Genomic DNA, 114,445 nt, shown 5'->3' on the forward strand with positions numbered 1-114,445 from the left:
CCGGACGATCGGCGCGCTCAGGACCTTCCTCAACAACGCCGATCCCGAAGGCATTGCCGCGCGACTGCGGCGGTGGGAGAGAGGGGGGGCGCTCGGTTGGGTGTTCGATAACATCATTGAGGACATCGGCTTCGACGGCAAATTCGTCGGCTATGACATGACCGATTTCCTCGACAACGAGGAAATCCGCACGCCGCTGATGGCCTACCTCTTTCATCGCGTCGAGCAACTGATCGATGGCAGGCGCATCATCATCGTTATCGATGAGTTCTGGAAGGCGCTCCAGGATGAAGGGTTTCGCGATCTCGCACAGAACAAGCTCAAGACGATCCGCAAGCAGAACGGACTTATGCTCTTTGCTACGCAGAGCCCGCGCGATGCGATCGTATCGCCGATCGCTCATACGATCATCGAGCAATGCCCGACGCAGATCTTCCTACCGAATTCCCGCAGTAACTACGCCGACTATGTCGACGGCTTCAAGCTCACCGAGCGGGAGTATGAACTCATTGCACGCGAGCTCTCCGTCGAGAGCCGCCGATTCATATTGAAGCAAGGACACAATAGCGTTGTCGCCGAACTGAACCTCGGCGGTTTCGACGACGAACTTGCCATCCTCTCCGGCCGCACCGCGAATGTCGAACTCGCCGATGCAATCCGCACAGAAGTCGGCGACCGGCTCGCGGATTGGCTTCCGATTTTTCAGCAAAGAAGGAGATTGAGCTAATGGCTTCCTATCGAATTCACGGCGCGGCAATAGCCGCGGCGCTCATTCTCTGCGCCGGCACGGCAGCCGGGCAGGGGATCCCGGTGATCGACCGAACCGCGATCGCCAAGCACCTCGAGAGCATCGCCCAACTGAAAGCCCAGCTTGATGCGCTCAACCAGCAGATAGAGCAGGCGCAGCAGCTTTACGGCTCGCTCAACAAGATCACCGACATGGCGGATATTGCCGGCGTCTTGAACGATCCTGCCGTCCGCAAGGCGCTGCCTGGGGACTTTAACGTCATCGATGGACTGTTCAAGGGAAGCGGAACGGGCGTGTTCGGCGATACGGCCACAAAATTCCTTGAGGGTAATTCGACCTATCGGACCAGCGCAGAGGACTTCTACGCGCAGGAGCTTTCCCGCATTCAGAACAAGAATGCCGGGCAGATGAGCCTAGCGCAGCATATCTACGATGCCGCGGCCAAGCGCGTCGATGGCATTGATCAACTCCGCGAGAAGATTTCGACGGCGGCTGACGCCAAGGACATAGCCGACCTTCAGGCGCGACTTCAGGCGGAAACAGCTTTCCTCCAGACCGATGTACTGCGCATGGAGGCCCTCCGAATGGTCCAGCAGGCACAGGCCCAAATTGACGAGCAGCGCAAGGCGGAAGACTGGCGCCGGCGCCTCGACGCGATGGGGGCGGCACTGCAATGAAGAGGCATGTCGTTCTTCTCGCTGTCCTATTGGTTAGCTGCTCCGAGCAAGCCGAGCGCACCTACACTGTCGACGAACTCATCGCCGACGAGGCCCTGCTGTCCGAAATCATCGCGACGTGTCGCAACAACCCTGGTGAATTAGGCAATACCCCGAATTGCCAAAACGCCGCGGCCGCAGACTTCAAGGCCCGTCTTAAGCGGATGTGAAAGGCACCTGGAGGTTGAGGGCATGTATCAGGTCTTTGCCTTCGTCGACGAGCAGTTCAAGGCTCCGCTGGAGACCTTCGTCTCCGACGGGACCTCGAACATCTCAGAGTGGATTTCGGGCCCCCTGACGGCAGCGGTCACGCTCTATGTCGTGCTTTACGGCTATCTCGTGCTCCGCGGCTCGGTCCAGGAACCGATCCTCGACTTCGCATTTCGGACGATCAAGCTCGCCATCATCGTGATGCTGGTGAGGGACGCCGACGAATACCAGACCTACGTCACCGACATCTTCTTCGAGGGATTGCCGCGTGAGATTTCGCAGGCGTTGAACACCGGCGCAGCACCAAGTGCCTCAACCTTCGACAGCCTGCTCGATAAGGGGCACGCGTGTGCCAAGGAGATCTGGGCCCGCTCCTCTTGGCCGGTCGATTTCGTGACAGGCATCGGCGGCATGATGGTCATTGGCGCGAGCTTCATCGTCGCGGCGATTGGCTATATCGTATCGCTCTATGCCCGGCTGGCGCTCGCCATCGGTCCGATCTTCGTGGCCCTGGCGATGTTTCAGGCGACGCGGCGCTTCACCGAGGCGTGGCTGGGACAGCTTGCGAACTTCGTGATCCTCCAGGTGCTCGTCGTCGCCGTCGGCTCACTGCTGATCACCTGCATCGATACGACCTTCACGGCAATTCAAGGATATACCGACGTGCTGATGCGTCCAACCGCGCTCTGCGCCATCTGCCTCGCTGCCCTCTATGTCTTCTATCAGCTTCCGAACATCGCTTCGGCGCTTGCCGCCGGCGGCGCGTCGTTGACCTACGGCTACGGCGCTGCACGCGACGCCCACGAAAGCACGCTCGCCTGGGCGGCGTCCCATACCGCCCGTGCGGCCGGACGCGGTGTCCGGGCCATTGGTCGAACCTTGAGCCCGAAGGGCTCGGGATTGTGACGCTTTTCGCACGAACAAGAAAAAGGCTCTTCAGGAATGATCAGAACATTTCCGCTGCTCTGCATGGCGGCTGCCTTAAGCGGCTGCGCATCGCTGACCTATCCGGTCCCGAATTGCGATGGCTATTCGCGCCGCGCCCTCAATCGCTCGATGTGGCAGTGGGAAGACAATAGCAACGTCAAACGGAAACAGTCCTATGCGGGACCGGCGACCTCTCAGTCCGTCGCCACCGCTTATGTCGAAGAGGGCAGGGGACCTTCCGCCTTTGCTCAGTCCGACGTTGACGCCTCCTATCGTCCATGCGGGGGCTGACGCGATGGTCTCCGGCGACGAACTCAAGACATACTTTGAGAAGGCGCGGCGCTTCGACCAGGAACGCATGCTCCAGGTCGAGCGCTCTTCACGCGTTGCCTGGTCCATTGCCGTCGCGGCAAGCATTCTCGCCGGCGCTTCAATCCTTGCCATTGCCGGCCTCACGCCGTTGAAATCGGTCGAGCCGTTTGTCGTGCGGGTCGACAATTCGACAGGTATCGTTGATGTCGTCTCGGCGCTGACGTCGACGCCCGGCACCTATGACGAGGCCGTGACGAAATACTTCGCGGCGAAATACGTCCGCGCTCGCGAAGGCTACGTCTGGAGCGAGGCAGAGGAGAACTTCCGCTCAGTCGCGCTTCTCTCGACGCAGCCGGAGCAGGCTCGGTTTTCGGCCCTCTATCGCGGCAGCAATCCGGCGTCGCCGCAGAACACCTATGGGCGCGGCGCCACCGCACGCATCAGCATCGCCTCGATCTCGCTGATAAATTCGCATGTCGTCTCCGTCCGCTACATGCGCACCATCACCCGCGGGGAAGAAGTCCGGACAACCCATTGGGTTGCGACGCTGACGTTCTCCTATGCAAACGCGCCGATGTCGTCGACGGATCGGCTGGTGAATCCTCTCGGTTTTGCCGTCAGCGAATATCGAGCCGATCCGGAGGCCATCAACTGATGCGGACCATTTTCATTGCTACTCTCCTCCTTACGGCGTCCGCCTCCACGGTGTTTGCACTCGAAATTCCGCGCGGCGCGGCGCAGGACAGTCGTGTCCGCTTTGTCGATTACCAGCCCTACAACATCACTCGCATCATCGGCTCATTGCGTTCTTCGGTGCAGGTGGAGTTGGCGGCCGACGAGGAGATCGCCCATATTGCGCTCGGCAACAGTGTAGCCTGGGAGGTCGCGCCGGCAGGAAACATCCTGTTTCTCAAGCCGCGGGAAAATCAGCCCGTCACCAATCTCTCTGTCGTCTCCACTCGGCGCGACGGCTCGACCCGAAGCTACCAAATGGAACTGACGGTGCGGGACGGAAAAGTGGAGGCGGGTCACAACACCTACTTCTACGTCAAGTACCGCTACCCGGCCGATGAAGCGGAGCGGCGCCGCCAAGCTGCGGCGGCGCGAGCGATCGCTGCTCAGTCGAAGGAGGCCGACAATGTCCTGGCCATTCATGAGGCCCACGGTCCTCGGAATTGGCGTTATTCGGCGCAAGGCTCCCAGGCGCTGGAGCCGCACTCAGCCTACGACAATGGCAAGGTCACGACATTTGCCTTCGTCGCCAATCAGGAGATACCCGCGATCTACATCGAGAACTCCGACGGTAGTGAAAGCCTGGTGCCGAAATCCGTAGATGGCAATCTTGTCCTGGTCCACGCGATTGGTCGGAAGTTCATCCTGCGGAGGGGACGGGACGTGCTCTGCGTCTTCAACGAGGCCTATGACCGCGTCGGTATCAACCCGGACACCAACACGACCTCGCCGTCGGTCGAGCGGGTCGTTCGGACTGAAGCCGGCGCGGCGCAATAGGAGGTGGCATGAAAGAGGAAGATGAAAACCGGATACCGGGGGAGCGCGCCGAAACGGTTCCCGGAGGAAGGATCGACAGCAATCCTGGCTTGAAGCGCGGAGCGGTTGCGCTGGCTGTTGTTACCTTTATCGCTTTCGCCCTGTGGTCGATGAGCGGCGAGAACACTCCGACGGACCGAACCAGACCCGAGCGGGTTGTCATCCGGCAAACGACGAATTTCGAGCCGGTCAAGGAAAAGACGGAGCCGGTCCAAGCCGTGCCGGAAGTGAAGCTGCCGACCCCGCGCGCGGCAGAGGAGGTGCAGGCCGAAGATCCGCTGCTCGACTCGGCGCGCCGGGCGCCGGTCATGGCCTTCAGCGGTGGACAGAAGAACTCAACGTCGCACCATGAGACCGCGGATCCGGCGGTGCCCGCGGACAGCCATTTCGTGCCGCTTGATGGAAGCATGATGGGTCAGAACTCGGCCAACGCCGACGAGCAGCGGTTCAACGGGCTGCTACGGCCGACCAGGCTTGAGGGCTCGCGCGCCGGCACGCTCGGCAATCGGAACTTCGTAGTTGCAATGGGATCGTCAATTCCGTGCGTATTGGAAACTGCCATGGCATCCGATCAACCCGGCTTCACCAGCTGCGTAATCAACCGAGATGTTCTATCGGACAATGGCCGGGTTGTCCTGATGGAGAAAGGTACGCAAGTTGTTGGCGAATATCGGGGCGGCCTCCAGCGAGGACAGAAGCGCCTATTCGTGCTCTGGAACCGCGCGAAAACCCCGAACGGCGTCATCGTCACCTTGGCTTCGCCGGCAACGGATGCGCTCGGCCGGGCGGGCGTGAATGGCTATGTCGACACTCACTGGTGGGAGCGGTTCGGGAGTGCGCTTCTCCTGTCCATCGTCGGCGATGCCACGAGCTACGCGAACAGTCGCCTGCGTAACAGCGACGTCGACGCTGAGACCACCACAAACGCAGGCCAGCAGGCGGCAGCCATCGCCGTCGAGCAATCGATCAACATTCCGCCAACGCTCAATAAGAACCAAGGCGAGCTTGTCTCGATCTTCGTCGCGCGTGATCTCGATTTTTCCGGTGTTTACGGGTTGCGCGTGATCGGGCCGAAAAACAAAATCCTTGACCGCGCGTTGCTGGGAGATGTCCGCCCGCGGTCGACGCGCGTGACGAAGTAGGTGCGGGCGATGACCGAAGGTCCTGATGCGACGGTCGTTCGTGAACTGCTGTCTCCGTTCATGCCGTACCTTGACGACCCCTCGCTCTACGAAGTGATCGTCAATAGGCCAGGGCAGGTGCTGACAGAAGGCTCCGGCGGATGGCGGACCCATGATCTGCCGGAGCTATCCTTTGAAAAGCTAATGCGCATTGCCAGGGTCGTGGCCAGTTTTTCCCATCAATCCATCGATGAAACGCGGCCGATTCTGTCGGCAACACTGCCGGGGAATGAGCGAATCCAGATCGTCATCCCGCCTGCGACCACTCGGAACACGGTCAGTATCACCATCCGAAAGCCCTCGTCGGCCGCATTAAGTCTCGACGACCTTGAGAAGGGTGGCTTGTTCACTAACATGGCGCCCGGCAGTCACATGGCCGGTGCGACGGACCGGAAACTCATCGATCTGCATCAGACGGGCGCGTGGGCCGAGTTCCTTCGCCAGGCGGTGCTGGCCCGGAAGAATATCGTTATCTCAGGAGCGACGGGGTCGGGGAAGACAACGCTCTCCAAGGCACTCATCCGTCATATTCCGTATGATGAGCGGGTCATCTCTATCGAAGACACGCCGGAACTCGTGATCCATCAGCCGAACCACGCCTGTTTGTTCTATTCCAAGGGAGGTCAGGGGCTCGCCAAAGTCGGCGTGAAGGAGCTCCTGGAATCCTGTCTGCGCATGCGGCCCGATCGAATCCTACTGCAGGAACTGCGCGATGGGACGGCCTTCTACTACATCCGCAACGTAAACTCCGGGCATCCCGGTTCGATCACGACGGTGCACGCTGACTCCGCGAAACTGGCGTTTGAACAGCTGACGCTTCTTGTGAAGGAATCAGAGGGCGGACAAGACCTGGAGCGCACCGACATTCGCGAACTCTTGAAAATCGCTATTGACGTCATCGTACAATGCAAGCGCATCGATGGGCAGTTTCGCGTAACCGAGATCTATTTCAGGGCCCATTGACGAACATATGTTTAGGAATGGTGCTGGAGCGACGACCTATCTCCTTAGGTCGTCGTGTCGCACATTGCCAAACCTCACGCTGCACGGGATAAACATCCAATGCTGGCCAGTGATTTAAGGAACGTGCTTGAGGAGCTCTATAACGCGGGCGCCTATCGGGTGCCGGGAGATGAAATCTACTGGCCACCGGAACTGCACCCGGCGGTCTTTCGCGCCCTGAACATGCAATACATCACGCGAAGAGAGGTAGATGACGGTCGCGTTGAATTCTCGCTGACACAAGCTGGCTACCAGGCGATCAATGCCGAGGTGCCTTGGTCCGTCATCCTGCGGCGGCGACTGCGACATTTTTTCCGCTTCGACAAAGGTCGCTAAGTATTCGCCTCCCTGCTGAAATCCGGAACGTTGATCGGGATCAAAGGAATAGGCCTCTCCACGCACTAAGCTTCCTCTGGAGCTTGGAAGAGGAGGATCCCATGTTTCGCAATATTCTTATACCCACCGACGGCTCGCCCTTAGCAACAATCGCTGTCGATGCAGGCATAACCTTTGCAAAGGACGTCAGCGCACGAGTGAACATCCTTGCCGTTACCGAACCATTCCACCTCTATTCGGTCGATCCCGAGCAGTTGTCGAGCACGCGCACCGAATACGAGGCGCTGGCCAGCAAACATGCCGCGGAAATGCTCGCGGCTTTAGCGCGCAAGGCTGCGGCGGAAGGCGTGGAGTGCCAGACGGAGCAGGTCCGCAGCCACGAGGTCTACCGCGCAATCTGCGACCAGGCGATATACAAAGATGCCGATCTCATCATCATGGCGTCCCATGGTCGCAGTGGCGTCGGAAGCCTGATGCTCGGCAGCGTAGCTGCCAAGGTGCTGGCTCACTCCACGATACCGGTATTGATCTATCGCGCGAAGAAGTGAGGCGACGTCGCGCGACGCCTCGTTGATGTCCTACATACGCCGCCAACGCGTTGACGGCGTTCGACGAACCCCGACGAGGAGGGACGCGCTTTTCCATAATGGCAACGGCCCGGTGGTCTCTCGACCCCGAGCCGTTCTTCATCATCCTTGGAAGGATAAGGCGCCCTCGTGGGCGCTGGAATTTGTTAGCCGCGGCGCGTGTCGGGGAAGTTCGCCGGATCAATGCCCAGCGTGTGCAGGTTTCGGGCGGCGGTGACCTTCGACAGCGGCGGCGGCAGCGCTAGCAGCGCCGAGAACTGCGAATGCACGACCGATGAAACCCTTGTGATAGGTTGTGGTAGTCATCTTCTTGCTCGCTTTCGTTTTCTCTTCGATGAAATAAAGATGAGGTCTTGTCGGTCTTTTTGCAATGCACAATGAAGCACCCCAGCCATGCAACGAAAGCACGCTGCTTCAACTTGGGACGAGTGGGCGTCGGACCGTCTGCCCTCTTGAGCCGGGTCTATGAAGTGCCGGGGGCTGAAGATGCCGGCTGCCGGAAAATACAACGGCTCGGTGGTCTCTCGACCCCGAGCCGTTCTATCCTTGGGAGGATAAGGCGCCCCTCGGGGCGCTGGAATATGTTAGCCGCGGCGCGTGTCCGGGAAGTTCGCCGGATCGATGCCCAGCGTACGCAGGTCGCTTGCCTTCGGGCGGCGGTGACCTTCGACAGCGGCGGCGGCAGCGCTAGCAGCGCCGAGAACTGCGAATGCACGACCGATGAAACCCTTGTGATAAGTTGTGGTAGCCATCTTCTTGCTCGCTTTCGTTTTCTCTTTGATGAGCAAAAGATGGGGTCTGGCCAGTCTTATTGCAATGCACAATCGGACAGGCCAGCCATGCAAAGGAAGCAGGCCCGGTCGGTTTTCAAACCGGCCGGGCCTTCGGATAGGCCTTGGGAGGAGGCGCTATGTCGATCGGGTCCGAAAGGGTTTCCGGACCCGATTGTTATTGGGGCTTAGTCTTCGTTGGCGGCGAGCTGCGAAAGGACTTCGCCGCGGCCACGGGCCCGAAGGATGAGCGGTACGATCAGCGCTGCAGCTGCGATGATCAGGAGGCCTGCGGCAATCGGCGAGGTGAACAGGACCGAGTAATCCCCCTGGCTGATCGCGAGCGCGCGGCGCAGCTGCTGTTCGGCGAGCGGGCCCAGGATCAGGCCGACGACGACAGGCGCGATCGGATATCCAAAGATGCGCATCGCGTAACCGAGCAGGCCGAAGGCGAGCAACATGCCGAGCTCGTAGACCGACGGGTTGGCCCCGATCGTGCCGAGCGTGGCAAACAGCAGGATGCCGGCATAGAGCCAAGGCTTCGGAACTGTCAGCAGCTTCACCCAAAGACCGATGAGCGGCAGGTTCAGAACCAGCAACATGAAGTTGGCGATCAGAAGGCTGGCGATCAGGCCCCAGACGAGCTGCGGATTGGTCGCAAACAGCAGCGGTCCGGGCTGGAGGCCATACTGCTGGAAGCCGGCAAGCATGATCGCCGCGGTTGCCGTGGTCGGCAGGCCAAGCGTCAGGAGCGGCACGAGCGTGCCAGCGGTACCGAGGCGTTGTTGGCCGCTTCCGGACCGGCGACGCCTTCGATCGCGCCATTGCCGAATTCTTCCGGATGCTTCGTCAGACGCTTTTCGGTGGCGTAGGACAGGAAGGTGCCGATCTCAGCGCCGCCAGCCGGCATGGCGCCGATCGGGAAGCCGATGAGGGTACCGCGCAGCCACGCCTTCCAGGAGCGTGCCCAGTCGGCCGCATTCATCCATACAGAGCCACGGACGGCCTCGACCTTGTCGGGCCCCTTGTCGCCCTGTGCAGCGATGTAGAGCGTCTCGCCGATGGCGAACATGGCAACGGCGAGCGTCGTGACTTCGATGCCGTCAAGCAATTCGGGAACGCCAAAGGAAAGACGTGCCTGGCCGGTCAGTTGGTCGATGCCGATGACTGAAAGCGCCAGGCCGACAAACAGCGATGTCAGACCGCGAAGGGTGCTGTCGCCGAAGGCGGAGGAAACGGTGACAAAGGCGAGAACCATCAGCGCGAAATATTCGCGCGGACCGAAAACCAGGGCCAGCTTGACGATGTAAGGCGCGATGAAGGCAAGAGCAAGCGTGGCGATCAGGCCGGCGACGAAGGAGCCGATCGCGGCCGTTGCCAGTGCGGGCCCGCCGCGACCCGCCCTCGCCATCTTGTTGCCTTCGAGCGCAGTCACGATCGAGGCGCTTTCACCGGGCGTGTTGAGCAGGATCGACGTGGTCGAGCCGCCATACATGCCGCCGTAATAGATGCCGGCAAACATGATCAGCGAGCCGCCGGGATCGAGACGGTAGGTGACCGGCAGCAGGAGCGCCACGGTCAGTGCCGGGCCGATGCCGGGCAGGACGCCGACCGCCGTGCCGAGCGTTACGCCGATCAGCGCGTAGAGCAGGTTCATTGGCTGCGCAGCAACCAGCAATCCCTGCATCAGGAATTCAAAAGTAGCCATGGTCGTCGGCCCTCTTAGAAGAACAGGCGTTCAAGCGGCCCCGCGGGCAGCGACAGGAGCAACAGCTTGGCGAAGATCACCCACACGACAAAGCAGATCGCAATGCCGACGGGGAGCGAGAACCAAAGCTTGCGCTTGCCGAAACCGCGTGCGGTCAACGCGAACAGAATGCCGGTGGCGATCGAGAAGCCTGCAATGTTCAACAGCAGCATCTGGGCGGCAAGACCACCGACGATCCAGATAACCGGAGCGACTTCCTGGTGCTCACGCTCTGGAAAATCGCCGCGAAACGCTTCGATCGCGGTCCAGATCGCAAGGCCGAAAAGACAGCAGGCGATCGCATAGGGGACCGTCGTCGGCCCGACCTGGGAGTAGCCGGCAGCGCCCGTCAGGCGCGACACATCCCAGAAAATGAGTCCAGCGATAGCGGCGAGAACCACCGCGATGAAAAGCGCCGCCCGATCCGGGCGACGCGTTGCAGTTGAAGGGTGATGCCCCTTGATCATTTCACCAGTCCAATGTCCTTGAGAACGCCCTCGGTCGCCGCAACGTCCTTGTCGAGCTGGGCTTTGAACGCATCGCCGGCGAGATAGCTGTCCTGCCAGCCCTTGGTCTTCAGGACTTCCTGCCAGCCAGCGGACTTCGCGAGCTTCTCGATATCGGCCGAAACGGCGGCCTTCTGCTCGTCCGAGAGGCCAGGAGCGGCTGCGACCATGCGCCAGTTCTCGACGACGACGTCAACGCCCGATTCTTTCAGCGTTGGAGCATCGACGCCGGCAATGCGCTCGGCGCTGGAGACGGCGAGCAGGCGGAGCGTGCCGGCCTTGACCTGCGATTCGAACTCGCCGTAGCCCGAGATACCTGCGGTAACCTGGCTGCCGAGGATAGCAGCAAGCGCTTCACCGCCGCCGGAATAGGCGATGTAGTTGATCTTAGTCGGGTCGACGCCGGCGGCCTTGGCGATCAGGCCAACGGCGATGTGGTCGGTACCGCCGGCCGAGCCGCCAGCCCAGGACACGGCGCCCGGATCCTTCTTCAGGGCTTCGACGAGGTCGCCCATGGTCTTGATGTCGGACGAGGCCGGAACGACGACCGCTTCGTATTCGCCGGTGAGACGCGCGATCGGCGTGACGTCCTTAAGAGTGACCGGGGACTTGTTGGTGAGGATTGCACCGACCATGACGTAGCCGCCGACGATCAGGGCGTTCGGGTTGCCCTTCTGCTGGCTTGCGAACTGGGCGAGACCGATGGTGCCGCCGGCGCCCGGCACGTTCTGAACCTGAACGTTGCCGGAGATGCCTTCCTGCTGCATGACCGTCTGCAGCGAACGCGCCGTCTGGTCCCAGCCGCCGCCCGGGTTTGCAGGTGCAATGATCGTGTAATCAGCGGCAACAGCCGGGAGAGACATCGCACCGGCGAGAATCGTTGCGAGGAAAATATGTTTCAAGGTCAGTCCTCCGTGAGGCGCGTTTTCACCGCGCACGTTGTTGCTGTGTGCGAACGGGAAGACGGCGACGGGCTCTTTCGACCCTTATCGCTTGACCGGATTGGTGGCTTCCTCCCAGTACGCAACCGGCGGCCCGCCTCCACGGGTGCCAGTGACCTTAAGGCACCATAGAAAGCTGACATTTAGCTGACATCAAGCCCCGAATGCGAAAATCCTGCCTCATCGTTTACGGAATTTTAGGTTCTCGCATGCGCTGACAGGCGATGTTGCCGGTTCCCGGCGTTCAAATTGAGCCAGGTCCCGACCGGATTTCGCGACGGTACCACGAATCGTTGCTCGGATATTGCCGCCAGCCGGCCCGAGCCTAGGTATGAGGAGCAACGCCGACAAAGGCGAAGACGGTTTGCACCGGCCCCGCCTGAAGGCGAGCTCCGGCAAGGATGATGGGAGAGTAAATACGATGGCAAAAGCGACGACCAAGGCGAAAAACGACGATGCGGCAGAAGCCGCCGCTTCTGCCTCCGGGCAGATTGACGCGAGGATCGCGGAACTTGGCGACTGGCGCGGTGCGACGCTTGCGAAGATACGCAAGCTGATCAAGGAAGCGGATCCTGACGTCGTCGAGGAATGGAAATGGCGAGGCGTCCCGGTCTGGGAGCATGCCGGCATCATCTGTACCGGCGAGACCTATAAAGCGGTTGTGAAAATGACTTTCGCCAAGGGGGCAGCACTCGACGATCCGGCAGGTCTTTTCAATTCCAGCCTTGACGGCAATGTCCGGCGCGCCATCGATATCCACGAGGGCGAGGCGATCGACGAAGAGGCGTTGAAGGCGTTGGTGCTTGCTGCCGTCGAACTGAACCTTTCCGCGCAGGCCCTACGGTCCGGGCGTACGCGGAACAAGGCTTAAGCCTGAAGCTGGCGGGATTTGCGATCGGACCGGGAGCGCCGCGCTTCCGGTCCGTCGTCTTCAATGGAGCCTCAGAACCTCGTTCCATTTGGCAATCAGCCGTGAGCGCTTTACCTGATCGAGATAGACCATCAGTCCCGGGCTTACCGGGACGGGGCGCAACTGGCCGCCAAGCATCTCCTGCATGGTGTTGGCGGTATTTTCACCCGCGACCTCTGGGCTGACGGCCGGGATTTGCAACTCCCGGGCCATAATCGTCTGGCCTTCCTTCGACATGAAGAATTCAAGGTAGCGCCGGCCGAGGTCGGGGGAGGCGGCAGCTTGCGGGACGAGGCCGATGCGCGACATCACCACGGTATAATCCTTCGGCAGAACGATGCCGACATCCGGATGCCGTGCCGCCCAGTCCGCCGCATAGGATCCGAGGATGTTGTAGCCGAGCACGAAGCGGCCGTCGGCGACACGCTCGAGGATTGCTTCGCTCGTCGAGTAGAGTTTGACGCCGGCCGCCCCCATCGCCTGGATGACATCCCAGATATCGCCGAACTGTTCCTGGTCGCGCGATATGAAGAGGAAGCCGACGCCGGACCGCTCGATGTCATAGGTTCCGATCCTGCCGAAGACGGCCGCGCCCTGGCGCTTCAGGTAATCGACGAATTCCGCGCGCGTCGACGGCGGTTTCTCCTTGGTGAAGCTCGGCTTGTGATAGACGAAGACGGCAGGCTCGAAGGTCAGCGCATAAGCCGTGTTGCGCCAGTTGGCCCAGGCGGGCCAGCGGTCGCTCATCGGCAGGTCGCTGCGCTGGGCGTAACCGTCGTTGCTGAGCTTGACTTGCAGGTCCATGGCGGAAGAAAAGGCGAAGTCCGCCGTCTTCATTCCGGCGTCGGTCTCCTTGATGATGCGGTCGTAGATTTCTCCGGTCAGCATGTCCTCATAGCGCACGGCAACATCCGGATTGGCCCGCTGGAAACCGATGATCATCGGCTTTGCGAGCGGCTCGTCGAGCGATGAATAGACGACCAGCGTGCGCACGTCCGCTTTGCCGGAAAGAGCTGGGAATATGATGGGGGCCGCAAGGAGCAGCTGGGGACAAAGAGCAAAAAAAAGAAAAGAAATCAAGAACCGCATGAATCCACAATGCCTCAGTGTCGCACCGTTCACAAGCAAGGCGTCGGCGGATAAGGTGGTCGGGGGAGTGATGATAATTGCGTATCTTGCTTGTTGAGGACAACCAGGACCTGGCCGAGGGCCTGTCGGCGATCTTGCGTGGCAGTGGCTATGCCGTTGACGTCGTCAGTGACGGTGCGTCGGCGCATGCGGTGGCCGCCACCGAAACGTTCGATCTTGTCATTCTCGATCTCAATCTGCCGGAAATGGATGGCCTCGATGTGCTGAGGGCGATGCGTGCTCGCCAGAACCGCGCCGCGGTCTTGATCCTGACGGCAAGGGGCGCGCCCGAAGAGCGGATCAAGGGGCTCGACCTCGGCGCCGACGACTACATGATCAAACCTTTCGACGTCGGCGAGCTCGAAGCGCGCGTGCGCGTGCTCTTGCGCCGTCAGGCGGGCCTCAGGGCCTCGACCGTCAGTTACGGCAATGTGTCGCTCGATCTCAACACCCGCAGCTTCTCGTCCGGCGGCGCGCCGATCGAGATCCCGGCGCGCGAGCTCGGACTTCTCGAGCTTCTGTTCATGCGTGCCGGCAAGGTGGTCGCCAAGGATGCGATTATGCAGTCGCTGACAGGCTTCGACGACGACTTGAGCTCCAACGCGATCGAGCAATATGTCAGCCGGCTGCGCAAGCGGCTCGCACCGCATGGGCTGACCGTGCGCACCGCCCGCGGCATCGGCTACTATCTCGACAAAGCGGCCGGGCCGGAATGAGTACGACGGTCTATTCCCTCCGCCGGCGCCTGCTTGGCTGGCTGTTGATCTCGACGGTAGTGATCGGGGTCATCGCGCTGACGGATACCTATCGGGAGGCCGTGACGACCGCCAACGTCGTTTCCGATCGGGTGCTTGCCGGCTCGGCGCTGGCAATCGCCGAGCGCGTGGTCGTGGCGGAAGACGGGTCGCTCGAAGTCGACATCCCCTATGTCGCGCTGGAAATGCTGACGTCGGCCGCGCAGGACCGGGTGTTCTACCGGGTCGACGGCCCGCCCGGCCAGTTCATCACCGGCTACCAGACGCTGCCGTCGCTGGCGGAGGAGCCCGGCGCATCGACCACATTTGCGGATTCGATCTTCCGCGGCGAACCGATCCGCATTGCCGCCCTTCGCCGCTCCGCGTCAACCGGCATCAATTCCGTGCCCTTCGTGGTCACGGTTGCCGAAACGACAATCGCGCGCCGACATCTGGCGCAGACGATCTTGGTGCGCTCGGCGCTCCGCCTCGGCATGATGATTGCCGGTGCGGCGGTGATCGTCTGGATCGCCGTTACCTTTTCCTTGCGCCCGCTCTACAGGCTGGGTGACGCGATCTCGGAGCGCAGTCCGGACGATTTGCATCCGATCGGCGAGCGGGTTCCGAACGAAGTCCAGGGTCTCGTCGATACGGTCAATTCCTTCATGGGGCGCTTGCAGTCGGCGCTCGATGCGCTTCGCAATTTCACCGGCAATGCCAGCCACCAGCTGCGCACGCCGCTCGCCATCATCCGCACGCAACTCGCCCTGGCGCAACGCGCCGGCTCGATCGAGGAGACGAGAAGTGCTGTGAAAAAGGCCGACGAGGCGGTCGCCAATGCCGAGCGCATTCTGGGGCAGTTGCTGCTGATGGCGAAGATCGACGCTGCCGGCAAGGACGAAACCGGTTCGCTCGAGCGCATCGATTTGGTCGAACTGGTGCGGGAGATAACGGCAGAGCATGTGCCGGCGGCTGGAGACGCGGATATCGATCTCGGCTTTGACGGTGAGGGTGAGGCTTTCATCCGCGCCGAGCCGTTGCTCATCGGTGAACTCCTCAAGAACCTGATCGGCAACGCGCTGCTTTATGCCGGCCGCGGTGCGGAAGTGACGAGCCGTGTCTTTGCGCGGGAGGTTTCGGTGTCGCTGGAGGTGGAGGATAACGGACCCGGCATTCGGCCGGAATTGCACGAGACGGTGCTCAGGCGTTTCGAGCGTGGCGGCAGTGACGCGCCCGGCTCAGGGCTCGGGCTGCCGATCGTCGAAGAAATTGCCGAGCTTTACGGCGCGACGACCAGCCTCAGCGAGGGGGCTGACGGCCGCGGCCTCAAGGTGACCATCCGCTTTCCAGCGGGCTAAGCACGAATAGGCTCAACCCGGCGCCGCCAAATGCGGGCCGGTTAAGCGAAAGCCATCTGCGAGCGGTCAGCCGACACGTTCACAGGGCTGGGGCAATTCAGGTTTTTTGGGGTCTTGCTTAGCGGCCGCGGTGGCCGAAGAAGGAAGCTGTCTCGCGGGTCTGTACCCGCAGCATCGCGTTCCAAAGCTGAAGAACGAAACGCGGCTGAAACTGGCTCGCAAGCTTGCGCTGCGACAACATGGGAAGTCCCCAATAGTTTTGAACGCCTCTCTTATAGTGCATCGCCAAGGATCTTGCCAGAGCGCGTGCGCCGGGGCAGCCCTGCGCGCCAAGCATATGTGGAAAACGGCTTGAGACTGGCGATATAGCCTTCTGAACAAAATAAAATGCCGGGATGACTTTCGTCATCCCGGCCAGTTGGCTTCACTGGGAGGAGAGTATTGCTTTCAGGACTCAGGCCTTCTTGCGGTTCTTCTGTCGATAGACGTCGATGACGACAGCCGCGACGATGATCAGGCCCTTGACGATTTCCTGGTAGTAGGCGTCGACCCGAAGGAAGGTGAAGCCTGAGGTCATGACGCCAAGAATGATGGTGCCGATGACCGTGCCGGTGACCCGGCCGACGCCACCCGTCAGCGAGGTTCCGCCGATAACGGTCGCGGCGATCGCGTCCAGTTCGTACATAACGCCCATGCCGGCCTGTGCGGTCTGGGCACGGGCGGCGGTGACGACACCAGCCAGCCCGGCCAGCATGCCGGCAATGGCATAAACCTTGATCAAATGCGCCTCGACATTGATGCCGGAGACACGGGCTGCCTGCACATTGGCGCCGATCGCATAGGTGAACTTGCCGTAGCGGGTGTAGCGCAGCGCGATGTGGAAGATGAGCGCGACGACCAGGAAGACGATGACGGGCCAGATGCCGGTTCCGATGAAGTTGAACTGATCGGTGAGGCCCGAGACCGGCTGGCCCTTGGTGTACCACTTGGAAATGCCGCGTGCCGAAACCATCATGCCGAGTGTGGCGATGAAGGGCGGGATTTTGGTGCGAGCGATCAGCTGACCGTTGATAAAGCCGGCAAGTAGCCCGATGCCGATGCCAAGCCCGATCGGAACGATTGCCGGCATGTCGGTCAAGGATGGATAGAGCGCGCGCGGCCAGGTGGAGGCCTGGGCGACGCTTGCCGAGATCATCGCCGTCATGCCGACGACGGAGCCAGAGGACAGGTCGATGCCGCCGGTGATGATGACCTGGGTCACGCCGACGGCGATGATGCCGATCACCGAAACCTGCAGGATCATGATCGTCAGGCGCTGCGGGTTCATGAGGAAGCTCTGGCCGACGAAAATCCAGCCGAGGATCTCATAGACCAGCGCGATGCCGATCAAGACCAGGAAGATGTTGAATTCAGGCGGCAAGCGGCGCCTTGTCCCTGAGAGCGGTGCGCTCGCGCCCTGTGCGGCGACATTGGTATCCATTTTCAGTCCTCCCTTTGGGGTCGTTTCCCGCTCAGCTCGCGGCGAGCTCCATGACCTTGATCTGGGTTGCTTCAGCCCTGTCGAGGAAGCCGGTGACGCGGCCCTCGTGCATGACCATGATGCGGTCGCTCATACCGAGGACCTCGGGCATCTCCGAAGAGATCATGATGACGGCGACGCCGTTGCGCGCGAGTTCGGTGACGAGACGGTGTATTTCCGCCTTGGCGCCGACATCAATGCCGCGTGTCGGCTCGTCGAGGATCAGGATGCGCGGATTTGTGAGCAGCCAGCGGCCGATCAACACCTTCTGCTGGTTGCCGCCCGAGAGGTTCTCGATGCGCTCCTGCAGGTTCGGCGTCTTGACACGCAGCTTCCGGCTCATCTCTTCGCAGGCCGCAGTGACCTGTTTTTCGGTAACGAAGCCGCCCTTGACGAAGCGGTCCTGAAGCACGGCGATCTGCATGTTTTCGAGAATATCGAGGATCAGGAGACAGCCGGTGTCCTTGCGGTCTTCGGTCAGAAACGCCATGCGGTTGCGGATCGCCGTGTTCGGACTGTCGATCGAAAGGGTCTTTCCGTCGATCGAAATCGCGCCGGAGCTTGCAGGCGTGACGCCGAAGAGGGTTTCGGCGACGTTCGAGCGCCCGGAGCCGACGAGACCGGCAATGCCGAGGATTTCGCCGGCGCGGACGTCGAAGGAGACGTCGCGGAAGACGCCGTCAAGCGCGAGGTTCTTGACCGACAGGACAACGTCGCCGATCGGCACTTCCTCCTTCGGAAACATCTGGGTGATCTCGCGACCAACCATCATGCGGATGATGTCGTCGCGGGTAACGTCGCTCGACGCGTGCGTGCCGATGAACTTGCCGTCGCGAAACACCGAGAACTCGTCGGCGATCTCGAATAGCTCGTTCATCTTGTGGGTGATGTAGACGATGCCGATGCCCTGTTCGCGCAGGTCCCGAATGATTTCGAAGAGGTGGGCGACCTCGCGCTCGGTCAGCGCAGACGTCGGCTCGTCCATGATGAGCACGTCGGATTCGTAGGAGACTGCCTTGGCGATCTCGACCATCTGCCGGTTGGCCACCGACAGGTGACGCACCTCGATTTCAGGATCGATCTTGATTTTCAGGCGATCGAACAGGCGGGCGGTGATGCGCTTCATCTCGCCGTGATCGACGAAGCCAAAGCGGTTCTTCGGTTCCCGGCGGATCCAGATGTTTTCCGCCACCGTCATGAACGGCATCAGGTTCAGCTCCTGATGGATCATGGCGATGCCGTTTTCGAGCGCATCGAGCGGCGACTTCAGCCGGATTTCGGCACCTTTAAGCTTCACGTCGCCCTTGTCGGGCGTGTAGATGCCGGCGAGGATCTTCATCAGCGTCGATTTGCCGGCGCCGTTTTCGCCCATCAGCGCATGTACCGTGCCGCGCTTCAGCTTGAACTCGACATCGTCGAGCGCGACGACACCAGGGAATTCCTTGCGGATCCCTTCCGCAGAAAGAAGATATTCGGCTTTGGGTACCGCGCCGCTGGCGCGCACGGCTGCCATCGTTGTCGGACTGAGCGTCATGTTCCTTGCCTCCCCGTCGTTTCCGGCTGTCGCGGAAAGTCCTCGTCGCTGGCGGGTGACCAGCCCATCTTACCGCATGCGGCATCCATTGGACGCAGGCATTTGCGGACGGACCTGCATTTGAAAGGGGGAGCGCGGGTTTGCCCGCGCTCCCGACTGTGGCGATCAGTTCTTCGCCTGGTACTTGTCGAGGTTGTCCTTGGTGACGAGCTCGAAGGGAATGTAGACCTTCTTGTCCACCGGCTCGCCCTTTGCGAGCTTCAGTGCGGCGTCGACCGAGCCCTTGCCCTGGCCGGCGGCGTTCTGGAACACCGTGACGTCGAGATCGCCGGCGGCCATGGCTGCCAGAGCGTCCTGCGTTGCGTCGATGCCGCCGATGACAACGCTGTCCATCGAACGACCTGCGGCCTTCAGCGCCTGGATCGCGCCGATCGCCATTTCGTCGTTGTTGGAGATGACCGCGTCAAACTCAAGACCGGCCGAAAGCCAGTTCGTCAAGAGGTCCGAGCCTTGCGTGCGCGACCAGTTGGCGGTCTGCTCCTCGACGATCTCAATGCCCTTGCACTGGTCGGTGGCAAGCACGTCGTGGATGTCCTTGGTGCGCATGCGGGCCGCCTGGTTGGAAAGTTCGCCCATCATCACGACGGCCTTGCCCTTGCCGCCGAGCATCTTGCAGATTTCCTGCGTCTGCAGCGTGCCGGATTCCTGTTCGTTCGACGCGACGAAAGCCTGCTTTTCCGGCAGCGTGTCGACATTGACCGGTTCGCGGTTGACGTAGACGAGCGGGATGCCGGCATCCGCAGCGATCTTCGACATTGCAGCCGTCGCATCCGTATCGACCGGGTTGACGATGATCGCGGTCACGCCGGCGGCGATGAAGTTCTGGATCTGGCTCTGCTGCTTGGAGACGTCGTTCTGCGCGTCTTCGATCTGCAGTTCGACGCCATCGAGCGTCTTGGCGTAATCGGACATGCCGTTGCGCAAGACCGTCAGGAAGTTGTCGTCGAAAAGGGCCATGGATACGCCGATAGTCTCGGCATGGGCTGCCGTCGACATCATCATCGCCAGCGCTGTGCTGAGCACGAGTTTCTTCATTGTCTTTCTCCTCCACAATGGTGCCCGGCGACACCTTCTCCTGCCGGGGACGCAATGCCGGATTGCGCTCATTCATTTCAAAAGCGGCACTCCCGCTGCGCTTTCGAATAAAACGGAATAAACGAACCAGTAAATTGCGATTACGGAATATGTATTCCATTTTATACGGGCGCCGTCAAGGCCTGATGCGGCGCCCGCTGCTGATTTGCCGGCCTCGCGCCTGGGGGCGCTTAGATATGGCTTCGGATGTAATCCATGCTCTGCACCACCGCGGCGGCGGGATCCGCCAATCCGTGGACTTCGGCGGCGAATGGCTCAAAGGAAAGCGGCCCTTCATAACCCGCCGCGCGCATGCGCCGAATCTGTCCTACATTGTCGAGCAGGTCGCTCCGATCGACGAGAACGCGGTGCGAATCACGTAGATCCGCCACCGCGATACGTTCATCCGCGACTCCGGAAATATGGATGAGGCCGGTCATCTCAGGATAGATTGCAGGTTCGCCGGCGAGGTGGTGGTGGAACGTGTCGTGCACCAGTCGGAAGGTTTTTTCGCCGTCGACTGCCTTGATTGCGTCAACAGCTTCCGTCTTCGAGCGCAGCGAGCAGATCTCGAAGCCGAGCGGTTCGACGAGGCCAATGATTCCGGCCGTTTCGAGCATCGGTTTCAGTGCCGTCAAAGCTTTGCGAAGGTTTTCCTGCCGCTCGCTATCGGCCTGGCCCGTGCCATCATTGACGGGAACGAGGACAAGGGCCTTGGCGCCGCAGTCGCGGGCATAGGCGATCAGTTCTTCGGCTTCGGCCTGACGGGTCTGGTTCCATTCGTTGAAACGCTGCAGAGCATTGATCGAGATGATCGTGATGTCGTGACGGCTGGCGAGGGCGGCGACGTCGATTGCGGGCGTGCCGTCGAGGATTGCGTTGCCGGCGAGATCGTTGCGGATTTCGACAGATGTCATGCCGAGCGATCTGGCGAGTTCGAAAAAGGCGCCAAGCGGCAGGTTCGGCGTCGTCATGTGGTTGAGGGCGAAGGGCAGGGCGGTCACGGGAATGTCTCCTCCAGTGGGGCGGGTTTCTGTTCAAAAATAGAACATGCGTTCCATTTACGGCGACTTGAACAAATCGCCAATGGGGGGCGTGCCTTGAAAAGCCATGACGTTCAATCAGCTTGCATCTCTGCAAGAGACCTATCGGCGCATGATGTTATTCTAGCATCCGGCTGTCGTACTAATTCTTGCTCATCATTATTACTTCGCACGGAGATCCCGCACTGCATTCCGGCAGTATTCGAAATAGGAGTTGCGTTTCTGGGGGAGAGGTGAATTGTTTAAAGTGGAATTGGCATACCGTAAAGAGCTCAGCCAACGCATTGGATGAGCTGCTCGAAACGCACCTGGAGGGGCGATGGAGCGATCCTGGCATCCGCTATGGGGGGCTCGTTTGGGGGCGACCTACTTCGTCCATCAGGCCTTTCCCTGGCTGCGACACTATTTCGGTGATGCGCCGCTTCTGTCGACCTTTTCGCCCGGTCTCGACGGTATCGTCTCATGGGGTGGCCGCTTGCCGGCCAAGTTCGCGATGCGCATCGCGCGGCTCAGGGGCCTGCCGCACTGGCACCTCGAGGATGGATTCTTGCGGTCCGTGGGGCTCGGTAAGGATGGAAGTATACCGATTTCGATCATCATCGACGACAAGGCGTTGCCTGCTGATGCGTTGCGGCCGTCCCGCCTAGAGCTATTGATTGCCGAGGCGAGCCATACCGCGAGAGCTCACGTAGGGTCTGCGCTCCGCGAAGCCTTAGTGCGCAACAAGTTGTCAAAATACAACAATTTGCCGCACAGTCGTCCGGCTATCGAGCGAACTGCCCGACGGAGGATACTGCTTGTCGATCAGGTCTTTGGGGACGTTTCCGTTGAGAAGGCGTTGGGTTCGACTGCATCCTTTCATCGTATGCTGGACGATGCAATTGTAAGCGGTGCTCAGTGTTTAGTCCGCGCGCATCCTGACGTCATTGCGGGATACCGGAAGGGCTATTTGACCGAGCAAGCCGCCAAAGCTCCCGGTGTGATATTCATGGCCGACAAGGTTTCGGCCACCGCCATCCTCGATGTTGTCGACGAGGTTTGGACGGTCTCAAGTCAGATGGGCTTCGATGCGCTGCTGCGCGGCTTGCCTGTTCGCTGTTATGCAGCTCCGTTTTACGCAGGTTGGGGGCTGACCGACGATCGCTTCAACATCGTATCGCCCGGTGTCCAGCTCCGGCGATCCAAGGCACGCCCGACACTCGACCAGCTCACCTTCGCTGTGTACAGCCTCTACCCGGTCTACCGGCATCCCGAGACATGGCAGCCAATGGATGCGCTGGCAGCAATTGACTATCTTGTTGGCGAGATCGCCCGCGAAAAACGGGACGGCTGATAGCGGCTTTTACGCCTCTCAGATATTTTCGGGTGTGAAAAGATCGAAGGGAAGGAAGGTTTGCCCCGGCGCGCCGGTTGGGCCCTTGTCGATCGCCTGGATCATCAGGTTGATCGTTTCTCGGGCGAGCGCCGCGGTCGGCGTTGATACCGCGAGCGTCACGACGTCGTCCCCGAGCGCTGCTCGGGACTCCGGCGTCAGCTCGTTGACCACCACGATCAGCTTGCCTTCCAGCCTTTCCTCGCGGATAGCCGAAATCGCCCCTTCCATCCCGCCGCCGCAGACATAAAAGCCGATCAGGTCAGGGTGGCGCTGCAGCAGATTGAGCGTCGCTTCGTGGGTGATCTCGGCGGTGTCGAGGTTGACCATTGTATCCAGCACTTCGAAATCCGGCGCATGCTCACGGAAATAGGAACGAAAGCCAATTTCCCGAAGCTCGTGGCCGAGAAAGCGACGGCTGCCGACGAAAGCTGCCACCTTGCCAGGACGTTTGGCCGCCTTGGTGATCATCCACGCGGCTGTGCGGCCGACCTTGTGATTGTTGAGGCCGACGTAGCCCTCGCGAACGCCGGCGGCAAAATCCGAAAGCAGGGAGAAGACCGGGATGCCGCGCTCCTTAAGTTCCTCAATTGCGGTGGTCACGGCCGGGTAATCGGGAGCGACAAGCGCAATGGCCTGGTTCCGCGCCGCAGCGGCCCGGAGCTTTTCCGTGATGGCCGATGGGGTGGAGTTTGCCACGAAATCGATCTGGGCGAAGACGCGGGCATGCGAGAGCGACAGCGCCGCGGTTTCGATTTCCTTCGCAACTGTTTGATAGAAGGCCTGCTCCGGCTTTTGCAGCACAAAGCCAAGCCTGTATTGCGGCAAGTCCTCAAAGACGCGCTGCCGGATCAGGCCCACGGCGTGATAGCCGATTGACTTGGCCGCCTCATAGACCCGGCGCGCGGTTTCCTCACGCACAGGATGGCGCCCGTTGAGAACGCGATCGACGGTCGCGACGCTGACGCCGGCAGTGCGCGCAAGGTCGGCAATGGTCGGACGGTTGCTCATCGCGGCTCCTGATAGGTTTGCATCATGAATGAAATGCGGCTAATGACATCATCTGAGAGAATATATCATTGCTGCATTGAGACCTGGCAAAAGTCAACCTATCGTCATTGCACGACATGAGACGTCGCCGGCCAGATCGGGTCGGACCGCGGGGAGGAGCGCAAATGACGATGATGCCGACGAAGCGAGACTATAGCCTGCTTGGCCGGGATGCCCAGGCGGCGGTCGCCAGCGGTCTCTCGGCCGCAGAGTGGTATCACACCGACATTCCGCGCAAGCAGATGAAGGAACTGATGAAGCGCGAGGATGGGCCGGCCATCCGCGACACTGCGATCTGGCTCGGTTGTCTCGTTCTGTTCGGTGCACTCGGCATCACCTTCTGGGGCACGTGGTGGGCCGTTCCGTTCTTCCTTGCCTATGGCGTTCTCTACGGTTCCGCCTCCGATAGCCGCTGGCATGAATGCGGCCATGGCACGGCGTTCAAGACGATGTGGATGAACGATGCCGTCTACCAGATCGCTTGCTTCATGATCATGCGCAATCCGGTCACCTGGCGCTGGAGCCACACGCGCCACCATACGGATACGGTGATCGTCGGCCGGGATCCCGAAATCGCGGTCATGCGGCCGCCGGATCTGCTGCGCCTCGTCCTCAATTTCTTCGGCGTGCTCGACGTTTGGCACGCGATGATCGACATGGTGCGTAACACTTTCGGCATCATCAGCGCCGAGGAAGCGACTTTCATCCCTAAAATGGAGCAGCCGAAGGCGATCCTGGTCGCACGCATATGGTTTGCGATCTATGCGGCCACCATTGCCGCCTGCGTCTATCTCGGCTCGATCCTGCCGCTGATGCTGATCGGTCTGCCGAGGCTCTATGGCGCCTGGCACCATGTGCTGACTGGGTTGCTGCAGCATGGCGGTCTTGCCGACAACGTGACCGACCATCGGCTGAACAGCCGCACAGTCTACATGAACCCGGTGAGCCGCTTCGTCTATTGGAACATGAACTACCATGTGGAACACCACATGTTCCCGATGGTGCCTTATCACGCGCTGCCGAAGCTGCACGCCATGATCAAGCATGATCTGCCGGAGCCGAACCCGTCGATGCTGGACGGCTACCGAGAAATGATCCCGGCCTTCCTGCGGCAGTTGCGGAACGAAGATTACTTCCTGAAGCGCGAGCTGCCGGCGACGGCAAAGCCCTACCGGGAAGACTTTCACAGCGATGCGATCGTGCACGCAGCCGAATAACCAACCGATGCCAGGAAATGGGAGGAAATCATGAGCGGAAACTGGGTTGAAGTCTGCGCAGCGGACGAAATCGACGAAGAAGATGTTATCCGTTTCGATTACGACGGACGCACCTTTGCTGTCTATCGCAGCCCGGACGACGAGTATTTTGCCACCGACGGGCTCTGCACCCACGAGCATATTCATCTCGCCGAAGGCCTCGTGATGGACGACATCATCGAATGTCCGAAGCACAACGGCCGCTTCAACTACAAGACCGGCCAGGCCAAGGGCGCGCCCGTTTGCGTCAACCTGAAGACCTATCCGGTGAAGGTCGAGGCCGGAAGCGTGTTCATCGCGCTCTGCTGAAGCCGCTCTAGATAGGATTGGGCTCGCCGCGGCGGGCAGGGAGGTTGAGATGGGTTCTATCGTCATCGTGGGCGCCGGCGAATGTGGGGCAAGGGCCGCCTTTGCCCTCAGGGAAAAGCAATACGACGGCAAGATCACACTGATCGGCGCGGAACCGCATCTTCCCTATGAGCGGCCGCCTCTTTCGAAGGAAGGGCTCAAGGCAGAGGTAGCGCCGAAATATGTCGCTGATGCCGAGCGCTACGCGGCAGCAGGGATCGAAGTGCTGACGGATATCCCGGTCATGGCCATCGATCGCGCCGAAAAGCGGGTGACGCTCGCAGACGGAAGCAGCATCGCCTACGACCGGCTGTTGTTGACGACCGGTGCGCGGGCGCGAACTATCGCCGGTATAGATGAGGTGTCACGCCGCATCCGCACGCTTAGAACCCATGCCGATTCTGAAGAGATCCGCCGCGCACTTTCGCCCGGTCGCAAGCTTGCGATCATCGGCGGTGGCTTCATCGGTCTGGAGCTCGCCGCTATGGCGCGCCGGCTCGGTGCTGCCGTATCGCTTATCGAAGGGTTGCCGCGCATCCTTTCGCGCGGCGTGCCCGAGGAGATCGCTGCAATTGTTGCCGCGCGGCATCGTGCAGAAGGCGTCGACATACGATGCGACGCGAAGATCGAACGTATCGACGCGGACGAAGGCCGTGCGCGCGTCGTTCTCGCCGGCGGCGAGACAATTGAGGCCGATCTCGTCGTCGTTGGCATCGGCGCGGTCCCGAACACGGAGCTTGCAGCCGTCGCCGGCCTTTCGATCGAGAACGGCATCGCGGTCGACGCAACGCTTCAAACCAGCGACCCGGATATCTACGCCGCTGGTGATTGCTGCTCGTTCCCGCTCTGTCACTATGGTGATCGTCGGATACGTCTTGAGGCGTGGCGCAATGCGCAGGATCAGGGGACGCTCGTTGCCGGCAATCTGCTCGGCGGGGGCGAGGCGATCACCAGCGTGCCGTGGTTCTGGTCCGACCAGTATGATCTGACACTGCAGATCGCGGGGCTTGCCGAGGGTGCTGCAACGACCGTGCGGCGCGAACTTACCGACGACGCCTTCATTCTTTTTCATCTCGACAATACCGGTCGGCTGCTTGCGGCCTCCGGCATCGGACCGGGCAATGCGGTCGCGCGCGACATTCGGCTTGCAGAAATGCTGATTGCAGCCGCAAAGCGGCCGGAACCGCAGGCGCTCATCTCGCCCGATACCAAGCTCAAAGCACTCCTCGCCGCCTAGCGTGAGCGGCAAATCTCGTCCTGTTTCCATCCGGAGCCTTCTCATGAAAAGTCACCGTCCGACCGTTGCGGATCTCTTGTCGATGAAGGGCAAGCGCCAACTCACGATGCTGCGTGTCGAAACGCTGGATGAGGCCGAAGCGGCGGAAGCCGCCGGCATCGATCTCGTCTCCGTCCCGCCGGCGCTGCTGGGCCCGGAGTTTCGTGAGGTGGCGCCGACTTGTTTTGCCTTTCCGGGCCTGGAATATGGCGACTACGTCACGGCGGAAGAATACATGCGTGCAGCCTTTGAGGCGTTGAAGGCCGGCGGTGACGCGGTCTACTGTGCGGCAGGGCTTTCCACCGTCCGGCGGATGCGCGAGGAGGGCATTCCCGTCTGCGGCCATGTTGGCCTCATTCCCTCCAAGGCCACCTGGACCGGCGGTTTCCGCGCGGTCGGCAAGACCGCGCAAAGTGCGCCAGAAATCTGGCGACAGGTCAAGGCGCTTGAGGAGGCCGGCGCCTTCGCGGCAGAAATCGAGGTCGTTCCGGGAAATGTCGCTGGGGCGATCAGTGCCAGAACCTCGATGCTGATGCTTTCGATGGGAGCGGGGTCAGGATGCGACGCCCAATATCTGTTTGCCGCCGACGTGCTCGGCAGCAATCGCGGTCACGTGCCGCGCCATGCCAAGATCTATCGCAACTTTGCTGCGGAACATGACAGGCTTCAGCGCGAACGGATCGCCGCGTTCTCGGAGTTTGCCGCGGATGTGCACTCCGGCAGCTACCCGCAAGAGAGACACCTCGTCGGCATTGACGGCGCGGAATTGCGCGCATTTCTGGCCGAACTCGAGCGCGGCTAGAGGCCGGATGGCTTGCGCGGAAGAGGGGGCTTGGTATATTCCACGCGCCAATTCAACTTTTCTTTCCGCGACGGATCACGATTTGAGCGCCCTTCTTCAGGACAGTCTCACCTTTGTCGGCTTGCTGGCAGCGATTTATGCAGCGACGGTGGCGCTGTACTTCATCCTCGGCTACGGCATCACCTGGCTCAACGACCGCAATCCCGAGCGCCGCATTCAAAAGGGACGGCGCGGCGAGAAGCGCAAGGCCATCGAGATTCGCCAGAGCATGGCCTCGATCCTCGTCACCTGCACGTCGGTCGCGATCGGCCTTTTCGTCCAGTACAAGGGATGGACACTGTTCTCGCCCTGGGAGTTCAGGTGGTGGGCGGCCGTCCCGCTCTTTGTGCTCTGCATGGTGCTCTTCGACGCCTGGTTCTATTTCGCCCACCGGCTGCTGCACACCAAGCTCTTCTATAAGTACCATCTCCTGCATCACCGCAGTGTCGCGCCGACGGTCTGGAGCAACGACTCGATCGGCCTGGTCGATACCGCTATGAGCCAAGGCTACTACGCCGTCATCACGTTTCTCGTGCCGTTCCCGCCGATCATCCTTCTGGCCCACCGCCTGTTCGATCAGATCAACGGCACGTTTGGCCATGCCGGATTCGAATACTTCGCCTCGCGCACCGCGCGCTATCCCTCGCCGATGCTTTGCACGACCTATCACGACCAGCACCACGCCGAGTTCAAATACAATTATGCGAACTACTTTTCGTTCTGGGATCGCGTGATGGGAACGGTTGCGCCGAACTACGATCGGCGGGTGGAAACGATTGAAGCCGAGGTGCCGGCCGTGAAGCTACGAAAGGTCGCGGGTGCGACGAGCGTGGCTGAAGGGTCGACGGCCGACTGAGGCGTTCTTTTGTCGGCGGCTCGCTTTCAAAAGGCCTTGACTTGAAATGGTTCGGCCGGCGATTTCGTTGTTTCCAATCGACTTTTCTGCGAAGTGAGTGGCTCGAAAGAGTTATGAAGCCGCTCCAGGCGGTTGATGGATGGGATGAGATGGTCGAGCCATCGCAGGATGAATTCAGCGTTGCGATGAAGCATGGTGCGGGGCATTACGCTGACCGCCCGGTGACACTGCTGGTGCGCGATCCCGACCATCGCCTCGGGCGGCGGCCGCGGCTTGCGCTGAGGCGCCAAGGCCGGACGCCCGACACGGTGTTCCGCTCGTTCCTCATTGACGGGCGAGGCCGTGGGCGCTTCTACGGCTGGATGCCAGTGCAGTTGCAGGCGATGACCTTGCTCGTCGATGACGCAACGGCAAACAACAAGGCAGGGATTGAGCCGCAGATTACGATGCGACGGATGTCGTTGATCGAGGTCGCCGTTCTCATCGCCTTGCGGCGGACGTTGATCCTCCTGCAGATCATTTCACTCTTTCTCGCAGGCAACAGGAAAGGGGCAGAGTTTCGCTTCGTGCGACAATGCGATTCGCTTTCCGCTCCTGACTATCAAGACTGGATCGAGGCCCAGGCGCTGGCCGCGCTGCACGCGAACCGGGACGATCCCCACAACTGGCCGCGAAGGCCACATATCCTCGTTTCGATAGATGGCAGGGACAGCGCTGCCGCCGCCGAAACCAGGATGTCGCTTGCAGCGCAGACCTGGCGCGATTTTCGTGAGATGCCTGCAGCGGACGTGATGATGATGGTGAACAGCAGTGAAGCTCTCGACGACCCCCTTTGGATGCGGCTACCGGCGGGCATGCGGCTTGCGCCGAATGCCCTGGAGAGGCTGGCTCGACCTTTTTCCTTGTCAGCCGATGTTGCTGTCGTCTATTCCGACGAGGACCATATTGATAGACGCGGCAGGCGCCTGAACCCCTTCTTCAAGCCGGCCTGGAACGAGCCGCTTGCTGTCTCCGGATGGCTTTCGCTCGAAGGGGCGCTCTTTCGTCTGATCGACATCCCCAGGGACGTTTGCCTGGAACGCACATCGGGCGCCAATATTGCTCTCGCCGTCGGCCGAACTCAGGCAGGAAGGATATTGCATCTGCCAGAGGTACTCCTTCATTCCGGGCCGTCATGTCGCCGTCGCGCAGAGTGCGCGACGATTACGCAACCGAAGCGGGAACGCCCGGCAGTCAGCGTTATCATACCGACGCGCGACAGGGCCGATCTGCTCGAAGCTTGCCTGAAGGGTCTCTTCGAACACACGGCGCCAGCGGACCTGGATGTTCTCGTCATCGACAATGAAAGCGTCGAACCGGCCACGCTGGCGCTGTTTAGCCGGTACGAGCAGGCCGGGCTAATCCGCCGGATACCGCTTCTAGGCGCTTTTAATTTCTCGCGGGCATGCAATATCGGGGTCGATGCCGCACAGAACGATCTCATCCTTCTCTTGAACAACGACGTCGAGCCCATCGGTCCCTACTGGCTAGAACAATTGGCGGGCGAACTCGATGATCCGACAGTCGGAGCCGTCGGCAACTTGTTGCTGTTTCCGGACGGCTTCACTCAGCACGGCGGGGTGACGCTTGGCGCCGGTACGGTCGCCCGGCACAGTTTTCACTTTCTTGACCCGCAGAGGCAGGGCGACAAGGGGCTTCTCGGTCAACGTCGCGACATGTCGGCGGTGACAGCGGCCTGCCTGCTGACGCGCAAGGAACTCTGGCGCCGTCTTGGGGGCATGGACGAAGAAAAGCTGACGGTCGCCTTCAATGATGTAGACTATTGCCTGAAAGTTCGGGAAGCGGGTTTCCGTATAGTCTGGACGCCGGCAGCGGCGATGTTGCATAGAGAGAGCGTTTCGCGTGGAGCCGATGACACGCCACAGAAGCTTCAGCGCTTCGCGGGCGAAGAACGAGCCATGCACGAGCGCTGGAGCGACACCTTGAAAGCCGATCCATATTACAATCCGAACCTCTCGTTGATTGCCGAAGAATTTGTTCTCGAAGCCTATCCGAGAAGTCTGGCACCGAGGTCCAGCGTTTGACGAGCGTGCGCGAGCGATTGGCCCGCTGGATCGAGCGGCGATTGCCGCAGCCGCGACTTCGGCAGGGGGCCAGCGGTGGCCCGCGGGGGCCGGTGAAGCGGATCGTCGTTTTTGGCCGCATACCGAACCCGACCTTCGACTATTACCTTGCAGCCCGCCTCGACGCATCGGATATGCCGCCATATGAGGTGGCCGATATCCGTGGGCGAGATATACCGGCACTGAACGCCGATGGGGCCTTCGTCATCCTTTGCCGCTATGCGTCTCCCTCGGTCTTGCGCTGGATCGAGAGCAATGCAAAGCATCTCTCCGGCGTGGGGCTGTTTCTCGATGATGACATCCCCGCTGTTGTTACAGGCAAGGACGCGGATTTCCTCTACAGGCTGTTTCTTTGGTATCGCGCCCTCTGGCCGCTTCGCCGACTGAACCGGCATCTCGATATCGTCTGGGCCTCGACACCGCACCTTGCGTCCCGACTGGCGAGGGTGGAGGCGATCGTCTTGCCGCCAGCGCCGCCGAAGGCGCTTTGGAAGGCGGACGGGAGTGATGGTAATTGGCATTGTCAGTCAAACGGAGATGTTTTGATTGGGTACCATGCGACCGGGGTTCATCTCGAGGAACATCGGTTTCTTCAGCCAATTATTGCGGAAGTTCTGCGCGAACGGCCACGCGCCCGGTTCGAAGTGTTTGCCGATCGCCGTGCCAAGGCAATCTGGCAAGGTCTGGAACGGGTGCGGATCCGGGAGCCAATGCCCTGGGCTGAGTATCTGGCGGACGCGAACACCCGACGTATCGATATTATGCTTGTTCCGCTCGCACCTTCGCATGTGAACGATAGTCGCGCGCCGACGAAGCGCATCGATGTCGCCAGATACCAAGCGGCGGGGGTGTTTTCGATGGGCGTGGTTTTCGGCGATGCCGCGGACGATGGCGAATTGCTTGCAACTTATGACGCAAAACTTTGGCGTGAGACCATCCTTCTGCTGATTGATGATGTTGGAGAGCGCGGCGTTGCCGCAATTGCTACCCATAGGGCCGTCTTGCAAATGGCCTCGGTAGCGGATACGGGATTTGAGGCCTTTAGACCCTCGGAAATAGTTGGCCAGCCGTCTGGACCCGATGCGACTTCGAATGTAGGACAAACGGACCTTTCTGAATGACGTCTAAGATATTGTTGCTCCAACCAAAACGTTTTGGTGACGACCGAGGATGGTTCTCCGAAGTATACAACGAGAGGATCTTCGCTAGGTATGGAATCAACGACCGATTTGTTCAGGACAACCATTCGCTCTCGGTCCCCGTGGGAACATTGAGAGGGTTACATTTTCAGACGGCACCATTCGAGCAAGTCAAACTTGTTCGCTGCATCCGCGGTCGAATCTTCGATGTTGCGGTTGATATCCGTCGTGGCTCGCCCACGTTTGGGAAGTGGGTTGGCGCCGAGCTTTCGGCGGAAAATGGCCGGCAACTCTACGTTCCGGCAGGATTTGCCCACGGCTTCGTGACGCTGGAGCCTTCGACGGAAGTCACCTATAAGGTCTCCAGTTTTTATTCGCCGGAGAACGATGGAGGGCTCCTTTGGAGCGACGCTCAGATCGGCATTGAGTGGCCTCTCCCCGAGGACACGGAGCCAGTCTTGAGCGGGAAGGACGAGCGTCAACCGATGCTGCGTGATTTTGACAGCCCCTTCCATTACGACGGTGTCCCGCTCGAGATGGTCGAAGTCTAACTTTCAGAAGGACGGAACATGCGCATTTTCGTCACCGGCGGTGCCGGTTTTATCGGATCGGCTCTCGTTCGGTACCTCATCGAGTATACCAAATATGAGGTTCTGACGTTCGATAAGCTGACCTATGCGGGTACGCTTACCTCCTTGTCGCCCGTTTCGGCTTCGCCGAGGTATAGCTTCAAGCAAGGCGACATTTGTGACGAACGTGCCGTGGTGGCCGCCATCGAAGACTTCCAGCCGGACATCATTACGCATCTTGCTGCCGAATCTCACGTCGACCGGTCCATCGACGGCCCGGGTGCTTTCATCCAGACTAATGTGGTCGGCACCTATACAATGCTTGCAGCCGCGCTTGACTATTGGCGTAAGCTCAACGATGAACGCCGCTCCCGTTTCCGGTTCCACCACATATCGACGGATGAGGTTTTCGGTTCGCTTGGCGACACTGGCTACTTCACTGAAACGACACCCTATGATCCTCGTTCGCCCTATTCTGCTTCCAAGGCAAGCTCGGACCATCTCGTTTCCGCCTGGGGCCACACATTTGGTCTGCCCGTCCTGATCACCAACTGCTCGAACAACTACGGGCCTTATCATTTTCCGGAAAAGCTCATTCCCCTCATGATCGTTAAGGCTCTCGTCGGCGAACCGCTTCCGGTCTACGGTAGTGGGACGAACGTTCGCGATTGGTTGTATGTCGAAGATCATGTTCGCGCGTTGCAATGCGTGTTCGAAAAAGGCACGCCCGGTCAAACTTATAACGTGGGCGGCAATTCAGAGCGCCGGAACATCGATGTCGTGAAGACGGTCTGTGAAATATTGGATCGTCTGCAGCCGCGCGCGGACGGTAAATCCTATTCTGACCAAATTACCTATGTCGCGGATCGACCTGGGCATGATCAACGGTATGCGATCGATGCAACCAAAATTGCCGATGAGATCGGCTGGAAACCCGTAGAGAGCTTCGAGAGCGGTATTGAAAAGACCGTCACCTGGTATTTGAAAAACCAGAGCTGGTGGTCAGAAATCCTTGATCGGAGCCATGCCGCCGGAAGGCGAGGACTGGGCGCGTGAAAATGAGGCGGATACTGATTACGGGGGGCACCGGTCAGGTTGGAACTGAGCTCCTCGCTTGCCGGTGGCCTAGCGACGTCGAGCTCGTTGCGCCGACACGCAAGGAATTCGACCTGTCGCAGTGTGATACTATCGCCACATACCTATCGCAGGGCGCATTTGACGCAGTTGTCAATTGCGGTGCCTATACGGCAGTTGATAGGGCGGAAAGCGATGTCTTAGCAGCGTGGAAGATAAACGCGCTCGCCCCCGCAGCACTCGCTGCCGCGACGAAGCTTGCTGAGATTCCGCTTGTTCATTTGTCAACGGACTACGTGTTTGACGGTTCAAAAAGCGGACCCTACACGGAGGACGACCCGGTGGCCCCGCTCGGCGTCTACGGCGCATCCAAGGAAGCGGGTGAACAGGCAGTGCGCACGGGCAATCCTCGTCATATCATCCTGCGAACCGCTTGGGTGTTCAGCCCATACGGGAACAACTTCGTCAAGACGATGTTGCGACTGGGCAAAGAGAAGGAACTAATCAGAGTCGTCGCCGACCAAAGAGGACGCCCGACGGCGGCCTCGGACATCGCGGCGGTCACGCGCCAGGTTGTCATTCGTTTGATTGAGGATGTTAGGGCACCTGTAGGCACCTATCATTTTGTGGGTGAAGGTGACGCAACCTGGTATACGTTTGCACGCGAGCTGTTTGCCCGACAACAGCTCGCTGGTGCCAAAGTTCCCCTTGTGGAGCCAATCACCACAGAACAATATCCAACACCGGCGCGGCGCCCGAAAAACTCCAGCCTCTCAACAACGAAACTGGAGCGCGATTATGGCGTGAAGCCGCGCGATTGGCGAACCGCGCTAGAGGTCGTACGTAACGATCTCGAGGCTAACCAAATTTCGTAGGGGATTCCATCGAATGAAGGGCATTATTCTAGCAGGCGGCTCCGGCACCCGGCTGCATCCTGCGACACTAGCCGTCAACAAGCAGCTTTTGCCGGTGTATGACAAGCCTATGATCTATTATCCACTCTCAGTACTGATGATGGCTAGGATATATGATATTCTGATTATCTCCTCTCCGGAGTACATTGACGGCTATCGGCGGCTGTTCGGTGATGGTTCCACTTGGGGGTTGACTATCTCCTATGCGATCCAATCCGAACCGCAAGGTTTGGCGCAGGCCTTTACAATCGGTGAATCTTTCATTGGAGACGACAGAGTTGCCCTTGTCCTCGGAGACAACATCTTCTTCGGGGCAGGGCTTTCTGATCTTCTTGCAAAGGCTGTCGCCCGGTCGGAAGGGGCGACGATCTTTGCCTATGAGGTGGACGATCCCGAAAGGTATGGCGTCGTGGAACTGGACGGACAGGGACGCGCTTTGAGCCTGGAAGAGAAGCCAACCGCTCCGCGCTCCCGCCACGCTGTCACCGGCCTGTATTTTTATGACAATGATGTCATAGAGTATGCGAAACGCCTCAGGCCGTCGCCCAGGGGGGAATACGAGATAACGGATCTAAATCGCGTGTATATGGAAAACGATCTGCTATTTGTCGAAAGAATGTCACGGGGTTATGCGTGGCTGGACACCGGTACGCACGACAGCCTTCTTGAGGCAGGTGAATTCGTTCGCACCATACAGCATCGACAAGGCACGAATATAGCTTGCATCGAGGAGATAGCCTATCAAAACGGTTTGATCACCCAGGACCGTTTAAGGGACCTCGGAAGGTTCTATGCAAAAACAGCGTATGGGAGGTATTTGCTGAAGATTGCAGAACTGGAAATCGGTAGTCAGTCTCTATAAGAAGAGGCATTCTCCGTGCAGGCGTTGAGTTTAAAGCCGCTTCCGGCGCGAAACCTCCCAGCGTGAAAACTGCGCAAGTGAATGCTTGCAATTCTTTTAGGGAAAGATAATAAAGGCATAGTGCATGTTAAATTGGTTGGGGAAATTGCGGCAAGCCGGCAAAACGGTGAGCTTAGCTAGTGAGACGGTTTTTGATCAGTACGAGTTGCGCTGTCCCGATCACCAGAATGCAATAGACGCGCTACCTGGTTGGAGCTCTGCGTTTCCCGAACATCTCAATCTCCGGGCCGGAATCCACCCACTCTTTGCGGATACCCGCATCACCTGGGCGCTTGAACAGTTTGGCTCCATCGAAGACAAGACGATTCTGGAGGTCGGCCCCTTAGAGGGGATGCACACGTATATGTTGAACGCTATGCGTCCACTGCGCGTCGACGCTGTGGAAGCGAACCGCCTTTGCTTCCTGAGATGTCTTGTCGCGCGTGAGATTCTGGGCATCGATCGAGCGCGCTTTCTGCTTGGGGACATTCAGTCTTGGCTGGACGGAGGGGGGGAGGTTTATGACTTAGCGGTTGCTTCAGGCGTTCTGTACCATATGGCTGATCCTGCAGGCTTCCTAAAAAAGATAGCGGCTAGAGCAAACGCGATTTACATCTGGTCGCACTACTTTGACGATGTGGCGATGCCCGCTGATGACGTGCGACGTATGCCGTTCAGCGGAAAGGTCGAAATCAAGATGATCGACGGTGCCTCTGTTCGGTACTACGAGAGGAGTTATAACCACGCCAACTCTCATCCTTCGTTCTGCGGCGGTATGAAGGATCGGCATTTCTGGCTTCATCGCGACGATATTTTGTTGCTTTTGAACAAGTTCGGGTATGACGAGATACTGATACAATCGGATGAGCCCCATCATTCAGGCGGGCCATGTTTCTCGCTACTGGCTATGCGTCGGCAGCTGCGATAGATTGTCCGAAAAGTAAGGCGGAAGGAAAGTGCTGTTCAACATCGAATTTGATGCTGGTGATTCCATTGAGGGCTATGTCATTCCTGATGGATTTTCAGAACAGCCGTCAATTCTCGTTTCGGACCATGGTGGACCGGTGGCACGCGTTGCCTGCGACCAACTGCGTGAGGCGGTTATCGGCTCGGGACGACATGGAAGTGGAATGGTTGGTTTTAGGTTGGATGCTACGGTGATTCCAGGACTGGCCGAAATGGAAACCCTGGCAATTCATGATGCCAAGACGGGACTGCTGATTTATCGACGAGTCGCGATACACAATCGCAAAAACCTTAAGATTGTTCGGCTCGAAACTCATATGATCCCATCACTTCGCTTGGATCGATACTGTAGCGAGGGTTTCCAGTTCGAGTTGTTTTCTGCGGAGCGTTTTGGTCACGAAACGACCCTACAAGCCTTTCACCTTCAGGCACTTGAATCCGTCTTTATCAGCGGACGTTTGCTCATGAAGAATTACGAAGTCTTCCTCGATCGCGGGTTCCGGGCGGTAGCACTACTGACTGATCCATTCTACGAGATGGCGGGTCGGCTTTTCCTATTGAAGAAAATGTCGACCAGCCCGGTGCCGTTTCTAGGCGACCGCGACCGTCTTATCTTGGCGCCTGCGGTCGAGCATTTCGCAGAAGTTGCACTAACTAGTACGTCTTCGTTGAAGACTGCACTGAAGAAAGCGCCGACAAAAGTGCGCGATGTTCTTTCTTCGCCTCTTACGCGTCAACTTGTTTGCACCTCTCCTGAACAATCCACAGCGCGTGCCGATATCGCGGCGGCTGTCGACCTTCTCTCTCGTTTTACGGTAGTTGGGCATGATAACGACTTGGCGCACTATCAACATGCTCTAGCTGAATTGTTTGAACGGCCCGTCGACCAGCTTCCATTACCTCCGAGGCACATGGCTCTTCAAGAGTTGGCGAACAAATTGCGGGAACTTCCCGTTGCCGAGGGGCTTATTGAGCATGACTTGATCCTGGATCACTATGTTCGGCAAGCGCTAAGGGTAAACACGCACTAAGGCGCAGCAGCGGGCTCGATAGGCATGCGACGGAAAACCACAGATGAACTGACGAGCAACGACACTTGGCTGGGGCGGACTAAAGTTGCCCGATACATGGTCCCCGCGGCTCTGCGGCGACGGATGCCAGCAAGCCAACCAGACAAGGAAGGTCCAAGCGTCTCGATCCAGATGGACGCGGATGCAGAAGATCTGCGGCCACAAACAGGTCCAAAGTTTCCTATACGACTTGCAACGTTTGTTGCGGTCGTTCTAATCCCGTTCTTTCTTAGTTCGCTCTATTATGCGTTCATTGCGGCCGATCAGTTTACGTCTGAAGCCCGATTTGCAGTGAGATCGCTTGCTGATGAGAGTGCAAGCGATAGCTCAGAAACAAGCTTGCTAAGTATGAGGTCGGCAACGCAGGATGCCTACGTAGTAATGAGTTTTATTCATTCTGCCGAACTCCTGGACCGTCTTGGCAGAAAAATTGACTATAGAAAAATGTTTGCCCCTCAAGGAATTGATGCGATTGCATCGTTTGACACTGATGGGCCCAAAGAGGGGTTCCTAGACTATTGGAAGAAGCAAGTGTCCGTCTACATCGATGGTCCTTCCGGTATCGTGACGCTTAAAGTGCGAACGTTTCGGCCCGAGAATTCTTTGCAGTTGGCGTTGGCCATTGTTGAGGAAAGTGAAGCGCTAATAAATGAGATGTCAACGAGGGCTCGCAACGATGTATTGCGAAGCGTTCGCGACGAAGTTGAGAATGCGGGTAAGACTTATGGAGGCGCGCTCGCGGAACTCAGTAAATTTCAGCACGAGTCGGGGATTCTGAGTCCGGAAGCCCAAGCCGAGGAGACGGGTAAACTCTTGGCCAAGCTGTTGGCCGAGAAACTTGAGATAGAAACAAGGCAGTTTGTAGCGGCCAAATCATCAGCAGAGGGATCGCCAGCATACCAGCAGCTCAAACTAGCGCGTGATAGTCTTGATGGTCAGATTGAGCAACTCAGGTCCGGACTAACCGGTTCGTCGGATCGAAACCTTGCTAACGCGTTAGTACGTTACTCGAAACTCGAAACAAATCGGATGGTTGCAGAAAAATTGTACGAGGCAACACGACAGTCCTATGACATGGTCCTTGGGGAATCCCTTAGGAAAGCGCTGTATGTAGTAGTGTTCGTGAAGCCCACCTTGCCGGATGAATCGCTTTATCCGCTACGCCTATTCTCACCGCTAATGACTTTGCTTGGCCTAGGACTTTTGTGGTCGACGTTGGCGCTTGCCTGGGCATCTGTACAAGACCATCAGTTGTAAGAGGCGTCATGATCCGGTTTATCAACGTCTCAAAACACTTTACTACCCAACAGCATAGGAAAATTATACTTGATAGGGCAAATGTGGAATTCCTGTCAGGTTACTCGTACGGGTTACTTGGCGTAAATGGTGCAGGCAAATCGACCACTTTACGAATGATCTCTGGTACCATGCTTCCAAATTCTGGGAAGATTTTGAAAGATTGCCGTGTCTCTTGGCCATTGGGATTCGCCGGGGGATTTCATTCGGCTATGACAGGTCTAGACAACCTTAGATTCGTCGCGCGTGCATATGGTGAGGATGTTCGTCGAGTTTCTAGGTTTGTAGAAGATTTTGCTGAGCTCGGGGACTACATCCACGCACCAGTGAGAACTTACTCATCAGGCATGATGGCACGGTTAGCGTTCGGGTTGTCGATGGCGATCGAGTTCGATTGCTATTTGGTGGATGAAATAACGGCTGTTGGAGATGCGCGATTCCAAGAGCGTTGCCGGGTCGCATTCGAAAACCGACGAAAGAACGCTGATTTGATTATGATTTCGCATGGGATGGATACGATCAAGGCCTATTGCGACAAAGGCATGGTGTTGGTGGACGGGCGTCTGATAGTTTTTGACCAGGTCGAACATGCGATTGAAGCATACTATCGGCTTAACAGATGATTTGTCTTAGCCTACGCTTCAGGAATAGACGGGGTTTATATGTCTAATCGGCCGCCAGACATACATGTCGAATCCTCTCAGACCGCATTGGGGCTTAGTCGCGCTGCCAGCTCGCGTTTGGCAACTACCGCGAGGAGGCTGAGGTTCTCAACCTCTGGGAGGAGTGACCTCTTCAAAGTGGTAGGGCTCAGGCCCAAGCTTTCTGAGAAGATTTTCCGAGCTTCGGTCATCATCTCAGCGATATTTTTTCTGGCTGCTCCCAACGCTTTCGCAGTGCTCTATTACGGGTTTATCGCCTCCGATCAGTTTCAATCAGAAACGAGGTTCACTGTTCGCACTTCTGCTCCAGCTTTGGGTAAAGATCAATTAGGAAAAGCCACCGGTATACCATCTGCGAAGATAGTACAAGATACACAGATCGTCGCCGAATTCATCACGAGCAAAGGTATGATCGACGCGCTGTCCGAAAGCATCGATATTCGATCGATTTATGCTGCGCCGGGTGCGGATGTGCTATCGCGTTTGGAAGATGAGGCGAGCGCAGAAGACTTACTGTCATATTGGCAAGATATGGTTTCGGCTGCAATCAGTCCGGCCAGTGGCATCATCACGGTCAAGGTCCGTGCGTTTTCTGCCGACGACGCGCAACGCATACTCATCGAAGTCGTTCGCGCTGCGGAAAGTGCTGTCAACAACATGAATGCCCGCATTTGGCGTGATGTGACACAAACAGCCCAAGAGAACCAAGACCGGGCGGCTGTGCAACTGCGCATCGCAAGGGAAAACCTGCAGGCCGCTCGAAATAAAACTGGAATGCTGTCTATTGAAGGGACGGCAAGCGTCCTTACCGCCTTGATCGGGAATATTGAACGCGAGCGTTTGGAACTGCAGCAGAGATATGAGGTTCAATCGCAGTCTGTTGCAAAGGATGCGCCACAACTTGTCGTTCTTCATCGCGAGATTGTTAGTAAAGAGCGCCAGATAAAGGAACTTCAAGGACAGCTAGCTGGTAGCACAGTTGGGCAAGATCAAACTCTTGCCGATGCTTCCGTAACGTTTGCACAGCGCCAAATGGAGCAAAACTTGGCGGAAAAGCAGTTCTCGGCAAGCGTAAAGACGATGGAGCAGATTAAGTTCGTTAGTCGACAGCAACTGCTCTATCTAGACTCTTTCCTCTCCCCCGATCGGCCAGATTCCCCCAAGTTTCCAAAGCGCTTCTTTTGGATTGTGGCGACGTTTTTATCCTCGCTAGTGGCCTGGGGAGCAGTCCTTTCTGGCCTTGCGCTCATAAGACGTAGGATCGCATGATCACAGGTGGGTTACTTTTGAGATTTCCCACTTGCGCCACGAAATGAACGGTTTGCTCCGACCGTAGGATCCTAACCAGAAAGCATTTTCCTTACATGACGGTATCATTCCAACCAAATAGTGATTTGAAGCGGTGCGGCACCAGTAGGAATGGTCTCGAGTTATGGGAGGCAATTGGTGATGACGCCGCTTTCAACGTTTATTGTTCCTTAGTTAGGAAGCGGTTCATTGTAATCGCTGTTTTTGCGCCTTCGGACATTATGGATCTAAAATTGTATGTGAACCGCGGACGAGGGTTGCTTGAGGCGGATGCAATCACCTTTGAGAGCGCTCGCGGAATGGTCGTTGTCTTAGATGTGGGGGCGGTTGGATTGCTCCGTAAATTCCGGCTGGATCCAGCAAGCCATCCTGTTCTGTTCGAATTGCAGGTATCTACGTTTCCTACTAGAGAGGCCGCTGAGTTTCATGCTCGAACGATGCTCAAGATGATACCCGAACTCAAAGAAATTAGGAAATTGCAGCTGCCTGCCTTTACGCTTCCTAAACTCAATTGGTCCTGGTTTCGACGCCGCCGAGATAATACTGCCGCGTACATTCGCGCGCACTACGAGTTTGCGGCACACGACGAGAGTCCTGTCGAGTCGTTGGGTGCTGGTTGCTGGCTAAGCATTATTGTTCCAGTTTATAATACGCCTGCGCGCTATTTGAACGACTTGCTGGGTTCATTCTCTTCACAAGACGTGGAAGGTGTCGAGCTCATTTTGAGTGACGATGGGTCGACATCTCATGAAACTAGGGGATGGCTCGAGCAAAACAAGACGGCGAAGGGGGTTCGCGTCGTCTCGAATGTGCGAAACGGAGGAATAGCCGTCGCGAGCAATGCCGCGCTACGCATTGCGTCAGGTGGATGGATTACATTTCTTGATCACGATGATCTAATTGCGCCGCACGCTCTGAGGACAATAAAGCGGCATATAATCAAGAATTCTAGAGCCGTGTTTCATTTTACCGATGAGGTTATAGTGGATGATCAGCTTCGTCCAAAGGGGCTGATGTTGAAGCCGGCGTATGACCCTGTCTTGCTGACCGGCGTGAACTACATTAACCACTTTTCCCTTTATCGAAGGGACAGGCTTGCTGAGCTCGGTTTGCTTAGACCTGGGTATGATGGATCTCAGGACTACGACCTTCTTCTCCGTTATTTGCAAGGACTGCGAAGTGAGGAGATCTGCCATATCAATTACCCGGCCTATTGGTGGCGCCATACTGGGCGGAGCTACTCAGCTCGGTTTGCAGAGCAAGCCGCGCTGAATGCGCGCCGGGCCATTGCGGATAGCTTTGAACGTCAGGGCAAAAGAATACAGGTCCAGGAATCCGCGATAGGCTCGCTCCATAGAGTTAGATTCATTGAGTTGGAAGGCGACTGGCCAGCGGTCACGATTGTCATACCAAGTAAGAATTCGCTCGAATTGATCTCACGAGTGTTGCATGGGGTTTTCGAGGATACAGATTACCCAAATTTTAAAGTCGTCGTTGTTGATAATGGGTCTGACGACGAAAGTGTTATAGAGTTGTACAATGATTATACGAAAAGATTTCCGAATTTTTCGAGCGAAATAATCAACGAAGATTTCAACTTTTCTCGCTCAGTGAATCGGGGTTTTCGACATTCTAAAGGTAGTCATGTCTTGCTACTAAATAATGATATCGAAATTATGGACGCGCAATGGTTGAAAGAGATGGTTGAATGTTTGCAATTTGACCATGTCGGAATTGTAGGGGCAAAGTTGCTGTATCCAAACAAGACTATACAGCACGCCGGTGTCATTGTCGGCTTTGGTGGGTTGGCCGGTCATTGGTATTCGCAGAAGCATTGGAATTTTGGGGGGCCAATGAATCGCTTGCACGTGCGCAATTCCTTTAGCTGCGTAACAGGTGCGGCCATGTTGATCGCTTCAGATTGCCTGACGACCGTCGGAGCATGGGATGAGGTCAACTTTGCTGTTGCCTACAACGACGTCGATTATTGCCTACGCGCCGGCTACGCCGGCTATCGAGTCGTTTGGACGCCGTTCGCCTGCCTCTACCATCACGAGTCGTTGTCGCGCGGGCCGGATACAGAGGGCGCGCGATTAAAGCGCTTTGAAAAGGAGAAGGAACGCCTTCAGGCTATCCATGGCACGCGAGCATTCCGAGACCCTTCAATCCACCCGGCATTCTCTACGGATCGATCAGAGCCCATTGTGCTCATTCCAATGAATGCTAACGGCAGCATGTGAGCTCCGGCCCGGGCGGGCGGGATTGCTCGTTCTTCGAGATTGGAGGTGAGCGCTATGCGGCCCTCGGGCAGCACGCGTTGGTGGGACGTGAGATGGCGTAGCGAGTAGCGAGTAGCGAGCGCCTCGGCGAGCTTTGGTTTTGCCGGAAAGGCGCGGCAGGTCCGCCGGAGGGCAATGAGGGGTGACGATTAGCGGAGCAGCTCTGTGGCCAATGTCTCGGCGATCGCGCGTGCTGAATGCGTATTCCGATGATGCCGGACGGCTATTCCAATCTGAAGCCGGACACAATTCCGATTTGGAGCCGGACAGTTGGCGCGCCTCAGGGTCCATGTGCTCGGGGGCCGGAGATATCGCGATCAGTTTGACGTGAACCAAAATCCCGCTGGCCGCTGGTCCGCCTCTTTCAAAACGGGCAGGTCACCAATCTTTCTGCACATCTGAGATAGTCGATCGTCGTTCCAGCAAAAGTATGCAGGAAATGCGGGCGTGACTCTCTCGGATAGCATAAGCATCAGCAAGAGATATTGCGTATCCATCCGAGCAGGGCCGCAGGATTTTGAGCGCCGCGCGTGGTAACGTGGGTTCATGGAGATCGATGAGGACAAGATCGACGATGCGGTTTTGGCGCTGCTATGGCTGACGCTGCATAACGAACGCTGTGCCTGGAAGGGCTTCGACTGGGCAACGACGGATCGGCTTCACAAGAAGGGCTTGATCGGCGACCCAGTCAACAAGTCGAAGTCATTGATCCTGACCGATGAAGGCTTGGCGCGTTCGGAAGCATTGTTCCGGGAGCTGTTTACGCGGCCGCCGCAATAGCCGTCCCTTTGTGTGTCTTCCATTGCCACGGCAGCAGTTCGTGCAGGCGGGAGACGGGAAGATCGGCGATGCGGCTAAACACATCGGCGAGCCACGCCTTTGGGTCGACGTCGTTGAGACGGCAAGTCGTGATGACGGAGAGCATGATGGCGGCACGATCGGCCCCACGCTGGGAGCCGGCGAAGGTCCAGTTTCGACGCCCGAGGGCAATTCCTCTCAGCGCGCGCTCGGCCGCATTGTTCGTGAGACAAATCCGGCCATCGTCGAGGAAACGGGCAAAGCCATCCCAGCGCTTCAGCATGTAATCGATCGGCTCGATCACCTCGGACGATTTGCTGAGCGAGGCGCGCTCCCGTTTCAGCCACGCGTGCATGTCATCGAACAGCGGCTTGCTCTTTTCCTGCCGCGCGGCCAGTCGTTCTGCGGCGCTCAATCCATTGATGTCGCGCTCGATCTCAAACAGCGCGTCGTACCGTTGGACGGCCTCCAATGCGATCGGCGAGATTGGCTTGCCCTTGCGCTTGCGGTCGCGGGCATTTTTCTGGATGTCGGCCAGTTCAAAGAATTTGCGCCGCGCGTGCGCATGACAAAAGGCGAAGGTGATCGGCACCGCTTTCTTTTCGGCGACACTGAGCGGCTCGAAGCCATTGTAACAATCACTCTGCAGAATGCCGCCATACGCGGCCAGGTGCTTCTGCGGATGCTCGCCGCGGCGGTCGCTCGACGCATAGTATATGGCCGCCGGCGCTGCCGCGCCGCCGTAGGGCCGGTCATCGCACACGTACGTCCATATTCGCCCGGTCGTGCATTTGTCTTTGGCCTGGATGGGAATGGTGGTGTCGTCGCCAAAAAGCCGCTCGGCCGCGAAGACATGCGTTTCGATCAGATCAAAGATCGGCAGGAGCGCGGCCGTTCCATACCCGACCTGGTCGGCCAACGTCGAGGTCGAAAGCTCGATGCCCTCGCATTTGAACCGGGTGCTCTGGCGGTTGAGCGGGCTATGCATGCCGAACTTATCGAACAGGATCGTCGCCAGCAGATGAGGACCGATAAAGCCGCGTGGCGTGGCATGGAAGGGTGCCGGCGCCTGGCTGATCTTCTCGCAGTCCCGGCAGCTAAATTTCTCGCGTACGGTTTCGATCACCTTGAACCGGCGCGGAACCTCCTCGAGCGTCTCGGTGACGTCCTCGCCCAGTTTCGACAGGCGCGAGCCACCGCAGCAGGCACAGGTGGTCGGGGGATCGATCACCACGCGCTCGCGTTCGATATCCTCCGGCCACGGCTTTCTCAGCGGCCGTTTGCGCGTGAACGAACGCACGCTCGCGGTCTTGGCGGCAGCCGCTTGCGCTGCGGCTTCATCCTCCGACGCCGCCATTACCAGCTCTTCGAGCTGCAATTCCATCTGGTCGATCAGGCGCGCCGTGCGCTCGGAACGCCTTACCGCGCAGCTCGCGCTTCAGCTTCTCGATCGCCAGTTCCAGACTGGCGATCAAAGCCTCGCTGTCCGACAACATGGCCTGCGCATTGGCGGCTTGCGCCACCGCAATGTCCCGTTCAGCGACGACGGTGTCGCGCTCGGCGACAACGACATCACGTTCAGCCTGTAACATCTCACGCTCGGAAAGCAGCGCCAGATAGGCGCTCGCAAAGTCCGCAGGAAGATCCACAGGCTTCGAAGTCATGAAGCCATTCGATCAGATTCATTCAATATTTTCAATGCAATAATGCTATCCGATCCGTGTCGGACGCCAGGTTTCCTGCGGATTGCGCCAGTCGATCCCGGACAACAAATAGGACAGTTGCGCCGGTGAGATCGCGACCGCCCCGCCCTCCATATTCGGCCAGATAAACCGGCCCTTCTCCAGCCGCCGGGTAAAAAGGCAGGCGCCCAGACCATCATGCCAGATGATCTTCAAAATATCCGATCTGCGGCCCCTGAAGACGAAGAGATGCCCTGACAACGGATCATGCTGCAGAACCTCCTGCACCCGAAGCGCCAGAGAGGGAAAGCCACAGCGCATGTCCGTATAGCCCGTCGAAAGCCAGACCTTGACCCCTGTTCCCATCGGAAACGGATTCACCGCAGCGCCTCCAGTCCGCGCATGATCCGAAGCAGCGCTTCAACGTCGACATCGCGGTCCACGATCACACGACGACCGTTGGCGCTGACAACCTCCATCCGGCCGGCGTTCGGCAACGACCCTGCTACCGGCTCTACCTCTGGGACAAGCAGCGCCGGCACAAAGCCGCCCACAGGCGACGCAACATCCAGTTGCCACGCTCGTGCGAGCCGGCGCCATTCATATAACTGCGAACGCGATATTCCATGTCGCCGCGCCGTCGTCGCACACAAGCCAGGTTCCGAATAGCTCTCCGCGACAATCTGCAGCTTCATCTCTTTGCTGAAGCGTCGCCGCCGGCCGCCATCGATAATCTCAAGTCGTTCCATTCCGCACTGTCCGTATTGACGTCAATAAGGACAGTCAGTGCCAAATCCGACAATTCCTACAAGGCGACCCACCTCGGACGCGTACGATATTGCTCGTTGTAGTGCCTTCTCAGCCAATCTTGTGGGTAGTCGTAAGGCAAAAAAACGTCGTGGACGCCGACGAGAACGTTCGGCGTCTCGAGTAAGCGAGGAACGATTTCTGTGAAGAAGACGGTGACATCCGTGTTCTGAAAGCTCCGATGACTGCCATCGAAGAACACGATGTCGCCGTTCATCACTTCGTCGAAAATGGACAGATCGGCGTCTTCAAGCGGCCGGCGAAAGCCAACGTCCACGATCATATCGATGTCGCGACGCGGATGAGGGTCGATTGAGATAATCTTGGTTCTGAGGTTGTGATCTTGGATAGCTTGGCGGACGAACGTGGTCGATGTGCCGGAGCCAATCTCTATAAAATTGGCGGCGTTTCTCTGTGCCGCGAAAGCATAGAGGGAGATGGCGTCTAGGGCTGGCATCCAATTACTGCGCCAGGTAGGGCTGTTACCCTCGTTCGAAGGATCATCGGATATCTCCGCAAAGTTCGCATTGAATTTCTGGAAATCGGAGAGCAGAGCTTCATAGCGATTTGCATGCCCGCTGATGATGCCTGCTATCATCTTGTTGATTGGCCGGTAAGGTAGCCGGCGCAGCTTCGGTAGGACGGGGTACTCTAGCTGGATAGCATACCCATCGCGAACCTGTTGCAGCCACCATCTTTGATCGTCACTAATTTCGTCCACGCTCGCCCGACCTCCCGTTTAGTGCCACTATAGGTATAACACCCACTCTTCATTCGAGCCAGCGCCAACCGGCCGGCCGAAGCGGGTCGGGTCCATCCCCGAACAAGGTCAGAACATCTAGCTGGTACAGGTTTGAAAACAACTCCAAATTGACCTGTTGTAAACCTCAAACTACAAGACGATTTGGTATAGGGAGGGCAAGAATGCTGAGAATGTTCCAAAAGGCGCCATCGCGCCCTATGCTTGTGCCCGATGACTACGCGCCGGAGGTCGATCCTTGCCGCGTTTTTTGGGAGAATGTTTCGATCAAAAGACCGAAGCGGGTCTTGGAAGTTGGGACCAGCCGCACCGTTCCGGATAGGGCAACACATCGGCATGAAATGTTCCCGTGGGTGGCAGCGGACAATTTCGTCAAGGTCGATGACCTTGCCCCCAAGTTTTATCCAGTTTTGAGTTTGCTCCAGCGGTTTTGGGTTGCTGTATTGGGGGCGGTAGCGGCGGGTTGCGGTGCGGAGCCATTCCGGCTGCGCAGCACCGCATCACGTCGCGGGTTGATTGTCTGAGCGAACTCGGCAGGTGTCATCCAGCCGAGTCCAGAGTGTGGTCGATGATCGTTGTAATCGCTGCGCCAGTTTGAAAGCGCCGATCGAGCATGGGCCAGTGACGAGAAGAGCGTCTCATTCAAGAGCTCGTCGCGCAGCCGCCCATTGAAGCTTTCGATGAAGGCGTTCTGGATCGGCTTGCCCGGCGCGATGTAGTGCCAATCCACCTTGCTCCGATCCGTCCATTGCAGGATCGCGTTGCTGGTGAACTCACTGCCATTGTCGCTGACGATCATCTTCGGCTTGCCTCGTCCCTCGATGATCCGATCCAGCTCACGGGCGACCCGCAGGCCGGAGAGCGACGTGTCGGCGACGAGAGCCAGGCATTCCCTGGTGCAATCGTCGACGACCGTCAGAATCCGGAACCTGCGGCCATCGGTGAGTTGATCCGACACGAAGTCCAGTGACCAGCGATCATTGGCGGCAAGCGGGATCAGCATCGGTGCTCGTGTGCCTATCGCTCGTTTCCGACCGCCGCGCTTGCGCACCGTCAGCTTCTCTTCCCGATAGAGCCGGAAGAGCCGCTTGTGGTTCACAAGGTGACCCTCACGCCTGAGCAGCACATGAAGGCGTCGATATCCAAAGCGGCGGCGTTCATGCGCCAGCGCCTTCATCCGCTCGCGAAGGTCATGGTCATCGCTGCGCCTGGTTTCGTAACGGATCATCATCCGGCAAAAGCCGATGGCTTTACACGCCCGCCGTTCGCTCATCTGGTGGTGATCCTGTTGGTTTCCGCGCGGAACTGAGCCGGTTTTTCCACCGAGAAGTGAGCCACCTCTGAGTATGGTTTTCTGATCAGGGTTTGGTCAAGGGATTGGCTTTTTCTCCTCTCTTCTGGGCCGCAGCGGCCGAGCTGGCTTTGAAGCGGAAGCTGTCGTTGCCGGTTTCCAGGATGTGACAACGATGGGTCAGACGATCGAGGAGAGCGGTCGTCATCTTGGCGTCGCCGAAGACCGTGGCCCATTCGCTGAAGCTGAGGTTGGTGGTGATCACCACGCTGGTCCGCTCGTAGAGCTTGCTCAGCAGGTGGAAGAGTAATGCGCCGCCGGAGGCGCTGAACGGCAGGTATCCCAACTCGTCCAGGATCAGCACGTCGAGCCTGACCAACGTCTCTGCGATCTGGCCCGCCTTGCCCTTGGCCTTTTCCTGCTCGAGCGCGTTGACCAATTCGATGGTCGAGAAGAAGCGGACCTTTCGGCGATGATGCTCGATCGCCTGAATGCCGAGTGCTGTCGCGACATGTGTTTTGCCTGTGCCCGGCCCGCCGACGAGCACGATATTCTGCGCTCCGTCCATGAACTCGCATCGGTGCAACTGGCGCACGGTCGCTTCGTTGATCTCGCTGGCGGCGAAGTCGAAGCCGGAGAGGTCCTTGTAGGCCGGGAAGCGGGCAGCCTTCATGTGATAGGCGATGGATCGAACCTCGCGCTCGGCCATTTCGGCTTTCAGCAACTGGGACAGGACCGGCACGTACCGCGTCGAAGGCCGGAGCCCCTTGCTCGATCAGGTCCGTGACGGCCTGGGCCATGCCATACATCTTCAGGCTGCGCAGCATGATGACGACGACCGCGCTGGCAGGATCATGACGCATGGCGACCTCCTACGATCCGGACGCGCAAGCCGTCGTAGCGTTCGACATTGGCCTTGGGTTCACGCAGCAAGGTCAGCGCCTGTGGCGTATCGATGTCCGGGCCGTCGGTCGTCTTGCCGTCGATCAGCCGGTGCAGAAGATTCAGCACGTGCGTCTTGGTCGCCACGCCCGCATCCAGAGCCAGTTCCACAGCCCTGACGACGACCTGTTCGTCGTGATGAAGCACAAGCGCGAGGATATCGACCATCTCACGGTCACCGCCAGGGCGGCGAAGCATCTGGTCCTGGAATTGCCGAAAGGCCAACGGCAATTCCAGGAAGGGCGCACCATTGCGCAAGGCACCGTGAATTAGCCCCCGAAAGGCCCGGACATGCTCCCCCACTTAGCTAAGTGGGTAGGAGTAATGTTGGTAATATGACTAGCAGCAATTTTAAGATGGAAGTTCTCTCCGGGCCGGAGCGTCGGCGGCGCTGGAGCACGGCAGAGAAGCTGGCGATCATCCATGAGACCTATGAGGCGGACGCGACGGTGAGCATCGTCGCACGTCGGCACGGCATCCAGCCGAACCAGTTGTTCGCCTGGCGCAAGCTGGCGTCCCAAGGGGCACTGACGGCGACGGCCGCCGAAGAGGAGGTCGTTCCGGCTTCCGAATACCGGGCGCTTCAGGCCCAGGTGAAGGAGTTGCAACGCCTGTTGGGCAAGAAGACGATGGAGAGCGAAATCCTGAAGGAAGCCCTCGAAATCGCCGGTGGCCCAAAAAAACATCTGTTGCGCTCGCTCTCTCTTCCGAGGGGGATTTTGGAATGAAGACCGTCTGCGAAACTCTAGGTGTCGCCCGCTCGAATATCGCTGCGCGTGCCGCAGGTTCCCCTTCCAGAGCCAGAGGACGCCCGCCTCTACCTGATCGCGAGCTGGTGGAGGACATCAAGGCCGTCATCGCCGATACGCCCACCTACGGCTATCGGCGTGTCCATGCCATCCTGCGTCGGAATGCCCGGAAACTGGGGCGTTCGTGGCCCAATGCCAAGCGGGTCTACCGGGTGATGAAGCTGCACAATCTGCTGCTGGTGCGTCATACCGGAGCGGTCGATGATCGCCTTCACGACGGTACCGGGTCGCCGTCGAGCGTTCGAACATCAGATGGTGCTCCGACGGCTTCGAGATCGGCTGCGACAACAAGGAGAAGGTCCGTGTCGCCTTCGCCCTCGACTGCTGCGACCGTGAAGCAATCGCCCATGTCGCCACCACCGAAGGTATCAAGAGCGAAGACGTGCAGGACCTCGTGATCACCGCTGTCGAGAACCGCTTCGTACCGCATCAACATGCTGTCCGAACCCATCGAATGGCTCACCGACAACGGCTCTTGCTTCATCGCCAGGGACACCGCATCCTTGCTGCGCGAGATCGGCATGGAACCGTGCACGACACCGGTGCGAAGCCCACAGTCGAACGGCATGGCCGAGGCGTTCGTCAAAACCTTCAAGCGCGATTACGTCTCGGTGAATCCAACCCCCGACGCCGAAACCGTCATGGCGCAACTGCCGTTCTGGTTCGAGCACTACAACAATCTTCACCCGCACAGTGCTTTAGGATATCAATCGCCGCGCGAGTTCATCAGCTCGCAATCTCAAACCTGAGCATGTCCGGTCTTTTGGGGGCAACTCCAATTGCGCAAGGCACCGGGCTTGCGCTGGATGACCGCAAGGTAATGCCGCCAGTCGTAAATCGTTCGCGGCGGTTTGTCGTGGCTGCGCTCAATGACCCGCGCATGTTCGCATAGGATATTGCCCTCGGCCGCAACGACCAGCCGCTCAGGGTAAATCCGCAGGCTGACGGGCCGGTTCGCAAAGGATGCAGGCACACTGTAGCGGTTCCGTTCGAAGGTAATGAGGCATGTCGGTGAGACGCGTTTGCTTTGCTCGACGAAGCCGTCAAAAGCGCTAGGCAACGCCATCAACGCGGCCTGCTCTGCGACCCAAATGTCGGCGATCGTGCCAGGCAAGGTGCCGTGCGATGTCTCCCGCCACAGGTTCTGGCAATGCTGTTCCAGCCAGGCATTCAATGCCGCCAAATCTGGGAAGTCCGGCATCTGTTGCCACAGCCGTGGACGGGCATCCTGGACGTTCTTCTCGACCTGACCCTTCTCCCAGCCTGCCGCCGGATTGCAGAACTCGGGTTCGAAGACGTAGTGGTTCGTCATCGCCAGGAAGCGGATGTTGACCTGCCGCTCCTTGCCCCGTCCCACGCGATCGACCGCCGTCTTCATGTTGTCATAGATGCCGCGACCAGGCACGCCGCCGAACACCCGGAAGCCGTGCCAGTGGGCATCGAACAGCATCTCATGCGTCTGCAGTAAGTAGGCTCTGAGCAGAAAAGCACGGCTGTGCGACAGCTTGATGTGCGCGACCTGAAGCTTCACGCGCTCTCCGCCTATGACGGCATAGTCCTCGCTCCAATCGAACTGGAATGCCTCACCTGGGCGGAAAGACAGCGGAACGAATATGCCGCGGCCCGTCGTCTGCTGCTCACGCTGCCGATCAGCCCGCCAATCACGGGCGAAAGCGGCCACCCGGCCATAAGAGCCGGCAAAGCCAAGAGCCACCAGATCGGCGTGAACCTGCTTCAACGTTCGACGCTGCTTGCGCGACTTCCCGGCCTCGGTCTTCAGCCAGCCGGCCAGTTTATCGGCAAAAGGATCGAGCTTGCTTGGTCGCTCTGGTATCGCGAACTTCGGTTCGATCGTGCCAGCGCTCAAGTACTTCGCGATCGTGTTGCGCGACAATCCGGTTCGTCGGCTGATCTCGCGAACCGACAGCTTCTCGCGCAGTGCCATCCGACGGATGATGTTTAAAAGTCCCATGTGGATCACTCCGTTGCCCCCGTCGCTCACCGCGTTGAGGGGAAGGTTCACATGGCTCAATTCTCAATGGAAATTATGCGCCTAACCGGCTCAGTTCCGCGCGGAAACCAACAGCCGGAGGAATACGAACAGAAACATTCAGGTGGACGACGGATGGAAAAGGCGGCATAGCTGAAACACGGGGCGGCGTCCGCGATTTTCCTTGTCTCAGTCTGGGGGTGCACTCCACCCAATGCCCTACTACCGCCAGACGGGGTCTATGCACCGTTTACCCAGGACGAGATAACCGATCAGTTATACGAGCAACGAAAACGTCGCGCGGTAGCACTTGATCGCTGCCGAATATGTTTCCATGTATCCAACATCACCTTGAGGACGAGGGATACTATCTGCGCAAGCACCGCCTAGCAGCCATGATATACTTCTTGCATACAGAACTTAAAAAACCAAATGGAGTTTGCACGGCATTTGAAGCGGTTGTCTCCTTTGTCGCTTCATCTTGCAAAATGTTGCTGCGCCGCATCCACTCAAAACTGAAGTGGTGCGGGGTATGATACTTAGGAAATTTTACTGGAAAGTGTAGATCTGGAATAAAAACAAAGTGGCTCGACATGTAGTAGTCGCTGAGTTCTATTATTTCGTCCCGATTGTCAGCATAGTGAGCCAACTGAACGTCAAACTGTTTTCTCAGGCATTCAGTGAAGATGTATTGCTCCGGAGCAAGACGCGAAAGTTCTCCCAACCTCCAGCGATTTGGATGGCTTCGATCAATGAAGTAGAATGCCTCGTCGTCGCTTTGAAGCGGAACATCCCATAGTCGCAACAAATCGGTCCTGAGGCCAAACTGAAGGTGGTCCGAAGGATGGAACGGAAGTGGGTGATCTGGCAGGCGTGACAGGATTGATCGGGTACAGCGCGACGAGAAGTTGTTCGCGACAATCGGGAGTTTAAACAGGGCCCTTTCATCTTCGAAGAGTCGCGAAGATGTGCGATGCAGATTGAAAACTTCTAGGAAGCGCAATCCCTGAAGCACCATATCGGTACGAATTTTCAGGGCGAACTCTCTGTCGGCAGCTTTAAGACCGGCTGTCGTACTAATGATCTGCCGATTAACGTTGGTCGGTGTAAAACCAGGCCAATCGCCTTGAGCAGCGGGCGGCGTGTTGAGAACAAGCTTATCAAAGAGTAGTCCATGCGTGCGTTCATCTGTCCAAGTGGATAGAACAATCTCAGCCTCTGGGAGGAGTTCTCTGAGTTTGCGGGTCAACGTGAGCGTAACACCGTCAAGAGAGACATCATCCATGCTCCAGTCTATAGGACCTTGGATTACTACGCTAATGGCGCTATGTGGAATCTCTAACAAATCAATTACCTATGGAAATTCTCGATAAAAAGGCTCAAGCCAATGCGGCTTCGAACTCGATTCTGCTTGCGTCGTCCACGATCTCTTCAGCCAGCGAGCGCGGAAGAAGTTCCATGAGGCGGCGCCATTGGACTGTCCAAGCCTCAGCGGCAGCAGCATCTGCGGCCTGCAGGCAAAGGTCTCGCTCGTAGCGTACGATTCTCCTGATCTTATACATCAGTATCAATTGGAAGAATATCGAATCTCTCGCGACGAGACCGAGCGTATGTTTAACAGCCAATTCAAGGCAAGCGCGCTTTTGGGTCGACTTAACTTCGATCCAATTTTCCGTCGCTTGGCCCGCGCGCTCTCGTCGGTAGTGATAAAGCACGAGGTTGCACATGCTCGGATTTGAAGCGTGCTGCAGTAAAGCTATGAAGAATGGTAGATCCTCGTAGAGCGGAAGGTCAGGTAGCGCTTGCTCTGCGTACTTGGACAGTCGCCTCGCAAAAAAATACATCCAGACCGTGTGGTTCAGATGCGAAATCTGAAATGCGGCCAAATTGCTTTTTTCGTAATATACGGGCGGACTATGGAGTAGCACATCAGTCGGGTACACGGGATCACGAATGATCCGAGTCTTATCATTGTGGTGATCAAATCCAAATACGACGCACTCGCTCGATTTTTCGATTGCAACACCGAGCAATTTTTCAACGGTATCGATCGAGATCCAATCATCTCCGTCCACAATTAAACAAAAATCACCGGTCGCTTTCGCAAGCCCAAATTTCCGCGCGCCATTCACTCCGAGTTTCTCAGAATAGACCTCGATTCGCTTGTCGAACAAGGCCATTCGCCTCGCCTTGGCAAAGGTAGCATCTGTGGAATTATCGTCGACGACAATAACTTGCAGTCCTTGATAAGTTTGGTTGATGCACGAGGAAATGCAGTGGCTAATGTATCGGTCAATGTTCTTGGCAATAATAATGATGCTGACGGTTACATCCGAAGTCTTGGCTGGGCTATAACCTCCTGCGACAGTACGCTTGGCTATTGGATGGTATGTAAGGGCTGAGCGAAAGGGGAACGTGAGGGACGAAATTGAGGTTTCTGTCAGGGCCTTCAGCTGGGCAATTTCACCAGTATCAATCCGGACAGTTTCGCCAGCACGCAATTCTTGCCCACAGAAATCGACAGCGCCTTCAACTATCGTAAGGAACTCGGTGCCGCGACTGTGATAGTAGGGGCCAAGTGTCTCCCCGGCGATTAAAGTAATTTTCCGGAATGAACTCTCTTTAGATGAGTAATATTCCCCGAATGCGTCAACAGCGAGGTTTGTGAGCAAGTTTTGCGTGTTGTATTCGTGGGTATTCAGCGACTTTACCGTGGACTGGGGCTCGGAAGGTCCCGCACGCACACCGCTATCTGCTGTGTCCATTATGTTCGTCAGAAACATCACTTGCTCCTGTTGTAAATTTGTCGTGAGGCAAGCTAAGTTGCCGCGATCTCCGTCGAAAGCGGTCACGCGATGCGGTCAGTATGGATTGCCAAGACAAAGTCAAGTCTTTCTTGCTGACTGCCTTCGCTGTCAATTAGAGCTTGTAGAGTTGCCCATACGGGCTGGTAATCATAAATGTCCTTGATCCGCCGAATGTCGGAGATGCTGAGGCTATCTGTCGCGTTGGAGCTTGCGATAGAGTCTCGCACATCAATCATCCTGAAGTCGCCGCTCAAGAGGGTGAAATACATAAATAAAATGTGGTCAAAAGTGTGCCAACTCAGTTTGAGAAACGCGCCTTCATGGCCCTGGTGGAGGGTGGCGAGGTGCGTTAGAAAGGCGAGCGTTAAGTCTCTGGGATAATAGGGTGCATCGAAAAACCAACTATAGAGTTCCGGGTACCGCATGATCGATTTGAGCCGGTGGGCGTCGTAAGGTGAGAAATAGTCGGTAGATAGGCTTGTAATGTCACGCATTAAATCACCAGTTGGTGATCCCGCGAAAAAGACGCGACGACTAAAGTTGTCTTTCAATTTTTCAAATAGGTTGTTCGGGGAGCGAAGAAATGCCACGTCTGCGTCCATCGTGACAACATCTTCGCATCCGGTAATGAGTGACCAGTATATTCCCAGAAATTTCTTAGTGTTGATGTTGGAGTTCAACACATTTTCCCTGATGCGGCGCTCAATTTTGGGGAGGTTCATGAGCTCACATAGATCTACTGCAGATATTATTTCGAAATCGACCGGAATTGTTGCGCCTGTTACTTTGATGTAATTAGCTATTGTTTCCCGTTCTTCATTCGTTGTTGCGACAAATGTAACAAGGATCTCTCCGCTCAGACATTCCTTCGGCGATATGCGATTAAACATATTCGCCAAATGAGTTACCTTGGGGCCATGGATAGGTATCACGATCCGGTGAGCTGGCCGGATTTTAGCGGCTCCTCCGATCGAATCGATTCGCAACGCCCACTCTTGCATGGAAGCCAACAGAGGGGATATCTCTACGGAGCCGTTAATGACGTTTGGTGCTGCCAGTCTGAGTGCGAGTTCTGAGTTCCGTTGTTCCAGCTCGGCTATCGTTAGTTGCAAGTTCTCTATTTCAGCGTCCTTGCGCGCCAGCTCCAGGCTTCCCACTTCGACCGTTCGGGAGATTTCCTCATTCAGCCGTGCGAGCTCCTCTTGAAGCAGGGCTCGTTCTCCTTGCCCTAGCTCAAGATTATTTATCGCCGCAGCAAACTCCCTCTCTAAACGTGCCTTTTCAGTTTCCGCTTGAAGTTCGATCGATGCAACCATCCGCTGAGTGGCCTCAATCTCCTCCCTTAGCCTAGAGTTTTCTACCCGTGCCAAACTTAGTTGTTCCTCCGAAACGGCAAGCTCAAGCCGCGTCGAATTCAGCAATTCGTGGTCTTCTCGGCTCGCCCGCCACGTCAATTTGCCCTTATCCGCCATTATTCCCCTCCGTTTCGTTTTTATGTCTCTGTACTGCGCAAACCTAGAGCGAAATGTGTGCGTCAATTCGGTTAAATATTTGGTCGAGCCTTCCAGCCATCCGTTTGCCGACGACTTCGGGCGCATATCTCTCCGAAATGTCAAGCGTGGCTTTCGTTGCCTTCTTTGCACGCATTTCGGCATCTCGAAAAACGCTTTGCATTTGGTGTATGGCGTCACGCTGATCAGGCTCCGCCCAAGTATGACCGTCGTGGACATAGGGATAGTGACTGACATCGACTTTCACAAGACTGTAGTCGACGAGCCAAGAGTTGTTGGGTTTACAGAAATCCACATTCCCGGAGTAGTTCGTGGCTATCACCGGGATCCCGCTATACAGGCAATCTAACAGGTCAACTCCTAAGCCCTCCGAGCGATGCAAGGAGACCAAGCAATCGGCCTCACTGATAAGTGATCTTTGTTCGGCGTCACTAAGTGTATGTTGATACAAGTGTATTCTTGAGTCGAACTCGGTTCGTTGCAAAAGTTCAAGCCAATAGTCACGCATCATTCCAGGTCGAAGGAGGGAAGCGTTCTGAGTCTTTATGACAAGTTCCACTGGATCTTCCGTAGAGAAAGCACTTTGGAATGCTTCGACAACCCCAAGTGGGTTTTTGCGGGACATCCACGACAGAGCGTCGAATACTAAAAGGAATCTGAATGGGGAGCTATGTGAGACGAGACGGCCGCTGACTTGGTTCATCAGAATCCGTCTTGCTGGATGGCCAATGTAGTGATTCAAGGTGCCCGAGGGTGAAAAAGCTTCCTGGATGTATCTGCTAGATACCCACAATTCGTCCGCGAGAGCTAAACCGGCGTGGTGGCAGTTTGCTGGCGCGTTTAACTCCCAGAATGGAACCACGATGTTGTAGCCAGACTGAAGGATCTCTTTGTTTTCAATGAAGAATTCTGGGACCTGATCCAGGTTAAGTTGTATGATGTTTATGGCACTGGGGCTGAGATCGCCCAGTGGGAAATCGACGTCGCAATAGGTTGCTCCATTGCGTTGATTATATGCGACAAACCTGCATTTGACGCCGGCTCCCGTTAATGCTCCTGCGAACCTTCGCGCTGTTTCGCCGAGGCCGGAGACACTCGAGAAGGGCGCAATCATTTGGATTGCATTCTCATTCTTGATCTGCGGTAGAGCGGCATCGCAAAAGTGGTTGGGGGTGCAGTCCCCCACCGCGTTTTGTTCGCGCGATCGCTCGATTTCGACCCACCGTCGTAGAGCATCGTGGGATTCCGGATTCTTAACGACGGAAGCAAAGTCAAACGGGGGAATATAGTTGAGGAGGTAAGGTGAGCGCGTCGCTATCAGCAGAGCGTAGAAATAGGCGGCTCTGCGTTGGTTCTTCTTGTCAAACAAATCTCTCCAAGTATTGCGATGGTTTCGTGTCCATAAGGATTGAAGATAGCAGTTCAGCGGGAATTGCGTCGGCTCGGGCTCGACACTCTCTTTCAGAATTGCATCGTAGTCCCTAAATGCACATGACTCCGCTAGGCGAAGACGGCCTCTTTCGATTATGTTCCACCAATACGCGAGGGCTACGCGTCGCTTGCTATTTACTTGCACCGTATGTGGTTGGTTGCGAGCCACGCTTGTGGCGTACAGGGGCACTGGAAAACCCTCCGCATTGGGAACAGGGCAAAAAAGTGCGTTTTCCTCTTCTGGAGAGAGTACCGCCATAAAATTCGATGGCCTGCGGGCGATGTACTCCTCGAGATACCATCTATAGAAACCAGTTCTATCCGTTGTTCCGATGTCGGAGTATTTTTCTCTTAGATGATGCGTGAACACGGACGTGGGAAATTCTGCTAACTGTCCAGACGATCTTGAGAGGATGTGATCAAATCGATTTGATCGACTTAGGCGATTGGATAAGTTTGAAATTCCGTTGGACATAGCAGTCAATAGTTGCTCCGTCGAACAAGGACCAACGTCAACCAGCTTGTAGACACCATCGGATTGAGACCTCGGAACCAGAGTCCGCCCGCGGACTATGATCTTGAGCTCGTCCACCAGCTCTGCTTGGTTCTTGGTGCATACTGGCACCCGAAAGCCATTGAAGCCGTCTCCAATGTGGAACTTCGCCAGGTCCGGTCGTGCAAAGCCCGTGGCGAAATGGCCCAAATATTCATCTCTAACGAATAGGTCGAACTCTATTCGAAGTCTTCTATCTCTTTTGTCGGCCAACCAGCCGAATAGGACATCGTTCTGGTGATGGTCGATGAAGCCGATCACTTTGTTCCGATGGTGGACTTTCTGCAGTAACTTGATCAATTTTCTAATCCGGAGCGAGGCGAGTTGAATTTGGCAGACCGTAGTTCTGTCTTCCAGCCGCAACAGCAGCTGAGCAGGGAGGAGCTTTGGGGCGCATGATAGGTGACGTCGAGACGCTTGTTCGGTTCCTTATCGGGCCGACGAACAAATCTACGGAGCATTTCGTATTGGCTCGGTGGGTTGATTGAAGCCTCATTTTTCATCAAAGGATATATAGCGGCTTCGACCGAGAGCGGAAACCATAATGGCTATTGATGAGCACCTGAGCGTAATTGTCCAAGGGCCCGTGAGTGATTTTGAAAGTCCACTAACGGGGCGTCCAATGACAGAGAGCTTATGTCGATCCGTTCGGAATTACCTGCCGCGCGCGGAAATTGTCGTATCAACTTGGGAGGGCGCTGATACGGAGAAACTTGACTATGACACACTAGTGACATCTGAGGATCCGGGACCGCAAGGTGTTCGGCCAGGCTTTATCCCAAACAATATCAATCGGCAGATCGTTTCTACGAAGCGAGGATTGCAAGCCGCGGGGCGAAAGTATGCAGTGAAAATACGATCTGATATGGAGCTTCTTGGCGGCGAGTTCCTCGAGTGCCTTCCTAATATGCCGGTCGTCAGGACAGATGATGCGATATTCGAACGAGTTATGCTCTGCAACAACCTAAGTTCTCGCCATCCCTCGGCAGTGTCAGCGCGCCTGCCAGGGCATTGGCTTCTATTCCATCCGTCTGACCACTTTCATGCAGGCTTGCGGAACGATCTCCTTTCGCTCTGGGAAATACCACTCCAGAGCCGCGAGGATGCTAATTGGTTCTTGTCACGATTTCGGCCGAATTCGTACAGGGACAACGAGCTATCGAAACTCACTCCCGAACAGTATATGTTCACTCAAGCGTTAGCTCGGACGCGATCAATCGATCTCGCACACTACGCGCACGCGCCGCCGGATCTGTTGAATATGAGCCAACGGATGATGCGCGCCCATTTCTTTCATGTTTCTGATCGGAGGTTGCCGATCCTCTTTCCAAAATACCACACGCCCCACCATTTCAGCTTTGATTGGATGAGAGTTGATGATGTGTGCCGCAACAATCGAATTCCATTCAGTCTATGGCCGAAGGCTCTTTTCCGCGATGGCGAGCCAAATTGACCGCCATTGTCCGACATGACCTTGCCCCCAAGTTTTATCCAGTTTTGAGTTTGCTCCAGCGGTTTTGGGTTGCTGTATTGGGGGCGGTAGCGGCGGGTTGCGGTGCGGAGCCATTCCGGCTGCGCAGCACCGCATCACGTCGCGGGTTGATTGTCTGAGCGAACTCGGCAGGTGTCATCCAGCCGAGTCCAGAGTGTGGTCGATGATCGTTGTAATCGCTGCGCCAGTTTGAAAGCGCCGATCGAGCATGGGCCAGTGACGAGAAGAGCGTCTCATTCAAGAGCTCGTCGCGCAGCCGCCCATTGAAGCTTTCGATGAAGGCGTTCTGGATCGGCTTGCCCGGCGCGATGTAGTGCCAATCCGCCTTGCTCCGATCCGTCCATTGCAGGATCGCGTTACTGGTGAACTCACTGCCATTGTCGCTGACGATCATCTTCGGCTTGCCTCGTCCCTCGATGATCCGATCCAGCTCACGGGCGACCCGCAGGCCGGAGAGCGACGTGTCGGCGACGAGAGCCAGGCATTCCCTGGTGCAATCGTCGACGACCGTCAGAATCCGGAACCTGCGGCCATCGGTGAGTTGATCCGACACGAAGTCCAGTGACCAGCGATCATTGGCGGCAAGCGGGATCAGCATCGGTGCTCGTGTGCCTATCGCTCGTTTCCGACCGCCGCGCTTGCGCACCGTCAGCTTCTCTTCCCGATAGAGCCGGAAGAGCCGCTTGTGGTTCACAAGGTGACCCTCACGCCTGAGCAGCACATGAAGGCGTCGATATCCAAAGCGGCGGCGTTCATGCGCCAGCGCCTTCATCCGCTCGCGAAGGTCATGGTCATCGCTGCGCCTGGTTTCGTAACGGATCATCATCCGGCAAAAGCCGATGGCTTTACACGCCCGCCGTTCGCTCATCTGGTGGTGATCCATCAGATGAGCGACAGCTTTCCGCCTTGCTGCGGGCGTCACCACTTCTTTCCCAAAAGGTCTTTCAAGGCCGCATTGTCGAGCATCGCATCTGCCAGGAGCCGTTTCAGCTTCGTGTTCTCGTCTTCCAGCGTCTTCAGCCGCTTGGCTTCGGATACGTCCATGCCGCCGAATTTGGCCTTCCATTTATAGATGCTGGCATCGCTGACGCCGTGCTTGCGGCAAAGCTCCGAGACGGGCGTGCCAGCCTCGTGCTCCTTCAAAATGACGATGATCTGTTCGTCTGTGAAACGGTTGCGCTTCATTCCCTGGTCCTCTCAATGGGCCAGAGCTTACTTCAAAATGGATTATTTCAACGGGGCAAGGTCAGACACTCCAGGGTTGCGGTTAGCGCAATCAGAGAAACAACTTCCCTCACGTAGCGATATTTGCGATTTAGAGCCCGGCAACGAATCGTGGTCAAAAGCTGCTAAAACGAGGGAAGAAAGAATGCTCAATATTGTAATACCTATGGCCGGCCACGGTAGCCGGTTCGCTCAAGCTGGTTTTGCGTTACCCAAACCTCTCATTCCAGTACATGGCGTCCCGATGATACGGGTGGTGATCGCGAACCTGGCTCCGACCAAGCCGCACCGATTTATCTTTATTTGCCAAAAAGCGCATCTAGAGAATTACGCATTGGGCGAAAGCTTGGCAACTTGGGCGCCAGGATGCAGTGTGATTCCGGTGGACCAGGTCACAGAGGGAGCTGCCTGCAGCGTCCTTTTGGCCCGCGAACTTGTCGACAATAATGATCCGCTAATGATCGCAAATTGTGACCAGTACGTCGATGTCGACATAAACCGATACTTGGGCGCCTCGGAGCGTTATGACGGTTACATCATGACTATGAAGGCTCACGACCCGAAGTGGAGCTTTGTTGGATTCGATGAGAATGGACGCGTTGCGAAGGTGGTTGAGAAGGAAGTTATTTCCGACGAAGCCACTGTCGGTATTTATAACTTTTCGCGGGGGAGCAGCTTTGTTCAAGCCGCTGATCGCATGATCCGGAAGGATTTCCGGGTAAACGGGGAGTTTTACGTTGCGCCTGTCTACGACGAACTCATCTCGCAGGGCGGGGAAGTTGGCGTCTACTCAATCGGTACACTGAACCAGGGAATGTATGGCCTGGGCGTGCCTGACGATCTAGAGGCCTTCCTCAAGCTAGAATTGTCGCGCAAAGCGACGAAAGGGCTGCTCGATGCAAATAATTAGCCACCGTGGATACTGGCACCAGCCTTCTGAGAAAAACACGCGTGTCGCGTTCGAGCGCTCTTTTACTCTCGGTTTCGGGACGGAAACGGACGTTCGGGACGCTCTGCTGGAAGGCGAACCTACACTTGTGATCTCGCACGATGTGCCGCGGGGCGGCGAGCTGCTGTTTTCAGATATGATTGCCATCGCTAAGGAGCACGGTTCTCCTCTTCTTGCGTTGAATATCAAAAGCGACGGCCTTAGCGATCTTCTTCAGCGTGAACTCGCGGCAGCCGCTTACGACAATTACTTCCTGTTTGATCACTCGGTCCCCGATTTGATCCAGTGTGAGCGTCGGCGACTTAATTGTTTCACGCGGCTTAGCGAATTCGAGCCCCATCCTCCGTTGTATGAGGCATCTGGCGTCGTTGGCGTATGGGTTGATGCGTTTCTTCCGGGAAGATGGTATGACGCAGATCTCATCAAGAGGATCCTCGACGAAGGAAAGCACGTGGCGCTAGTTGCCCCCGACTTGCATCACCGAAACGAAGAACTCGGCACATTTCTGGCGTGGGTTACCGCAAGTGGCCTGTCCAAGCAGACCAACCTTGTTATCTGCACCGATTTGCCCGAACTCGCTCGGGACGTGTTAACTTCGAAAGGTAATGAAGTATGATAAAAGCGGTCATTTTCGATATGGATGGAGTTTTAATAGATGCCCGCGACTGGCACTACGAGACTCTGAACCGTGCGCTTGAGCTGTTTGGTTACACCATTCCGCTTCATGAACATCTCACGGTTTTTGATGGCTTGCCCACGCGCAAAAAACTTCAAATACTAAGTGCTACTCGGCATCTCCCCGTATCGCTCCATGATTTCATAAACGAGATGAAGCAAGCGTATACAAACGAGGCTATCCACACCAAGTGCAAACCTGCGTTTCGGCAAGAATACGCGCTTTCACGTCTGAAAAGCGAAGGTTTTAGACTTGCGGTTGCATCAAATTCTATTAAAAATACAGTGGCCCTCATGATGAAGAGGGCGGCATTGGAGGGCTATCTCGAGTTCCAGCTCAGCAACGAAGACGTGAAAGAAGGAAAGCCTAGCCCAGAAATTTACAACAAGGCGATTGAAAGATTTGGGTTGCAGCCAAGTGAATGCCTAATAGTTGAAGATAATGAGAATGGCATCAAGGCGGCGCGAGCTTCTGGCGCACATGTTATGGTTGTTCGCGACGTTCACGAAGTGAACTATAGCGCCATTCGAAAGACCCTATCTGAAATTGAAGCCGCGGGGACTGAAGTATGAACATTTTGCTTCTTATGGCGGGTGAGCCGCGGGTTCAGTCTTCTGAATCGTACCCATTGGCGCTCACTGAGATAGACGGAGTGCCGCTGATTGAGAAGATCATGGGCCAATGCCAGTCGGTAAAGTACAACAGGTTCATCGTAGCGATACAGGAACAGGATATCCGTCGTTATCGGCTTGATCAAGTTGTCAAGCTTTTGGATGATCGCGCGGAGGTAGTTGTAGTCGAAGGGCTGACGCAGGGCGCCGCCTGCACTGCTCTTTTGGCCGCGGGATTGATAGACAACATGGAACCGCTTCTCATCTTGAACGCCGACGAGATTCTGCACGTCTCGTTTGAAAGTGTAGTTGACGGGTTCGAACGTCGTGGCCTAGACGCAGGCACTATCGTTTTCCGTTCGGTACATCCTCGCTATTCTTTCGTTCGCCTCGATGAGAAAAAAAATGTGATCGAGGCTGCTGAAAAAAATCCGATCAGTAATGTAGCTACCGCAGGATTCTATTACTTTCGAGAGGGATCTGACTTCGTTACTGCCGCGAAAAACCTTATTCGGAAGGATGCGAGGCAGAATGATGCGTTCTACGTTTGCCCAACTTTCAATGAACTAATCCTGTCGGGAAAAGTAATAGGCGTTCATGAAATCGAGGCCAAAGACTATAGCCCGATAAAATCTGACAGACAATTGCAGCAATTTGCGTCGCACGAGTGATATGTTATGAGCCATCAAAACTTAGATCAAATGACCAACGGTTGGTTCATTGGCAACTTCGATCCTAGCCTACTGAAGACCGACGTTTTTGAAGTCGGTGTGAAAAGATATAAAGCTGGTGACGAAGACCCTAAGCACTTTCACAAGATTGCACGCGAGATTACTGTTATTGTCTCCGGGCGCGTCTTCATGTTTGATCGCGAATGGAGTGAGGGGAGTATAATTGACATCCCTCCTGGTGTCCCGTCTTCATTTCGGGCGCTAACTGATGCGGTGGTGACTGTTGTCAAGGTGCCCAGTGTAGCTGGAGACAAGTACCTTCTTGAAGAGTCTTGAAAATATTTAAGTGCAACTGTGCGTGCGCCATGCCTCGTTTTTCTGAAGCTTTACAGGGTCCCTTCCTGCAGCAGTTGAGTGAACGACTGGGATCTCAGTTTTGGGATGGCCGGGGGGGGCCTAGAGGTTGGCACTCTGCCGACCTGCGGGCTCTTCCCGCTTACCGGCCAGCAGCAGTACATCATGGACTGCATGACGTGGTTTGGTCCATTGAGCAGCCCATAGCGGCCCAAGGCTGGAAACTTCATGTCGACAGTCTCCTGAGGCTTGTATGCCAGAGGGGTATACTGGTCCTCGCGATTCGTCGGAACTTCTTTATTACGGTACCCGCTCTCAAAAGTTTTCTGTTTCGAAAGTTCGGATACAGTGTCCAATTGCTATTCGAAGAAGAGAGCGCGGGTGGTCATTGGCTGCTAGCATTTGAAGTATTACGAGTGAATCTTGCAGAACAGCGGGACGAATCGTGGACTTTCTCAATGCTAACACGGGGAGATCGTCAGGAAGACGTGAGGGCCTTTTGTCAAAGCATAAGGCGAGAGGATAAACATTCGCAAATAGTAGTAGTTGGGCCGCGGACGCCCCTTCTAGATTCTTACGATGTGCAGTTTCTAGATCGTGATTATGGCCAGTACGCTGCAATCGCAAAAAAAAAGAACGACGTAGTTGAGGTCGCTACAGGTCAAAACATTCTCTTTGCGCACGACCGCTATATCCTTAATAGAGGGTTCCTTTCCGGGTTTTCGACCTACGGATATGACTTTGAGTACGTTACAACGAAGCAGTTTTATTCAAGCGGGAAACACTATCCTGCCTTGTGCGCAATCGACGATTTACGTGAGCTTATACTGGGTCGAGTTTATGATACCCAGAATGATAAAGAGTTTTGGCAGACACCGTACTTGAATGGCGGGTTCTTTGCGGTAAAAAAACACGTTATTGAAAAGCATCCGCTGAACCCGATGCTATTTCATCATCAAGCTGAAGATGTCGAATTTGCGCGGCACGTTGCTTCGGTGGGGATTCTGCCGTTGTTGAATCCCTATTCATCCGCTGTTACGAACGCGCCGGAAACGTCAACTGAGCCATTTTCGCAAGCGTTTCGAAGTGATTTCTATCGAACGATCGAGCAGTACTACCCTAGCACCAGTGCGCGGGCGAAGGGGATTGATATGATCATAGAGCGGCTTCACCGGGCTCGTTTTGAGGAGAATGCAACATGGCCGCGATTGTTTGCTATTGTAGTCCGGGAGATTTATCGTTGGCTGCCACCATAATCCGGAATGCAACCCGGCGGGTGCGGTTGACGCGTTGACCCAAGAGGTTAAGAAGCCTATCTACCCCCGAAAGCTCACGTACGGTGCTTAAATGGATGTGATCGGGATTAGTGCACCGTTTGAATGAGCATAATGCTCTAAAAGATGTCTGCTATGGCGAATAATGGTGACCCAACATCCGTAGGCTATGCGTTGCGGGAGAAGTTTAACGTAATGCATGCCGTCGTACTCAGGGACATGCGGACCCGATTTTTTGACCACGGGCTCGGGTTTCTGATTGTCGCTCTCTGGCCATTGGGCCATATGGTGATCCTCCTCGCAATCTATCATATTGCGGGACGGCAGGCCCCTTTCGGAGAAAGCCTGAACGTGTTCTTTGCGACCGGGCTGATCCCCACACTTCTTTTTATGTATGTATCGCGGTTTATGTCTTTATCTGTAGTCCTGAATAAGCCAATGTTGGCTTTTCCTGTTGTTCATGTCTTGGACATACTGATGGCTAGGGCTTATCTCGAAGTGTTGGCCGGATTTTTGACACTTGCATTTATGGTTTCGATTCTGCTGCTGCTTGGGGATGATCCCTGGCCAGCAGATCCTATTCAGGCATTATTAGCGTATCTGTCGACCATACTCTTGGCTGTAGGGGTGGGGATCTTAGTGGGCGTGGTAGCCGTTTTCTTCAATTTCGCGGTTACGTTGTACGCCCTGTTGATGATTCTAGCGTATATATCGTCCGGAACACTCTTCGTTTCTGCGTACCTTCCGGATGCGATTGCCCTTCCATTGTCCTGGAATCCGATCACGCAAACTGTGGAATGGATGAGAACCGCGTACTTTGAAACCTACCCGGATCGCTTGCTTGACCGCGGCTACTTGGTCGGCGTGGGGCTAGTCGCTTTGTTTGGCGGGCTCTTATTAGAACGTTGTTGTCGCCGCATCATGCTCGAAAGCTAATGCGCACCGGCGGCTGCTTTCGCGGCCTGGCGTCCAACGTCGGCAGGATGAGCAAATCCGCTGGCATCGCGGAGCGAAGATGATTTCCTCTTGGCATGACCGAGGCGGCCGATCAGCTTCCCGACGACCTTGCCAGCGCGCACGCGATGATCGCCGCAGAGCGTGCAGCCCGTCGTTGTTGCCGCCTGGGACCCAATGAAGGGTAACCAGTGCTCTGCTCCCACATTGTCCTCGCCGCTATGATCTGTGATCGCCTTTCTATGGTGAGCGTCCGGCGAAGGCACTTTCGCTTGGTCGAGAGGCCGATATTATAGGTCGCGTTTCATCTCGTCTGCCATAACGCGGTCGACCACATCCGGATCGCATTGTTCAAAGGCCGGAGCGGCACTTTTTGCGAAGTCGGTAGTTGTCGCCCGGATGGTGATCACCGTCCAGTGATCCGGGATTTCCTGAATCCCCCGAGCGGCGGCTATCGTTCCTCTGTCAGCGGCATCAAGACGATCTCGGTTCCGGATCCCCTCACCGTGGTTATCGTGCACAATCGCGTGAGGGCACTATGAATTTCCACAGCCTGTGTCATCAATACGTTCGTCTGTGAAGTCGAACGCTCAGACGGAAGGCCCCATGTGCTCCAAAGCCCATAGGGGCCTTCATTTTAGGAAGCTTCTTCAACAGTGAGCATTGCGCCTCGAACGTGAGCGTCCGGTGAGCGGATTTTGGTCCGGCGGGGAATTGGCGCAAGTTACGTCACAGATGATTCATTTGTGACGTAACAGGGTATGAATGGCCAAGGTTGAGATCCTGACGGGTGCCGAGCGACAACGTCGATGGTCCACGGAACTGAAGCTTTCGATCTTGCAAGAAGCGTTCAGCGCGGATGGCAGCGTTTCGGATGTAGCGCGCCGGCACGACGTTCTTCCGCAACAAATATACGCCTGGCGAAAGAAGTTCTCGCCATCCGAATTGAAACCTCCACAGACCCCATCGTTCATCCCGGTTTCGCTTATCGGAGCGTCGGAGAGCGTGAGTGACGGTTCCAAGAGGATCGGTGCTCGGTCGAGATGCAAGGACGTTGAAATCGTCTTGAGGAATGGCCGTCTACTGAGAATTGCAGCGGATATGGATCTCGAAGTGCTATCGTCGCTTGTCGCTTGTGTGGAGGCAGCATGATCGGGCCTTCGGGAAATGTGCGGGTTTATCTGGCCTGCGGAGTGACCGACATGCGGCGTGGCATTGATGGACTCTCCACGCTCGTTGAGACGGTCCTCAAGGAGGCGCCAGGATCCGGCGCAATCTTCGGCTTCCGTGGAAAGCGCGCCGACCGGATCAAGCTTCTATGGTGGGATGGCCAAGGGTTCTGCCTATTCTACAAGATTCTCGAGCGCGGATACTTTCCCTGGCCCACGGCGAAAGATGGTGTTGCGCATCTTACGCAGGCCCAGTTGTCGATGCTTGTCGAAGGGATTGACTGGCGCCGACCAGCGTGGACTTCCGCCCCTGGCCGCACGGGTTAAAAGCTATATTTTACAGGCACATCCGGGGCAAAACGCTAGTGCTTTCGCTGCAAATCGGCTATGTTTTTGGGCATGAAAGCACCGCCGCTGGACAGTCAGGACGAGCTATTGGCATTGCGCGCGCTCGTCGCTGAACAGGCGGCGAAACTCAGCGCACAAGAAGCCGAAGTCATCAAACGCGACTCGATCATCGGTCTTCTGCGCGCGCAGCTGGAACTGCTCCGACATCGGCAGCACGGCGCATCCTCGGAAAAGATCGATCGGAAGATTGAGCAATTCGAACTGATGCTCGAGGAGATCGAAGCCTCTCGCGCAGAGGCTGATGCTCGTTCCGGAAAAGGCCTGCTGCCAGATCTGGATGATACCCCCGACAAGCCGAAACGCAGGCCTCTGCCGGATGGTCTTCCAACCGAAGAGCGGGTGTACACAGCGCCCTGCAGTTGCCCGACGTGTGGTGGCAAGTCCTTCCTGAAGGCGGCCGACAAGGTGGTGCAGGTGATGGAGCATGTGCCGGCTTCTGTGAAGATCGTCCGGCATATCGAGAAGCGCATGGTCTGTAAGGACTGCGATACAACGGTATCGGGTGAGATGCCGAGCTTGCCGATCGAGCGAGGCAAACCTGGACCAGGACTGCTCGCACACATCATGGTCGCCAAGTTTGACGATCATATCCCACTCTACCGTTTGTCCGAGATGTACGACCGGCTGGGGATCGACATCTCCCGGTCTGTCATGGCGGACTGGGTTGGCCGTGTGTCCGTTCTGCTCTCGCCCCTCATCTTGCTGATCAGAGCCCATATCGCCGCGGTCGACCGAATACACACGGACGATACGCCGGTCGATGTTCTCGACCCAGGACGAGGAAAGACGAAGACCGGCAGGGTCTGGGTCTATGTCTTCGACGGCAGCGGCTACCAGGATCCCACGCCCGGAGCGATCGCCTATTACTATAGCCCCGACCGAAAGGGCGTGCATCCGGCTGAACACCTCGCTCACTTCAGCGGCGTAATGCATGCGGATGGCTATGCTGGCTATAGCAAGCTTTACGGCAACCAGATCATCGAAGCCGCCTGCATGGCGCATGTGCGCCGCAAGTTCCATGATGTGATCAAGCTCAAGCCATCTCCGATCGCCGACGAGGCTCTGTCGCGCATCGGTGCACTCTACGATATCGAGGATCGTATCCGCGGCATGTCTTCCGACGAGAGGCGAACACTGCGCCAGCAACACGCCAGACCCATTCTGGCGGACCTCAAGGCTTGGATTGAAACGACGCTTTCGACGCTGCCGCAGAAACAGAAGCTTGCCGAAGCGATGCGATACGCTCTCTCGCGATGGGCAGCTTTGAGCGTCTACATTGACGATGGCCGTGTCGAAATCGATAACAACATAGCTGAGCGCGCTATGAGGCCACTCGGAATTGGAAGAAAAAATTGGCTCTTTGCTGGGTCAGACAAGGGCGGCGAGCGCATCGCCAATATCCTGACCATCATCGAAACAGCTAAACTCCATGGCCACAATCCAGAGACCTATCTGGCAGACGTCCTGACCAGGATCCAGAGCCATCCGAAGGATCGACTTGAGGAACTGCTCCCGTGGCAGTGGACTCCGGCAAACGACCGGTACGAGGCTGCGTGATGGCGCGCTCAAGGATCATCTATACCCTCAAAGAGGTCGCTGAGATGATCGGCGAGAACCTCGAGTTGATCGAAGAGGTGACCGCCAACTCGGATAATATCAGCGAAGGCGAATTGCTTTATGTCCGCGACGGCAGCGAACACGGCACAAAGGGCCTGACCGAGAACGGCGTGGACGAGCTCCAAAATCTCCTCGCCGACATACGGACATGGGATGGTGGAATCCGCCAGTTTCTCGTCGATGAACAATGCGATCCGGATGTGGTCGAACGCGTTATGGCAGACGAGATGAAACGCGACCTATAATCTCGGCCTCTCAACCAAGCGAAAATGCCTTCGCCGGACGCTCACCCTCGAACTGGCTTGCCTGTGACAGGGTTCCAACGGTTGACACCCCGGCCCTCGCTCCCCTAGCATCCCCCTGCCGGGGGGCGCACATTGACTGTGCTGAGATGGCGGTGAGCCAGACCCTTGAACCTGATCCGGGTTAGCGAAGCCATTGAAATACCTTATTTTCTGGGTTTTCGCAAGGTGGAATGTAGCAATCGCTGTAACGCGAATGTAGCAAAGCGTTGGTCGTCTAGCCTTCGATATGGGGCTGATCACTTACATAAAGGAAGTCCCAAAACTTGCCAACTGTGACGGCTGGTGTGAACTGCTCATGGATCCAATCTGTGTACACGCGGTACTTCGCCTCTAACTCATGATTGGGATTGAGCTCATCAGGTGGCAAAAGCGTATCGATTGTTGCGGGGTGCGAATTTCGAAAATCCAAGTAATCATCGGTCTTTTGAGCTATCGAGTTCATCCAATCTGCAATCGACCTGTCGAACACGAAAGCGGCTTCCCGCGCTACGTCCCGTATCATATGGGGCGCTAGATTATCAAAACCAAACCCTTTAAACCTGCGTTCAAATTGCATGAATTTTGAATAGATTGCGAACCGGCGTTCAAACAAGCTCAGTTTATATTGCTGCTTGGCGTTCGCCACCGCTTGTTCATGCTGAAGCGAAAGCAGAGCATTTTGCGCGTTGATCGTTTTTAGCTGTGCATCGACCACTTTTTGATTCTCTTCAAACTGGTCGCGGGTCTCATTCAATTCCTGCCGTTGGGTGAAGACCGCCGCGACCAGCCAAAGCAGGGCGACAGGGGCGAAGACGCCCGCAAGGAAATCGCCGATTTCATTTAAGTCGGTGTCGTCAGTGAAAAACGTCCGCGTGCGGTCCCATCCCAAGGTTAGTTCGATGGCAATGCCATAGGCGACCGTCAGAACGCCAGCCACCAGCAGCCAGTTCATTCGCTTCCAAATGCTGTCTTTCTTCATGCGCCCCAATTTCCCATTGCCCAATAACCAGAGATGGCACGCTAGGACGGTACAACCAGACGAGCAAGAAGCCGCCGAGCGCCATCCAAAAGAAAACGCCGCACGATGGCGGGGCGTGGCGGTCAGGCGTCTAGCCGTTCAATCTCTTTCGCGATGACGTGCCGCAACGGGTGGCTGAACCAAGCGCGAATGTGACGCTTCAATACTCCCATCGGGTCGTCACTCTCTTTGATCTTCTCTGAGACGAAGAGCGGCACGACGCGGAAGCTTTCGCCCGTGTCGGGGTCTTTCATCCCAATTGCCTTGCGTTCGAACGACGCAATCTTGTCGGGCGAATAGCTCTTCACTTCGGGCGAATAGCGTGCCGAACGGCAATCATACGAAATGTATGCGCGAACGAATTCAAGTGCTGTTTGGTCCGGATCAGCGGACAGCATTACGAAATCAATCATGGTTGTATATCTCCTGTTTTAATAGAGATATTTATCGGAAAACTTGTTTTGAAAACGAATTCTGTCCCGAATTGAAGAACGCAAGATATTCGCGTGAATGCCCGTAAAAACGCATAATTTGTGCACGCAATCAGCCCAATTTTCTGACTTCGGATACTAAATACTTGTGTTGAATGGAACCGGTGCAATGGTCCCGTCAACGGGTCATTATCGGTTTCAAGGTCAGCATTTCCTCTCCAAAACAGAAAGTTTGAAGAAAGGGTCTAAGCGCTTTGCACCGGTCGCTTAGACCCTTTCTGTTTTTGTCTTTTAAGAGGAATTTATATGAAAATGAAAATTGCGCCCGTTAGCGGCATTTATGAAATCCGGGAAGTATCGAGCAACACCGCATATGTCGGCAGAACATGCAATCTGCGCAAGCGTAAGGCTCAACATTTCACAGCGCTTCGCAATGGCTATCACAGCAATAAGCCGCTCCAAGCTGCGTATGACGCCAGTGACGAAGAAGCCTTCGAATTCACTGTGCTGGAATACGGCAATTCGGACGAACTTGCCGCCCTTGAGCAGCGCTATCTGGATAGTGGGGACTATCACTTCAACCGCTCGAATGATGCGTTGGCGTCCTGTGGCGTTGGCGAAGCTCACGCCAGACACGTTGGTATGTTTAGCACGCCTTGGGGCGTTTTCCCTTCGACATATCAAGCGGCAGAAGCAAGCGGCGGACTGATGTCCCAAGCGTCAATTTGGACGCACTGCAAGCGCCCGGACGTGGCAATCAGTAAACAAGCTTATGGAAACTCTGTCTTCCTTCAAACACGGTATAGTGAAGCTGTCATCGGCGACACATGGGAGGCTATCGGCTTCGGCTTCAACGACAAGAACGACAACAAACAAGAGAAAGAAGAAATGACCAACGTGATTGATTTTCCGATTAGAAGCGAGAATGAGTTTGAAGACCTGTCGTTGTCCGAACGGCAAATCCTTATATGCAAGATAACTTAAATCGTATCCGAGAATCCGCCGCCGCGATTGCGGAACTGATCGAAGCTAGAAAGTGCCACGAGAACTAACAAAAGCACCCGCTTAGGCGGGTTTTTTGTTGCCTTCAGCTAAATACGGGATGACAAATCGTACATCCCCCAAAGCAATCTCACTTATCAAAATCTCCGAAGGCTGCGAGCTTCGCGCCTACCTCTGTCCCGCCAATATCCCGACTATCGGATATGGGCATACCAAGACCGTCACCCGTGACGATGTGAAGAGCCGCAAGACCATTAGCGAAGCTGAAGCCGAACGACTGCTGAAGATCGATCTTGCCGATTTTGAGAAGGGTGTGGCGAAGCTGGTAACGGTCAAGCTGACCGACGACCAGTTCGGCGCGCTTGTGTCGTTCGCCTATAATCTCGGTATTGGTGCGCTAGGTTCGTCCACCTTGCTCAAGAGGATCAACGCCAAAGCGCCGCTAGCCGATATCGAGCGAGCATGGAGCCAATGGAACAAGGCGCGCGTCGGCGGCGTACTGAAGCCGCTTGCGGGCCTCACCAAGCGCCGTAAGGCGGAATTCGACCTATTCGCCGGTAAATGACTTGGTTCTATCGGGGTGAGCCGTTCACCTCTGCCGACATCGGAAAGGTTCACTCATTCGTCTACAAAATCACGGATACCGATACGGGGTGACCTTGCCCCGTTGAAATAATCCATTTTGAAGTAAGCTCTGGCCCATTGAGAGGACCAGGGAATGAAGCGCAACCGTTTCACAGACGAACAGATCATCGTCATTTTGAAGGAGCACGAGGCTGGCACGCCCGTCTCGGAGCTTTGCCGCAAGCACGGCGTCAGCGATGCCAGCATCTATAAATGGAAGGCCAAATTCGGCGGCATGGACGTATCCGAGAGCTATGACGGAAACTGGGTGATGACGGTTTGATGAGGGCGGCGTATCGAGGCGGGTGACAAGCCTGCCAGAACCTCATGAAAGAGCGATACGCCATGAAGACAGATAGCACTGTTGTTTCCTTTCCGCATCCCGAGACGCTCGATGATCCCCTGACATCGGTTCTACGCGAAGGCGCGCGCCGGCTTCTGGCACAGGCCGTGGAGGCGGAAGCCGAGGCGTTTCTTGCGGCCATGGCCAGCGAACGCCTGAGCGATGGGCGGGACCGGGTGGTGCGGCACGGCCATGGGCCTGAAAGAACGATCCAGACGGGGATCGGTCCGGTTGCGGTGCGCCGCGTCAAGCTGCGCGACCGGGCTTTGGAGACTTGCGGCGAGGATCGCATCACCTTCACGTCGGCGATCCTGCCGAAGTGGGCACGACGCACGAAGAGCCTCGACGCTCTGCTGCCGGTCCTTTACCTGCGCGGCATCTCGACCGGCGATTTCCAGGAGGCGCTTGCCGCCTTACTCGGCAAGGACGCACCGAACCTGTCCCCCTCGGTGATTGGCCGGCTGAAGGAGGAGTGGCAGGCCGACTATGATCGCTGGCAACGCCGCGACCTGTCAGCCCGCCGCTACGTCTACATCTGGGCCGACGGGGTCTATCTTCAGGCACGCATGGAGGACGATGCCGCTTGCATGCTGGTCGTCATCGGCGCGACGCCGGAAGGCAAGAAGGAACTTGTCGGCTTTCAAGTCGGCGTGCGCGAAAGCACCCAGAGCTGGCGCGAGCTGCTCGTCGGGCTGAAGGCCCGCGGGCTTTCGATTGCGCCAGAAATTGCCGTGGGCGACGGCGCGCTCGGCTTCTGGAAGGCGCTGGAGGAGATATTCCCTTCGACCCGCCATCAACGGTGCTGGCAACACAAGCTCCTCAACATCCTCAACAAGGTGCCGAAGTCGGTGCAGCCGAACATGAAGGCCGATCTCAGGGAGGTCCGCGATGCCCCGGATCGGGCAACCGCCGAGGCGGCGATCGCCGTCTTCGTCGACAAATACAAGGCCAAATATCCCAAGGCCGTCAACTGCCTGACGAAGGACCACGAGGCATTGCTGACCGTCTTCGACTTCCCGGCCGAACACTGGGACCATCTGCGCACCTCGAACCCGATCGAAAGCGTCTTCGCCACCGTCAGGCACCGCACGGTGCGAACCAAGGGAGGCCTGTCCCACAACACAGCACGGCTCATGGTCTTCAAGCTCGTCATGAGCGCCGCCAAAACCTGGCGCCGGCTGAAGGGCGAAAATCAGTTGCCAAAGGTCATCGCCGGCGTCAAATTCACCGACGGTGTCGCCGAAACGACGACCCCTGACCATCGCGCCGCCTGATCGGCCTCGTCACCCATTTCCGACCATAGCTCCGTATCCGAAGCCAAGCGTATAGCGCGGCGATCAGGATGAGACGGCGGCGACAATCTGGATGAGACTCTTATGTCGCGGTCGGGATGAAAGTATCATGCTGATTGTCGCTGGCAAGAGTCTCGTCGTGTTCTGATTGCCGCTCCGCGACAATCTGGGAAGCACTTTTAATTGTCGCGAAGGCGGCAGGTCTGCCGCGCTGGCGTTTGGCTTCCATGGCGGAACGTCGCCGATAGCTTTCGACGTTCATTTCGAAGATCGTTGCGTGATGAACAAGTCGGTCCACCGCCGCAAGCGTCATGGCCGGGTCCGGAAAGACGCGGTTCCATTCCCCGAAGGGCTGATTGGCGGTGATCATGATGGAACGCCGCTCATATCTTGCGGAGATGAGTTCGAAGAGCACGCTGGTTTCGGCCTGGTCCTTGGTGACGTAGGCCAGATCGTCGAGGATGAGCAGATCGAACTTATCGAGCTTGGCGATGGCGGATTCGAGCTGGAGCTCACGCCGTGCGACCTGCAGCTTCTGAACGAGGTCGGTCGTGCGCGTGAACAGCACTCGCCAACCGTTCTCGATCAGCGCGAGGCCGATGGCGGCGGCGAGATGGCTCTTTCCGCCGCCGGGCGGGCCGAACAACAGGATATTGGCACCCTTGGCGAGCCAGCTATCGCCGGCGGCAATGGCCATAACCTGGGCCTTGGAGACCATGGGCACGGCGTCGAAGGCGAAGCTCTCGAGCGTCTTTCCGGGCGGCAGATGCGCCTCGGCGAGGTGACGTTCGATCCTGCGATGCGCCCGTTCAGCCAGTTCATGCTCGGCGATGGCCGAAAGGAAACGCGCCGCAGGCCACCCTTCACGATCGGCCTGTTCGGCAAATTGCGGCCACAGCGTTTTGATCGTCGGCAGCCTCAGGTCATTGAGCATGATGCCGAGGCGGGCTTCGTCGATGGTGTTGTGGACATTTTTCATGCGGCCTCTCCCGCATAAGCAGGCCCCATCAGGGCTTCATAGCTATTGAGCGATGCGAGCTGCACATGAACGGTCGGCAACTGGTCCGGGTCCGGGCCGAAGATGGCTCTCAAGGCCATCAGGTCGGGCAGTTTGCGGGCGTCGAGCGTTCTGGCAAGCTCCTCGGCCAGTTCACGCTCGCAACCACGATCATGAGCCAGGGCCAGCAGTTCGACGGTGACCTTGCAAGCCTGCCGGTCAGGCAGTTGCTCGATGAGAGTGTCGAAAGCCCTTCGGTATTCCGGCCGAGGGAAGAGCTTGTCGCGATAGACCAGGTTGAGAAGCGCCATCGGCTTTTTGCGCAGGGAATGAATGACGTGGTGATAGTTGACGACCTGATCGTGCTTGCCGCTCGCATGGGCGCGACCTCGCGGCAACGTCAGCAGATGCGTGCCGCCGATGAAGACGTCGAGGCGATCGTCGAACAAACGCACACGCAGCCGGTGGCCGATCAAACGGGAGGGGACGGTGTAGAAGACCTTGCGCAAGGCGAAGCCGCCGGTGCGCGACACGGTGACGACCACCTCCTCGAAGTCGGTGGTGCGGCGAGCGGGAAGTGCCTGCAGATGCGGGCGCTCGGCATCGATGCGCTTGCCATGCGCGGCATTGCGGCGGCTGACGATCTCGTCGATGAAGGCGCGGTAGGAGCGGAGATCGTTGAAGTCTCGGGTGCCGCGCATCAGGAGTGCATCGCGGACGGCGTTCTTGAGATGGCCGTGGGAACTTTCGATCGAACCGTTCTCGTGGGCGATGCCCTTGTTGTTACGGGTTGGCGTCATCCGGTAATGAGCGCACAGGTCCTCATAGCGGTTGGTGAGATCGACCTGGGCATCGGCATCGAGGTTGCGGAAGGCGGCCGACAGGCTGTCGCTGCGGTGATAGAGCGGCGAACCGCCGACCGACCACAGGGCGTTCTGCAGGCCCTCCGCCAAGGCGACGAAGCTTTCGCCGCCAAGGATGACATGGGCGTGTTCGAAGCCCGACCAAACCAGCCGGAAGTGATAAAGCAGATGGTCGAGCGGCTGGCCGGCGATCGTCACGCTGAGGCTGCCCATGTCGGTAAAATCCGACAGCCCCAACCGGCCGGGTTCGTGCGTCTGGCGAAAGATCACCTCCTGTGCCTCACCGTGAACGGCCCGCCATGACCGAATGCGCCGCTCAAGTGTGCGGCGAATGCTTTCGGGCAGTTCCGGATGACGCCGCAGCATCTCGTCATAAACGGCGACCGCACGAATGCCGGGAGCGGCTTTGAGGAGCGGAACGACCTCCGCATCAAAGATATGCGCAAGCGGATCGGGGCGACGCCGACCGCGCGGCGGCTTGTTTTGCGACGGAAGCCGTTGCTCTTTCTCCACACGGAACGCCGTCGCCCGGCTGATCGACGCCTTCGCGGCGGCGACCTCAACAGAATGCGTTTGTCGATACTTCATGAATAATCTCATCTGATGATCGGTTACATGGCGACCCGGCACAAAGGTGGTTCTCCATTCCAGAAAACCGCCACCGTAGCGGGCCGACCGCGATCATGAGACGCCTAAAAATTGCGCCGCGGCGGGAGTGTAACTCCGGTCGGGCTACGCCCTCCCTTCGTCACACCCCCGCCGCCGAGTCTCATCCTGATTGACGCTGAATCTCACCTTGATTGCCGCCGCGCACAAGCGGCTGAAGACGCTGGAAGACGAGAACACGAAGCTGAAACGGCTCCTGGCAGATGCGATGCTCGACAATGCGGCCTTGAAAGACCTTTTGGGAAAGAAGTGGTGACGCCCGCAGCAAGGCGGAAAGCTGTCGCTCATCTGATGGATCACCACCAGATGAGCGAACGGCGGGCGTGTAAAGCCATCGGCTTTTGCCGGATGATGATCCGTTACGAAACCAGGCGCAGCGATGACCATGACCTTCGCGAGCGGATGAAGGCGCTGGCGCATGAACGCCGCCGCTTTGGATATCGACGCCTTCATGTGCTGCTCAGGCGTGAGGGTCACCTTGTGAACCACAAGCGGCTCTTCCGGCTCTATCGGGAAGAGAAGCTGACGGTGCGCAAGCGCGGCGGTCGGAAACGAGCGATAGGCACACGAGCACCGATGCTGATCCCGCTTGCCGCCAATGATCGCTGGTCACTGGACTTCGTGTCGGATCAACTCACCGATGGCCGCAGGTTCCGGATTCTGACGGTCGTCGACGATTGCACCAGGGAATGCCTGGCTCTCGTCGCCGACACGTCGCTCTCCGGCCTGCGGGTCGCCCGTGAGCTGGATCGGATCATCGAGGGACGAGGCAAGCCGAAGATGATCGTCAGCGACAATGGCAGTGAGTTCACCAGTAACGCGATCCTGCAATGGACGGATCGGAGCAAGGCGGATTGGCACTACATCGCGCCGGGCAAGCCGATCCAGAACGCCTTCATCGAAAGCTTCAATGGGCGGCTGCGCGACGAGCTCTTGAATGAGACGCTCTTCTCGTCACTGGCCCATGCTCGATCGGCGCTTTCAAACTGGCGCAGCGATTACAACGATCATCGACCACACTCTGGACTCGGCTGGATGACACCTGCCGAGTTCGCTCAGACAATCAACCCGCGACGTGATGCGGTGCTGCGCAGCCGGAATGGCTCCGCACCGCAACCCGCCGCTACCGCCCCCAATACAGCAACCCAAAACCGCTGGAGCAAACTCAAAACTGGATAAAACTTGGGGGCAAGGTCATGTGTTGTCGATAAGCAGTTGGTCGCCACGTTAGAGGCATGAACGAAAAGGGCACCTCGATTGGGTGCCCGCTATTTGACGTATCGTTCAAGGACGGGTTGAACGCGGTTTGGGCGTAGCCATTCGACCACTTCTTCAAGGCTCAATTCGTAGCATGCGCCGTCGATGATTATTGATCGGCAATCGTCTTCCAACACCAGTCGGTAACCGCCGCAGTTATGAACCATGTCGCGGCGCTTCTTCGATCTGCAAAAATTCAAACCGTGCGGGTTTGCGTAAGCCAGAATTTCGGTCACCAACTCACGTTCGGCTTCCTCTCCCCACGCATACTTTTTGTAATCGCCTATGCTTTGCACACGCTCTTGGAATAGGCTGATGTGATTGTTTCGTATCTCGTTCACTTCCCCATTGGTCAGTCTAGAAACAAACTTTTCGGCATCAAAATCTTCGTACATTTCTAAAATCGTGCTCCTACTTCTGTCTTCTATTTAAGCCGCCTTGCGCTGTTCCAACCATTCCTGAACTTCAGCGAGGGTTGCTTCGTATTCCCGCTGAGAAGCGCCCATGACGACGTTGTTGCCGTTAATCACCTGATAGCCGACGCCGTATTCTGCGCGCATCCATGAGCGGGAAGGAGTCTTGTTCAGGCGGTAACCGAGCTTGGAAAGTTCGCGGCGAATTTTGCTTTCAGTCAGCATTAAAATATCTCCAAAGATGTAGGGATTTGTATTTAATGATGAGACGAATAACGGCAGTTTAAACGCCTGTCAATGCTTATTAGAAAACTATAAGTTGCTTTGAAAATGAATTCTGATCTTCGAAAAACTTCATTCTATTTCAAGTTTTACAGGTAAAGGAAAAGCCGATCTAATTGACCGGCTTTTCAGGCGATTTGCATGTGAATTCCTGTCACCAGATATAGGCGGCGAGCGCGAAACCGATCAAGCCAAGTACGATCACGTTGCCGACGTTCAACGGCTGATCCTTGATCATTCCGAATAGTTTCAGCACGATCTTCGCGCCCATGTCGAGCAGCCAGAAGGCAACGATCAAGGCAAGCACCAGTTTGCCGAATACGGCGAGCGTCGTAACGCTGCCCAATGCAAAGGTAATCCCGGCAATGATCAGCGCCGGAATGGTGTACATGGCGAGCGGAACCCACACACTCAGCCAGAAATGGGAGCGTTCTTGTTTGGCGTTCCATTCATCCCAAGCCTTCTGAACTTCGGGGTCAATGGGTTCATTATCGTCGTTGTCGAAATGGGTCGTGGTTGTCATTTCTCGTTCCCTGTTTTTTCTTAGTCGAATAGTTCCAACTCTTCCCGAATTCGCTTGGCAGTTTGTGCGTGAGCCTTCGCTGCTTCAAGAAAACCTTCTTTGATTGCAAGCTTCCTTTGGCTATCTATGAAGGCGAAGAATTCCGCCCTTAGCTCATGATCACTAGCAAGCTTTTCGTATGTGAATTTCTGCAAATTACGTATCCGCTTGATGGGATACGACGTCGTTCATTCCAAATAGTGGGCGGGGTTTAAGCCGCCTTCGCTTCAGTCATATCGTGTTGTTGTTTCTGGTTGTGTTGGACGAATTCCGCGATCTTGCGCCGCCCGTATTCTAGCGCATTTTCGATTGCTTCCTTTTTATTTTCGAGTTCGTACCCTGCACCGTAATACATGGAATGACCCTTGGTTTTGTGACCAACAATGGAGTCCTTCATCGTGTCGTTACAGCCGCTATTTCTGAGCCAATCTTGAACGGTATGGCGGTAACTGCCGAAGCCTTTTCCGGGTATCGTCTTTTTGAAAAAGTCCGACATTGCGCTGTTGATTTGATCCGGACCGTCTTCCGTATGATAGACCGTGAAGCCTTGCGGAAATTGGCGCATAGCGTCGAAGGCATCGCCAACGAGCGGCACGTCTCTATGACGCTTACCACCGCCCTTGACCTTGTGACGAAGACCGTTGGGGCGAATGGAGATATACGGAACCGGCGCGTCTAAGTGGATGTCGCAAGCTTGCATCAGGGCAAGTTCGCGGGCATTCGCGCCAGTGCATTCGCCGATACGAATGATTGCCTTGGCTTCCGCACGCATACCAGACTTTTCGAGCGCCGTTCGGATCGTCAGAATTTCGCCGAGAGTGAACGGCGGTCGTACAGCATCGTCGTCAAAGCCAGTGATCTTTATGTTATCGAAGGGGTTTTCCTTGCCTTCGTACATTTCGTCAAAGACCACCTGAAGGATGTTCCGAAGCCAACCAAGTTTTTTGTTCGCGTTGTCACTCTTGTATTCGTTATCGATGACGCGTTGCTTCAGCTTTCGCCGGTATTCCTTAACGTCACTCCGGGTGAGTTTGAGAACATCCCGGTCACCCATGTCGGCAATGAAGTCTTCAACGTATTGCTCATAGCGCCGCCAAAACCGCTTAGTGTCCAATGGGGTTTTGCCCTTCACTTTCTCAGGGGACACCCGTTTGAATTCTGCGAAGGCTTGCATGAAGGTAAGCGCGGGCGGCTCGACAGCGCCAACCAACGCCGCGACCTGTCGGGTATTCGGATTGTTGTTCAGCGAAGCCGCCGCTTCATAGCGCTCGCTGTACATGCTGATAGCGTCTTGGACGGAAGCCGTCAGGAAGTTCCCGCTCCATTGATAAGCGAATGGTGCCGCGAAACCTTCCGAAGTCTGCTGAAGTGCAGGATAGGAAATATCGTCGCCCGGAACGGTTTCCGTTGCGAAGTGACGACGCCATTTTTGCAAGAGGGGACCGACTTTCAGAAGCGCTTCGTCGGGATCGCTTGTATTGAGCGTTTCCCAAATTTGGGTGCGCTTCTTGCCGGTCTTGGGGTCTCGGTACTTTTCCCAAAGATGCTTGGGGACTGCAATACGAAAATAATAAATGCCGTCTCTGATAACTGTATGTCGGATTTTTGTCTTTGCTTTCATTCTTGATTTAATAGGCATAATGGATAATACCTCACTTGCTATAGCAAAAGCCAAATGGAGTCAACAATAAAGCCGGTTGCGGTCGGCGTTACTAGAATTTCATTTGATTTGAACTTTTGTTATGCTTGGAAGCGAGTGTAGCAACCGATGTAGCAATAGTGTAGCAGAGGGCAGAAAAGCCTTGATTCTCAGGGGTTTGCGAGCCATTTTGTCGACCTGATCCGGATCATACCGGCGTAGGAACGGCGCGGGCCCTTCTGCTCACCAGCCGTCTCCGCGCCCATTGTTCGGGTCTCCGTCCGTTTGCGGGAGATCGCGTTGCTGCTGCCTGTTTTTGAATCAGTTATAGAAGGCTCAAACCTCATTCGGGTGGTGCGATGACTGCGATCGCCGTTACCATCGCAGGTTCGGATTCAGGCGGGGGGGCAGGTGTTCAGGCGGACCTGAAGACGTTTTCGGCGCTCGGTGTTTATGGCGCCAGCGTGATCACCGCGGTCACGGCGCAGAATACCCGTGGCGTTTCTGCGGTGGAAGATATCTCCCCGACTGTCGTTACGGCACAGATCGATGCCGTATTTTCCGATCTTGCCGTCGGTGCGGTGAAGATCGGCATGGTCTCGCGGCGCGAGACGATCGGGGTGATTGCGGCCGGTCTGAAGCGCTACGACCGGCTGGCCGTCATCGACCCGGTGATGGTGGCGACCTCCGGCGGTCACCTGATGCGTCCCGACGCGATCGCGACGCTCAAGGAGGAGTTGTTGCCGCTGGCGCTCGTGCTGACGCCGAACCTGCCCGAGGCGGCGCTGTTGACCGGACGCGCAATCGCCGAAACCGAGGCCGAGATTGCGCGCCAGGCCGAGACGCTTCTGAAACTCGGTGCGCGGTCGGTACTGATGAAGGGCGGGCATGCCAAGGGCAAGGACGCGATCGACGTTCTCTTTAGTGGGGCGGACGTCCTCCACCTTTCGCGGCCGCGGATCGAAACCAGGAATGATCATGGTACCGGGTGCACGCTCTCGGCGGCAATCGCCGCAGGGCTTGCCAAGGGTAGGCCGATCGAGGATGCGGTCGTCGCTGCCAAGGCCTACTTGCATGACGCGTTGGTCGCTGCCGATCGTCTGACCATCGGACAGGGGCGGGGGCCGGTGCATCACTTTCATCATTGGTGGGGCAACGACAAAGGGTCGGGCGCCGAGGCTTCGAACGTAGCCGAAGCCCAGGCCGCTCTTGGTCGTTCTTCGCGATCTGGCTGAGCAATCTGGGCCCCGGGCCTATCTCAGGCCACTGCGGCACTCGGCGCAGCCGGTTGCTCGCCCTTGAGCATCTTGCGATAGAGCGCCACATGCTCGCGCGCGCAATCGACGTGGCTCGTCGGCCGCCTAAGCGTTGCCCGCAGATTGTCCCATGCCCGTGGCGCGCCCAAAACGTCGATCAGGCGGTCGGCCAGATCCTGGGCGCTGCCGGCCCGGAAGTGATAGCCATCCAGCCGGTCGCGAACCTTTTCGGCCATGCCGCCGATGTCGGAGCAGAGGATCGGCCGGCCGTGATGCAACGCTTCCTGTATAACGACGGGGGAGTTTTCCCACCAAACAGAGGGCATTACCACCCAGTCGACCGAGCGCATCAGCCGCGGCATGTCCTGGTTCTGGTACGCGCCATAGAAGCGGACGCGACGACCGGCGTCCTCGATCAGTTTCGCCACCTTCTCCTGGTAGTCCTTCGGCTGACGCTCGAGGTTGCCGCCGAAGATCATCAGCGACGAATCGTCGCCCCAGATGTCGTCGGGCACGCGCGATACCGCGTCGATCAGCACGTGAACGCCCTTGAATGGTGTCATCTGCCCGAAATAGGCAAAGCGGTTGCGTCGGGCCGTCGGCGACGGCAATTCGCGGGTTGGCGCCTTGTCGCCCATGACGATGCCGTTTTCGATCACGAAGATCTTTGCAGCTTCGAGCCCCCATTCGACATAGCGGTTGGCGAGAAAGGCGCTCGGCGCGATGAAGGCATCGGCGAGATTGAGCATGCCGCGCACGAACTGTTCGCGGCGAACGAAGCGCGACACCGGGATTTCGGGGAAGCACGTGTGGCAACCGATCGGTGAGGCGCCGTTGCAAAGCTGGCCCGAGGGGCGTTTCACCATTTGACCGTGATTGTGGCAGATCGGCAGATACTCATGGAACGTCACGACGATGCGTGCCTTGGGCAGGGCATCACGCACCGCGTAGAGCGCTTCCAGGCCGAAGCCGAGGATATGATGGAAGTGAATGACATCAGGCTTGATGTCACCGACGAAGCGCAAGAGGTCGCGGCGGATCGCCTCCGTATCGCCGTTGGAGAGGAAGAAATGATCGAAGTCATCGGCGTGGTAGAGCACTTCGTCCATGGCGAGACGCAGGCTCATCAGCGCGGAAGCGCCATGGCGCGGAACCGGATTGCCGACGCGGGCGAGGTAGATCGATTCCACACCCGACAGGCCGTTCAACGCCTTATGAAGACCATGCGAAGCAATTTCGGCCCCGCCAAGCGAATGGGTCGGGTGGCCATGGGAGACCACCAGTACGCGGAGTTTTTCGCTCATGCGTCAGTCTCCTCGAAGAATGTTTGGGCGGTTTCGGAGGCGGGCATCCATCGGGCGCGGAAGAGCGTCCGGTCGACACGCTCCACGAACCGCGCGGTGGCGGCAGAGCCCGCTCCGGGCACCTCGTCCGATCCCACCATCTGCAGGGAAGGAAGCCAGTAAGCCTCATAGCCCTTGCCGCTGAGGCGAAGGGCGAGATCATGGCCCTTCAGTGCTGCGCCGAGATAAGTCGGCGACGCGCCCGCGTCCTCCATCAGCGCTTCGCGCGGCAGGATGCAGCAATCGAGCGATGCGGCTGCGACCCGCGTCAGCTTGAGGCGATTGACGGCGCCGACGGGATAGCCGGCGTAGCGGCTCGATTGAAGATGGTCGGGGCGATCGAGCGACGTGCTGCCGGCCCAGCGGATAGAGTGATCCTCGTAGGCAAGGGTCGGCGAAATGATGCTTCCCGTGTTTGCCTCGTAAGCGGCAACAAGTGCCTGATACCACCCGGTATTGGCTGGTGTCAGCGACGCGGAAAGCAGAACGACGGCGTCGCTGCTCATCCTTTCGGCGGCCGCTTGCGCCAGGTCGCATGCATCGCCGGCGCCTTCGACGGAGACGAGCCGCAGCGGCAAGCGATAGAATTCCGAGAGTTGACGGATGTGGACCGCGTGTCGTCGGAACCGCTCGGTCTGCAGCACGAGCGCGATCGGGGCCCGGCGCGTTTGCGGATCAAGCGCGAGCAGCCCCAAAAGCGGTGCGAAATCCGTTTCGGTTTCTCCGGCGACAAGAAGGATGGCGGTACCCTCGGCCTGGTCGAAGGGGCCCATGTCGACAACGGTCTCGATGGTCGGTGCGGTGCTGCGCGCCGCCGTCAGGAAAGGGACGATCTGCCGGTCGATAATATCGGGCAGGGCCCAGCTTGTCGGATCGATCGAGCCAAGCAGCCGTAGGGCGGCGGTGCGTGCGGGCAGCCGGACCGGGAAAAGTGGCATGTAGGCGCGGCGGGCGTCCCTGAGGGTGAGTTCGATGTGAACTGGTCCCTCCGCCTCGCCATTAAGCACCTCGACGCGACTAATAAAGCCATGCGATCGGCGGTGACCGGAAATCGCGCTCTTGAATTCCGGGCGATCGACGAAGGCCTCTTCGACGTCGGACCGCTCGGTTCGGGTCCAGCCTGCGTCTAGCCGTGCCCCGCCGCCCTGTCGGCAAAGTCGCACGGTTTCAACATGGCCTTCCGCGTCTAAGAGCCAGCCCGAAATCAAGAAGGCACCATCCTCACCCTGGTAGAGCGCATCCACGCCAAGGCGGACAGGAACCGGAAGGCTTGAGATCGTCTCGGTGCCATCGTATCCGCTGGCGGCATCGCGCAGGCGAAGCATGACCTGGGGCGAGCTCTGGCTCTGGAGCAGCATCGCGCGGATATGGCCGGGTGTCTCGAGCGGACCGGTCACGACCCGGCGTTCGTGGAGCCCGACATAACGCCAGGCGCCGCGGCCGCGATAGAATATGCCCTTGATGTCGCGCGCTCGGGGCAGATCGTTTGCGGACAGGAGGCCGACAAAGCCGGCCGAGCCGTCAGGCGCGTCGTTGCGCTGGAAAATGGCGACGTTGCAATCGGCAAGGAAGGTATCCTCGCTCTTGACGATCGCCCGGCAGACGCCGGCGGGCAGGTCGTGCGCCCATCCTTTCAGGGCGATGGTTCCATCATGCCCCTCGCCGAGCAGTTCGATATATCCGTCGCTCGCCGCTCCCGTTTTAAGCAGGGTCGTAATGGCCGCGAGCCGTTGATCGGCATGCGGTGGCTTGATCAGCACGTCGACCAGCCGGCCGAGGACATGGACAAACTGCGGACCGGCAAAATCCTTCAGCATCGCCGTGACTTCACCGATCGAAACAGTGCGTGGCGCAACCATATAGCGCTTGCCGTTACCCGCCTTGCCGAAGCGGAGCGTAGTCGGCAGCCGCTCAGAACCTTCGACCGGCAACAGCGCGGCAAAGCCATGCGTGGCGGAAGACTGGGGTGTCGCCAGCCGCCAGCCGACGACCGATGCCATGACGTGTGTCGACGCATCTTCATTGATCTCGACCGGCGACTGATCTGCCATCGGGCCACCGGTGCCGATAACCAGCAGCAGTGTTTCGTCGATCGGGCAGGCGATGATCCGTCCACTGCGCGCAATGCGGCCAAGCGGTGCAGGGCTTGCGGACAGGCTGAGTTCCGTACTGGGCATGAGATGTGCCTCAGGTCCGAAGGAAGACGGAAAGGATCGCGCCTGCCGCAAAGCCTGCAAGGACAAAGAGAAGCAGAAACGCCGGCTTCAAATCGCCGTTCGAGCGCTGCTTCAGTGCGTTGAGGCTCTTTTCCATACCCGCGATTACACCGTCGAGCCGCATCAGATGAACGTCGAGATCGGTCAGGCGCTGGGTGATTTCTCCGCGGAGGTTCGCGACATCGTCGCTGATTGCTGCAAGTCCGGGGCTTTCGGCTTCATCGCCGTCGTCAACTTTCGACCGCAGGGCGGAACGCTGCGAGACCTGCAATTGCCGTTGCGCTGCCATCAGCACGTCGAGCTTGTCGAGCACTTTTGCAAGTGGCGCTGCAATCAGCGCCTCAGCCGCCTGTTCGTCGGGCTTGGGAACACGAAGCGGCAGTTCGCCGCCTTTGCCGGTCGCCGCAAGCACGACGAGTTCACCGCTGCGCGCGCTCGCCATCTCAGGCAACGCGATTTCAAACGCGTGGTTGCCGTCGCCAATGCCGTTGCGCTTGAGATCGGGCCGGTTGCGGTCGGCGAGCGCCTCGGCGATCACCTTGCCGTCGAGAAGCACGCGAATGGCAAGCCGCTTTTCCGGGGTTTCCGGGTCAAAGGCCCAGCCGAAGACGCGGCCCTGGTCGATCGCGTCCACGCGGCCCTTCAGCGGCTTTGCATTGTTCTGCTCCGGTGCGACGTCCGGTTTGTCGGCTGCTACAGACATGGTCTTCCCTTTAGGCGGCGACGGTTTCTCGGGGCTCGATCGCGTCGATGAGCGTGAGATAACGCCGGGCAGTGGTATCGATATCGTTGGGCTTGCGGGCATTGGCCGAAAGGCGGCGCCGAAGGTCAGGGCTTTCCGCCATGCGGCGCATGGCGGCAGCCAGCGCACGCGGATCGTTCGGCGAGACGGTGATGCCGTTGACGCCGTCCTGCACCATTTCGGCCATCCCGCCGATATTGCTGGCGATCACCGGTTTGCGCTGGGACTGGGCCTCGCCGATGACGAGCGGTGCGTTCTCCCACCAGATCGAAGGCACGATGGTGCAATCGACTGCGGCAATAAGGTCGCCGATGTCCTCGCGCCTGTAGGCGCCGCGCTGCTGGACGGAAGGCGCCGTCTTCTTGAAGAGCCGGGCGATCTCGTCCTTGAAACTGTCGGCCTGGAAGGGGGCGCCCCCGTGCACCCGCAGCTCAAAACGCAAGCCCTCGTCGATCAGCTGCCGCGCAGCCTCGAGAAGCACGGACGTGCCTTTCCACGGATTGAGATTGCCGAAATAGCCGAAGACCGGCCGATCGTTCTCCGGCTGGCCCTTGCGCGACGGCGCGTCTCGTGGCGGCAGGCCATTGGCAATCACGTCGATTTGGTCGCCGTTAAGACCCCAGTCGATAAAGCGTTGCCTCAGAAAATGGCTCGGCGAGATGAAGCGATCGACAGTTCTGAGCAACGCTTTCAGATGCTGCTCGCGCAACACGAAACGATCGAGCGGAATGTCCTTGAAGCAGCTATGGCAACGGTCGGGGCTCGACTTGTGACAAAGCTCCTTGCCGCTAGTGCGCACCATCAGCCCGTCGTGATGGCAAAGCGGATAGTAGTCGTGCAACGTCATCACGATCCGGCAGTCGGGCAGGGTGCGGCGGACGATGTGCGGAAACTCCGCGCCGAGCAGCAGCAGATGGTGGATGTGAACCACATCCGGCCGGAAATCGCGCAAAAGCTCGGTAAGGTCGGGCACGACGCCATAGAGGTCGATCTGGCTCATGAAGAAGCGATCGAAATGGCCGGACCACAAAAGCACCTCGTCGCCTTCGGGGCCGATCGCCTGAAAGCTTGTGCCGGGCCGCACCTGGCGGTGCGTCTGGTTGGTGGCGCCGAGGAAGAGCGCCTCGTGACCGGCCCGCTGATAGGCACGGAAGAGGTCGTGCGCGAAAATCTCCGTGCCGCCGGGGTGAAGTGCTGGATGGTTGTGCGCGGCGACCAGAATGCGCTTCTTCATCCGCTCACACTCCGGCGTTCGGCGACGAAAACATCCTGGTAGTGACCGGCACTTTGGCCCCGCCAGTGACCGAGCGATTTCAGGACCGTCGTGAAGCCTGCCCGCTCCAGCGCCCGGTCGAGGAAGCCGTCGTCGAAACCGACGGCGGCAAGCGGCGGCAGGCCGGGCACGAACCAGCAGGGGCCGTCGCCGCTGCGTACGAAGGCAAGACGGGGATCCCGCCGTCCGTGTTCATCCTTCGCGGCGATGCTATCGACCACGAAGGCGGTAACGAAGAGCCGTCCGCCGGGCTTCAGCATCCGGTTGATCTCGCTGAAATAGACGAGCACTTCGTCCGGCGGCAGATGGGTGACGATCGACGTCATGATGGCGAAGTCGAACTGGCGATCAGGGTAAGGTAGCTTCAGCGCCTTGCCGTTGATCCTGCCTGACGGGTTGTAGAGTTCGTGGGCGATGTCGACATGCTGAAAGGTGAAATTCGGATAGACCGGCGTGACGGATTGACGGCACCAGGTGACGCCGCCTTCCACCGGGTCGATACCGACGTAGCGCCCGTGATCGCTATCGAGATACTGCGTCAGCGGAACGGCCATGCGGCCGATGCCGCTGCCGATGTCGAGCACGCTGCTTTTTGGCAGTAATCCGCCCATGCGGATGAAGTGGCCGAGAAACTCCGCGCCGACAGCCCGGTAGTTGCCATCTCCGACGAAGACGCTGTTTTGGTCCGGCTGCGGCAAGAAACGATTAGTGAGAACCGTCTGAAGCATGCCTTCGATACGGTCTTCGTTCTGTTGCCAGGCCGGCTGCAGGTTGTCTGCGTGGCGAAGTGCGGGCTGGTTCATGCGGCGCTCCTGGCGGCAGGCTTACGGGTGCTCGGCGCTGCCGCCTCTTCGGCGCCGAGGTAGGTTGGCATCAGTGTCGTGATGTCTTGGTTCCAGCGCTCGGTATGCAGCCATGCATTGTACTGGCTGGCGACGCCGCGCGTGTAATCCTGGCTGCGGCTGATCGAGCGCCGCTCCAGATGATAGAGACAGGCTGCCGGCTCATAGACGATGTCGAAGCCGGCTTGGCGGATCTTGAGGCAGAGATCGCTGTCCTCGTAGTCGCCAATGACGAAGTCCTCGGCATAGCCGCCGACGAGGTCCCACACCTCCTTGCGCATCACCTGGCAGGCGCCGGTGACACCCGGGACGCTCCGCATTTCTTGCGCCGGCGCATAGGCGCCCGGCATGCCCTTGTAGAAATGGTGATTGAGCCAGATGTCCTGCTTGTTGCGGGCAAAATAGAGGCCCGCATGCTGCAGGGAGCCGTCCTCGAACAGCAGTTTCGGGCCGATCGCGCCGATCGACTTTTCCTTCAGCACCGGCAGCGCAAGCTTTTCCAGCCAGCCGGCCCCACAGGGCACGACGTCCGAGTTGAGCATGACAATGACAGAACCGCGGGCAAAGCGTGCGCCGGCATTGCAGGCGCGGGCATAGCCGCCGTTGCGGTTCATCACCACGAGCTTCATCGAAAGCCCATGAAGCAGATGGAAGCCACCGAGCAGGTGCTCCGTCTCGTCGTGGATCTCGGGAGAATCGAGCACGTAGATGATCTCGGCGTTGGCCGCGACGAAAGGGTCGGTCGCAAGTCCCGACAGCTGGAAGCGCAGGAAGTCGAGCACGCGGTAGAGGGGAACGACGATCGAGACGAGAGGCGCGGCCATCATCGGGCCGAAGTCCTTGGTCTGGTCGACCCTGATCGTCTTGCCCAGTCGCTGCTCCACGTCTCTCAGCGCCGGCGCAAGGATCGTGCGGAATGCCTGATCGTTGGCGTGCTGGGGCGGAACGGCACGCAGGATGCGGTTGCGTTGCGTTGCTGGATCGAAGGGTTGCGGTTTTGGCACCAGCGGCTTGACTCCGCCGGACGCCAGCCGCAACTGGAAGCGCGGCTGAAGAAGGGGACCAAGTGGATCGCGCATCGGCAGCCAGCTTACAAAACCGGTCACGTCGGTCTTGGAGCCTTCCTCCGTGCCGCGGGCCCAGCCCGGAAATTCATACCAGTTGCCATCGAGCGGCAAGGCCGTGCCGTCTTCCTGGAGATAGTCGATGCCGGCAAGGACGCCGTTCGCGTCCCGCGTCCAGCCGCCTATGAGCAGGCCTTCCGACATGGCAAGGGCGAGGTCGATCTCAGCACCCGGATGCAGTGCGGACTTGCCCGCCTGCTTTGCCGGCAGGGCGGAGCGAAGCTGCAGGTCGATCGCAAGGGCCGTCCCGCTTTCCGGAACCTCGCTCAAGGACCGCACGACGAACTCGCGCAAGCCCGGCGCTGCGCCGTGCTCGGGCCACCATTGCTGGAGGTTGGGATATCGGGAACCGCGCGGCGAAAGCTCGCGCACGGCGATACCGCGCTTTCCCATGATGATGAGTGAGAGCGCCTGGGGCGCGCGCGGCGATTCAAGAACGAAATGGCAGCGGCGCTGGCCGCGCTCGGTTCGGCCGGTTATGGCGAATTGCTGCGGCAGCGGCAAAATTGCCTCGGCGCCGAGCGCATAGATGGCGTTGATCTCGCCGAGCTCGGCATTGACGGTCGTCTCTGCCAGATAGCGTCCATGCGCGAGCCGACAGGCGATGGTTGCGGGGCGCTGCCCAAGGTTCAGGGCGTGGATCACGTCATCGACGAGGCCAATAAAGAATTCGTCACGAGACAGGCGAAACGCGCTTCGCCAGACCGTCAGCAGATTGTTGAGAAACTTGAGACGACCTTCGGGCTGAAGATCGGAAAGTTGGGCCGCCAGATCGAGGAAAGGGAGCTTGGCGGTCGGTTCCAGAACCACCGTCTGCAAGATCTCGCCGTCCGCCGCGATTTCGCCGAGTTCGCGGTCGTTTCCGGGGCGCATCGCCCAGAAGATCCGTTGGCCCCCTTGGGCGCGCGGAAGCGCCATGCTGACGAGAGGTACGAGGGAACGCGACGCAGAAAGGGCGTATTTTGTCTTTGCCGAGAGTTCGGAAGGTGCGTCCCAGATCAGCACAGCAACGTCGAAGCCGAGCCTGAAAGCTGCGGCGCTTGTGAAGTCGAGGCCGAAGCTTCTGATACGGTCGTCTGCCGTCACGCGCTACTCCTGAAGGACGAAAGGGAGGGCGCCCCACGGGAGGAAGTGGGGCGCGCCAGTCAATCTCAATGGATCGTGAAGTAGTGGTTCGGGTTCGCCTGGATGTCGTCGGCGTCCGCATTGACGAGCGTCAGCGTATCGCCATGGCCGAAGTCGATGACCACGTTGCCACCAACCTGGGTGACGCGCGATGCCAGATCTTCAGGCGACGAAATGTCGAGGCCGTTGATGTCCTTCGAAATCTGCAGAAGGTCTTCGCCGGGCGTGAAGTCGAGGATGACGTCGTTGCCGCCACCGCCGTCAAACACGAACACGTCGCTGCCTTCCCCGCCGGTCATGACGTCGTCGCCCTGGCCGCCGTTGATGATGTCGTTGTCGGCACCACCGAACAGGATGTCGCTGCCTCGGCCGCCCATCAGCAGGTCGCTGCCGCCGCCGCCAATGAGAATGTCGTTCCCGTTGTCGCCATAAAGCAGGTCATCACCCTGGCCGCCGAACAGAACGTCGTTCCCGTTGTCGCCATGGATAACGTCGTCACCCCAGCCGCCGAACAGGGTATCGCTGCCGTTACCGCCGAACAGCATGTCATCACCTTCGTCGCCGAAAATGGTGTCGTCGCCATTGCCTCCGTTCACGAAGTCATCACCCGCGCGAGCGTGGATGAAGTCGTCGAAGCGTGAGCCAAAAAGGGCGTCATCATACGCGCCGCCTTCCAACGTGGCCATATGCTACTCCTCTTAGTTGTTGCGTACGTCATTTTGGTTGTGCTTGCGCTCATCCTCGGTCTCAAACCGGTGGCGAGCGCGGCGACATTGCACTGCAAAAAAACATATGGCAACAGCAAAAAATAAATAAAATCGGCTGCACTGTATTATTATCTGCTACCTACGATGTATATCTTGTATCAGTTTGATGATTATCCCTGATATCTAAGGGGTCATAGATTTGTTATTACTTAGAAATAAATTCAAAATTAGAAACAAATTGCCGGCGAAATTGAATTTCGCCGGCGCAGGCGGTGTTGGAGCCTTCTGGATCAGTCTTCCCGGAAGGCTCGATTGAGGCTCTCTGCAATCGGCGAAACCATGTAATCGATCGCCGAGCGCGGCTTGTGCACGATCAGCACTTCCGCCGGCATACCGGGATAGAGGCGGATGTCCGGGTTGGCGGTGAGCGAGGCCGGCGCAATGCGGGCGCGCGCCACGTAGTAGGAGACGTTCGACTTTTCATCGACTGATTGGTCGGCTGCGACGTAGCTGATTTCGCCATCGAGCGGCAGGTGCGAGCGCTGGTTGTAGGCGGTCAGCCGGATTTGCGTCTTTGAGCCGATGCCGATGCTATCGATGTCTCGGGTGCCGACATGCATCTCGACCAGAAGCGGTTCGTCCTCAGGCACGATGTCGAGCAATGGCTGGCCGGCAGAGACCGCGCTGCCGGGTGTGCGCAACTGAATGTTGGTGACGATACCGGTCTGCGGCGAGCGGATTTCGAGGCGGCTCAAGACGTCCTTGGCCGAGACGAGGCGCTGTCCCACATCTGCAAGTTCGAGGCGGGCCGTCGTGATTTCGCCAGCGATCTCCGACTGGAATTCGTTCTCGATACCGGTCAGCCCGAGTTCCGCTCCGGCTTCCGCCTTTTCGGCCTGGGCCTTGTTGCCGGCAAGCTCACCGCGCGAAGCGGCAAGTTCGCTGAGCTTGGCATCGATCTCGATCAGCTTGGAGCGCTGGGCAAATTCCTTGGCAACCAGCGTCGCGATCGCGGTGCGCTGCTCCGTGATCAGTTCGATCTGGCGGTCGGTCGCTCTGATCTGCTCGGCAAGCGACTTGGCCCTTTCCGAGTACTCTTCGATGGTCTTGCCCTGAACCTCGAGCCGGCCAGCCTTTGCTTCGCGCCGGCGGTCGAAGAAGTTTGTCTCCGCCTTCACCGCGTCGTCGGCAGCGGTTTCCGCGGTGCCCATCAGCTCGTCGGGGAAGTCTATCTGCGCGGCCTCCGTCTGCTCCGCCCTGAGGCGGGCAAGCTTTGCGATCAGACCAAGGCGCCGGCTTTGCAGTGCCTCAAGGTCGGACCGGGCGCGGGTGTCGGCAAGCTTGACCAGCGGCTGGCCGAGCGTGACGCGATCGCCTTCCTGGACGAGGAGGCGGTCGAGGATGCCGCCTTCGAAGTGGCTGACGGTCTTGCGCTTCGAATCGACCACGATCGTGCCGCTTGCGACCGACGCGCTGCTGAGTTCCGTCGAAAACGCCCAGCCGAAGAAGCCGCCGAAGGCGACGAGGATCGTCGTCAGGCCCGCAAGGACCACGCCGCGCAGCGGCGCGGTGGCGCTTCCTTCTGCGTCCGCATCCAGCCCGTGCAGAGGGTGGGGCCGCTCGGGGATCGCGGGCAAGTTCGCGCGGTCGTCCTTGGCCACGAGTGTGCGTGCGTCGCGAGAGGCTGGCAGGTTCTGTTTGTTCGTCATGCGGATACGCCTTCCCGTCTCGGCTCGCCGGGTGTCATGGATGCGACCACGTCGGTGCGCGGGCCGAACTGGGTGATGCGCCCGTTTTCAAGAACGAGCAGCTTGTCGGCGGCCTGCATGATCGTCGGCCGGTGGGCGATCATGATGACGATCGCACCGTCGTTGCGCGCCCGCTCGATCGCGCGGATCAATGCGCGCTCGCCGATGGCGTCGAGATTGGCGTTCGGCTCGTCGAGAACGATCAGGCGAGGATGGTCGTAAAGGCAGCGGGCAAGAGCGATGCGCTGGCGCTGGCCGCCCGAAAGCGTCAGGTGGCCATCGCCGACCGGAGTGTCGTAGCCGAGCGGCAGGCGCCCGATCATGTCGTGCACGTCAGCAAGCCGAGCCGCCTCGAGCACTTTTTGGGGTTCGCCTTCCTCCATGCGCGAGATGTTGTCGCGGATGGTTCCTTCGAGCAGCGAAACCGACTGCGGCAGGTAACCGGTCATCTGGCCAAAGGAAGCGCGCTCCCACAGATAGACATTGTTGCCGTCGAGGAAGACGCCGCCGGTGGTCGGCTTTTGAATTCCGACGAGGAGCCGGGCCAGTGTCGATTTGCCCGCCGCCGAGGGGCCGACGATGCCGAGAACTTCGCCGGGCGAGAGCGAGAAGGAAACGCCCTTGATGATCGGCACATCGAGGCCGGGCGCCGCGTAAACGAGCTTATCCACAACAAGATCGCCCTGCGTGCGCGGCTGCGGCATGGTCTGGCGTACGGCCAGATCCTGGTTCAGCGCAGTCTCTATCCGGCGCCAGCTTGCGATGGCGAGCACCCACTGACGCCAGTTCTCGATCATCGAATCAAACGGGGCGAGCAGGCGTCCGACGAGGATGGTCGTCGCCATCATCGCGCCGGGGGAAATCTCTTGTTTCATCACGAGGATAGAGCCTGTTGCCAGTGCGGCCGCCTGGATCATGAAGCGCAGCGAACGGGTGATCGATGCCATCGCCTTGCTGCGGCTTCCGCTGGTTTCCAACGCGTCGAGCGCGTGCAGCTGTGCGGTGCGCCAGCGGCGGGCAAGTGCCGGCAGCATGCCCATCGCCTCGATCGCCTCTGCATGGCGCAAGCTTGAACCAATTTTCGAAACGGCCTCGATATTGGCTTGATTGGCCTCTTTCATCAGCCGGCGAGTCAGCAAATCAGTCAGCAATCCACAGCATACGAGCAGGGCAATGGAAATGGCGCCAAGAAGGCCGAACATTGGGTGCAGCGCAAAGAGCACCCCGAGAAAGATCGGCGACCAGGCGGCATCGAGTGGGGCGCTGACGGCAGAGGTTGTGAGGAAGCTTCTCAATTCCGCCAGGTCCCGTAGCGACTGGGTCGCCCGGGTCAGCCCTTGATCGGCGGCCGCCTGAACGGCGGCGGTCAGCACCGGCAGGTTCAGCCAGCGCACGACCGCACTACCCATCGCCTGGAACGTCAAAGCCCTGATGTATTCGAGCACGCCGTAGATCACGAGTGCGCCGATGACGAGAATCGTCAGCATGGTCAGCGTGTCCATGCTCTGGCTGTTCAAAACGCGGTCATGAACTTGCATCATGTAGAGTGGTGTCGAGAGCTGCAATATGCCGATGCAAGCACTCAGCAGGGCTGCATAAATAAGTGCCAAAACGAACACGCGGCGCGCCTTCAAAATAAGCAGCCGCGGATCGTTTGCTCCATTTTGCGCCTTCTTTGGCCCAATTTGGTTCTTGCTAATCATATTGCCTCGTTTGCTGTCACGCGTGGCGATTTTCTGGATAAGTTCGTTGGGGTCTTGAGGAAGCTATTTTGTTTGTTATCACTTAAATCACAGTGTTGCCGTGATAAGTGTGACACAATAATGGTGGAATGCTCAAGATAGTCGTATTCGGGGGGAGTAAAGGGGGCGAAAAATTGCTTCAAAATTTGAAGTAATTTTTGAATATTGTAGTAATGCTCAGTTGGAGAGAGGGATGAATCAAAGGATTCTCTATCCGTTCGCAGATTTTGGCGGCGCTGTTGCCATCCGCCCCGGGGATGACGCAGCTGGAAGTGCCCCTGAACATGACAATATTGACCAGGAGAGCGAAGCGTCCGTGGTCACATATTTCGAGTTGGCACGGATGATGGAGCGGGCCAGCCGGCGCTTTACCGGCCTGTTGCGTGCCGAGCTGACGAAGCTTGGCGTCGACGATATCGGCCCGGCACAGGCGATGGTCCTTCTGGCGATCGGCGATGCGGAAGTGTCGGTGGCGGAGCTTTTGGACCGTGGCCACTATGTCGGCTCCAACGTTTCCTACTACCTGAAGCAGTTGGGCGACGGAGAGTATATCGACAGGGCCGCCTCCCAGCGCGATCGGCGCTCGGCCCGCATCAAGCTTTCGGAGAAGGGCAAGCAATTGTGCGATTCCTTACGCAAGGCGGCTGGCGCCTATGAACGTGTCCTGAGCCACGGCGAGCAGGACCGGCGCAATCTCGAAACCGCATTTCAAACACTGCACCGGCTCGAGCTGGTTTGGGGGAATGCAACGCGCTACGGCATCTGAGATGCCCGCGCACAGGCTGTCCTTTCAACGGCTATAGGCAGGGAATATGCACGTAGCATTTGTACACCGGCGCGGCTTCTGCCAGTTCGCCGCTCTCGCGTCTCATTTGGCGCAGACCGGAAATGAAGTGACACTCGTGACGGAAACCGTGGATCAGCGGATTCCGGCAACGCGTGTCGTTCGCCACAGAGCAGAACCCGGCCCGCAGGCCAATTCGCAGATGGGAAGGCACCTTGGTGTGCCTGACCATCATGTCCGGATCGGTCACCGGGTCGCCGAAACCTTCGATGCCATGGCCCGCCAGGGGCAGGTGCCCGACGTTATCGTCGGGCACATCGGCTGGGGCGGTATGACCTTCGTCAAGGATGTGTTGCCGAATGTCCCGGCACTCGGCTATTGCGAGTTTTTCTACCGCGCCGAAGGGGCCGATATCGGCTTTGCCCCCGACGACAAGCCCGACCAGGATACGCGTAAGCGACTGCGGCTGCGCAACATGTCGCAACTCCTGACGCTTGATGCGATCGATGGCGGCTTCAGCCCGACCCAATGGCAACGGAGCCTTTATCCGGCGGAGCATCGCGCCCGTATCGCCGTCTGCCACGAGGGCGTCGACACTCGCGTCTTCCGTCCCGATCCGTCGGCATCGTTGAAGCTTCCGGACGGACGGGTGCTAAAGGCGGGTGATCCGCCGATCGTTACTTTCGTCGCCCGCGATCTCGAGCCCTATCGCGGCTTCCCGCAGGCGTTGGAGGCGGCCGCAAAGGTCGCGAAGCGCCATCCCGATGCGCTTTTCGTTTTCGTCGGTGGCGACGGCGTCAGTTACGGCGCCCCACCGCCCGGTGGCGGCTCGTGGAAGGACTATCTGCTTCAATCCCTGAATATCCCGGCCGACCGGTTCCTGTTTCCAGGCGTGGTGCCGCATGGTGTCCTCAAGCAGCTGTTCCAGATTTCAACCGCCCATATCTATCTGACCTATCCTTTCGTGCTTTCCTGGTCGGTCTTGGAGGCCATGGCCTGCGGCGCTCTCGTCATTGGATCGGACACCGCGCCGATGCAGGAGGTGTTGAGCTCCGGCCGCAACGGCCTGCTCGTGCCGTTCTTCGATACGGATGCGCTCGCGGAGGCGATCTCTGGCGCTTTGCAGCAACCGGAGAAGTATTCCGACTTGCGTGCAGCCGCCCGCCGCACCGTCGAGCAAAGGTTCCGTCTGGGCGATTGCATTGCGCGACAGATGACATTGCTGGATAAGGCAATGGGAACCCCCGGATCCACTCAAATATTACGGGTCTCATCTGCATAATACTTCAAAAGCCGAACTATTATTTCACGAAAAACGCAAATATAACTTATTGTGCAGTGCAAATAACCTTGATATGCTTTCTCTAGGTCGTTGAATTCGCCGGTTTATTTCGGATTGGGGGATTCAACTACAGAGAGAATTCGGTTGAATTGAGGGTGGCGCGTGCAAGGGTTGGTGTCTTCTGGCGTGAGGTATTCGCAGGCGAAGAGAAAGCTGGTGTTGGCCTCGGATCACGATAGGGCGAGTGTCCAGGGCAGTGGCATCGAGCACCTGGTTCATTTTCTTCCGGCAGGCGATCGGCCTGATGCGACCCTGGAAAACGTGTTTCCATTGATCGGGCTCGCCTTTTCTAGCGAGGGCGAGGCGGATCTGGCCGACGGCATCGTCTCGCTGCGAGCACTTGGCACCGTCCCGGATATCCCGATCAAGCGCTTGAGCGCCGAGGCCGTCAGCGAAAGCGCTGGGCTCATTCAGGCGCTGGTCGATGGTGGTGTCGGGCGGCTTGCCCGGTTCTCGTCGGCAATCACATCCGAGCTTGCGCTGCTTCGCCGCGAGCGTGAAACGCTGCTTGAAAACTACCGCGCGCTCGAAGATGCGTTCCAGGCACGCAACTGGGAACCGGTCGCCGAAGTCTTTGCGCACGACCCCTATGTCGATCCCAAGGACGAGGGCATCGGCCATCTGATTGCCAATGCCTTTGTCGAACAGCTCCTGCCGGTCTCCAGCCATGGCGTCGCCGGCATCGGGCTTCACTTCAACTCGGTCCCGCGGGACGGCGGCGAACTGGTCGTTGTCTTGAGCTATGTCGAGAGCGGCGAGGGGGTTGCAGAGTGGGCCGTTCCATTCTCGCAGCTCGTTCCGAGCTGGAACTTCTTTGCCCTGCCGCGCACCTGCGGGGGTGGCGCGAAGACCCTGCGGCTGCGCGTTTCGACGACCGGTAGTGAAACGATCGGGCTTTCGCTCGGCTATCCCATCGCCAGTGAACACTACACGGCTCGGTCCGAGACCCGCCACGCCGACCTTGATCTGCGCCCACTAGCGTTCCGCGTCTATACTGGCCTGCCCGGCGTCAAGCCGACGCGCATGCCCAACATGATCGCGCCGACCGCGCTGCTCGACGGCCACTTCATCGAGGACTATCGTCTGTCGGTCGATCTGCTCAGCCAGATCGTCGACGTATCGGTGACGCCGGTTGTCCCGGAATTCCAGACCGTGCGCTTTCTCGAACACGAACACGCCGTCGTCTGCCATCCGCTCGCAAATGGGGTATCGGCCGGCGCCGTCGGTCGCGCTGTCGAGCCCGGCACCATATCCTTCTCCGCAAGCGCAGTGGTCGATCATCCCAAGGGCGCCCCGGCGGCCGTCAGCTTCCTGCTCGCGCCAGCGGGCTCGAACGCGCGCTCCGAAGTGGCGGAACTGGCTCGCAAGGGGGTGGTCAAGCCGTCCGCCTTCTTCAGCGGCTGGCGCGAGGTCACCAATGAGCAGCCGATCAACATCAACTTCCAGCTCGACGAGCCGGTGCGCCAGCCCATGGATCTGATGATCCTCAGCCGCGCCGTAACCGACTCGGTCGATTTCTCCTGGCTCAAGGTGTCGGGCTTCCGGATGGTCAAGCAGTCGAGTGGTGCGTCTCATGTCCAGCAATAGCGATCCAAGGGACCTCGTTGCGATCGCCATGCCGCTCTATGGCCATGCGGCGCTGGCGCTCGAAGCGCTCGAATCCGCGCTTGCATCGGACCTCGAGGGCTGCCGTATTGCCATCGTCGTTTCGGTCGACGGCGACCCGCGGCAGGAAACCTTCGATCAACTGTTGCTCTATTCCGGGGCCCACCCTGATATCCATGTGGTCTTCGGGCGAAACGCCGGCCCCGGCGGCGCGCGCAACCGCGCCATCAACTACGTGCTCGAAAATCTGCCCGAGGCGAAGGCCGTCTATTTCCTTGACGCCGACAACCGAGTCCTGCCGGGAACGATCGAGACCCTCTATCGGCGCCTGCACGAAAGCGGCGCCGGCTGGGTCTATACCAACATTGACACCTTCTCGGTGAGCTGGCGGGCTCACTACGGCAACCAGTATTCGCGGCTCGTCCACTGCATCACGGACAACATCTGTGACACCGGCTCGATGATCTCGATCGAGGTCTTCCAGGAAGGCGTTCGGTTCAACGACGACCGACAGAACGGTTTTGAGGATTGGGAGTTCTGGCTTTCCTGCGTCGAGCACGGCTTTGTCGGAACGCCCTGCCATGACACGACGTTCGAATACCGCCTGCGCGCCGAAAGCCGTTTCAAGGAAGCCAACCGCGACCGCGCGACATCCGTGAGCTTCCTCAGAAAGCGCCACAAGGCGCTGTTCCAGCGGCCGATGCTCGTCGATTTCGAGCATGAGGAGTGCCCGCGTTATCTCTTCGCGCGCACCGAAGACGCGGCGATCTCGTTCTTCACAGATCCGACGAAGCAACCGAAGCGGCTGCGCCTCGACGACATCATCCCAGCCTTCTGGGCCAGCACCGGCGAGCCCGACAACGTGCATTTTCCGCCCTTCGTCATGGCCGGCAGCGGTGCGACGATCGATCTGCTTTTGCGCTCGCGCATGCTGCCCAACGTGCTTTGCCACCTGGAGCGCCTGAGTGAGAAAGCCAACGTCGTTTTCGTTCATCTCGGCAACGACGCGACGCAGCGCAAGATCGAGCCGACCTTCCTCGACGCCGGCGCCCAGCATCTCGGCCAACCGGATCTCATCTTCATTTCGACGGCGCTCTTGCGCGACGTCATCCGCAACAATGCGCTCGACTGGTTTGCTTCTATCGGCACGCAGCAGGTATGGCCGACCTCGGCGGTTCTCAATGTGCGCTTCCCGTTCCCGCGCGCCCTGCCGCGCCGCACGCTGATCACGCCGCAACAGGTGATGATCAACTGCGTCAACGCGATCGCCACCAGTCCGCTTCGCCGCACGGCCGGCCGTCGCTGGACCTGGCGCCCCGCGCGGCTCATGCCCTATTCCGACCTGCACAAGGCCTTGCGAACGGAAATCGGCGGCTCGCCGGTGCTGCCGCTCGGGCACAGCGAAGCCGGTAAAAAGACTGCAGCACTTCTCGTGCCGAACGCGTCGTTTGGTGGCGCCGAGAAGGTCATCTACGCCGCCTCGCGTGAACTTAAGGCCGCGGGCTACGAGACGCATCTGTTCGTGCTCGGCACCAGCCGGATGGACGTGATCGATGAGTTCGATTCGAGCTTCGACTATGTTCACTTCTGGGATCAGGGCATCCCGGCCTGGGGCGGCTCCGGCTCGTTCCTCGGCCAGGATTTCATTGCCGACCATCATGAAGTCGATTGGGGTGCGCTTAAAGGTCAGCTCTCAGGCTTCGATCTCGTCATCAACAACCACGTGATGGCGATGCATCCGCTGATCGCACGGCTGCGCTCGGAAGGGACACGCACGGCTTGCTATCTGCACGTCGTCGACAACACGCCGTTCAAGCGCCCGGCCGGCCAGCCCTTTGCAGCCATCGCCCACGAGCATTGCTACGACGCCTTCCTCACCTGCTCGGAACAACTGAAGTTCTACCTGCACAGCTTCGGCGTGCCGCTCGAAAAGATCTTTGCCGTTCCCAACGGCGCAAGTTTCTCCGTGCCGCCCAAGGTGCTTGCAGACGTGCTGCAGGTGCGGCGGATCGAGCGCAAGGACGACCGGCTGCGGCTGCTCTACATGGGCCGTCTCGACCAGCAGAAGGGCATCGACCGCCTGGCCGCGACGATCGCCGAACTGCGGGCCGCACACGTATCGTTCGATGCGCGGGCGATCGGTGGCGAGATCCTGGCGGATGCCTCGTTCTCCTGGACGGACCGGCTCAAGGAACTGGGCGTCGACGTGCGCCCACCGGTCTTTGCCAGCCGCGACCTGATCAAGGCGCTCGGCTGGGCCGATGTCCTGATCATGCCTTCGCGCTGGGAAGGTGCCCCGCTGATGATCGCCGAAGCCCAACAGCTCGGCTGCGTGCCGATCGCAACCGCGGTTGGCGCCGTCGACGAACTGATCGTCGATCGCGAGGACGGCATCCTAATCGATGCCTCGTCCGATCCCCAGGTGGTGCGCGACATGGTCAAGGCGATCGCCGAGGTTTCGCGCGATCGCAACCTGCTGGCGCCGATCATGGAAGGTTGCCTGAGAACAGCGGCGCGTCGCGGCTGGGCGAACTCCTTCTCGGAGTTCCTCGGCTGGTGCGACGGCGCCGTGAACAATTCATCGCTTTCGCGTGCCAAGGTCATCCGGGCGCGAGACACATCCAATACCGGCGTCGCAGCTGCAGGCTGATCGACCCGTACGACTTTTCAAAGAGAAGGGACTTACGCATGCGTCCAAGAATCCTCCTGACGGGTATTCCTGGTCATTACACGCGCCTCGCAAACGGCGCCAATGGCCTGTCGGTTTCCTATTCGGAACGGCAGAAACAGCCCGAATCCAAGGACGAGTTTCTTCAGGAGCTTCGCAACATCAGCAACACCGGTAACTATCTGATCGGTGAAGGGGCTTTGCGCGCCATTGCTCCCCATGCCAAGCAAATCCCGTTCTGGCACCTCTATAATTGCCATAAGAACGGCACCGGTTTCGACGAGTTCAACAACAACTTCGACATCTGCGTGTTCACCTGCGCGAACCTGTTGCGCAAGGGCCTCTCCGCCGATGCCGAGGCTGATGTCTTGAGCAAGCTGAAGATGCCGATTGTCATGCTCGGCATAGGCCACCAGAACCGCAAGGACCTGGAAACAGGCCTGCCGGAGGGGACGAAGCGCCTGCTCGATGTTCTCAAGGACCGTGAGCACTATTTCCTGACCCGCGGCTACGAAACCGCCGGCTACCTGAAGGACCAGGGATTCAAGTACGTCCGGCCAACCGGCTGCCCCTCGGTCTATTTCGCGCCGAACAACATGCGCGCGTCAATGAAGAAGCTGCCCGACGTCAAGATTGGTCAGGCAAAGACCATCTTCTCGGGCTATCTCGGCGCCAATCACGATTGTATCGTCGATGCGATCGCGCTCAACCCGGAAGGCGCCAAGCCCCAATACATCATCCAGGACGAATTCCTGCACTTCGACATGAAGGTCGAGCCGGATGCCGATGGCAGGGTCTTCGATTCCTGCTCGGGCAAGATGCTCGGCGAACTGGCTTTTCCGGGCGCTGAGCGCCAGAAGGTCCCCTTCGATGTGCGCACCTTCTTCGATACCAACATGTGGCGCGCCTGGGCCTCGCACATGGACTTCAATTTCGGCCGTCGTTTCCATGGCTCGATCATCGCCATGCAGGCAGGCGTGCCGAGCCTGATGGTGGCCGTCGACGACCGCATGCGCGAAATGCTCGGCTTTACCGGCCTCCCGTCGGTCGACGTCCAGGAACTCGAAAAGGCGGAAAACCGGGCGGAGTTCGTTGCCAGCCATCTGGCCGGGCTGAACGCGTCTGAACTAGTCGACCGCTACTCCGATCGCGAACGCAATTTCCGTACGGTGCTGCGCGAGATCGGCATCGGCCTCTAAACCGTGATGCCTCGGACGCGTTCGATCCGAGGCGCTCAATTCATGATGTTCGGGCGGCACGGTGAGGTTTGCAGATCCGCTTCCTCGTGCCGCCCTCCCTCTTCCTCAACTCTGTGGGCCAGTCCACAAACCAGGTGTATCGATGCGTATCCTGCTCACCGGAATCCCTTCCTACCTCCAGCGTACCGTGGCGCGCGTTTCCGGTGCGACGGTTCATCACAAACCCTACTTCGACGATATCCGAAGCAAGAAGGATCTGGTCGACCAGGTCAAGAAGATCGCCAACACCGGTAACTACCTGATCGGCGAGGGCGCAGCTTACGCCTTGCGCGGTCATGACGTGACCTATGTGCCGTTCTGGCATCTGGTCAACAGCCGCGGGGCCAATGACGTCTACGATGCCCTGAACAAGGAATTCGACATGTGCGTGTTCGCTTCGGCGAACCTGCTGCGTCCGGGGTATTCGGCCGATCTCGAAGCGGATGTGTTCGAGAAGCTGAAGATGCCGGTTCTGGTGATGGGCATCGGCATCCAGAAGCGTGAAGGTCTGAAGGAAAACCTGCCGGCCGGCACGTTGCGGTTCCTCGAGGTCTTGAAGCAGAAGGAAAGCTTCTTCCTGACCCGCGGTTATTTCACCGCGGAGTTCCTGCGCGCGGAGGGCATGAAGTTCGTCAAGCCGACCGGCTGCCCCTCGCTCTTCTTCGCTCCCAACGAGATGCGCCACTCCTTGACGTCGCTTGCCAACGCAGACCTTGCCTCGGCACAGAAGCTCGCGCTCGGCGGCTATCTCGGTAGCGTCGCCGACACCATCGTCGATGCCCACGCGCTCTTGAAGCCGGAGAGCGTGGCCAGCTACGTCATCCAGGACGAAGTCGTCGCCTATAACCTCACCCTTCCCGTGGATGACAACGCGCCGGTCTATGACCGCTCCAGCGGCCGCATCACCGGCAAGACCGAATACAAGCATCAGGAAAAATGGCAGCGGCAGAACGAACTGATGGTGTTCTTCGACACCAACCAGTGGCGCGCCTGGTCATCGACCCGGGACCTCTGCATCGGCAGGCGCTTCCATGGCTGCGTCATCGGCATGCAGGCGGGCACGCCCTCGCTGATGATCGCCGTCGACGACCGCATGCGCGAGATGCTCGAATTCATCGGCTTCCCCTATATCGAGGCGGGCGTCTGGAACCGTGAGACGGACAAGAAGGCGCATCTCGCCAACTTCCTGTCGAAGATCGATACGCAAGCGGTTACCGAACGCTATTCGGCATGCGAGGCGAACTTCCAAAGTGCGCTTAAACAGGTTGGCATTTAATCTGCCCCTGACCCGTGCAGCGCCGTTGGCGCTACTCCTTGCCGCCCTGGTCTCCTGGGCGGCGCTTTCGCGTGGCGCTCCGGCGTTCGCGGGCGAGGCTGCGGCTGCGCGCTACGGCGTCAATCGGCTCAATCTTGCTTGGCTGGAGCGCGCGGATCAGGAACGCATCCTTCGCGAAATCGCCGACAGCGGCGCCACGCATGTGCGGCTATCGCTGTCGCGCCCTGTCGACAAAAGCATCGACGCGCTGGAGATTGCCAACCGGCTGGGTCTGCGGATCCTGCTCGAAATCCAGCTGTCGAACAAAAGCTATTATCCGGACAGCGTTCGCCCGCGCACCGGCTTCGGGCGCATCTGGGATATCAACCGGTTGTCCGATCTGGACCTCGATCGTTACCGTGTCGGCCTGGCGTCAGCACTTCAGCGCATCGATGCCCTTGGCATCCGTCTGGAAGCGGTAGAACCCGGAAACGAGATCAACCTCGCCGGCTATAACGGCGACCTCGCCGTCTACGAGAGGCCGGGCCAAGCGACGCCGCGACATCTCGGCGAACTCACAGATCCCCAGGCGTTCGGGAAGGGGCTCGACAACTATGTCGAGGCGCTGAAGATCACCCGCGACGCCGTAAGAGCGAGCGCCAACAGCAAGGCGATCATCGTCTCCGCCGGGCTCTCCGACATGGGAGCCAAGGAAGCGGACCGCCAGGGGATGGAGCGGCTGGACCCGGGCGAGGTGATCGCCCTTTTGAAGGCGCGGGGCATGGACGCGCTCGTCGATGCCTATGGCATTCACATCTATCCGGCGCGCAAGGATAAGGTTGCAATCACCTCGATCGTCACCAAACTTCTCGATTTCTGCGCGCCTGCCGACCGGGGGCGGCCCTGCTGGGTGACGGAATGGGGGATTGCCAACACGGCGCGTAGCTGCCCCGTCGATGATCGCGAACGCGAAGGGGCGATGACGGCCATGCGGACGGTGTTCGAGCAGCTTTCCGAAGAAAAACGCCTGGATGCCGCCTACTACTACGACTGGGACACCCAGCAGAACTACCGGCTATGGCGCTGCGGAGCTCTGAGCCCGGCCGGCGCGCTTGCGATCGAACCGGCCAAGGGCGATTGATGCAGGGCGCTTTCGGGTGCGAGTTGCACAGAACATCGTTCCGCGGGATCAGCGCCGCGTTGCGCGGCTCGCCGCAGGCTCAAGCCCCTTGCCGCGGTAGGTGACGGGAATGCCGAGTTCCTCGTGGGTTCGCGCCAGCGTTTCCAGCCAGGTCGCCAGTTCCTCCGGCACCTTTTCGTCCCCGGTCTTCATCGCCTCGATCCATGCCAGGTTGCAATGGAGGGCGCTTGCCAGATTGATCGGCGTCCAACGAAGAACGAGAAGGCATTGAGTGAAACGGGCGGGGGTCATCGGTTGTGCTCAAGGTTGCATGTGGAATGGATGAAGCAGGCTTTACACGTGGAAATAAGTCAAGGTGATGACTTGCCGTGGCTAAAAGGCGTGATCTTTTCGTGAGTTACATTGGAATGGACGAAATGCCGCATTGCAGCATGCGTTTCGCGCCTTCTGCGCTGTATTTGCCGGAAACGCCCAGACATGATTGCCGCGCCCTTGGGAAAAATCGGCGAAAATACCGGACTGACTGTCGGTCACGAGACGGTTCTCTTCCCCGAGCCGGTGCGAATCGCTCGCCTTTGAGGTTGAATGGCCGCGAATCCAGAGGGCTGATTCGGTCCTGGACAAAGCGCTGAGGCGATAAACCGTTGCATGCACCCCTTTACCAGACCGCGATCAACATCGCCGCGAAGGCCGCGTTCTATCTGTCGCTCGCGATGCTGCTGCCGGCCGCAATCGATCTGTTCTATGGCCATCCCAACTGGAGAGTGTTTGCCGGTTCGGCCTTTGCGACTGGTGGTCTGTCGCTTCTGGCGATCGCCGCCACGCAGGGCGGCTCGCCGCTGTTCAGCCGCAAGATGGGCTTTCTGGTCGTCAATCTTCTCTGGATTGTCGTGTCTCTCGTTGGCGCCGTGCCCTTCTGGCTGTCGTCGCTGAAGCTCGATTTCGCCGAGGCCTTCTTCGAATCGGTCTCCGGCATCACCACGACGGGGTCGACCGTCATCAGCGGCCTCGACCATGCGCCTCCGGGTATCCTTCTCTGGCGATCGGTTCTGCACTGGCTCGGCGGTATCGGGATCGTGGCGCTCGGGCTCTTCGTCATGCCGTATCTTCGGGTCGGCGGCATGTCCTTCTTCAAGATGGAGTCCTCAGACACCACCGAAAAGCCCTTCGCCCGCATCGTCACCTTCACGCGCGCCTTCATCCTGATCTATGTCGTGATGACGGTGACGTGCACGATCATCTATTCCTATCTCGGCATGAGCCGCTTCGACGCGATCAACCATGCGATGTCAACGGTCGCGACTGGTGGCTTCTCCACCCACGATGCCTCGTTCGGCTCTTTCGACAACTTGGCGATCCTCTGGGTTGCAACCTTTTTCATGACGTTGAGCAGCCTGCCGTTTTCGGTGCTCATCCTCTTTATCGTTCGTGGCCGGCTCGATACGCTAAAGGATCCGCAGATCATCGTCTTTCTGTCCTATCTGACGGCACTTGCGCTGGCCGCAAGCCTCTACCAGCGGATCGTCAATGGGGTCTCGGCGCACGAGGCTTTGGCGCACGGCTTCTTCACCGTCTCGTCCATCCTGTCGACGACCGGTTTTGCCAGCGACGATTACATGCTCTGGGGTGAGTTCATCGTCGCACTTGCCTTTGCCGCCACTTTCATGGGCGGGTGCTCCGGCTCGACGGCGGGCGGAATGAAGGCCTACCGCTTCATTATCATCTTCAATTCGATCCGCGCCGGTATCTTCAAGCTGATTTACCCCGACGCCGTCCACACGGTGCGCTACGGCAAGACCCTTGTCGACATAGACGTGCAGCGCACCGTGTTCTTGTTCTTTACAGCCTACATGTTCATCTGGGCTTTCGGCAGCCTGGCGATGGGGGCGATGGGCTATGATCTCGTCACGGCGGTGTCGGCGGTCGCAACGGCGCTTTCAAACGTTGGCGCCGGGCTCGGCCCGATCATCGGGCCGGCCGGCAACTTCTCGACGCTGACCGACCCGGCGCTCTATCTACTGTCGCTCATGATGCTGCTCGGCCGTCTGGAAATCCTGACGGTCCTGGTCATCCTGACACCGCTCTTCTGGAGGGACTGAGCGACAAGTCGAAACGAGGCCGCCCTGTCAGGCGGCCTCGGTCTTGCGGCGCGTGCCGGCGCTTTCGATGTAGTACTTCTCATAGCGGTGGCGATAATGCTCGGCACCGCCAAAGTCGCTGTACTTTGCCAGTTCCTGCATGTCGGTCTTGTTGAGGATCACGCCGAGGATCTTGGCATTGATCTGCGGCTCCGAATGCAAGAGGTCGCGCACCAGGCGCGACGGCGTCCGGCCCCATTCGGCGACGAAGAGGAAGCCGTCCGCAAGCGGCGCGAAGGCTTTGGCATCGACGACAGGGGCGAGTGCCGCGAGATCGACGACGACATAGTCGAAGGACTTGCGTGCATTGTCGATGAGCTCGGCCATGGCCGGCGACGCAAGCAGCTCATGGCTGTCATACGGGCCGTTTCCGTCCACTGCTTCACCGCCGACCGGCAGGATCGCAAGCTTCGTCTGCTGGTCGATCTTGATCCCCGCCGGCCAGGATGCCTGCCCGGTCAATGCTTCCACAAGGCCCACCTTCGGCGGCGGATTGATCATCTTGCTCAAACCCGGCTTGCGGATGTCAGCATCGATCAGAAGGGTCTTCTTGCCGCTTGCGGCAAGGAGGGCCGCAAAATTCGCGGCAATGATCGACTTGCCTTCGTCGGGCACCGCCGAGGCGATACCGATGACGCGCGAGCCGTTGCCGGTCAGCATCCGGTCGCAGGCAAGCTTGGCGTTGCGGAAGGTCTCTGTGAAGGACGAGCGCGGAGCGTCGAGCACGATGCGGCTGAGGCGCTCGAAAGACGGAGCCCCTTGCGTTACCGGTGGCGGCATCTTGTTCTTCATCAGCTTGGCGCGAACGAGATCCGTCGTTCCAGGGTGACGCGGGCCGACCAATGGAATGTAGCCGAACGACCGGTGCCCGAGGATGGCGCGCACGTCGCCTTCGAGCCGGAACGTCCGCTCGCGGAACTCCTGGAAGGCCGCAAACGCGCCGCCCGCCATCAGGCCGAGTACCGCCGAAAGGGCCAGCACCATCGTCTTCTTCGGGCTCGACGGCGAGGCCGGGACGCCGGCGGTGGAAATCACCCGCGCCTTGGCGATCGGGAAGGAGCGCTGCTGCGAGGCCTGCTCGTAGCGGTTCAGATAGGTTTCATAGAGCGTCTTCAGCGCGGCTGCCCGCTGCTCCAGTTCGCGCAGGTGCACGAGCGAGACATTTGCATTTGCGTTGCGCCCGGTGGTGCCTTCTATGTTTTCGCGCAGTGACGCTTCGCGTGAGCGCGCCACCTCGTATTCGTTGCGGTAGCTTGCCGTCAGCTGCTGCAGTTCCTGGAAGATCTGGCGGCCGACATCGGTTTTCTCCTTGCGCAGCGACACGGCCTGCGGATGGTCGGCGCCGAAGCTCTGGCTCACGTCCTGTTCGCGCTTGCTGACCGCAAGGTAGCGCGTACGCAGATCGCGGATGACCGAGTTGTCGCCTTCCTTGGCGGAAATCGTGGCGTTCTTGACGGCCGTCTCCGGTCCCTGGTCGACGATCGCCTGGAATTGCTTGTAGCGCGCCGAAGCGCTTGCGCTATCGGCCTGGGCAATGATCAGCTGGCTGTTGAGATCGGCCAGCTGCTGTTCCGACATGAGTTCGCCGCGCGCAAGCGTCAGGCCGTTTTCGCTGCGGTATTTTTCGACCTCGAGAGACGCGGTCTGCGTGCGCTGCCGAAGGTCTGCAAGACGTTCCTGCAGCCAGACCGAGGCCCGTTCGGTCGCCTCGAAATTGGCGTTGAGCTGATCGTTGAGATAGGCGTCGGCATAGGTGCGAACGATGCCGGCGGCAAGCTGCGGATCGCTGGAACGATAGGCAAGCGAGACGACGGAGCTTCGCGTCACGCGTTCGACGGCCAGTCCCTGCTGGAGCAGTGCCGCCGCCTTTTGCCTCCGGCCGTTGCGGGCCATATCCTCGGAAATCTCCGGCCCGCTCGAGAAGATGCCCGTAACGGACTTCAGCCCGTCCTTGACGACGTCGAACGGCGAGCGCGGCGGATTGAGGACGGTATCGTTGTCGGCAAGGTTCATCTTGTCGACGACACGCAGGGCGAGTTCGCCGGATTTCAGGATTTCCACGGCGCTGGCAATCTGGGTGTCGAGCAGGGCGCTGTTTTGCGGCGGCGCCTGTTCTTCGGCAAATTTCGACAGGTTCTCGTCGAGTAGGACCTGCGTTGCCGATGTGTAGAGCGGTGTTGCGAAGACCAGGTAGGCGACACCGAGCGCGATGAAGAGCGCCACAAACAGGCCGACCATTCTGGCGCGACGCAAGACGACCGAAAACAGACGATCGAGGTCGATGAAGCCGTCGGGCTCCTCCACGTTGCGCGGTACGACACTGTTGAAGGGGAGACTTCTTTGATTCATTGGGTCGCTCTGTCCGTTTCCCTTTGGTCCGAAGGCTGGCGCCTCTTCTTTTCAAAAGAGGCGCCGAAGCCAGTTATGCGGCGCGGATGCGGCCTTCGTGAGACAGGACCATGTCCTTGACCGAGGCATAGACCGCGTCGCCGAGATCGGAACGCGCCAGCGCGAAGGCGACATTGGCCGCGATGAAGCCTTCCTTGGAGCCGCAGTCGAACGTGCGCCCATCATAGGGATGAGCGTGAAACGCTTGATTTTGCGAGAGTTTCAGCATGCCGTCGGTTAGCTGGATCTCGTTTCCGGCGCCGCGCGGCTGATGGGCGAGTATGTCGAAGATCTGCGGCTGCAGGATGTAACGACCATTCAGATAAAAATTGGACGGGGCTTCGCCCATAAGCGGTTTTTCGACCATTTGGGTGACTTCGAAGCCATAGGGGACGGCCGCACCCTTGCCGACGATGCCATATTTCGAGGCATCTTCCGGAGCGCATTGCTCGACGCCGACAACGTTGCCGCCGGTCTGACGGTAGAGGTCGACAAGACCGGCCATGCAGCCGCGTCCGCCGTGGCAGAGCATGTCCGGCAGGAGCAGTGCAAAGGGCTCGTCGCCGATGAGATCGCGGGCGCACCAGACGGCATGGCCGAGGCCGAGCGGCGCTTGCTGGCGGGTAAAGCTGACGGAACCGGCGCGCGGCAGCATCTGCTCCAGTTCGGAAATCTGGGCGTTCTTACCGGAGCGGGTCAGCGACGAGATGAGTTCAGGCGTGTCGTCGAAGTGGTCTTCGATCGCCTGCTTGTTGCGGCTGGTCACAAAAACGATGTGCTCGATGCCCGCTTCACGGGCTTCATCGACCGCATATTGCACGACCGGACGATCGACGATCGTCAACATCTCCTTCGGTATCGCCTTCGTCGCGGGAAGAAACCGCGTTCCATTGCCGGCGACCGGGATCACAGCTTTCCTGACGGTCCTGATACGGTCCATGGTCTTATCCTTTACTTACGTGTGGGCTTTCGCCCGAGGTGGGTCGTTCGGCCGCCACCGTCGAGGTGGCAGGCTTCATGCGTGCGACTGGCGCAAAGAGCCGGCGCAATCGCACGGCGATCGGCATTCTGAGGTGCCGAAGCGCTCTGGGGTTGGTCAGAGCCACCTGGGTGGCTCCGGCCAACGATCTGGATTTCAGGTGTTCGACAAGGCGAAGGAAGGCGTGCGCCTCGACGAGGCTTTTGTCGCGCCGGCGCTGCATAGCCAGCGCCTCGGCATCGAGCGTGTGCCTGGCAAGGAATTCCCGGTCGGCCGTCATCATCGCGTCGATGTGGCGCAGTTCGAGCACGCGCGAAATCGAGCCCTCGCGGATGTGATAGCAATAGCCGGCCGAGGGATCGATGACGCATCGGCCGCCATGGGCAAGCGCCGAGGCGAGCAGGATGTAGTCCTCGCCGATGCGGATCGTTTCCTCGAAGCGCAAGCGATGTTCGTTCAGAAACCGGCGCTCAAAGATCGGCTTCATGTAGCCGAAATTGAAGGTGGAGCGGAAAAGCACGTTGGAACCGATGAAGGCCGCAAGCGTCAGCGTCCGACGGCGCTCAAGCTCGGCTTCGGGAAACATGCGCTCCAGCCGCCCATCGAGATTGAGGACGTCGATGTTGTCGACCACAATCGAAGCTTCGGTCGAGGAAGCAAGGCCGATCATGCGCGACAGCCGCTGAGGGCTAACCGTGTCGTCCGCGTCAAGAATGGCGATCCAGTCGCCACGGGCCGCTTCGAGACCGGCATTGCGCGCGCCGCCGGGCCCGCGGTTCTCGGCAAGTCGCAGCAGCCGCACGCGCGGATCAGCGAGTTCTTCGACGACCGCACAGGTCTCGTCCTTTGAGCAATCGTCGACGACGATCACCTCGACGTCGACGCCCGTCTGCGCAAGCGCACTGTCGATGGAGCGTCGGATCGTGTCGGCAGCATTATAGGCCGCGATGACGAAGCTGACGTCGGGGGCGCGTTGCGTCATCAAGCGGTCGCCGCTCCGTATTGCTGGAGTTCGCGCACACCAATGAGGCCGCTGACGACGCCCGCATGCATGATTGCGCGAAGCGCGTAGCGCGAGCGAGCGACCGGCGATCCGAGCAGCATAAGACTTGCGATGGCGCAATAGCCTGATTTCGCCGTCGCGCGGACGATTTCGGCAACTCGGCTGCCGGCTTGGCCCGGTTCACTCAAGAGCCGGCCATGGGTTTGGCCGGAACGGAAACGACGCTTTGCAAGCCAGGCAAGTCGCGCGCGTTTCTCCGGTACCGGTTCGAAGACCAGCGCATCGGGCGCATAGGCCAGACGCCCACCATCCGCATGCATGTGGCGGAAGAACTCCGTATCCTCACCGCCTGTCTGCCCGAGCGCCAGATTGAACCGCCTGTTGAAGACGACCGGGCGAGTGAGATCGATCAGAACATTGCAGGTGTAGCCCGTGCGGATCTCGCCATCGACCCAGACCGGCCGGGTTGAATGAAAATCGCCGCGGCGCATCCAGTTCGGGGCAGACAGCGTGTATTCGGCACGAACCGGGCCGAGCACGACATCGGCGCCGGTCGTTAGCGCGGTATCGAGCAATTGCACGAGCCAGGTCCTCGACACCGTCTCGTCGTCGTCGACGAAGGCGAGATAGTGCCCGGTGCTGTTGTCGAGACAGGCGTTGCGGGCGATGGAAATGTTCGACGCCGGGCAATGCACGTAGAGGATCTCGCAAGGCATGGTCGGGCGCATCTGGTTGACGAGCGCCTGCGCACTCGGCGTCACGTCATTGTCGGCGACGATAATGCGGATCGCCACATCGGCAGGCACGGTGATGAGCGCGAGAGAATGCAGGGTTTCTGCAAGCTCCGGCCGGCGAAACGTGCACACCGCTATGTCGATCTGTGTCCGGGCGACGGTGTTGGTCATGGTGCCACCCTCCGGTTGCGCGTGGTGAGCAATTCCCGCCAGAAGCCGGCCGACCAGGCAAAATGCATGACCATTGCCGAGATGGCCGCGAGCGGGCCGTAGGGGTTCTTCTGGCCGAGCGCCATCCACATGCCGTAGCCGATGCAGGCCACAGCCCAGAGCACGACCGGAACGACCGCAAGCCAGCTGACGACCGCGAGCAGCGCGCCGACAGCGACCGGAGCGACGGCAAGCGGCAGCAACTGCCTGAGGCTCGGCCAGGCGCGGTGCTTCAACACATTGCGCGCGCGTCCGCGCCCATAGGCGAAGTACTGGCGGAAGAGCGGCCCGACCTTGGCGCGGGGGTAGTAGACCATGCTGGTCCGGTCGGTCATCCAGATGCGATAGCCCGCCTGGCGGAAGCGATAGTCGAACTCCGCGTCTTCGTTGTGGCTGAAGATCTCGTCATACCCGCCGATCGCCTGGAAGGCGGAAATGCGCATCAGTGCATGGTGACCGTGATCGGCCCAGTGGCTCGCCGCGCCGAGACGGTGCTTGGCGCCGCCATTGCCGAGCTTGGAATTCTGGGCGTAGGCCGTGGCCTTCTGGAAGGGCGTGAAGCCAACCGTCTGCATGGCGACGACGACGGAGTCCGCGCCGGTCAGAAGAGCCTCCTCGACGAGGCGCTCGCAATAGTCATCCGGATAGGTGCCGTGCGCGTCGATGCGGATCATATAATCGAAATCGGTGCCATGGCGTGCGACGGCGAGATTGATCGCAGCACTCTGGATACGTTTCGGATTGTCGAGCACCAGCACGGCGGGATCCGCCTCGGCGAGGCGTGCCGCGATCTCACGGGTGCCGTCGGTGCTGCCGCCGTCGGCGATCAGGATGGCGCCGTTGAGGCGCCTTGCCGCGGGCAGCAAGGCTTCGGCGAGGCCCTGCAGATGTTCCGCCTCGTTGAGGCAGGGAATGACGATGAGGACACGTATGCTCATGACAATCCACCTTCGTTTTGGGGCGTTGAGGTGTTTTGATGTGCTTGCGGGAAGTCCAGCGCGATGCGCGGCGGAGCGGCGGACGTGACGGCCGACAGACGGCGCACGAGGCCCTCGCAATCGCTGCGATTGAAGATCCAGGTTTCCGGCGCGCAGGCCGCGATCCGCCGGGATGTGGCGTCGTAAATCTCGGAGGTCATCGACCCCATGAGTGCGGCAAGCGCGTCGGCATCAGCTTCTTCGATAAGCACGCCAAGGCCACGTATGGCCAGAAACCGTGCGGTCTCGGTGCCGCGAAGCGCAATCGGCACCCGCCCGAAGCGGCAGCCTTCATAGAGCCGGTTCGGGAGCAGCCATTTGGAGTTCTGACCTTCCTCGAAGAAGTCGATCGCCCAGGTGAAGTGCACGTCAGAGTAGATCGCGCCAAGCTCTTCCGGGCTGCGATAGGGGCCGTGGAACGTCATGAAAGGTTCGTTGCGGATGAAGCCGTCGAAGTCGTCGAACTCGCGATAGGCCGGCCGGCCGCGCAGCACGATCTCGAAGCGACCCTCCATGCGGCGCGAGAAGGCCGCCAGCAGCGCAAGTGATTTGCGGCAGCGAAGAGCACCGAACCAGCCAATCCGCCATGGGCCATGTGTCGGTGCGGCGGCAGCGGTCACCGATGGTCGCGCATCGGTTTCGTCGAGCTCGAGCACTTTGTTCTCAAGCATCATGGTCGGTGCCGAGATACCCGATAACGGGCGGAAATAGTTCTCGACGAAGGCGGGAGAACTGGTGATCAAAAGGCGCGCGTCACGGCCGAGCAGGCGCTCGCTTGTTCGCAACGCCTTGCCAGCGATGCCGGGGGAAAGGAGTAGGCGGTGAATGTCGAGGCATTCGTAGACGATTGGGACGTCGCCGCCGAAGAGGCTGACGGCCTTCCTGGCGATGGCCAGCATGTCGAGGTTGCGGGCTATGATCAGGTCTGGACGTTCGACGCCGCGCAGCGCCTGCTTCAGCGAGAGACAGCTCTTCGCGATCGCACCGACGCGCTGGACGAACCGGCCATCATGGGTGTTGCCGAGCTCGACAGGTACGATGCCCTCGATCGCCGCCAGCGGGTTTGCGTCGCGCCTGAACCCGGCGAGCGTCACCTTTGCGCCGCCGGTAAGCAACATCAGCACGCGTCGGCGAACGGCGGGGTCGGCAAGATCCTGGGCGAAGTAAAGTATCTGCAGCATGAACATCCAGTTTTCTGTCCGGCTGCGCCGGACATGGTTC

Annotated in this window: 102 protein-coding genes and 8 pseudogenes (1 of these 110 cut by a window edge); 61 read left to right on the forward strand and 49 right to left on the reverse strand. The window is 58.4% G+C overall.

What is annotated here, in order from left to right; all coding sequences use genetic code 11:
- From OVA00_RS06900 to OVA00_RS06950, 11 genes are all read left to right on the forward strand, one after another.
- Positions 1 to 727, forward strand: partial view of a VirB4 family type IV secretion/conjugal transfer ATPase gene (locus OVA00_RS06900; RefSeq protein ID WP_268088402.1) — the final stretch only. 1,658 nt of this gene lie to the left of the window's left edge; only the last 727 of its 2,385 coding nucleotides appear in the window; the start codon falls outside the window, past its left edge; the stop codon is at positions 725 to 727.
- Entirely contained in the window at positions 727 to 1,425 is a 699-nt protein-coding gene (gene virB5, locus OVA00_RS06905; protein ID WP_127890663.1) for a P-type DNA transfer protein VirB5, read from the forward strand. Before OVA00_RS06900 ends, virB5 begins: the two co-directional genes overlap by 1 nt.
- Positions 1,422 to 1,634, forward strand: coding sequence for an EexN family lipoprotein (locus tag OVA00_RS06910; protein ID WP_034800549.1), 213 nt, complete (start codon positions 1,422 to 1,424; stop codon positions 1,632 to 1,634). Before virB5 ends, OVA00_RS06910 begins: the two co-directional genes overlap by 4 nt.
- A 22-nt stretch (positions 1,635 to 1,656) precedes the next feature.
- Entirely contained in the window at positions 1,657 to 2,580 is a 924-nt protein-coding gene (locus OVA00_RS06915; protein ID WP_268088403.1) for a type IV secretion system protein, read from the forward strand.
- 36 nt (positions 2,581 to 2,616) lie between these two features.
- Positions 2,617 to 2,892 carry a hypothetical protein gene (locus tag OVA00_RS06920; RefSeq protein WP_112772549.1) on the forward strand — a complete coding sequence of 92 codons (276 nt, stop codon included), beginning with the start codon at positions 2,617 to 2,619 and terminating at the stop codon, positions 2,890 to 2,892.
- Positions 2,893 to 2,896: 4 nt separating this feature from the next.
- On the forward strand, positions 2,897 to 3,568 hold the full coding sequence (locus tag OVA00_RS06925; protein WP_090427451.1) for a virB8 family protein: 672 nt from the start codon (positions 2,897 to 2,899) through the stop codon (positions 3,566 to 3,568).
- Positions 3,568 to 4,422: a P-type conjugative transfer protein VirB9 gene (gene virB9 / locus OVA00_RS06930; RefSeq protein ID WP_192358992.1), complete on the forward strand. Its 855-nt coding sequence runs from the start codon at positions 3,568 to 3,570 to the stop codon at positions 4,420 to 4,422. Before OVA00_RS06925 ends, virB9 begins: the two co-directional genes overlap by 1 nt.
- Positions 4,423 to 4,430: 8 nt before the next feature.
- Positions 4,431 to 5,603 carry a type IV secretion system protein VirB10 gene (gene virB10 / locus OVA00_RS06935; RefSeq protein ID WP_268088404.1) on the forward strand — a complete coding sequence of 391 codons (1,173 nt, stop codon included), beginning with the start codon at positions 4,431 to 4,433 and terminating at the stop codon, positions 5,601 to 5,603.
- Positions 5,604 to 5,612: 9 nt separating this feature from the next.
- Entirely contained in the window at positions 5,613 to 6,605 is a 993-nt protein-coding gene (gene virB11 / locus OVA00_RS06940) for a P-type DNA transfer ATPase VirB11 (protein WP_268088405.1), read from the forward strand.
- A 99-nt stretch (positions 6,606 to 6,704) separates the two neighbouring features.
- Complete coding sequence (locus OVA00_RS06945) at positions 6,705 to 6,980, forward strand: hypothetical protein (protein WP_060643727.1); 276 nt, start codon at positions 6,705 to 6,707, stop codon at positions 6,978 to 6,980.
- 101 nt (positions 6,981 to 7,081) lie between these two features.
- Positions 7,082 to 7,528, forward strand: a complete 447-nt coding sequence (locus tag OVA00_RS06950; protein WP_268088406.1) for a universal stress protein — start codon at positions 7,082 to 7,084, stop codon at positions 7,526 to 7,528.
- A gap of 185 nt (positions 7,529 to 7,713) precedes the next feature.
- Here the strand turns inward: OVA00_RS06950 and OVA00_RS06955 are convergent, their stop codons facing one another.
- The 5 genes and pseudogenes from OVA00_RS06955 to OVA00_RS06975 all read right to left on the reverse strand — a co-directional run bounded on the left by OVA00_RS06955 (position 7,714) and on the right by OVA00_RS06975 (position 11,492).
- Positions 7,714 to 7,836: a hypothetical protein gene (locus OVA00_RS06955; protein ID WP_268088516.1), complete on the reverse strand. Its 123-nt coding sequence runs from the start codon at positions 7,834 to 7,836 to the stop codon at positions 7,714 to 7,716.
- 315 nt (positions 7,837 to 8,151) lie between these two features.
- Positions 8,152 to 8,319 (reverse strand): hypothetical protein, encoded by a 168-nt coding sequence (locus OVA00_RS06960; RefSeq protein ID WP_089045897.1) that lies wholly within the window; start codon positions 8,317 to 8,319, stop codon positions 8,152 to 8,154.
- 206 nt (positions 8,320 to 8,525) lie between these two features.
- A pseudogene (locus tag OVA00_RS06965) lies at positions 8,526 to 10,045 on the reverse strand (tripartite tricarboxylate transporter permease).
- Between the two features lie 14 nt (positions 10,046 to 10,059).
- The gene (locus OVA00_RS06970) at positions 10,060 to 10,551 is read right to left on the reverse strand and encodes a tripartite tricarboxylate transporter TctB family protein (RefSeq protein WP_034800575.1); all 492 of its coding nucleotides are present in this window, start codon (positions 10,549 to 10,551) and stop codon (positions 10,060 to 10,062) included.
- Positions 10,548 to 11,492, reverse strand: coding sequence for a Bug family tripartite tricarboxylate transporter substrate binding protein (locus OVA00_RS06975; protein ID WP_034800577.1), 945 nt, complete (start codon positions 11,490 to 11,492; stop codon positions 10,548 to 10,550). Before OVA00_RS06975 ends, OVA00_RS06970 begins: the two co-directional genes overlap by 4 nt.
- A gap of 460 nt (positions 11,493 to 11,952) precedes the next feature.
- Here OVA00_RS06975 and OVA00_RS06980 point away from each other — a divergent pair, with 460 nt between their 5' ends.
- Positions 11,953 to 12,402: a DUF1801 domain-containing protein gene (locus tag OVA00_RS06980; RefSeq protein ID WP_034800579.1), complete on the forward strand. Its 450-nt coding sequence runs from the start codon at positions 11,953 to 11,955 to the stop codon at positions 12,400 to 12,402.
- Positions 12,403 to 12,462: 60 nt separating this feature from the next.
- Here OVA00_RS06980 and OVA00_RS06985 read toward each other — a convergent pair whose 3' ends face one another.
- Positions 12,463 to 13,530 carry an ABC transporter substrate-binding protein gene (locus tag OVA00_RS06985; protein ID WP_268088408.1) on the reverse strand — a complete coding sequence of 356 codons (1,068 nt, stop codon included), beginning with the start codon at positions 13,528 to 13,530 and terminating at the stop codon, positions 12,463 to 12,465.
- A 77-nt stretch (positions 13,531 to 13,607) separates the two neighbouring features.
- On the opposite strand from OVA00_RS06985, the gene OVA00_RS06990 reads away from it, so the two are divergent.
- Complete coding sequence (locus OVA00_RS06990) at positions 13,608 to 14,285, forward strand: response regulator transcription factor (protein ID WP_034800583.1); 678 nt, start codon at positions 13,608 to 13,610, stop codon at positions 14,283 to 14,285.
- Positions 14,282 to 15,661: a sensor histidine kinase gene (locus tag OVA00_RS06995; RefSeq protein WP_268088409.1), complete on the forward strand. Its 1,380-nt coding sequence runs from the start codon at positions 14,282 to 14,284 to the stop codon at positions 15,659 to 15,661. The genes OVA00_RS06990 and OVA00_RS06995 overlap by 4 nt, the downstream gene beginning before the upstream one ends.
- 118 nt (positions 15,662 to 15,779) lie before the next feature.
- Here the strand turns inward: OVA00_RS06995 and OVA00_RS07000 are convergent, their stop codons facing one another.
- From OVA00_RS07000 to OVA00_RS07020, 5 genes are all read right to left on the reverse strand, one after another.
- Positions 15,780 to 16,070, reverse strand: coding sequence for a hypothetical protein (locus tag OVA00_RS07000; RefSeq protein ID WP_268088410.1), 291 nt, complete (start codon positions 16,068 to 16,070; stop codon positions 15,780 to 15,782).
- 45 nt (positions 16,071 to 16,115) lie between these two features.
- A complete protein-coding gene (locus OVA00_RS07005; protein ID WP_034800589.1) occupies positions 16,116 to 17,141 on the reverse strand; it encodes an ABC transporter permease in 1,026 nt (341 codons plus the stop codon).
- A gap of 31 nt (positions 17,142 to 17,172) precedes the next feature.
- Complete coding sequence (locus tag OVA00_RS07010) at positions 17,173 to 18,714, reverse strand: sugar ABC transporter ATP-binding protein (RefSeq protein ID WP_060610340.1); 1,542 nt, start codon at positions 18,712 to 18,714, stop codon at positions 17,173 to 17,175.
- Positions 18,715 to 18,879: 165 nt separating this feature from the next.
- Positions 18,880 to 19,809, reverse strand: coding sequence for a sugar ABC transporter substrate-binding protein (locus tag OVA00_RS07015; RefSeq protein ID WP_113079427.1), 930 nt, complete (start codon positions 19,807 to 19,809; stop codon positions 18,880 to 18,882).
- Between the two features lie 230 nt (positions 19,810 to 20,039).
- Positions 20,040 to 20,852, reverse strand: a complete 813-nt coding sequence (locus OVA00_RS07020) for a TIM barrel protein (protein ID WP_268088411.1) — start codon at positions 20,850 to 20,852, stop codon at positions 20,040 to 20,042.
- Between the two features lie 358 nt (positions 20,853 to 21,210).
- Between OVA00_RS07020 and OVA00_RS07025 the strand changes: the two genes are divergently transcribed.
- Positions 21,211 to 22,224 (forward strand): capsular polysaccharide export protein, LipB/KpsS family, encoded by a 1,014-nt coding sequence (locus OVA00_RS07025; protein ID WP_268088412.1) that lies wholly within the window; start codon positions 21,211 to 21,213, stop codon positions 22,222 to 22,224.
- An 18-nt stretch (positions 22,225 to 22,242) separates the two neighbouring features.
- Here OVA00_RS07025 and OVA00_RS07030 read toward each other — a convergent pair whose 3' ends face one another.
- The gene (locus OVA00_RS07030) at positions 22,243 to 23,274 is read right to left on the reverse strand and encodes a LacI family DNA-binding transcriptional regulator (RefSeq protein WP_268088413.1); all 1,032 of its coding nucleotides are present in this window, start codon (positions 23,272 to 23,274) and stop codon (positions 22,243 to 22,245) included.
- A gap of 164 nt (positions 23,275 to 23,438) precedes the next feature.
- Between OVA00_RS07030 and OVA00_RS07035 the strand changes: the two genes are divergently transcribed.
- The 18 genes from OVA00_RS07035 (at position 23,439) to OVA00_RS07120 (ending at position 42,971) form a co-directional block, all read left to right on the forward strand.
- On the forward strand, positions 23,439 to 24,530 hold the full coding sequence (locus OVA00_RS07035) for a fatty acid desaturase family protein (RefSeq protein ID WP_268088415.1): 1,092 nt from the start codon (positions 23,439 to 23,441) through the stop codon (positions 24,528 to 24,530).
- Positions 24,531 to 24,560: 30 nt separating this feature from the next.
- Positions 24,561 to 24,878 (forward strand): MocE family 2Fe-2S type ferredoxin, encoded by a 318-nt coding sequence (locus OVA00_RS07040; protein WP_192357631.1) that lies wholly within the window; start codon positions 24,561 to 24,563, stop codon positions 24,876 to 24,878.
- A gap of 49 nt (positions 24,879 to 24,927) precedes the next feature.
- Positions 24,928 to 26,154, forward strand: a complete 1,227-nt coding sequence (locus OVA00_RS07045; RefSeq protein WP_268088416.1) for an NAD(P)/FAD-dependent oxidoreductase — start codon at positions 24,928 to 24,930, stop codon at positions 26,152 to 26,154.
- Positions 26,155 to 26,197: 43 nt separating this feature from the next.
- Positions 26,198 to 26,995 carry a 3-methyl-2-oxobutanoate hydroxymethyltransferase gene (locus OVA00_RS07050; protein ID WP_268088417.1) on the forward strand — a complete coding sequence of 266 codons (798 nt, stop codon included), beginning with the start codon at positions 26,198 to 26,200 and terminating at the stop codon, positions 26,993 to 26,995.
- A gap of 82 nt (positions 26,996 to 27,077) precedes the next feature.
- On the forward strand, positions 27,078 to 27,890 hold the full coding sequence (locus OVA00_RS07055; protein WP_268088418.1) for a sterol desaturase family protein: 813 nt from the start codon (positions 27,078 to 27,080) through the stop codon (positions 27,888 to 27,890).
- 41 nt (positions 27,891 to 27,931) lie between these two features.
- The gene (locus tag OVA00_RS07060; protein WP_268088419.1) at positions 27,932 to 29,974 is read left to right on the forward strand and encodes a glycosyltransferase family 2 protein; all 2,043 of its coding nucleotides are present in this window, start codon (positions 27,932 to 27,934) and stop codon (positions 29,972 to 29,974) included.
- A gap of 92 nt (positions 29,975 to 30,066) precedes the next feature.
- The gene (locus OVA00_RS07065) at positions 30,067 to 31,134 is read left to right on the forward strand and encodes a hypothetical protein (protein WP_268088420.1); all 1,068 of its coding nucleotides are present in this window, start codon (positions 30,067 to 30,069) and stop codon (positions 31,132 to 31,134) included.
- Entirely contained in the window at positions 31,131 to 31,703 is a 573-nt protein-coding gene (gene rfbC / locus OVA00_RS07070) for a dTDP-4-dehydrorhamnose 3,5-epimerase (protein WP_268088421.1), read from the forward strand. Before OVA00_RS07065 ends, rfbC begins: the two co-directional genes overlap by 4 nt.
- An 18-nt stretch (positions 31,704 to 31,721) precedes the next feature.
- Complete coding sequence (rfbB, locus tag OVA00_RS07075) at positions 31,722 to 32,777, forward strand: dTDP-glucose 4,6-dehydratase (protein ID WP_268088422.1); 1,056 nt, start codon at positions 31,722 to 31,724, stop codon at positions 32,775 to 32,777.
- A gap of 2 nt (positions 32,778 to 32,779) precedes the next feature.
- Entirely contained in the window at positions 32,780 to 33,670 is an 891-nt protein-coding gene (rfbD, locus tag OVA00_RS07080) for a dTDP-4-dehydrorhamnose reductase (RefSeq protein WP_268088508.1), read from the forward strand.
- Between the two features lie 13 nt (positions 33,671 to 33,683).
- Positions 33,684 to 34,571 (forward strand): glucose-1-phosphate thymidylyltransferase RfbA, encoded by an 888-nt coding sequence (gene rfbA, locus OVA00_RS07085; protein WP_268088423.1) that lies wholly within the window; start codon positions 33,684 to 33,686, stop codon positions 34,569 to 34,571.
- A gap of 124 nt (positions 34,572 to 34,695) precedes the next feature.
- The gene (locus OVA00_RS07090; RefSeq protein ID WP_268088424.1) at positions 34,696 to 35,538 is read left to right on the forward strand and encodes a class I SAM-dependent methyltransferase; all 843 of its coding nucleotides are present in this window, start codon (positions 34,696 to 34,698) and stop codon (positions 35,536 to 35,538) included.
- A gap of 28 nt (positions 35,539 to 35,566) precedes the next feature.
- Positions 35,567 to 36,607, forward strand: a complete 1,041-nt coding sequence (locus tag OVA00_RS07095) for a hypothetical protein (RefSeq protein WP_268088425.1) — start codon at positions 35,567 to 35,569, stop codon at positions 36,605 to 36,607.
- 171 nt (positions 36,608 to 36,778) lie between these two features.
- Positions 36,779 to 37,903, forward strand: coding sequence for a capsule biosynthesis protein (locus tag OVA00_RS07100; protein ID WP_268088426.1), 1,125 nt, complete (start codon positions 36,779 to 36,781; stop codon positions 37,901 to 37,903).
- Positions 37,904 to 37,911: 8 nt separating this feature from the next.
- Positions 37,912 to 38,565, forward strand: a complete 654-nt coding sequence (locus OVA00_RS07105; RefSeq protein ID WP_268088427.1) for an ABC transporter ATP-binding protein — start codon at positions 37,912 to 37,914, stop codon at positions 38,563 to 38,565.
- A 177-nt stretch (positions 38,566 to 38,742) separates the two neighbouring features.
- The gene (locus tag OVA00_RS07110) at positions 38,743 to 39,873 is read left to right on the forward strand and encodes a capsule biosynthesis protein (RefSeq protein ID WP_268088428.1); all 1,131 of its coding nucleotides are present in this window, start codon (positions 38,743 to 38,745) and stop codon (positions 39,871 to 39,873) included.
- 95 nt (positions 39,874 to 39,968) lie between these two features.
- Positions 39,969 to 42,152 carry a glycosyltransferase gene (locus tag OVA00_RS07115; RefSeq protein WP_268088429.1) on the forward strand — a complete coding sequence of 728 codons (2,184 nt, stop codon included), beginning with the start codon at positions 39,969 to 39,971 and terminating at the stop codon, positions 42,150 to 42,152.
- 585 nt (positions 42,153 to 42,737) lie between these two features.
- Positions 42,738 to 42,971 carry a DUF6429 family protein gene (locus OVA00_RS07120; protein ID WP_192439505.1) on the forward strand — a complete coding sequence of 78 codons (234 nt, stop codon included), beginning with the start codon at positions 42,738 to 42,740 and terminating at the stop codon, positions 42,969 to 42,971.
- Here the strand turns inward: OVA00_RS07120 and tnpC (OVA00_RS07125) are convergent.
- The 7 genes and pseudogenes from tnpC (OVA00_RS07125) to OVA00_RS07155 form a co-directional block, all read right to left on the reverse strand.
- Positions 42,952 to 44,653, reverse strand: a protein-coding gene (gene tnpC, locus OVA00_RS07125; RefSeq protein ID WP_268088965.1) for an IS66 family transposase whose coding sequence is annotated in 2 segments (ribosomal slippage) — positions 42,952 to 44,409 and positions 44,411 to 44,653 — 1,701 coding nt in all. Because the reading frame shifts where the segments join, the coding sequence is not laid out codon by codon here. The genes OVA00_RS07120 and tnpC (OVA00_RS07125) overlap by 20 nt on opposite strands.
- A 45-nt stretch (positions 44,654 to 44,698) precedes the next feature.
- Positions 44,699 to 45,052 (reverse strand): IS66 family insertion sequence element accessory protein TnpB, encoded by a 354-nt coding sequence (gene tnpB / locus OVA00_RS07130; RefSeq protein ID WP_018237843.1) that lies wholly within the window; start codon positions 45,050 to 45,052, stop codon positions 44,699 to 44,701.
- Entirely contained in the window at positions 45,049 to 45,420 is a 372-nt protein-coding gene (tnpA, locus tag OVA00_RS07135) for an IS66-like element accessory protein TnpA (protein WP_250806925.1), read from the reverse strand. The genes tnpB (OVA00_RS07130) and tnpA (OVA00_RS07135) overlap by 4 nt, the downstream gene beginning before the upstream one ends.
- 56 nt (positions 45,421 to 45,476) lie before the next feature.
- On the reverse strand, positions 45,477 to 46,199 hold the full coding sequence (locus OVA00_RS07140) for a class I SAM-dependent methyltransferase (protein ID WP_268088431.1): 723 nt from the start codon (positions 46,197 to 46,199) through the stop codon (positions 45,477 to 45,479).
- 439 nt (positions 46,200 to 46,638) lie between these two features.
- Positions 46,639 to 47,520: pseudogene (locus OVA00_RS07145) on the reverse strand (IS3 family transposase); the annotation flags it as partial.
- A 76-nt stretch (positions 47,521 to 47,596) separates the two neighbouring features.
- A pseudogene (gene istB / locus OVA00_RS07150) lies at positions 47,597 to 48,392 on the reverse strand (IS21-like element helper ATPase IstB).
- A pseudogene (locus OVA00_RS07155) lies at positions 48,382 to 48,735 on the reverse strand (IS21 family transposase); the annotation flags it as partial. The pseudogenes OVA00_RS07155 and istB (OVA00_RS07150), both read right to left, overlap by 11 nt.
- 71 nt (positions 48,736 to 48,806) lie before the next feature.
- Here OVA00_RS07155 and OVA00_RS07160 point away from each other — a divergent pair.
- A pseudogene (locus tag OVA00_RS07160) lies at positions 48,807 to 50,029 on the forward strand (IS3-like element ISRm1 family transposase).
- Between the two features lie 29 nt (positions 50,030 to 50,058).
- Here OVA00_RS07160 and istA (OVA00_RS07165) read toward each other — a convergent pair.
- The 5 genes and pseudogenes from istA (OVA00_RS07165) to OVA00_RS07185 form a co-directional block, all read right to left on the reverse strand.
- Positions 50,059 to 51,252 (reverse strand): annotated as a pseudogene (gene istA / locus OVA00_RS07165) (IS21 family transposase); the annotation flags it as partial.
- 385 nt (positions 51,253 to 51,637) lie between these two features.
- On the reverse strand, positions 51,638 to 52,615 hold the full coding sequence (locus tag OVA00_RS07170; RefSeq protein WP_268088432.1) for a WavE lipopolysaccharide synthesis family protein: 978 nt from the start codon (positions 52,613 to 52,615) through the stop codon (positions 51,638 to 51,640).
- A 34-nt stretch (positions 52,616 to 52,649) separates the two neighbouring features.
- Positions 52,650 to 54,053 carry a glycosyltransferase gene (locus tag OVA00_RS07175; protein WP_268088433.1) on the reverse strand — a complete coding sequence of 468 codons (1,404 nt, stop codon included), beginning with the start codon at positions 54,051 to 54,053 and terminating at the stop codon, positions 52,650 to 52,652.
- A gap of 65 nt (positions 54,054 to 54,118) precedes the next feature.
- The gene (locus OVA00_RS07180; protein WP_268088434.1) at positions 54,119 to 55,549 is read right to left on the reverse strand and encodes a hypothetical protein; all 1,431 of its coding nucleotides are present in this window, start codon (positions 55,547 to 55,549) and stop codon (positions 54,119 to 54,121) included.
- Positions 55,550 to 55,592: 43 nt separating this feature from the next.
- Positions 55,593 to 57,872, reverse strand: a complete 2,280-nt coding sequence (locus OVA00_RS07185; RefSeq protein ID WP_268088435.1) for a glycosyltransferase — start codon at positions 57,870 to 57,872, stop codon at positions 55,593 to 55,595.
- Positions 57,873 to 58,116: 244 nt separating this feature from the next.
- Between OVA00_RS07185 and OVA00_RS07190 the strand changes: the two genes are divergently transcribed.
- Entirely contained in the window at positions 58,117 to 59,025 is a 909-nt protein-coding gene (locus tag OVA00_RS07190; RefSeq protein ID WP_268088436.1) for a WavE lipopolysaccharide synthesis family protein, read from the forward strand.
- Positions 59,026 to 59,059: 34 nt separating this feature from the next.
- Here OVA00_RS07190 and OVA00_RS07195 read toward each other — a convergent pair.
- Positions 59,060 to 60,249 (reverse strand): IS3 family transposase gene (locus OVA00_RS07195; RefSeq protein ID WP_112977085.1). Its coding sequence is split into 2 segments (ribosomal slippage): positions 59,060 to 60,000 and positions 60,000 to 60,249, totalling 1,191 coding nucleotides; the frame shifts between segments, so codons are not numbered across the junction.
- Between the two features lie 37 nt (positions 60,250 to 60,286).
- On the opposite strand from OVA00_RS07195, the gene OVA00_RS07200 reads away from it, so the two are divergent.
- From OVA00_RS07200 to OVA00_RS07245, 11 genes are all read left to right on the forward strand, one after another.
- The gene (locus OVA00_RS07200) at positions 60,287 to 61,198 is read left to right on the forward strand and encodes a glycosyltransferase family 2 protein (RefSeq protein WP_268088437.1); all 912 of its coding nucleotides are present in this window, start codon (positions 60,287 to 60,289) and stop codon (positions 61,196 to 61,198) included.
- Positions 61,185 to 61,853, forward strand: a complete 669-nt coding sequence (locus OVA00_RS07205; protein ID WP_268088438.1) for a phosphodiesterase — start codon at positions 61,185 to 61,187, stop codon at positions 61,851 to 61,853. Before OVA00_RS07200 ends, OVA00_RS07205 begins: the two co-directional genes overlap by 14 nt.
- Positions 61,850 to 62,485, forward strand: a complete 636-nt coding sequence (locus OVA00_RS07210; protein ID WP_268088439.1) for an HAD family hydrolase — start codon at positions 61,850 to 61,852, stop codon at positions 62,483 to 62,485. The genes OVA00_RS07205 and OVA00_RS07210 overlap by 4 nt, the downstream gene beginning before the upstream one ends.
- Positions 62,482 to 63,195 (forward strand): glycosyltransferase family 2 protein, encoded by a 714-nt coding sequence (locus OVA00_RS07215; protein ID WP_268088440.1) that lies wholly within the window; start codon positions 62,482 to 62,484, stop codon positions 63,193 to 63,195. Before OVA00_RS07210 ends, OVA00_RS07215 begins: the two co-directional genes overlap by 4 nt.
- A 6-nt stretch (positions 63,196 to 63,201) precedes the next feature.
- A complete protein-coding gene (locus OVA00_RS07220) occupies positions 63,202 to 63,531 on the forward strand; it encodes a cupin domain-containing protein (protein ID WP_268088441.1) in 330 nt (109 codons plus the stop codon).
- Positions 63,532 to 63,905: 374 nt separating this feature from the next.
- On the forward strand, positions 63,906 to 64,805 hold the full coding sequence (locus OVA00_RS07225) for a hypothetical protein (RefSeq protein WP_268088442.1): 900 nt from the start codon (positions 63,906 to 63,908) through the stop codon (positions 64,803 to 64,805).
- 144 nt (positions 64,806 to 64,949) lie between these two features.
- Entirely contained in the window at positions 64,950 to 65,759 is an 810-nt protein-coding gene (locus OVA00_RS07230) for an ABC transporter permease (RefSeq protein WP_268088443.1), read from the forward strand.
- Between the two features lie 783 nt (positions 65,760 to 66,542).
- Positions 66,543 to 66,929 (forward strand): IS66-like element accessory protein TnpA, encoded by a 387-nt coding sequence (gene tnpA / locus OVA00_RS39925; RefSeq protein ID WP_060530559.1) that lies wholly within the window; start codon positions 66,543 to 66,545, stop codon positions 66,927 to 66,929.
- A complete protein-coding gene (gene tnpB, locus OVA00_RS07235) occupies positions 66,926 to 67,273 on the forward strand; it encodes an IS66 family insertion sequence element accessory protein TnpB (protein WP_060530558.1) in 348 nt (115 codons plus the stop codon). The genes tnpA (OVA00_RS39925) and tnpB (OVA00_RS07235) overlap by 4 nt, the downstream gene beginning before the upstream one ends.
- 72 nt (positions 67,274 to 67,345) lie before the next feature.
- Positions 67,346 to 68,911 (forward strand): IS66 family transposase, encoded by a 1,566-nt coding sequence (tnpC, locus tag OVA00_RS07240; RefSeq protein WP_060530572.1) that lies wholly within the window; start codon positions 67,346 to 67,348, stop codon positions 68,909 to 68,911.
- On the forward strand, positions 68,911 to 69,216 hold the full coding sequence (locus OVA00_RS07245; protein ID WP_060530557.1) for a hypothetical protein: 306 nt from the start codon (positions 68,911 to 68,913) through the stop codon (positions 69,214 to 69,216). Before tnpC (OVA00_RS07240) ends, OVA00_RS07245 begins: the two co-directional genes overlap by 1 nt.
- A 274-nt stretch (positions 69,217 to 69,490) precedes the next feature.
- Here the strand turns inward: OVA00_RS07245 and OVA00_RS07250 are convergent, their stop codons facing one another.
- Both OVA00_RS07250 and OVA00_RS07255 read right to left on the reverse strand, forming a co-directional pair.
- The gene (locus OVA00_RS07250; RefSeq protein WP_268088444.1) at positions 69,491 to 70,234 is read right to left on the reverse strand and encodes a hypothetical protein; all 744 of its coding nucleotides are present in this window, start codon (positions 70,232 to 70,234) and stop codon (positions 69,491 to 69,493) included.
- A 122-nt stretch (positions 70,235 to 70,356) separates the two neighbouring features.
- A complete protein-coding gene (locus tag OVA00_RS07255; protein WP_268088445.1) occupies positions 70,357 to 70,686 on the reverse strand; it encodes a hypothetical protein in 330 nt (109 codons plus the stop codon).
- Positions 70,687 to 71,010: 324 nt separating this feature from the next.
- On the opposite strand from OVA00_RS07255, the gene OVA00_RS07260 reads away from it, so the two are divergent.
- The 5 genes and pseudogenes from OVA00_RS07260 (at position 71,011) to OVA00_RS07275 (ending at position 73,947) form a co-directional block, all read left to right on the forward strand.
- Complete coding sequence (locus OVA00_RS07260) at positions 71,011 to 71,688, forward strand: GIY-YIG nuclease family protein (protein WP_268088446.1); 678 nt, start codon at positions 71,011 to 71,013, stop codon at positions 71,686 to 71,688.
- Between the two features lie 118 nt (positions 71,689 to 71,806).
- Positions 71,807 to 72,271, forward strand: a complete 465-nt coding sequence (locus OVA00_RS07265; RefSeq protein ID WP_268088447.1) for a lysozyme — start codon at positions 71,807 to 71,809, stop codon at positions 72,269 to 72,271.
- A complete protein-coding gene (locus OVA00_RS39930) occupies positions 72,268 to 72,363 on the forward strand; it encodes a hypothetical protein (protein ID WP_442780448.1) in 96 nt (31 codons plus the stop codon). The genes OVA00_RS07265 and OVA00_RS39930 overlap by 4 nt, the downstream gene beginning before the upstream one ends.
- Positions 72,364 to 72,424: 61 nt before the next feature.
- A pseudogene (locus tag OVA00_RS07270) lies at positions 72,425 to 72,583 on the forward strand (transposase); the annotation flags it as partial.
- Between the two features lie 92 nt (positions 72,584 to 72,675).
- Positions 72,676 to 73,947 (forward strand): IS256 family transposase, encoded by a 1,272-nt coding sequence (locus OVA00_RS07275; RefSeq protein WP_268088509.1) that lies wholly within the window; start codon positions 72,676 to 72,678, stop codon positions 73,945 to 73,947.
- Positions 73,948 to 74,047: 100 nt separating this feature from the next.
- Here OVA00_RS07275 and istB (OVA00_RS07280) read toward each other — a convergent pair whose 3' ends face one another.
- Positions 74,048 to 74,944, reverse strand: coding sequence for an IS21-like element helper ATPase IstB (gene istB, locus OVA00_RS07280; protein ID WP_064816995.1), 897 nt, complete (start codon positions 74,942 to 74,944; stop codon positions 74,048 to 74,050).
- Positions 74,941 to 76,455, reverse strand: a complete 1,515-nt coding sequence (gene istA / locus OVA00_RS07285) for an IS21 family transposase (RefSeq protein WP_442780449.1) — start codon at positions 76,453 to 76,455, stop codon at positions 74,941 to 74,943. Before istA (OVA00_RS07285) ends, istB (OVA00_RS07280) begins: the two co-directional genes overlap by 4 nt.
- A gap of 184 nt (positions 76,456 to 76,639) precedes the next feature.
- Here istA (OVA00_RS07285) and OVA00_RS07290 point away from each other — a divergent pair.
- Positions 76,640 to 77,670, forward strand: a pseudogene (locus OVA00_RS07290) (IS3 family transposase); the annotation flags it as partial.
- An 89-nt stretch (positions 77,671 to 77,759) separates the two neighbouring features.
- On the opposite strand, the gene OVA00_RS07295 reads toward OVA00_RS07290, so the two are convergent.
- The 4 genes from OVA00_RS07295 to OVA00_RS07310 form a co-directional block, all read right to left on the reverse strand.
- Positions 77,760 to 78,143 carry a hypothetical protein gene (locus tag OVA00_RS07295; RefSeq protein ID WP_268088449.1) on the reverse strand — a complete coding sequence of 128 codons (384 nt, stop codon included), beginning with the start codon at positions 78,141 to 78,143 and terminating at the stop codon, positions 77,760 to 77,762.
- 33 nt (positions 78,144 to 78,176) lie between these two features.
- The gene (locus tag OVA00_RS07300; protein WP_268088450.1) at positions 78,177 to 78,386 is read right to left on the reverse strand and encodes a hypothetical protein; all 210 of its coding nucleotides are present in this window, start codon (positions 78,384 to 78,386) and stop codon (positions 78,177 to 78,179) included.
- Positions 78,387 to 78,597: 211 nt separating this feature from the next.
- The gene (locus OVA00_RS07305) at positions 78,598 to 78,966 is read right to left on the reverse strand and encodes a hypothetical protein (RefSeq protein WP_268088451.1); all 369 of its coding nucleotides are present in this window, start codon (positions 78,964 to 78,966) and stop codon (positions 78,598 to 78,600) included.
- A 250-nt stretch (positions 78,967 to 79,216) separates the two neighbouring features.
- Positions 79,217 to 80,626 (reverse strand): DUF6538 domain-containing protein, encoded by a 1,410-nt coding sequence (locus OVA00_RS07310; RefSeq protein ID WP_268088452.1) that lies wholly within the window; start codon positions 80,624 to 80,626, stop codon positions 79,217 to 79,219.
- Between the two features lie 377 nt (positions 80,627 to 81,003).
- On the opposite strand from OVA00_RS07310, the gene thiD reads away from it, so the two are divergent.
- The gene (gene thiD / locus OVA00_RS07315; RefSeq protein WP_326494117.1) at positions 81,004 to 81,879 is read left to right on the forward strand and encodes a bifunctional hydroxymethylpyrimidine kinase/phosphomethylpyrimidine kinase; all 876 of its coding nucleotides are present in this window, start codon (positions 81,004 to 81,006) and stop codon (positions 81,877 to 81,879) included.
- 23 nt (positions 81,880 to 81,902) lie between these two features.
- Here the strand turns inward: thiD and OVA00_RS07320 are convergent, their stop codons facing one another.
- From OVA00_RS07320 to OVA00_RS07360, 9 genes are all read right to left on the reverse strand, one after another.
- Positions 81,903 to 83,204 (reverse strand): glycosyltransferase family 4 protein, encoded by a 1,302-nt coding sequence (locus tag OVA00_RS07320; protein ID WP_268088453.1) that lies wholly within the window; start codon positions 83,202 to 83,204, stop codon positions 81,903 to 81,905.
- Positions 83,201 to 85,420, reverse strand: coding sequence for a hypothetical protein (locus OVA00_RS07325; RefSeq protein WP_268088454.1), 2,220 nt, complete (start codon positions 85,418 to 85,420; stop codon positions 83,201 to 83,203). Before OVA00_RS07325 ends, OVA00_RS07320 begins: the two co-directional genes overlap by 4 nt.
- 10 nt (positions 85,421 to 85,430) lie before the next feature.
- Complete coding sequence (locus OVA00_RS07330) at positions 85,431 to 86,162, reverse strand: hypothetical protein (RefSeq protein ID WP_034798045.1); 732 nt, start codon at positions 86,160 to 86,162, stop codon at positions 85,431 to 85,433.
- A 10-nt stretch (positions 86,163 to 86,172) separates the two neighbouring features.
- Positions 86,173 to 87,435, reverse strand: coding sequence for a glycosyltransferase family 4 protein (locus OVA00_RS07335; protein WP_268088455.1), 1,263 nt, complete (start codon positions 87,433 to 87,435; stop codon positions 86,173 to 86,175).
- A complete protein-coding gene (locus OVA00_RS07340) occupies positions 87,432 to 88,277 on the reverse strand; it encodes a class I SAM-dependent methyltransferase (protein ID WP_112772770.1) in 846 nt (281 codons plus the stop codon). Before OVA00_RS07340 ends, OVA00_RS07335 begins: the two co-directional genes overlap by 4 nt.
- The gene (locus tag OVA00_RS07345; protein WP_268088456.1) at positions 88,274 to 90,526 is read right to left on the reverse strand and encodes a glycosyltransferase family 2 protein; all 2,253 of its coding nucleotides are present in this window, start codon (positions 90,524 to 90,526) and stop codon (positions 88,274 to 88,276) included. Before OVA00_RS07345 ends, OVA00_RS07340 begins: the two co-directional genes overlap by 4 nt.
- 65 nt (positions 90,527 to 90,591) lie before the next feature.
- Positions 90,592 to 91,251: a calcium-binding protein gene (locus tag OVA00_RS07350; protein WP_268088457.1), complete on the reverse strand. Its 660-nt coding sequence runs from the start codon at positions 91,249 to 91,251 to the stop codon at positions 90,592 to 90,594.
- Between the two features lie 311 nt (positions 91,252 to 91,562).
- Complete coding sequence (locus tag OVA00_RS07355; RefSeq protein WP_113136284.1) at positions 91,563 to 92,981, reverse strand: HlyD family type I secretion periplasmic adaptor subunit; 1,419 nt, start codon at positions 92,979 to 92,981, stop codon at positions 91,563 to 91,565.
- Positions 92,978 to 94,723 (reverse strand): type I secretion system permease/ATPase, encoded by a 1,746-nt coding sequence (locus OVA00_RS07360; RefSeq protein ID WP_034798037.1) that lies wholly within the window; start codon positions 94,721 to 94,723, stop codon positions 92,978 to 92,980. The genes OVA00_RS07355 and OVA00_RS07360 overlap by 4 nt, the downstream gene beginning before the upstream one ends.
- 232 nt (positions 94,724 to 94,955) lie before the next feature.
- Here OVA00_RS07360 and OVA00_RS07365 point away from each other — a divergent pair, with 232 nt between their 5' ends.
- The 7 genes from OVA00_RS07365 to OVA00_RS07395 all read left to right on the forward strand — a co-directional run bounded on the left by OVA00_RS07365 (position 94,956) and on the right by OVA00_RS07395 (position 104,795).
- Positions 94,956 to 95,528, forward strand: a complete 573-nt coding sequence (locus OVA00_RS07365; protein ID WP_034798035.1) for a MarR family transcriptional regulator — start codon at positions 94,956 to 94,958, stop codon at positions 95,526 to 95,528.
- Positions 95,529 to 95,574: 46 nt separating this feature from the next.
- Positions 95,575 to 96,828 carry a glycosyltransferase family 4 protein gene (locus tag OVA00_RS07370; protein ID WP_051659390.1) on the forward strand — a complete coding sequence of 418 codons (1,254 nt, stop codon included), beginning with the start codon at positions 95,575 to 95,577 and terminating at the stop codon, positions 96,826 to 96,828.
- Between the two features lie 174 nt (positions 96,829 to 97,002).
- Positions 97,003 to 98,475, forward strand: a complete 1,473-nt coding sequence (locus OVA00_RS07375) for a DUF6212 domain-containing protein (RefSeq protein WP_192372302.1) — start codon at positions 97,003 to 97,005, stop codon at positions 98,473 to 98,475.
- A complete protein-coding gene (locus OVA00_RS07380) occupies positions 98,462 to 101,143 on the forward strand; it encodes a glycosyltransferase (protein WP_268088458.1) in 2,682 nt (893 codons plus the stop codon). The genes OVA00_RS07375 and OVA00_RS07380 overlap by 14 nt, the downstream gene beginning before the upstream one ends.
- Positions 101,144 to 101,181: 38 nt before the next feature.
- Positions 101,182 to 102,360: a polysaccharide pyruvyl transferase family protein gene (locus tag OVA00_RS07385; protein WP_034798028.1), complete on the forward strand. Its 1,179-nt coding sequence runs from the start codon at positions 101,182 to 101,184 to the stop codon at positions 102,358 to 102,360.
- Between the two features lie 142 nt (positions 102,361 to 102,502).
- Positions 102,503 to 103,675: a polysaccharide pyruvyl transferase family protein gene (locus OVA00_RS07390; protein WP_268088459.1), complete on the forward strand. Its 1,173-nt coding sequence runs from the start codon at positions 102,503 to 102,505 to the stop codon at positions 103,673 to 103,675.
- Positions 103,676 to 103,721: 46 nt separating this feature from the next.
- Complete coding sequence (locus OVA00_RS07395) at positions 103,722 to 104,795, forward strand: glycoside hydrolase (protein ID WP_442780466.1); 1,074 nt, start codon at positions 103,722 to 103,724, stop codon at positions 104,793 to 104,795.
- 48 nt (positions 104,796 to 104,843) lie between these two features.
- Here OVA00_RS07395 and OVA00_RS07400 read toward each other — a convergent pair whose 3' ends face one another.
- The gene (locus OVA00_RS07400) at positions 104,844 to 105,086 is read right to left on the reverse strand and encodes a hypothetical protein (RefSeq protein WP_268088460.1); all 243 of its coding nucleotides are present in this window, start codon (positions 105,084 to 105,086) and stop codon (positions 104,844 to 104,846) included.
- A gap of 353 nt (positions 105,087 to 105,439) precedes the next feature.
- Here OVA00_RS07400 and OVA00_RS07405 point away from each other — a divergent pair, with 353 nt between their 5' ends.
- Positions 105,440 to 106,894, forward strand: a complete 1,455-nt coding sequence (locus OVA00_RS07405) for a TrkH family potassium uptake protein (RefSeq protein WP_268088461.1) — start codon at positions 105,440 to 105,442, stop codon at positions 106,892 to 106,894.
- 27 nt (positions 106,895 to 106,921) lie between these two features.
- Here OVA00_RS07405 and OVA00_RS07410 read toward each other — a convergent pair whose 3' ends face one another.
- From OVA00_RS07410 to OVA00_RS07435, 6 genes are all read right to left on the reverse strand, one after another.
- Entirely contained in the window at positions 106,922 to 109,282 is a 2,361-nt protein-coding gene (locus tag OVA00_RS07410) for a polysaccharide biosynthesis tyrosine autokinase (RefSeq protein ID WP_268088462.1), read from the reverse strand.
- 73 nt (positions 109,283 to 109,355) lie between these two features.
- The gene (locus OVA00_RS07415; RefSeq protein ID WP_060521076.1) at positions 109,356 to 110,261 is read right to left on the reverse strand and encodes a UTP--glucose-1-phosphate uridylyltransferase; all 906 of its coding nucleotides are present in this window, start codon (positions 110,259 to 110,261) and stop codon (positions 109,356 to 109,358) included.
- A 4-nt stretch (positions 110,262 to 110,265) separates the two neighbouring features.
- Positions 110,266 to 111,282, reverse strand: a complete 1,017-nt coding sequence (locus tag OVA00_RS07420) for a glycosyltransferase family 2 protein (RefSeq protein WP_268088463.1) — start codon at positions 111,280 to 111,282, stop codon at positions 110,266 to 110,268.
- Positions 111,282 to 112,208 (reverse strand): glycosyltransferase, encoded by a 927-nt coding sequence (locus OVA00_RS07425; protein ID WP_110819096.1) that lies wholly within the window; start codon positions 112,206 to 112,208, stop codon positions 111,282 to 111,284. The genes OVA00_RS07420 and OVA00_RS07425 overlap by 1 nt, the downstream gene beginning before the upstream one ends.
- Positions 112,205 to 113,185: a glycosyltransferase family 2 protein gene (locus OVA00_RS07430; RefSeq protein ID WP_090297203.1), complete on the reverse strand. Its 981-nt coding sequence runs from the start codon at positions 113,183 to 113,185 to the stop codon at positions 112,205 to 112,207. Before OVA00_RS07430 ends, OVA00_RS07425 begins: the two co-directional genes overlap by 4 nt.
- Positions 113,182 to 114,405, reverse strand: coding sequence for a glycosyl transferase family 1 (locus OVA00_RS07435; protein ID WP_268088464.1), 1,224 nt, complete (start codon positions 114,403 to 114,405; stop codon positions 113,182 to 113,184). Before OVA00_RS07435 ends, OVA00_RS07430 begins: the two co-directional genes overlap by 4 nt.
- Positions 114,406 to 114,445: the final 40 nt, after the last annotated feature.

The sequence above is a fragment of the Ensifer sp. SL37 genome, assembly GCF_026672675.1.
GTDB classification, from domain to species: Bacteria; Pseudomonadota; Alphaproteobacteria; order Rhizobiales; family Rhizobiaceae; genus Ensifer; species Ensifer adhaerens.

What these genes read in the sequence shown, in the direction of transcription:
- virB5 (WP_127890663.1), top strand. Translation starts at nt 727, where the DNA reads ATGGCTTCCTATCGAATTCACGGCGCGGCAATAGCCGCGGCGCTCATT.
- OVA00_RS06910 (WP_034800549.1), top strand. Translation starts at nt 1,422, where the DNA reads ATGAAGAGGCATGTCGTTCTTCTCGCTGTCCTATTGGTTAGCTGCTCC.
- OVA00_RS06915 (WP_268088403.1), top strand. Translation starts at nt 1,657, where the DNA reads ATGTATCAGGTCTTTGCCTTCGTCGACGAGCAGTTCAAGGCTCCGCTG.
- OVA00_RS06920 (WP_112772549.1), top strand. Translation starts at nt 2,617, where the DNA reads ATGATCAGAACATTTCCGCTGCTCTGCATGGCGGCTGCCTTAAGCGGC.
- OVA00_RS06925 (WP_090427451.1), top strand. Translation starts at nt 2,897, where the DNA reads ATGGTCTCCGGCGACGAACTCAAGACATACTTTGAGAAGGCGCGGCGC.
- virB9 (WP_192358992.1), top strand. Translation starts at nt 3,568, where the DNA reads ATGCGGACCATTTTCATTGCTACTCTCCTCCTTACGGCGTCCGCCTCC.
- virB10 (WP_268088404.1), top strand. Translation starts at nt 4,431, where the DNA reads ATGAAAGAGGAAGATGAAAACCGGATACCGGGGGAGCGCGCCGAAACG.
- virB11 (WP_268088405.1), top strand. Translation starts at nt 5,613, where the DNA reads ATGACCGAAGGTCCTGATGCGACGGTCGTTCGTGAACTGCTGTCTCCG.
- OVA00_RS06945 (WP_060643727.1), top strand. Translation starts at nt 6,705, where the DNA reads ATGCTGGCCAGTGATTTAAGGAACGTGCTTGAGGAGCTCTATAACGCG.
- OVA00_RS06950 (WP_268088406.1), top strand. Translation starts at nt 7,082, where the DNA reads ATGTTTCGCAATATTCTTATACCCACCGACGGCTCGCCCTTAGCAACA.
- OVA00_RS06960 (WP_089045897.1), bottom strand. Translation starts at nt 8,319, where the DNA reads ATGGCTACCACAACTTATCACAAGGGTTTCATCGGTCGTGCATTCGCA.
- OVA00_RS06970 (WP_034800575.1), bottom strand. Translation starts at nt 10,551, where the DNA reads ATGATCAAGGGGCATCACCCTTCAACTGCAACGCGTCGCCCGGATCGG.
- OVA00_RS06980 (WP_034800579.1), top strand. Translation starts at nt 11,953, where the DNA reads ATGGCAAAAGCGACGACCAAGGCGAAAAACGACGATGCGGCAGAAGCC.
- OVA00_RS06985 (WP_268088408.1), bottom strand. Translation starts at nt 13,530, where the DNA reads ATGCGGTTCTTGATTTCTTTTCTTTTTTTTGCTCTTTGTCCCCAGCTG.
- OVA00_RS06995 (WP_268088409.1), top strand. Translation starts at nt 14,282, where the DNA reads ATGAGTACGACGGTCTATTCCCTCCGCCGGCGCCTGCTTGGCTGGCTG.
- OVA00_RS07000 (WP_268088410.1), bottom strand. Translation starts at nt 16,070, where the DNA reads ATGACGAAAGTCATCCCGGCATTTTATTTTGTTCAGAAGGCTATATCG.
- OVA00_RS07005 (WP_034800589.1), bottom strand. Translation starts at nt 17,141, where the DNA reads ATGGATACCAATGTCGCCGCACAGGGCGCGAGCGCACCGCTCTCAGGG.
- OVA00_RS07010 (WP_060610340.1), bottom strand. Translation starts at nt 18,714, where the DNA reads ATGACGCTCAGTCCGACAACGATGGCAGCCGTGCGCGCCAGCGGCGCG.
- OVA00_RS07015 (WP_113079427.1), bottom strand. Translation starts at nt 19,809, where the DNA reads ATGAAGAAACTCGTGCTCAGCACAGCGCTGGCGATGATGATGTCGACG.
- OVA00_RS07025 (WP_268088412.1), top strand. Translation starts at nt 21,211, where the DNA reads ATGGAGCGATCCTGGCATCCGCTATGGGGGGCTCGTTTGGGGGCGACC.
- OVA00_RS07030 (WP_268088413.1), bottom strand. Translation starts at nt 23,274, where the DNA reads ATGAGCAACCGTCCGACCATTGCCGACCTTGCGCGCACTGCCGGCGTC.
- OVA00_RS07035 (WP_268088415.1), top strand. Translation starts at nt 23,439, where the DNA reads ATGACGATGATGCCGACGAAGCGAGACTATAGCCTGCTTGGCCGGGAT.
- OVA00_RS07040 (WP_192357631.1), top strand. Translation starts at nt 24,561, where the DNA reads ATGAGCGGAAACTGGGTTGAAGTCTGCGCAGCGGACGAAATCGACGAA.
- OVA00_RS07045 (WP_268088416.1), top strand. Translation starts at nt 24,928, where the DNA reads ATGGGTTCTATCGTCATCGTGGGCGCCGGCGAATGTGGGGCAAGGGCC.
- OVA00_RS07050 (WP_268088417.1), top strand. Translation starts at nt 26,198, where the DNA reads ATGAAAAGTCACCGTCCGACCGTTGCGGATCTCTTGTCGATGAAGGGC.
- rfbC (WP_268088421.1), top strand. Translation starts at nt 31,131, where the DNA reads ATGACGTCTAAGATATTGTTGCTCCAACCAAAACGTTTTGGTGACGAC.
- rfbB (WP_268088422.1), top strand. Translation starts at nt 31,722, where the DNA reads ATGCGCATTTTCGTCACCGGCGGTGCCGGTTTTATCGGATCGGCTCTC.
- rfbD (WP_268088508.1), top strand. Translation starts at nt 32,780, where the DNA reads ATGAGGCGGATACTGATTACGGGGGGCACCGGTCAGGTTGGAACTGAG.
- rfbA (WP_268088423.1), top strand. Translation starts at nt 33,684, where the DNA reads ATGAAGGGCATTATTCTAGCAGGCGGCTCCGGCACCCGGCTGCATCCT.
- OVA00_RS07090 (WP_268088424.1), top strand. Translation starts at nt 34,696, where the DNA reads ATGTTAAATTGGTTGGGGAAATTGCGGCAAGCCGGCAAAACGGTGAGC.
- OVA00_RS07100 (WP_268088426.1), top strand. Translation starts at nt 36,779, where the DNA reads ATGGACGCGGATGCAGAAGATCTGCGGCCACAAACAGGTCCAAAGTTT.
- OVA00_RS07105 (WP_268088427.1), top strand. Translation starts at nt 37,912, where the DNA reads ATGATCCGGTTTATCAACGTCTCAAAACACTTTACTACCCAACAGCAT.
- OVA00_RS07115 (WP_268088429.1), top strand. Translation starts at nt 39,969, where the DNA reads ATGACGGTATCATTCCAACCAAATAGTGATTTGAAGCGGTGCGGCACC.
- OVA00_RS07120 (WP_192439505.1), top strand. Translation starts at nt 42,738, where the DNA reads ATGGAGATCGATGAGGACAAGATCGACGATGCGGTTTTGGCGCTGCTA.
- tnpA (WP_250806925.1), bottom strand. Translation starts at nt 45,420, where the DNA reads ATGGAACGACTTGAGATTATCGATGGCGGCCGGCGGCGACGCTTCAGC.
- OVA00_RS07175 (WP_268088433.1), bottom strand. Translation starts at nt 54,053, where the DNA reads ATGTTTCTGACGAACATAATGGACACAGCAGATAGCGGTGTGCGTGCG.
- OVA00_RS07180 (WP_268088434.1), bottom strand. Translation starts at nt 55,549, where the DNA reads ATGGCGGATAAGGGCAAATTGACGTGGCGGGCGAGCCGAGAAGACCAC.
- OVA00_RS07190 (WP_268088436.1), top strand. Translation starts at nt 58,117, where the DNA reads ATGGCTATTGATGAGCACCTGAGCGTAATTGTCCAAGGGCCCGTGAGT.
- OVA00_RS07200 (WP_268088437.1), top strand. Translation starts at nt 60,287, where the DNA reads ATGGATTATTTCAACGGGGCAAGGTCAGACACTCCAGGGTTGCGGTTA.
- OVA00_RS07205 (WP_268088438.1), top strand. Translation starts at nt 61,185, where the DNA reads ATGCAAATAATTAGCCACCGTGGATACTGGCACCAGCCTTCTGAGAAA.
- OVA00_RS07210 (WP_268088439.1), top strand. Translation starts at nt 61,850, where the DNA reads ATGATAAAAGCGGTCATTTTCGATATGGATGGAGTTTTAATAGATGCC.
- OVA00_RS07215 (WP_268088440.1), top strand. Translation starts at nt 62,482, where the DNA reads ATGAACATTTTGCTTCTTATGGCGGGTGAGCCGCGGGTTCAGTCTTCT.
- OVA00_RS07220 (WP_268088441.1), top strand. Translation starts at nt 63,202, where the DNA reads ATGAGCCATCAAAACTTAGATCAAATGACCAACGGTTGGTTCATTGGC.
- OVA00_RS07230 (WP_268088443.1), top strand. Translation starts at nt 64,950, where the DNA reads ATGTCTGCTATGGCGAATAATGGTGACCCAACATCCGTAGGCTATGCG.
- tnpA (WP_060530559.1), top strand. Translation starts at nt 66,543, where the DNA reads ATGGCCAAGGTTGAGATCCTGACGGGTGCCGAGCGACAACGTCGATGG.
- tnpB (WP_060530558.1), top strand. Translation starts at nt 66,926, where the DNA reads ATGATCGGGCCTTCGGGAAATGTGCGGGTTTATCTGGCCTGCGGAGTG.
- tnpC (WP_060530572.1), top strand. Translation starts at nt 67,346, where the DNA reads ATGAAAGCACCGCCGCTGGACAGTCAGGACGAGCTATTGGCATTGCGC.
- OVA00_RS07245 (WP_060530557.1), top strand. Translation starts at nt 68,911, where the DNA reads ATGGCGCGCTCAAGGATCATCTATACCCTCAAAGAGGTCGCTGAGATG.
- OVA00_RS07250 (WP_268088444.1), bottom strand. Translation starts at nt 70,234, where the DNA reads ATGAAGAAAGACAGCATTTGGAAGCGAATGAACTGGCTGCTGGTGGCT.
- OVA00_RS07255 (WP_268088445.1), bottom strand. Translation starts at nt 70,686, where the DNA reads ATGATTGATTTCGTAATGCTGTCCGCTGATCCGGACCAAACAGCACTT.
- OVA00_RS07260 (WP_268088446.1), top strand. Translation starts at nt 71,011, where the DNA reads ATGAAAATGAAAATTGCGCCCGTTAGCGGCATTTATGAAATCCGGGAA.
- OVA00_RS07265 (WP_268088447.1), top strand. Translation starts at nt 71,807, where the DNA reads ATGACAAATCGTACATCCCCCAAAGCAATCTCACTTATCAAAATCTCC.
- OVA00_RS39930 (WP_442780448.1), top strand. Translation starts at nt 72,268, where the DNA reads ATGACTTGGTTCTATCGGGGTGAGCCGTTCACCTCTGCCGACATCGGA.
- OVA00_RS07275 (WP_268088509.1), top strand. Translation starts at nt 72,676, where the DNA reads ATGAAGACAGATAGCACTGTTGTTTCCTTTCCGCATCCCGAGACGCTC.
- istB (WP_064816995.1), bottom strand. Translation starts at nt 74,944, where the DNA reads ATGAAAAATGTCCACAACACCATCGACGAAGCCCGCCTCGGCATCATG.
- OVA00_RS07295 (WP_268088449.1), bottom strand. Translation starts at nt 78,143, where the DNA reads ATGTACGAAGATTTTGATGCCGAAAAGTTTGTTTCTAGACTGACCAAT.
- OVA00_RS07300 (WP_268088450.1), bottom strand. Translation starts at nt 78,386, where the DNA reads ATGCTGACTGAAAGCAAAATTCGCCGCGAACTTTCCAAGCTCGGTTAC.
- OVA00_RS07305 (WP_268088451.1), bottom strand. Translation starts at nt 78,966, where the DNA reads ATGACAACCACGACCCATTTCGACAACGACGATAATGAACCCATTGAC.
- OVA00_RS07310 (WP_268088452.1), bottom strand. Translation starts at nt 80,626, where the DNA reads ATGAAAGCAAAGACAAAAATCCGACATACAGTTATCAGAGACGGCATT.
- thiD (WP_326494117.1), top strand. Translation starts at nt 81,004, where the DNA reads ATGACTGCGATCGCCGTTACCATCGCAGGTTCGGATTCAGGCGGGGGG.
- OVA00_RS07320 (WP_268088453.1), bottom strand. Translation starts at nt 83,204, where the DNA reads ATGAGCGAAAAACTCCGCGTACTGGTGGTCTCCCATGGCCACCCGACC.
- OVA00_RS07325 (WP_268088454.1), bottom strand. Translation starts at nt 85,420, where the DNA reads ATGCCCAGTACGGAACTCAGCCTGTCCGCAAGCCCTGCACCGCTTGGC.
- OVA00_RS07330 (WP_034798045.1), bottom strand. Translation starts at nt 86,162, where the DNA reads ATGTCTGTAGCAGCCGACAAACCGGACGTCGCACCGGAGCAGAACAAT.
- OVA00_RS07335 (WP_268088455.1), bottom strand. Translation starts at nt 87,435, where the DNA reads ATGAAGAAGCGCATTCTGGTCGCCGCGCACAACCATCCAGCACTTCAC.
- OVA00_RS07340 (WP_112772770.1), bottom strand. Translation starts at nt 88,277, where the DNA reads ATGAACCAGCCCGCACTTCGCCACGCAGACAACCTGCAGCCGGCCTGG.
- OVA00_RS07350 (WP_268088457.1), bottom strand. Translation starts at nt 91,251, where the DNA reads ATGGCCACGTTGGAAGGCGGCGCGTATGATGACGCCCTTTTTGGCTCA.
- OVA00_RS07355 (WP_113136284.1), bottom strand. Translation starts at nt 92,981, where the DNA reads ATGACGAACAAACAGAACCTGCCAGCCTCTCGCGACGCACGCACACTC.
- OVA00_RS07360 (WP_034798037.1), bottom strand. Translation starts at nt 94,723, where the DNA reads ATGATTAGCAAGAACCAAATTGGGCCAAAGAAGGCGCAAAATGGAGCA.
- OVA00_RS07365 (WP_034798035.1), top strand. Translation starts at nt 94,956, where the DNA reads ATGAATCAAAGGATTCTCTATCCGTTCGCAGATTTTGGCGGCGCTGTT.
- OVA00_RS07370 (WP_051659390.1), top strand. Translation starts at nt 95,575, where the DNA reads ATGCACGTAGCATTTGTACACCGGCGCGGCTTCTGCCAGTTCGCCGCT.
- OVA00_RS07380 (WP_268088458.1), top strand. Translation starts at nt 98,462, where the DNA reads ATGTCCAGCAATAGCGATCCAAGGGACCTCGTTGCGATCGCCATGCCG.
- OVA00_RS07385 (WP_034798028.1), top strand. Translation starts at nt 101,182, where the DNA reads ATGCGTCCAAGAATCCTCCTGACGGGTATTCCTGGTCATTACACGCGC.
- OVA00_RS07390 (WP_268088459.1), top strand. Translation starts at nt 102,503, where the DNA reads ATGCGTATCCTGCTCACCGGAATCCCTTCCTACCTCCAGCGTACCGTG.
- OVA00_RS07400 (WP_268088460.1), bottom strand. Translation starts at nt 105,086, where the DNA reads ATGACCCCCGCCCGTTTCACTCAATGCCTTCTCGTTCTTCGTTGGACG.
- OVA00_RS07410 (WP_268088462.1), bottom strand. Translation starts at nt 109,282, where the DNA reads ATGAATCAAAGAAGTCTCCCCTTCAACAGTGTCGTACCGCGCAACGTG.
- OVA00_RS07415 (WP_060521076.1), bottom strand. Translation starts at nt 110,261, where the DNA reads ATGGACCGTATCAGGACCGTCAGGAAAGCTGTGATCCCGGTCGCCGGC.
- OVA00_RS07420 (WP_268088463.1), bottom strand. Translation starts at nt 111,282, where the DNA reads ATGACGCAACGCGCCCCCGACGTCAGCTTCGTCATCGCGGCCTATAAT.
- OVA00_RS07425 (WP_110819096.1), bottom strand. Translation starts at nt 112,208, where the DNA reads ATGACCAACACCGTCGCCCGGACACAGATCGACATAGCGGTGTGCACG.
- OVA00_RS07430 (WP_090297203.1), bottom strand. Translation starts at nt 113,185, where the DNA reads ATGAGCATACGTGTCCTCATCGTCATTCCCTGCCTCAACGAGGCGGAA.
- OVA00_RS07435 (WP_268088464.1), bottom strand. Translation starts at nt 114,405, where the DNA reads ATGCTGCAGATACTTTACTTCGCCCAGGATCTTGCCGACCCCGCCGTT.